This window comes from Massilimicrobiota sp. An105, assembly GCF_002161155.1.
GTDB classification, from domain to species: domain Bacteria; phylum Bacillota_I; class Bacilli_A; order Erysipelotrichales; family Coprobacillaceae; genus Allocoprobacillus; species Allocoprobacillus merdigallinarum.
Genome location: NZ_NFLY01000001.1, coordinates 1 through 105,232, shown reverse-complemented (window position 1 = coordinate 105,232; position 105,232 = coordinate 1). Strand labels below are relative to the sequence as shown.

109 protein-coding genes, 11 tRNA genes and 4 other annotated features are annotated in these 105,232 nt (G+C 31.3%); of the genes, 102 read left to right on the top strand and 18 right to left on the bottom strand.

What is annotated here, in order from left to right; all coding sequences use genetic code 11:
* The first annotated feature begins 151 nt into the window (after positions 1-151).
* Positions 152-220 (top strand) — a sequence feature (ribosomal protein L21 leader region).
* Positions 221-240: 20 nt separating this feature from the next.
* From rplU to dnaJ, 15 genes are all read left to right on the top strand, one after another.
* A complete protein-coding gene (gene rplU / locus B5E48_RS00585) occupies positions 241-597 on the top strand; it encodes a 50S ribosomal protein L21 (RefSeq protein ID WP_087303732.1) in 357 nt (118 codons plus the stop codon).
* A complete protein-coding gene (locus B5E48_RS00580) occupies positions 597-920 on the top strand; it encodes a ribosomal-processing cysteine protease Prp (RefSeq protein WP_087242887.1) in 324 nt (107 codons plus the stop codon). Before rplU ends, B5E48_RS00580 begins: the two co-directional genes overlap by 1 nt.
* A gap of 4 nt (positions 921-924) precedes the next feature.
* Positions 925-1,209: a 50S ribosomal protein L27 gene (rpmA, locus tag B5E48_RS00575; protein ID WP_087242885.1), complete on the top strand. Its 285-nt coding sequence runs from the start codon at positions 925-927 to the stop codon at positions 1,207-1,209.
* A 57-nt stretch (positions 1,210-1,266) separates the two neighbouring features.
* A complete protein-coding gene (gene obgE / locus B5E48_RS00570) occupies positions 1,267-2,553 on the top strand; it encodes a GTPase ObgE (RefSeq protein ID WP_087242882.1) in 1,287 nt (428 codons plus the stop codon).
* A 106-nt stretch (positions 2,554-2,659) separates the two neighbouring features.
* Entirely contained in the window at positions 2,660-3,226 is a 567-nt protein-coding gene (gene ruvA / locus B5E48_RS00565; protein WP_087297691.1) for a Holliday junction branch migration protein RuvA, read from the top strand.
* A gap of 10 nt (positions 3,227-3,236) precedes the next feature.
* Positions 3,237-4,235 (top strand): Holliday junction branch migration DNA helicase RuvB, encoded by a 999-nt coding sequence (gene ruvB, locus B5E48_RS00560; protein ID WP_087242876.1) that lies wholly within the window; start codon positions 3,237-3,239, stop codon positions 4,233-4,235.
* Between the two features lie 28 nt (positions 4,236-4,263).
* Positions 4,264-4,737, top strand: a complete 474-nt coding sequence (locus B5E48_RS00555; RefSeq protein ID WP_087297689.1) for a ComEA family DNA-binding protein — start codon at positions 4,264-4,266, stop codon at positions 4,735-4,737.
* Complete coding sequence (locus B5E48_RS00550) at positions 4,728-6,716, top strand: DNA internalization-related competence protein ComEC/Rec2 (protein WP_087303731.1); 1,989 nt, start codon at positions 4,728-4,730, stop codon at positions 6,714-6,716. Before B5E48_RS00555 ends, B5E48_RS00550 begins: the two co-directional genes overlap by 10 nt.
* A 32-nt stretch (positions 6,717-6,748) precedes the next feature.
* On the top strand, positions 6,749-7,726 hold the full coding sequence (gene holA / locus B5E48_RS00545; RefSeq protein ID WP_087303730.1) for a DNA polymerase III subunit delta: 978 nt from the start codon (positions 6,749-6,751) through the stop codon (positions 7,724-7,726).
* Positions 7,714-8,919, top strand: coding sequence for an L-serine ammonia-lyase, iron-sulfur-dependent, subunit alpha (locus tag B5E48_RS00540; RefSeq protein WP_087297687.1), 1,206 nt, complete (start codon positions 7,714-7,716; stop codon positions 8,917-8,919). Before holA ends, B5E48_RS00540 begins: the two co-directional genes overlap by 13 nt.
* Positions 8,916-10,013 (top strand): radical SAM family heme chaperone HemW, encoded by a 1,098-nt coding sequence (gene hemW / locus B5E48_RS00535; RefSeq protein WP_087303729.1) that lies wholly within the window; start codon positions 8,916-8,918, stop codon positions 10,011-10,013. The genes B5E48_RS00540 and hemW overlap by 4 nt, the downstream gene beginning before the upstream one ends.
* Positions 10,014-10,117: 104 nt before the next feature.
* On the top strand, positions 10,118-11,155 hold the full coding sequence (hrcA, locus tag B5E48_RS00530; RefSeq protein WP_087303728.1) for a heat-inducible transcriptional repressor HrcA: 1,038 nt from the start codon (positions 10,118-10,120) through the stop codon (positions 11,153-11,155).
* Between the two features lie 10 nt (positions 11,156-11,165).
* The gene (grpE, locus tag B5E48_RS00525) at positions 11,166-11,723 is read left to right on the top strand and encodes a nucleotide exchange factor GrpE (RefSeq protein WP_241146898.1); all 558 of its coding nucleotides are present in this window, start codon (positions 11,166-11,168) and stop codon (positions 11,721-11,723) included.
* 20 nt (positions 11,724-11,743) lie between these two features.
* The gene (dnaK, locus tag B5E48_RS00520) at positions 11,744-13,564 is read left to right on the top strand and encodes a molecular chaperone DnaK (RefSeq protein WP_087297685.1); all 1,821 of its coding nucleotides are present in this window, start codon (positions 11,744-11,746) and stop codon (positions 13,562-13,564) included.
* A gap of 49 nt (positions 13,565-13,613) precedes the next feature.
* Positions 13,614-14,738: a molecular chaperone DnaJ gene (dnaJ, locus tag B5E48_RS00515; RefSeq protein ID WP_087297684.1), complete on the top strand. Its 1,125-nt coding sequence runs from the start codon at positions 13,614-13,616 to the stop codon at positions 14,736-14,738.
* Positions 14,739-14,833: 95 nt separating this feature from the next.
* On the opposite strand, the gene rpmB is transcribed toward dnaJ, so the two are convergent.
* Positions 14,834-15,019: a 50S ribosomal protein L28 gene (gene rpmB / locus B5E48_RS00510; protein ID WP_087242858.1), complete on the bottom strand. Its 186-nt coding sequence runs from the start codon at positions 15,017-15,019 to the stop codon at positions 14,834-14,836.
* 292 nt (positions 15,020-15,311) lie between these two features.
* On the opposite strand from rpmB, the gene B5E48_RS00505 reads away from it, so the two are divergent.
* The 7 genes from B5E48_RS00505 to B5E48_RS00475 all read left to right on the top strand — a co-directional run bounded on the left by B5E48_RS00505 (position 15,312) and on the right by B5E48_RS00475 (position 22,749).
* On the top strand, positions 15,312-15,668 hold the full coding sequence (locus B5E48_RS00505; RefSeq protein WP_087242856.1) for an Asp23/Gls24 family envelope stress response protein: 357 nt from the start codon (positions 15,312-15,314) through the stop codon (positions 15,666-15,668).
* Between the two features lie 12 nt (positions 15,669-15,680).
* Positions 15,681-17,342, top strand: a complete 1,662-nt coding sequence (locus B5E48_RS00500) for a DAK2 domain-containing protein (protein WP_087297683.1) — start codon at positions 15,681-15,683, stop codon at positions 17,340-17,342.
* 297 nt (positions 17,343-17,639) lie between these two features.
* The gene (locus B5E48_RS00495; protein ID WP_158097239.1) at positions 17,640-18,971 is read left to right on the top strand and encodes a sensor histidine kinase; all 1,332 of its coding nucleotides are present in this window, start codon (positions 17,640-17,642) and stop codon (positions 18,969-18,971) included.
* Entirely contained in the window at positions 18,965-20,341 is a 1,377-nt protein-coding gene (locus B5E48_RS00490; RefSeq protein WP_087303726.1) for a GHKL domain-containing protein, read from the top strand. Before B5E48_RS00495 ends, B5E48_RS00490 begins: the two co-directional genes overlap by 7 nt.
* A complete protein-coding gene (locus B5E48_RS00485; protein WP_087303725.1) occupies positions 20,319-21,056 on the top strand; it encodes a LytR/AlgR family response regulator transcription factor in 738 nt (245 codons plus the stop codon). The genes B5E48_RS00490 and B5E48_RS00485 overlap by 23 nt, the downstream gene beginning before the upstream one ends.
* A gap of 98 nt (positions 21,057-21,154) precedes the next feature.
* The gene (locus B5E48_RS00480) at positions 21,155-22,006 is read left to right on the top strand and encodes an ABC transporter ATP-binding protein (RefSeq protein WP_087303724.1); all 852 of its coding nucleotides are present in this window, start codon (positions 21,155-21,157) and stop codon (positions 22,004-22,006) included.
* Entirely contained in the window at positions 22,003-22,749 is a 747-nt protein-coding gene (locus B5E48_RS00475) for an ABC transporter permease (RefSeq protein ID WP_087303723.1), read from the top strand. Before B5E48_RS00480 ends, B5E48_RS00475 begins: the two co-directional genes overlap by 4 nt.
* Positions 22,750-22,806: 57 nt before the next feature.
* Here B5E48_RS00475 and B5E48_RS00470 read toward each other — a convergent pair whose 3' ends face one another.
* Positions 22,807-23,559 (bottom strand): alpha/beta fold hydrolase, encoded by a 753-nt coding sequence (locus B5E48_RS00470; protein ID WP_087303722.1) that lies wholly within the window; start codon positions 23,557-23,559, stop codon positions 22,807-22,809.
* 94 nt (positions 23,560-23,653) lie between these two features.
* Positions 23,654-24,271 (bottom strand): CatA-like O-acetyltransferase, family 2, encoded by a 618-nt coding sequence (locus tag B5E48_RS00465; RefSeq protein ID WP_087303721.1) that lies wholly within the window; start codon positions 24,269-24,271, stop codon positions 23,654-23,656.
* A 284-nt stretch (positions 24,272-24,555) separates the two neighbouring features.
* Between B5E48_RS00465 and B5E48_RS00460 the strand changes: the two genes are divergently transcribed.
* The 15 genes from B5E48_RS00460 to B5E48_RS00390 all read left to right on the top strand — a co-directional run bounded on the left by B5E48_RS00460 (position 24,556) and on the right by B5E48_RS00390 (position 34,448).
* On the top strand, positions 24,556-24,930 hold the full coding sequence (locus B5E48_RS00460) for a GntR family transcriptional regulator (protein WP_087303720.1): 375 nt from the start codon (positions 24,556-24,558) through the stop codon (positions 24,928-24,930).
* 4 nt (positions 24,931-24,934) lie between these two features.
* Positions 24,935-25,795 (top strand): ABC transporter ATP-binding protein, encoded by an 861-nt coding sequence (locus tag B5E48_RS00455; protein WP_087303719.1) that lies wholly within the window; start codon positions 24,935-24,937, stop codon positions 25,793-25,795.
* Entirely contained in the window at positions 25,792-26,394 is a 603-nt protein-coding gene (locus B5E48_RS00450; RefSeq protein ID WP_087303718.1) for an ABC-2 transporter permease, read from the top strand. The genes B5E48_RS00455 and B5E48_RS00450 overlap by 4 nt, the downstream gene beginning before the upstream one ends.
* A 13-nt stretch (positions 26,395-26,407) precedes the next feature.
* Positions 26,408-26,599 carry a DUF4177 domain-containing protein gene (locus B5E48_RS00445; protein WP_087303717.1) on the top strand — a complete coding sequence of 64 codons (192 nt, stop codon included), beginning with the start codon at positions 26,408-26,410 and terminating at the stop codon, positions 26,597-26,599.
* Positions 26,600-26,833: 234 nt separating this feature from the next.
* Positions 26,834-27,421, top strand: coding sequence for a TetR/AcrR family transcriptional regulator (locus B5E48_RS00440; protein WP_158097238.1), 588 nt, complete (start codon positions 26,834-26,836; stop codon positions 27,419-27,421).
* Between the two features lie 23 nt (positions 27,422-27,444).
* Positions 27,445-27,873: a hypothetical protein gene (locus B5E48_RS00435; RefSeq protein WP_087303715.1), complete on the top strand. Its 429-nt coding sequence runs from the start codon at positions 27,445-27,447 to the stop codon at positions 27,871-27,873.
* A gap of 194 nt (positions 27,874-28,067) precedes the next feature.
* The gene (locus B5E48_RS00430) at positions 28,068-29,072 is read left to right on the top strand and encodes a C45 family autoproteolytic acyltransferase/hydrolase (protein ID WP_087303714.1); all 1,005 of its coding nucleotides are present in this window, start codon (positions 28,068-28,070) and stop codon (positions 29,070-29,072) included.
* A gap of 77 nt (positions 29,073-29,149) precedes the next feature.
* The gene (locus B5E48_RS00425) at positions 29,150-29,608 is read left to right on the top strand and encodes a VOC family protein (protein WP_087303713.1); all 459 of its coding nucleotides are present in this window, start codon (positions 29,150-29,152) and stop codon (positions 29,606-29,608) included.
* A gap of 122 nt (positions 29,609-29,730) precedes the next feature.
* Entirely contained in the window at positions 29,731-30,219 is a 489-nt protein-coding gene (locus B5E48_RS00420) for an MGMT family protein (protein WP_087297447.1), read from the top strand.
* 34 nt (positions 30,220-30,253) lie between these two features.
* Positions 30,254-30,853, top strand: a complete 600-nt coding sequence (locus B5E48_RS00415) for an alpha/beta hydrolase (protein WP_087303712.1) — start codon at positions 30,254-30,256, stop codon at positions 30,851-30,853.
* A gap of 46 nt (positions 30,854-30,899) precedes the next feature.
* The gene (locus B5E48_RS00410) at positions 30,900-31,232 is read left to right on the top strand and encodes a DUF3795 domain-containing protein (RefSeq protein WP_087303711.1); all 333 of its coding nucleotides are present in this window, start codon (positions 30,900-30,902) and stop codon (positions 31,230-31,232) included.
* A gap of 27 nt (positions 31,233-31,259) precedes the next feature.
* On the top strand, positions 31,260-31,658 hold the full coding sequence (locus tag B5E48_RS00405) for an SRPBCC family protein (protein ID WP_087303710.1): 399 nt from the start codon (positions 31,260-31,262) through the stop codon (positions 31,656-31,658).
* 23 nt (positions 31,659-31,681) lie between these two features.
* The gene (locus B5E48_RS00400; protein ID WP_087303709.1) at positions 31,682-32,326 is read left to right on the top strand and encodes a flavin reductase family protein; all 645 of its coding nucleotides are present in this window, start codon (positions 31,682-31,684) and stop codon (positions 32,324-32,326) included.
* A 769-nt stretch (positions 32,327-33,095) separates the two neighbouring features.
* Positions 33,096-33,725, top strand: coding sequence for a TetR/AcrR family transcriptional regulator (locus B5E48_RS00395; RefSeq protein ID WP_087303708.1), 630 nt, complete (start codon positions 33,096-33,098; stop codon positions 33,723-33,725).
* Between the two features lie 81 nt (positions 33,726-33,806).
* The gene (locus tag B5E48_RS00390; RefSeq protein WP_087303707.1) at positions 33,807-34,448 is read left to right on the top strand and encodes an alpha/beta fold hydrolase; all 642 of its coding nucleotides are present in this window, start codon (positions 33,807-33,809) and stop codon (positions 34,446-34,448) included.
* Positions 34,449-34,690: 242 nt separating this feature from the next.
* Here B5E48_RS00390 and B5E48_RS13555 read toward each other — a convergent pair whose 3' ends face one another.
* On the bottom strand, positions 34,691-34,843 hold the full coding sequence (locus B5E48_RS13555; RefSeq protein ID WP_158097237.1) for a hypothetical protein: 153 nt from the start codon (positions 34,841-34,843) through the stop codon (positions 34,691-34,693).
* A gap of 253 nt (positions 34,844-35,096) precedes the next feature.
* Here B5E48_RS13555 and B5E48_RS00385 point away from each other — a divergent pair, with 253 nt between their 5' ends.
* From B5E48_RS00385 to pap, 3 genes are all read left to right on the top strand, one after another.
* Positions 35,097-36,089 (top strand): ROK family protein, encoded by a 993-nt coding sequence (locus B5E48_RS00385; protein WP_129736407.1) that lies wholly within the window; start codon positions 35,097-35,099, stop codon positions 36,087-36,089.
* On the top strand, positions 36,070-36,957 hold the full coding sequence (locus B5E48_RS00380; protein ID WP_087303733.1) for a PHP domain-containing protein: 888 nt from the start codon (positions 36,070-36,072) through the stop codon (positions 36,955-36,957). The genes B5E48_RS00385 and B5E48_RS00380 overlap by 20 nt, the downstream gene beginning before the upstream one ends.
* Positions 36,958-37,087: 130 nt before the next feature.
* Positions 37,088-38,557 carry a polyphosphate:AMP phosphotransferase gene (pap, locus tag B5E48_RS00375; protein ID WP_087303705.1) on the top strand — a complete coding sequence of 490 codons (1,470 nt, stop codon included), beginning with the start codon at positions 37,088-37,090 and terminating at the stop codon, positions 38,555-38,557.
* A gap of 26 nt (positions 38,558-38,583) precedes the next feature.
* Here pap and B5E48_RS00370 read toward each other — a convergent pair whose 3' ends face one another.
* Positions 38,584-39,366, bottom strand: coding sequence for a Cof-type HAD-IIB family hydrolase (locus tag B5E48_RS00370; protein WP_087303704.1), 783 nt, complete (start codon positions 39,364-39,366; stop codon positions 38,584-38,586).
* A 128-nt stretch (positions 39,367-39,494) separates the two neighbouring features.
* On the opposite strand from B5E48_RS00370, the gene B5E48_RS00365 reads away from it, so the two are divergent.
* The 20 genes from B5E48_RS00365 (at position 39,495) to B5E48_RS00270 (ending at position 51,146) form a co-directional block, all read left to right on the top strand.
* Positions 39,495-40,406 (top strand): AEC family transporter, encoded by a 912-nt coding sequence (locus B5E48_RS00365; protein WP_087303703.1) that lies wholly within the window; start codon positions 39,495-39,497, stop codon positions 40,404-40,406.
* A gap of 73 nt (positions 40,407-40,479) precedes the next feature.
* Positions 40,480-42,489, top strand: a complete 2,010-nt coding sequence (gene recG / locus B5E48_RS00360) for an ATP-dependent DNA helicase RecG (RefSeq protein WP_087303702.1) — start codon at positions 40,480-40,482, stop codon at positions 42,487-42,489.
* A gap of 36 nt (positions 42,490-42,525) precedes the next feature.
* Positions 42,526-43,509, top strand: coding sequence for a phosphate acyltransferase PlsX (gene plsX, locus B5E48_RS00355; RefSeq protein WP_087303701.1), 984 nt, complete (start codon positions 42,526-42,528; stop codon positions 43,507-43,509).
* Entirely contained in the window at positions 43,506-44,189 is a 684-nt protein-coding gene (gene rnc / locus B5E48_RS00350; protein WP_087242834.1) for a ribonuclease III, read from the top strand. The genes plsX and rnc overlap by 4 nt, the downstream gene beginning before the upstream one ends.
* Before the next feature lie 69 nt (positions 44,190-44,258).
* A complete protein-coding gene (locus B5E48_RS00345; protein ID WP_087242832.1) occupies positions 44,259-44,525 on the top strand; it encodes a LysM peptidoglycan-binding domain-containing protein in 267 nt (88 codons plus the stop codon).
* A gap of 54 nt (positions 44,526-44,579) precedes the next feature.
* Positions 44,580-44,933 (top strand): FMN-binding protein, encoded by a 354-nt coding sequence (locus tag B5E48_RS00340; RefSeq protein WP_087303700.1) that lies wholly within the window; start codon positions 44,580-44,582, stop codon positions 44,931-44,933.
* Positions 44,934-45,055: 122 nt separating this feature from the next.
* A complete protein-coding gene (locus B5E48_RS00335; protein ID WP_087303699.1) occupies positions 45,056-46,525 on the top strand; it encodes a nicotinate phosphoribosyltransferase in 1,470 nt (489 codons plus the stop codon).
* Between the two features lie 26 nt (positions 46,526-46,551).
* Positions 46,552-47,382, top strand: a complete 831-nt coding sequence (locus B5E48_RS00330) for a prephenate dehydrogenase (RefSeq protein ID WP_087303698.1) — start codon at positions 46,552-46,554, stop codon at positions 47,380-47,382.
* A 219-nt stretch (positions 47,383-47,601) separates the two neighbouring features.
* Positions 47,602-47,676: transfer RNA gene (locus B5E48_RS00325), tRNA-Cys, on the top strand.
* Positions 47,677-47,679: 3 nt separating this feature from the next.
* Positions 47,680-47,768 (top strand) — tRNA-Leu (locus B5E48_RS00320).
* 83 nt (positions 47,769-47,851) lie between these two features.
* Positions 47,852-47,928: transfer RNA gene (locus B5E48_RS00315), tRNA-Arg, on the top strand.
* 14 nt (positions 47,929-47,942) lie between these two features.
* Positions 47,943-48,019, top strand: a tRNA-Pro gene (locus B5E48_RS00310).
* A gap of 7 nt (positions 48,020-48,026) precedes the next feature.
* Positions 48,027-48,102, top strand: a tRNA-Ala gene (locus B5E48_RS00305).
* 9 nt (positions 48,103-48,111) lie between these two features.
* Positions 48,112-48,204, top strand: a tRNA-Ser gene (locus B5E48_RS00300).
* A gap of 17 nt (positions 48,205-48,221) precedes the next feature.
* Positions 48,222-48,298: transfer RNA gene (locus tag B5E48_RS00295), tRNA-Met, on the top strand.
* Between the two features lie 3 nt (positions 48,299-48,301).
* Positions 48,302-48,378, top strand: a tRNA-Asp gene (locus B5E48_RS00290).
* 8 nt (positions 48,379-48,386) lie between these two features.
* Positions 48,387-48,462: transfer RNA gene (locus tag B5E48_RS00285), tRNA-Phe, on the top strand.
* A 26-nt stretch (positions 48,463-48,488) separates the two neighbouring features.
* A tRNA-Met gene (locus B5E48_RS00280) sits at positions 48,489-48,565 on the top strand.
* Between the two features lie 40 nt (positions 48,566-48,605).
* Positions 48,606-48,682 (top strand) — tRNA-Ile (locus B5E48_RS00275).
* A gap of 127 nt (positions 48,683-48,809) precedes the next feature.
* The gene (locus tag B5E48_RS00270; RefSeq protein WP_087303697.1) at positions 48,810-51,146 is read left to right on the top strand and encodes an HAD-IC family P-type ATPase; all 2,337 of its coding nucleotides are present in this window, start codon (positions 48,810-48,812) and stop codon (positions 51,144-51,146) included.
* Here B5E48_RS00270 and B5E48_RS00265 read toward each other — a convergent pair.
* Positions 51,143-51,688 carry a hypothetical protein gene (locus B5E48_RS00265; RefSeq protein ID WP_087303696.1) on the bottom strand — a complete coding sequence of 182 codons (546 nt, stop codon included), beginning with the start codon at positions 51,686-51,688 and terminating at the stop codon, positions 51,143-51,145. The genes B5E48_RS00270 and B5E48_RS00265 overlap by 4 nt on opposite strands.
* Before the next feature lie 129 nt (positions 51,689-51,817).
* Between B5E48_RS00265 and B5E48_RS00260 the strand changes: the two genes are divergently transcribed.
* The 3 genes from B5E48_RS00260 to B5E48_RS00250 all read left to right on the top strand — a co-directional run bounded on the left by B5E48_RS00260 (position 51,818) and on the right by B5E48_RS00250 (position 55,040).
* Positions 51,818-52,831: an AI-2E family transporter gene (locus B5E48_RS00260; RefSeq protein ID WP_087303695.1), complete on the top strand. Its 1,014-nt coding sequence runs from the start codon at positions 51,818-51,820 to the stop codon at positions 52,829-52,831.
* A gap of 23 nt (positions 52,832-52,854) precedes the next feature.
* On the top strand, positions 52,855-53,628 hold the full coding sequence (locus tag B5E48_RS00255; RefSeq protein WP_087303694.1) for an HAD-IIB family hydrolase: 774 nt from the start codon (positions 52,855-52,857) through the stop codon (positions 53,626-53,628).
* Positions 53,629-53,702: 74 nt separating this feature from the next.
* Positions 53,703-55,040: a citrate synthase gene (locus B5E48_RS00250; protein WP_087303693.1), complete on the top strand. Its 1,338-nt coding sequence runs from the start codon at positions 53,703-53,705 to the stop codon at positions 55,038-55,040.
* A gap of 9 nt (positions 55,041-55,049) precedes the next feature.
* Here the strand turns inward: B5E48_RS00250 and B5E48_RS00245 are convergent, their stop codons facing one another.
* A complete protein-coding gene (locus B5E48_RS00245) occupies positions 55,050-55,538 on the bottom strand; it encodes an MFS transporter (RefSeq protein WP_158097236.1) in 489 nt (162 codons plus the stop codon).
* Positions 55,539-55,655: 117 nt separating this feature from the next.
* Positions 55,656-56,720 carry a branched-chain amino acid aminotransferase gene (locus B5E48_RS00240; RefSeq protein ID WP_087303691.1) on the bottom strand — a complete coding sequence of 355 codons (1,065 nt, stop codon included), beginning with the start codon at positions 56,718-56,720 and terminating at the stop codon, positions 55,656-55,658.
* Positions 56,721-56,960: 240 nt separating this feature from the next.
* Between B5E48_RS00240 and B5E48_RS00235 the strand changes: the two genes are divergently transcribed.
* The 4 genes from B5E48_RS00235 to B5E48_RS00220 are packed head-to-tail and all read left to right on the top strand — an operon-like array spanning position 56,961 to position 59,770.
* On the top strand, positions 56,961-57,638 hold the full coding sequence (locus tag B5E48_RS00235) for a DUF969 domain-containing protein (protein ID WP_087242744.1): 678 nt from the start codon (positions 56,961-56,963) through the stop codon (positions 57,636-57,638).
* The gene (locus tag B5E48_RS00230) at positions 57,638-58,657 is read left to right on the top strand and encodes a DUF979 domain-containing protein (protein ID WP_087303690.1); all 1,020 of its coding nucleotides are present in this window, start codon (positions 57,638-57,640) and stop codon (positions 58,655-58,657) included. The genes B5E48_RS00235 and B5E48_RS00230 overlap by 1 nt, the downstream gene beginning before the upstream one ends.
* Before the next feature lie 13 nt (positions 58,658-58,670).
* Positions 58,671-59,312, top strand: a complete 642-nt coding sequence (pcp, locus tag B5E48_RS00225; protein WP_087242740.1) for a pyroglutamyl-peptidase I — start codon at positions 58,671-58,673, stop codon at positions 59,310-59,312.
* Complete coding sequence (locus B5E48_RS00220; RefSeq protein ID WP_087303689.1) at positions 59,312-59,770, top strand: gamma-glutamylcyclotransferase family protein; 459 nt, start codon at positions 59,312-59,314, stop codon at positions 59,768-59,770. Before pcp ends, B5E48_RS00220 begins: the two co-directional genes overlap by 1 nt.
* A gap of 92 nt (positions 59,771-59,862) precedes the next feature.
* Here B5E48_RS00220 and B5E48_RS00215 read toward each other — a convergent pair whose 3' ends face one another.
* The gene (locus B5E48_RS00215) at positions 59,863-60,384 is read right to left on the bottom strand and encodes a cysteine hydrolase family protein (protein ID WP_087303688.1); all 522 of its coding nucleotides are present in this window, start codon (positions 60,382-60,384) and stop codon (positions 59,863-59,865) included.
* Positions 60,385-60,501: 117 nt separating this feature from the next.
* Between B5E48_RS00215 and B5E48_RS00210 the strand changes: the two genes are divergently transcribed.
* The 5 genes from B5E48_RS00210 to B5E48_RS00190 are packed head-to-tail and all read left to right on the top strand — an operon-like array spanning position 60,502 to position 66,114.
* Positions 60,502-60,735: a FeoA family protein gene (locus B5E48_RS00210; protein WP_087242734.1), complete on the top strand. Its 234-nt coding sequence runs from the start codon at positions 60,502-60,504 to the stop codon at positions 60,733-60,735.
* The gene (feoB, locus tag B5E48_RS00205; RefSeq protein ID WP_087303687.1) at positions 60,725-62,737 is read left to right on the top strand and encodes a ferrous iron transport protein B; all 2,013 of its coding nucleotides are present in this window, start codon (positions 60,725-60,727) and stop codon (positions 62,735-62,737) included. Before B5E48_RS00210 ends, feoB begins: the two co-directional genes overlap by 11 nt.
* A gap of 11 nt (positions 62,738-62,748) precedes the next feature.
* Positions 62,749-63,390 (top strand): lactate utilization protein, encoded by a 642-nt coding sequence (locus B5E48_RS00200; protein ID WP_087303686.1) that lies wholly within the window; start codon positions 62,749-62,751, stop codon positions 63,388-63,390.
* 10 nt (positions 63,391-63,400) lie between these two features.
* Complete coding sequence (malQ, locus tag B5E48_RS00195; protein WP_087303685.1) at positions 63,401-64,843, top strand: 4-alpha-glucanotransferase; 1,443 nt, start codon at positions 63,401-63,403, stop codon at positions 64,841-64,843.
* Between the two features lie 2 nt (positions 64,844-64,845).
* Positions 64,846-66,114, top strand: coding sequence for a patatin-like phospholipase family protein (locus tag B5E48_RS00190; protein ID WP_087303684.1), 1,269 nt, complete (start codon positions 64,846-64,848; stop codon positions 66,112-66,114).
* Here B5E48_RS00190 and B5E48_RS00185 read toward each other — a convergent pair.
* Genes B5E48_RS00185 through B5E48_RS00175 form a run of 3 tightly spaced genes read right to left on the bottom strand, consistent with a single transcriptional unit; the run spans position 66,109 to position 68,687 of the window.
* The gene (locus B5E48_RS00185; protein ID WP_087242724.1) at positions 66,109-66,900 is read right to left on the bottom strand and encodes a type III pantothenate kinase; all 792 of its coding nucleotides are present in this window, start codon (positions 66,898-66,900) and stop codon (positions 66,109-66,111) included. The genes B5E48_RS00190 and B5E48_RS00185 overlap by 6 nt on opposite strands.
* Positions 66,894-68,087 (bottom strand): bifunctional phosphopantothenoylcysteine decarboxylase/phosphopantothenate--cysteine ligase CoaBC, encoded by a 1,194-nt coding sequence (gene coaBC / locus B5E48_RS00180; protein ID WP_087303683.1) that lies wholly within the window; start codon positions 68,085-68,087, stop codon positions 66,894-66,896. The genes B5E48_RS00185 and coaBC overlap by 7 nt, the downstream gene beginning before the upstream one ends.
* 9 nt (positions 68,088-68,096) lie before the next feature.
* The gene (locus B5E48_RS00175; protein WP_087242720.1) at positions 68,097-68,687 is read right to left on the bottom strand and encodes an ECF transporter S component; all 591 of its coding nucleotides are present in this window, start codon (positions 68,685-68,687) and stop codon (positions 68,097-68,099) included.
* A 242-nt stretch (positions 68,688-68,929) separates the two neighbouring features.
* On the opposite strand from B5E48_RS00175, the gene rbr reads away from it, so the two are divergent.
* The 3 genes from rbr to B5E48_RS00165 all read left to right on the top strand — a co-directional run bounded on the left by rbr (position 68,930) and on the right by B5E48_RS00165 (position 70,346).
* A complete protein-coding gene (gene rbr / locus B5E48_RS00170) occupies positions 68,930-69,583 on the top strand; it encodes a rubrerythrin (RefSeq protein ID WP_087242718.1) in 654 nt (217 codons plus the stop codon).
* Between the two features lie 90 nt (positions 69,584-69,673).
* Positions 69,674-69,796 carry a hypothetical protein gene (locus tag B5E48_RS13935; RefSeq protein WP_255376256.1) on the top strand — a complete coding sequence of 41 codons (123 nt, stop codon included), beginning with the start codon at positions 69,674-69,676 and terminating at the stop codon, positions 69,794-69,796.
* Between the two features lie 10 nt (positions 69,797-69,806).
* Positions 69,807-70,346 carry a hypothetical protein gene (locus tag B5E48_RS00165; protein ID WP_087303682.1) on the top strand — a complete coding sequence of 180 codons (540 nt, stop codon included), beginning with the start codon at positions 69,807-69,809 and terminating at the stop codon, positions 70,344-70,346.
* A gap of 21 nt (positions 70,347-70,367) precedes the next feature.
* Here the strand turns inward: B5E48_RS00165 and B5E48_RS00160 are convergent, their stop codons facing one another.
* Both B5E48_RS00160 and B5E48_RS00155 read right to left on the bottom strand, forming a co-directional pair.
* Positions 70,368-71,567, bottom strand: coding sequence for an MFS transporter (locus tag B5E48_RS00160; protein WP_087242714.1), 1,200 nt, complete (start codon positions 71,565-71,567; stop codon positions 70,368-70,370).
* A gap of 80 nt (positions 71,568-71,647) precedes the next feature.
* Positions 71,648-72,532 (bottom strand): MurR/RpiR family transcriptional regulator, encoded by an 885-nt coding sequence (locus tag B5E48_RS00155; protein ID WP_087242712.1) that lies wholly within the window; start codon positions 72,530-72,532, stop codon positions 71,648-71,650.
* Between the two features lie 161 nt (positions 72,533-72,693).
* Here B5E48_RS00155 and B5E48_RS00150 point away from each other — a divergent pair, with 161 nt between their 5' ends.
* The 10 genes from B5E48_RS00150 (at position 72,694) to B5E48_RS00105 (ending at position 82,702) form a co-directional block, all read left to right on the top strand.
* The gene (locus B5E48_RS00150; protein WP_087303681.1) at positions 72,694-73,380 is read left to right on the top strand and encodes a nitroreductase family protein; all 687 of its coding nucleotides are present in this window, start codon (positions 72,694-72,696) and stop codon (positions 73,378-73,380) included.
* A 225-nt stretch (positions 73,381-73,605) separates the two neighbouring features.
* A complete protein-coding gene (locus tag B5E48_RS00145) occupies positions 73,606-75,018 on the top strand; it encodes a glycoside hydrolase family 1 protein (protein ID WP_087242708.1) in 1,413 nt (470 codons plus the stop codon).
* 201 nt (positions 75,019-75,219) lie between these two features.
* Positions 75,220-77,115 (top strand): molecular chaperone HtpG, encoded by a 1,896-nt coding sequence (gene htpG / locus B5E48_RS00140; RefSeq protein WP_087303680.1) that lies wholly within the window; start codon positions 75,220-75,222, stop codon positions 77,113-77,115.
* 69 nt (positions 77,116-77,184) lie between these two features.
* Complete coding sequence (locus tag B5E48_RS00135) at positions 77,185-78,114, top strand: hypothetical protein (protein WP_087303679.1); 930 nt, start codon at positions 77,185-77,187, stop codon at positions 78,112-78,114.
* 54 nt (positions 78,115-78,168) lie between these two features.
* Positions 78,169-78,705 carry a nitroreductase family protein gene (locus tag B5E48_RS00130; RefSeq protein WP_087303678.1) on the top strand — a complete coding sequence of 179 codons (537 nt, stop codon included), beginning with the start codon at positions 78,169-78,171 and terminating at the stop codon, positions 78,703-78,705.
* 8 nt (positions 78,706-78,713) lie between these two features.
* Positions 78,714-78,953 carry a hypothetical protein gene (locus B5E48_RS00125; RefSeq protein ID WP_087303677.1) on the top strand — a complete coding sequence of 80 codons (240 nt, stop codon included), beginning with the start codon at positions 78,714-78,716 and terminating at the stop codon, positions 78,951-78,953.
* Between the two features lie 126 nt (positions 78,954-79,079).
* Positions 79,080-79,286, top strand: a binding site (T-box leader).
* 132 nt (positions 79,287-79,418) lie between these two features.
* Positions 79,419-80,165: a transporter substrate-binding domain-containing protein gene (locus B5E48_RS00120; protein WP_087303676.1), complete on the top strand. Its 747-nt coding sequence runs from the start codon at positions 79,419-79,421 to the stop codon at positions 80,163-80,165.
* 5 nt (positions 80,166-80,170) lie between these two features.
* Entirely contained in the window at positions 80,171-80,842 is a 672-nt protein-coding gene (locus tag B5E48_RS00115) for an amino acid ABC transporter permease (RefSeq protein WP_087303675.1), read from the top strand.
* Positions 80,835-81,563, top strand: coding sequence for an amino acid ABC transporter ATP-binding protein (locus tag B5E48_RS00110; protein ID WP_087303674.1), 729 nt, complete (start codon positions 80,835-80,837; stop codon positions 81,561-81,563). Before B5E48_RS00115 ends, B5E48_RS00110 begins: the two co-directional genes overlap by 8 nt.
* Entirely contained in the window at positions 81,563-82,702 is a 1,140-nt protein-coding gene (locus B5E48_RS00105) for an aminotransferase class I/II-fold pyridoxal phosphate-dependent enzyme (protein ID WP_087303673.1), read from the top strand. The genes B5E48_RS00110 and B5E48_RS00105 overlap by 1 nt, the downstream gene beginning before the upstream one ends.
* Here B5E48_RS00105 and B5E48_RS00100 read toward each other — a convergent pair.
* Positions 82,697-84,007, bottom strand: coding sequence for an oligosaccharide flippase family protein (locus B5E48_RS00100; RefSeq protein WP_087303672.1), 1,311 nt, complete (start codon positions 84,005-84,007; stop codon positions 82,697-82,699). The genes B5E48_RS00105 and B5E48_RS00100 overlap by 6 nt on opposite strands.
* Positions 84,008-84,086: 79 nt before the next feature.
* On the opposite strand from B5E48_RS00100, the gene B5E48_RS00095 reads away from it, so the two are divergent.
* The 8 genes from B5E48_RS00095 (at position 84,087) to B5E48_RS00060 (ending at position 94,610) form a co-directional block, all read left to right on the top strand.
* A complete protein-coding gene (locus B5E48_RS00095) occupies positions 84,087-84,374 on the top strand; it encodes a post-transcriptional regulator (protein ID WP_087245490.1) in 288 nt (95 codons plus the stop codon).
* A gap of 151 nt (positions 84,375-84,525) precedes the next feature.
* Positions 84,526-86,148: a single-stranded-DNA-specific exonuclease RecJ gene (gene recJ, locus B5E48_RS00090; protein WP_087303671.1), complete on the top strand. Its 1,623-nt coding sequence runs from the start codon at positions 84,526-84,528 to the stop codon at positions 86,146-86,148.
* A 59-nt stretch (positions 86,149-86,207) separates the two neighbouring features.
* The gene (locus B5E48_RS00085) at positions 86,208-86,720 is read left to right on the top strand and encodes an adenine phosphoribosyltransferase (RefSeq protein ID WP_087245494.1); all 513 of its coding nucleotides are present in this window, start codon (positions 86,208-86,210) and stop codon (positions 86,718-86,720) included.
* 54 nt (positions 86,721-86,774) lie between these two features.
* Positions 86,775-88,988, top strand: coding sequence for a RelA/SpoT family protein (locus tag B5E48_RS00080; RefSeq protein ID WP_087245496.1), 2,214 nt, complete (start codon positions 86,775-86,777; stop codon positions 88,986-88,988).
* Positions 88,989-89,009: 21 nt separating this feature from the next.
* Complete coding sequence (locus tag B5E48_RS00075; protein ID WP_087245498.1) at positions 89,010-89,492, top strand: nucleoside-diphosphate kinase; 483 nt, start codon at positions 89,010-89,012, stop codon at positions 89,490-89,492.
* Positions 89,493-90,290: 798 nt separating this feature from the next.
* Positions 90,291-90,474: a binding site (T-box leader), on the top strand.
* Between the two features lie 36 nt (positions 90,475-90,510).
* Positions 90,511-91,791: a histidine--tRNA ligase gene (gene hisS, locus B5E48_RS00070; RefSeq protein WP_087303670.1), complete on the top strand. Its 1,281-nt coding sequence runs from the start codon at positions 90,511-90,513 to the stop codon at positions 91,789-91,791.
* On the top strand, positions 91,784-93,550 hold the full coding sequence (aspS, locus tag B5E48_RS00065; protein WP_087303669.1) for an aspartate--tRNA ligase: 1,767 nt from the start codon (positions 91,784-91,786) through the stop codon (positions 93,548-93,550). The genes hisS and aspS overlap by 8 nt, the downstream gene beginning before the upstream one ends.
* Complete coding sequence (locus B5E48_RS00060) at positions 93,528-94,610, top strand: M24 family metallopeptidase (RefSeq protein ID WP_087303668.1); 1,083 nt, start codon at positions 93,528-93,530, stop codon at positions 94,608-94,610. The genes aspS and B5E48_RS00060 overlap by 23 nt, the downstream gene beginning before the upstream one ends.
* A 212-nt stretch (positions 94,611-94,822) precedes the next feature.
* Here B5E48_RS00060 and B5E48_RS00055 read toward each other — a convergent pair whose 3' ends face one another.
* The gene (locus tag B5E48_RS00055) at positions 94,823-95,521 is read right to left on the bottom strand and encodes a LytR/AlgR family response regulator transcription factor (RefSeq protein WP_158097235.1); all 699 of its coding nucleotides are present in this window, start codon (positions 95,519-95,521) and stop codon (positions 94,823-94,825) included.
* A 133-nt stretch (positions 95,522-95,654) separates the two neighbouring features.
* A complete protein-coding gene (locus B5E48_RS13550; RefSeq protein ID WP_158094005.1) occupies positions 95,655-95,792 on the bottom strand; it encodes a hypothetical protein in 138 nt (45 codons plus the stop codon).
* 127 nt (positions 95,793-95,919) lie between these two features.
* On the opposite strand from B5E48_RS13550, the gene murC reads away from it, so the two are divergent.
* The 9 genes from murC (at position 95,920) to B5E48_RS00010 (ending at position 104,105) form a co-directional block, all read left to right on the top strand.
* Positions 95,920-97,230, top strand: a complete 1,311-nt coding sequence (murC, locus tag B5E48_RS00050; RefSeq protein WP_087297564.1) for a UDP-N-acetylmuramate--L-alanine ligase — start codon at positions 95,920-95,922, stop codon at positions 97,228-97,230.
* Between the two features lie 64 nt (positions 97,231-97,294).
* A complete protein-coding gene (locus B5E48_RS00045; protein ID WP_191341003.1) occupies positions 97,295-97,594 on the top strand; it encodes a hypothetical protein in 300 nt (99 codons plus the stop codon).
* Between the two features lie 19 nt (positions 97,595-97,613).
* Positions 97,614-98,096, top strand: coding sequence for a YtxH domain-containing protein (locus B5E48_RS00040; protein ID WP_087245509.1), 483 nt, complete (start codon positions 97,614-97,616; stop codon positions 98,094-98,096).
* A gap of 2 nt (positions 98,097-98,098) precedes the next feature.
* Positions 98,099-99,115 (top strand): LacI family DNA-binding transcriptional regulator, encoded by a 1,017-nt coding sequence (locus B5E48_RS00035; RefSeq protein ID WP_087245511.1) that lies wholly within the window; start codon positions 98,099-98,101, stop codon positions 99,113-99,115.
* 33 nt (positions 99,116-99,148) lie between these two features.
* The gene (locus B5E48_RS00030) at positions 99,149-100,399 is read left to right on the top strand and encodes a chloride channel protein (RefSeq protein WP_087303666.1); all 1,251 of its coding nucleotides are present in this window, start codon (positions 99,149-99,151) and stop codon (positions 100,397-100,399) included.
* Positions 100,400-100,440: 41 nt separating this feature from the next.
* Positions 100,441-100,639 (top strand) — a binding site (T-box leader).
* Positions 100,640-100,677: 38 nt separating this feature from the next.
* Positions 100,678-101,904, top strand: a complete 1,227-nt coding sequence (tyrS, locus tag B5E48_RS00025) for a tyrosine--tRNA ligase (protein ID WP_087303665.1) — start codon at positions 100,678-100,680, stop codon at positions 101,902-101,904.
* 9 nt (positions 101,905-101,913) lie between these two features.
* Positions 101,914-102,282, top strand: a complete 369-nt coding sequence (locus B5E48_RS00020; RefSeq protein WP_087297561.1) for an FKBP-type peptidyl-prolyl cis-trans isomerase — start codon at positions 101,914-101,916, stop codon at positions 102,280-102,282.
* Positions 102,283-102,333: 51 nt separating this feature from the next.
* Positions 102,334-103,170 (top strand): tRNA pseudouridine(55) synthase TruB, encoded by an 837-nt coding sequence (gene truB / locus B5E48_RS00015; RefSeq protein WP_087297560.1) that lies wholly within the window; start codon positions 102,334-102,336, stop codon positions 103,168-103,170.
* A complete protein-coding gene (locus B5E48_RS00010) occupies positions 103,170-104,105 on the top strand; it encodes a bifunctional riboflavin kinase/FAD synthetase (RefSeq protein ID WP_087303664.1) in 936 nt (311 codons plus the stop codon). Before truB ends, B5E48_RS00010 begins: the two co-directional genes overlap by 1 nt.
* Positions 104,106-104,110: 5 nt before the next feature.
* On the opposite strand, the gene B5E48_RS00005 is transcribed toward B5E48_RS00010, so the two are convergent.
* Positions 104,111-104,974: an ROK family protein gene (locus B5E48_RS00005; RefSeq protein WP_158097234.1), complete on the bottom strand. Its 864-nt coding sequence runs from the start codon at positions 104,972-104,974 to the stop codon at positions 104,111-104,113.
* Positions 104,975-105,232: the final 258 nt, after the last annotated feature.

Sequence of the window (105,232 nt, the reverse complement as noted above, 5' to 3'; positions counted from 1 at the left end):
ACAGGTTTATACACACATTACAAAACAGCATTTAAAAGAAATTTATGATCACTCACATCCAAGAAATCAACAAAATCATTAAGAAGTGAGAATATTTGAAAAAAATGTTGACGATAAGATGATAAAATGATAATATACAAATGTTGTAGACCTCTAGCTACAACCGCACATACAAGGTATTAAAGCTTAGCTGCCTTGATTGGCGAGTCTGAGATTATTATAAAAAGAAGGAGGTACATCATGTACGCAATTATTGAAACTGGTGGAAAACAATTAAAAGTTGAAGTTGGAGATTCTATTTTTGTTGAAAAATTAGATGTTGCTGAAGGAGAAGAAGTTGTTTTAGATAAAGTTTTATTTATTGGAGATAAAACAAATAAAATCGGTAATCCTTATATTAAAGGAGCTACTGTTACTGCTCAAGTTGAAAAACAAGGTAAAGAAAAGAAAGTTTTAATCTATAAATATAATCCTAAAAAGCATTATCATAAAAAACAAGGTCATAGACAACCTTATACAAAATTAGTGATCAAAGATATTAAAAAAACTGCTAAAAAAGCAGCTCCAAAAAGCGAAACTGCAGAAGCTGCTGAATAATGATTGAAGCTGTTATTAAAAAGCATAAACAATCCATTATTCAAATAACGGTTTCTGGACATGCTCAAAGTGCTGAATATGGCAAAGATTTAGTATGTGCTGGAGTAAGTACTGCTTGCATAGGAATTGCAAATGCATTGGTGCATTATCAGTTTTTATCACAAGAGTTAGGTACGATTGAGATTAATGATGGATATATTGATATTAAGGTTCAACATACGAATGAGCAGATTCAAGTGGTGCTAGGGACATTTGAAGTCATGCTGGAAACAATTGAAGAATCTTATTCAAAATACATGAAAATCAAAAAGATGGAGGTATGAAACCATGATGTTTAAGTTAGATTTACAATTATTCGCTTCTAAAAAAGGTGTTGGTTCAACAAAAAATGGTCGTGATTCTGAATCAAAAAGATTAGGAGCTAAATTATCTGATGGGCAATTCTGTACTGCTGGTTCTATCATTTACAGACAAAGAGGAACTAAAATCCATCCAGGTGTAAATGTTGGAAAAGGTGGAGATGACACTTTATTTGCAAAAGTAGATGGTGTTGTGAAATTTGAAAGAGACGGAAGAACAAGAAAAAAAGTTTCTGTTTATCCAGCTGCTTAATAGGAACCCCTTATATGGGGTTCTTTTTTTGAAAAAGACGGTAAAGAAGGTGAAAAGATGAAGTTTATTGATAAAGTACATATTTATGTTGAAGCAGGTAAAGGTGGCGACGGTGTTGTGGCCTTTCGTCGTGAAGCCTATGTACCTAAAGGGGGACCTGCTGGAGGTGATGGTGGAAAAGGTGGTAGCATTATTTTTGAAGCTACAACATCACTTTCCACTCTATTAGACTTTAGATATCATCGTGAATATAAAGCAAAAAGTGGTGGTCAGGGAATGGCTAAAAAGATGCATGGTGCAGATGGTGCTGATATGATTTTAAAAGTTCCTGTTGGAACTGTCATTTATGATGAAGATAGTGGACGTGTTTTGGCCGATTTAACTCATGATAAACAAAGAGCGGTGATTGCTAAAGGTGGACGTGGTGGACGTGGAAATGCACGATTCGCAACAAGTCGTAATCCTGCTCCAACTATTTGCGAACGCGGAGAACCTGGTGAAAAATATAATTTGATTTGTGAATTAAAATTACTTGCGGATGTTGGGTTGGTTGGATTCCCATCAGTGGGGAAATCAACGTTATTATCAGTTGTAACACGTGCAAAGCCAGAGATTGCTGATTATCATTTCACAACAATTGTTCCTAATTTAGGAGTGGCTCAATCTAAAGATGGACGTTCATTTGTTATGGCTGATTTACCAGGTTTAATTGAAGGAGCCAGTCAAGGAAAAGGATTAGGGCATCAGTTCTTACGTCATATTGAAAGATGTCGTGTTATTGTTCATGTTATTGATATGGGTGGTACTGAAGGTCGTGATCCTTATGAAGATTATTTGGCTATTAATAAAGAGCTTGGTGAATATAAATATCGTTTATTAGATAGACCACAAATCATTGTTGCTAATAAGATGGATGAACCTGCAGCTGAGGAAAATCTTGAACGTTTTAAAGCTCAATTGAATGAAGATATTCCTGTTTTTCCTGTTATTGCTTTGATTCAAGAAGGTGTAGATATGGTTCTTTATGCAATTGCGGACTTATTGGATCGTACACCATCATTTGCCAGTGAAGAGGAAGAAACAGAAAACAGTGTTCTCTATACATATGAAAAACCAGATGAAATTGGATTTGAAATTCATAATATGGGTAATGGGCAATGGCACGTTACTGGTGAAAGAGTGGAAAAAATTGTTCAAATGGCATCGCTTGGTAGCGATGATGGTGTCAAACGTTTTGCACAGAAAATGCGTAATATTGGTTTGGATGATGCTTTGCGTGTGGCAGGTGTTCAAGCTGGAGACACAGTTTCAATTTTAGATTTTGAATTTGAGTTTTATGAATAGACCAATTCTATAATAGATGAAAAAATGAGAAATTTGCTTCTCATTTTTTTATTTATGTTAAAAGTGTGCTATAATGATGTGGATATTATGAAATGGGAGTTGTCACATGTATAGTTATATTAAAGGTGTTATTGTCGATATGTGTAAAGATCATATCGTGGTAGATAATCAAGGAATTGGTTATTTGATTTATGTTTCTAATCCTTATCAGTTTACAAAAGGAAAAGAAACTTTAGTTTATGTGTATCAGCAGGTCAGAGAAGATGGTATTATTCTGTTTGGTTTTTTAACCAAAGAAGAAAAAGATTTATTTTTGAAGTTGATACTTGTCAAGGGAATTGGTTGTAAAACGGCTATTGGTATTTTAGCTACTGGTGATGTTCAAGCAATTATTTCAGCAATTGAATCCAAAAATATTACCTATTTAAGAAAAATCCCAGGTATTGGACCTAAGGCCGCTCAACAGATTGTATTAGATTTACAAGGCAAATTTGATATGCCATCATCACAAATTGTTTTAACATCAGTAGAATTTGATGAAGCTGTAGAAGTTTTGATAGCTTTAGGATATAAACGTCAGGATGTTGATCGTGTGATGAATACACTTTCTCATGAATCGCTAGATACAAATGGGTATGTAAAAAAAGCTCTAGGTTTATTAGTCAAGATATAGGAGGGTGACTATGGATTTAAATCATGATGTTTTAGATATCAATGAACATATAGAAGATGAAGAAAATCAATTAAGACCTCAATCTTTTGATGAATATATTGGACAAAGTCATTTGAAGAAGAATTTAAAAGTTTTTGTTGGGGCGGCTAAACTAAGAAATGAAACATTGGATCATGTTTTATTGTATGGGCCACCTGGTTTAGGAAAAACAACTATGTCCATGATTATTGCTAATGAAATGGGAACGCATTTAAAAGCAACAACTGGACCAAGTATTGAAAAAACTGGTGATTTGGTTGCTATTTTAACTTCGCTTGAACCTGGAGATGTCTTATTTATTGATGAAATTCATCGTTTGAATAAAGTAGTAGAAGAAATTTTATATCCAGCAATGGAAGATTTCTATGTAGATGTTGTTATTGGAAAAGAAGCTTCAACACGTTCTATTCGTATTGATTTGCCACCTTTTACACTTGTTGGAGCGACAACACGTGCTGGTGATTTATCAGCACCATTAAGAGATCGTTTTGGTATTGTTTCTAAACTTGAATATTACAATGTTGAAGAATTAACATCTATTATTAATCGTACCAGCCAGGTTTATCATATTGAAATGGATGATGAAGCTAAAATTGAATTAGCCAAAAGATCACGTGGAACACCAAGAATTGCCAATCGTTTATTTAGACGAGTGAGAGATTTTGCCCAATATAATGGTGATGATGTTATTACAAAAGAAAGAACAGTGGAAGCTTTACAATCGTTAAAAGTAGATGAATTAGGTTTAGATGATGTTGATCATAAATATCTATTAGGTATTATTCAACGTTTTCGTGGTGGGCCAGTTGGCTTAGAGGCTATTGCTGCAAGCATTGGTGAAGAACCATTGACTTTAGAAGATGTTTATGAACCTTATTTATTGCAGACAGGATTGATTAAAAGAACGCCTAGAGGGCGTGTTGTTACTGAATTAGCATATCAGCATTTTCACATTTTAAAAGAATCTTAGGATTCTTTTTTTATTTGAGGAGGTATTTATGAAAAAGAAATATCAAGTGTTAGGTCTGATTATTTTAATGATATGTTCTATTGTATATGATTTTCAAAAACCAGATGTTCAAAAAGAAGAGACGATTTCTTTGTCTTATGTTATTTTAGAAGGGGAATTTTTAAAAACAGGAAAGTATGAATTTGAAGGTGAAAAAACAATTCAGGATATTATTGATGAGGTTGGTGTTTCTGATCAGGCTAATTTAAATTCTGTAAAGGGTGATAAGATTGTTGAAGATGAAAGTCGTTTATATATACCACCCCAACAAGAGCATGCGATTTCTTTAAATAATGCTTGCCAAGAGGAACTTATGAGTTTGCAGGGAGTAGGCGAAAAAACAGCGTTAAAAATTATTGATTATCGTCAACAACATCCTTTTGAAACAATTGAGGATATTATGAATATCAGTGGAATTGGAGAAAAAACATATTTAAGGCTTAGGGAACATCTATGCTTATAAGATATCATTGTTTCTATTATGCATTAGGACTTCTATGTCTGACATTGGGAAAAGTTCTTCATCCACTTTTTTATTTGTTATTAGGGGTTTATGCTATTTTTGTTTATCGACGATTATCTTTATATCATTTATGTTTGATGATACTTTTATGTATCATTTTTTATTTACAGCCACATTATATTTTACAATTACCTTCAGTGATTGAAGGTGAAGTCGTCAAAGCAAGTGAAAAATATTGTTATTTGAAAACAGATATAGGAACCGTTAAGCTTTATCATCAGGAAGCTATTGAATATGGTGATGTGATTAAAGCAAAAGTTGCACCACTAGAGCTTTATGAAAATACAAATGATTATGCTTTCTGTGAAAAAGATTATCTTTATGGACAAAAGATTTTTCATAAAGCTTATTTACAGACATTACTCAAGCAACAGCATCATCCTACATTTTATCACTGGCTGGAACAGCGTTTATCAGACCATCAGGATATAAATGATTATCAGAAATTATTTATTTTAGGTGAAAGAAATGAAAGTATTCATGATGATTATCAGGTTTTGACAGATTTATCTTTAGTCCATATGTTTGCTTTATCAGGTATGCATATTCATATTTTGTATGCTCTCATCAAAAATGTTCTTGGTTTATTTTTACCACGTTCTTTGTCTCGATTGATAACCTATTTATTGATTGGTTTTTATATTTTTTCTATCCCAATGCTTGTGTCTTTATATCGTGCTTTTTTTGTTTTATTGTTGTATGATTTATTGAAAAAGTGGCTGAATAAATTAGATGTTTTTGCTATTTTGATTATGGCATCTTTATTTTATAATCCTTATATCATTTTTAATATTTCTTTTGTTTTTTCTTATTTTGTTTATTTTATTGTTTTATTGACACAACATATGCGTTATTCTTCATTTTGGATTTATTTATCTTCTTTACCTATTATTCTCACACTTAATGCTCAAATTCCACTGATTGCTTTTTTTGTTAGTGATATTTTGAATCTTTTTATTGAATATTTTTATAGTTTATGTATTTTTTCAATTATTTTTCCTGCTTTAGAAATTATTTTAAAATATTATGTAAGTGTTTTTCAAAGTATTTTATCATTTTTAGAAACAATCAATCATTTTATTGTTTTTTCAAAACCTACATTAGCATGGCTTATCTTGTTTTATTTCTTTTATTTTCGACTTTTATTACGTCAGGAGCTCCAGCATCGCTATCGCCATGATATATGTGCTTTAGTTTCATTAATGCTGGTGTTAAATGTATGGAGTCAATATAAGATTTATGGAGAAGTGACAATGATTGATGTTGGACAAGGAGATTGTACTTTGATTCGTTTACCAATGAATCAGGGGCATATTTTAATTGATACTGGAGGGCATCAGGAATATGATTTGGCTACACAAACAATTATTCCCTATTTAAAGTCAGTTGGAATTTCACATTTAGATTATGTTTATATTTCTCATGATGATTTTGATCATTGTGGAGCATTAGATTCTTTGCTGGAACATTTTTCAGTTGGACAAGTGATTGATAGTTTTGAAGAGAGTCGACAAATTGGATGTGCTCATATTCAAATGTTAAAAAGTGACAAAATTTATAGTGATTCAAATGACCAGTCTTTACTCATGTATGTGACTTTACCAGCTATGAATATCCTGTTTATGGGGGATGCTTCTGTTGCTGTTGAAAAGGATGTTGAAAAACAGCTTCAAGACTTAGATGTTGATGTTCTTAAAGTATCTCATCATGGAAGTGCAACGGCTACATCAGCCACTTTTTTATCACAAATTCATCCTGAAATTGCAATGATTGGTGTCAAGAAGGATAATATGTATCATCATCCATCATTAGAAGTGATTGAACGATTGCAAAGAAAAGGAATCACAATTTTACGTACTGATCAAGATGGGATGTTTCATATTCGATTTTATGGAAAAGAGCGTTACATTTTAAGGTGATTCATGTATAATGATAGGCGTGGGGTGATTCTATGAATTTTGTTATTTATGGTGAAGATAAATTATTAATGGAACAAAGATTGAAGACATTAAAGAAAAAATATCATATTCAGGAAGATGATATGAATATTGTGACATATTGGTGTCAGGACACACCGTTATCATCTATCATAGAAGATGCTTTAACACCACCTTTTTTAAGTGAGTATAAAATGATTGTTGTGAAAAACCCCGTTTTTTTGACAACGCAAAAACAAAAAATAGCAAGTGATGAAGATATTCAAAAATTGATGGATTATTTAAAACTAGACAATCCTACTACAGTTCTTGTCATCTATCATGATCAAAGAAATTTTGATGAAAGAAAAAAAGTTGTTAAAGAGTTGCGTAAAAATGCTCATTTTTATGATATTGAAAAAATGGATGAACATCAATTATATAAAGCCACACATCAGGCTATTAAAAGTCGTGGCTGTGAGATTGATGAAGAAGCTTTAAGGTTGTTTTTATCACGTATGCCAAATAATTTATTAGAAATTTCTCAGGAAGTTCAAAAACTTTGTTTATATACAAAGCATATTACAACACAGACAGTTGATTTATTAGTGAGTAAACAGATTGAAGAAAATGTGTTTGAATTAACTCAAGCTATTTTAAATAAGGAAACAGCGAGAAGTTTTCGTATCTATAAAGATCTTATTATGAATAATGAAGAACCAGTGAAATTGATTGTTTTGATTGGAAATGCTATGCGTTTATTATATCAGGTGAAATTGTTGGATAGAAAAGGCTATAATGATAAAGAGATAGCCCAAATGTTATCTATTAAATCTGGCCGTTTGTGGTATATTAGACGAGATAGTCGAAATTTTGATTTGAAAGAATTATTGGTTTGTATTGATGAATTATCACAACTTGATATTGCGATAAAAACAGGAAAAATTGATAAATACAAGGGTTTAGAACTCTTTTTAATGCGAATGGGAGGAAATGGAAAATGGAATCAATGAGAGAATTATTTAAAATTGGTGTTGGGCCCTCTTCATCACATACGATGGGCCCTCAAAGGGCAGCCTTAAAAATAAGTGAAATGTATCCTGAAGCCACACATTTTCATGTTGATTTACATGGTTCATTGGCTTTAACAGGGAAGGGACATTTAACTGATTATATAATTGAAAAGACTTTTGCGCCAAAACCTGTTCAATTTTCTTTTAAAAGTGAAGAATTACCTTTTCATCCTAATGGCATGATTGTTCATGTTTATAAGGATGATGTAGAAATGAAAACGGTAGAAGTTTATTCTATTGGTGGTGGTTCCATCCTATTTAAAGGAGATTTGGCTCAAGATCCAGTTCAGGTATATCAACAAAATACAATGAAAGAAATACTTGACTATGTAGATGTTCATGGTATTTCTTTATATGATTATGTTTTAGAAAATGAAGGCGAAGATTTTGATCATTTTCTTTCTGATATATTGGAAGCTATGTTTGAAAGTGTTGAAAATGGTTTGAAAAAAGAAGGAGTCATTCAAGGAAAGCTAAAATTAAAAAGAGTAGCAAAATCAATGTTTCAACAGGCACAAAATACGCGACGTGAAGCTGATCGTGAAAGATTATTTATTTCTAGTTATGCTTATGCTGTGTCAGAAGAAAATGCTGATGGTGGACAGATTGTGACAGCACCAACATGTGGGGCGAGTGGTATTATGCCAGCTATTCTTTATTATTGTTATAAGCAATTACATATTGAAAAGAAAGATTTGATTAAAGCTTTAGCTATTGGCGGTTTATTTGGTAATGTTGTTAAAACAAATGGTACAATTTCTGGCGCTGATGGTGGTTGTCAGGCAGAAGTAGGAACGGCCTGTGCAATGGCGGCTGCTACAATGGCTTGGATATATGAACTTAATAATTCGTTAATAGAGTATGCTGCTGAAATGGGATTAGAACACAATCTAGGATTGACTTGTGATCCTGTAGGTGGTTATGTTCAAATTCCATGTATTGAGCGTAATGGATATGGATCATTACGTGCATTAGATGCAGCAATGTTAGCTAAACAGTTAGGTTATTTAAGAAAAAACAAAGTGTCTTTTGATACTATTGTCAAAGTCATGAAAGAAACGGGTAAAGATTTATCTAGTGATTATAAAGAAACCTCTCTAGGTGGATTGGCGAAAGAATTTGGTTTATCATGAGTGCTTTATATGTTCATGTTCCATTTTGTCAGCATATTTGTAGTTATTGTGATTTTTGTAAAGTCTTTTATGATGAAAAATGGGCCTGGGATTATTTAAAAGCTTTATCTTTTGAAATAAAAGATAAAGCTTTATCAACATCTTATGATAGTATCTATATTGGTGGTGGAACACCAACTGCTCTTACTTATCAGCAGCTTCAATACTTATTTGAATTATTAAAACCTTTTTCCAAACAAGTTCAAGAATATAGTATTGAAGTCAATCCAGAAACAATGGATCAAGAAAAATTAGAGCTTTGTTTTCAAAATGGTGTCAATCGTTTAAGCATTGGTGTCCAGACCTTTCGTGATGATTTATTAAAAAAGATTGGTAGAGTTCATACCTCTAAACAAGTTTTAGAACTCATAAAAGATGCTCAAACAATAGGCTTTCAAGATATTAATATTGACTTGATGTATGGTTTACCAGATCAGACATTAGAAGATGTTCAAGCAGATATTCAACAATTATGTCAATTAGACATAGGACATGTTTCCTATTATGCGTTGATTTTAGAGGATCATACAATCTTGAAAAATATGAATTATCAGCCTTTGAATGATGAAGAAGATGCCAAGTGGTATCATTTTATACGACAAGAATTAAAAAAATATGGTTTCCATCAATATGAAGTGAGTAATTATTATCGTTATAAACCATCGCTGCATAATCTTGTATACTGGCATTATCAGGATTATGAGGGGATTGGTCTTTCTGCACATTCGTTAAAAAAACATCATCGTTATGAAAATACAAAATCTTTGACACGTTATTTGAATCATCATTATTTAGAAAATGATATTCCATTGTCTATGGAGGATTGCTTGTTTGAAAAAATCATGATGGGTTTACGTTTGAATGAAGGGATTTCTCTTGAGGAAATGAAAAGATTATTTGATATTGATTTTCAAGTGAAATATCAAGATGTCATTACCAAATATCAGAATATGAATTTTTTAGAAATAACGAATGGATATTTAAAAACAACATCTTTAGGGATGGATTATCTTAATAATATTTTAATAGATTTTTTAGAAGATGAACAGGGATGACCTGTTTTTCATTCTTTTTTAGCACAAAAGTGTTGACAGTGCTAAAAAGATGAGTATAATGTAATTAGCACAAGAGGAAAAGGAGTGCTAAAGGAGGCTATGATATGCTGACAGCTAGGCAATTACTGATTTTAAAATGTATTGTTGAAGAATTTGTGGAAACGGCTGAGCCAGTAGGATCAAAAACCTTAATGACGAAATATCAGCTTCCTTATTCGAGTGCAACAATTAGAAATGAAATGTCGTTTCTAGAAGAACACGGTTACTTAGAGAAGACGCATACGTCTTCAGGGCGTGTCCCATCAACAAAAGGATATCGTTTTTATGTCGATACCTTGATGCAACCTAGTGTAGATGACGAGGTGAAAAATCAGGTTTCAACAATTTTGGGAGACCGACATCGCTCTTTAAATGAAATTATTAAAGAGAGTTGCCAAATTTTAAGTCAATTGACTCATTTGACAACAGTCGCATTAGGACCAAATGCAATTTATGAACATTTACAGAATATTACGCTTGTTCCTTTGTCTGAACATACTGTGACAGCCATTATCGTCACAGATAAAGGACATGTCGAAAATCGAAACTTCAATATTACGAATAATGCTTATATGGAAGATTTAACGAGTTGTGTCAATGTCATGAATGAACTGCTTGATGGAACACCGATGAATCAAGTCGTTTATCGTTTAGAAAGAAATGTCAAACCTATATTAAGTGCTCGTATTAAAGAACATGAAGTTCTATTCAATGCTTTCTTGGAAGCATTTATGAAGTTTGCGAATAACAATGTTTATTTTTCTGGAAAAGAGAATATGTTATATCAGCCAGAATATAACGATGTGAATAAATTACGTCGTTTAGTAACTGCATTTGAAAATTCACAATCTTGGAAAAGTTTGGAACCGATTGCTTTGGAAGATGGTGTAACGGTCAGAATTGGAAGTGATTCACCAATAAAGGATTTAAATGATGTTTCGGTGATTTCAGCTTCGTTTAAAACAGGGAATGAGTCTAAAGGATCTATTTCAGTCATTGGGCCAACGCGTATGCCTTATGAGAAAGTCGTTTCTTTAGTTGAGTATATTTCAAAGAGCTTAGAAGAAGTTCTTGTAAGTCAAAATGATGAAGATGATGAATAGAGGTGAAACAATGGCAAAGGAAAAGGAAACTGAAAAAGAAGAAGTGACAGAAGAAGTTGTAGATGAACAAACAAATGAAAATGAAGAAAAGCAAGATGAGAATACAACAGAAAGCTTAGAAAAGCAAATGAAAAAATTGGAAGAAGAAGTCAATACATGGAAAACGGATTATTATAAAGTTTTTGCAGATATGGAAAACTTAAAAAGACGTTTAGAAAAAGAACATCAAAATTCATTAAAATTTATGATGCAGTCATTTATTGAAGAATTGCTTCCAGTAGTGGATAATTTTGAACGTTCGTTGAATGTGCAAAATCCAAGTGAAGAAGTTCAAACTTTCTTGAAAGGTTATCAGATGATCTTTGATCAGTTGATGAACATTTTAAAGAAAAATGGTGTAGAAGTGATTGAAGCTCAAGGTAAAGAATTTGATCCAAATCTACATCAGGCAGTAATGACAACACAAGATGAAAATTTTGATCACAATGTTGTTGTAGAAGAACTTCAAAAAGGTTACAAATTGAAAGATCGCGTTATTCGTGCATCTTTAGTCAAAGTCAATGAATAAATTTTAGGAGGATGATCATTATGGGTAATAAAATTATTGGTATTGATTTAGGAACAACAAACTCATGTGTAAGTGTGATGGAAAATGGTGAAGCAAAAGTTATTGCAAATCCTGAAGGATTAAGAACAACTCCATCTGTTGTTGCTTTCAAAAATGGAGAAATTATTGTTGGTGAAGCTGCTAAACGTCAAGCAGTTACAAACAAAGAAACTGTTATGTCAATTAAAAGACATATGGGTACAAATTATAAAGAACATGTTAATGGTAAAGATTATACACCTCAAGAAATTTCAGCTATGATTTTACAAAACTTAAAAGCAACTGCTGAATCTTATTTAGGTGAATCAGTTAATCGTGCTGTTATTACAGTACCTGCATATTTCAATGATGCTCAACGTCAGGCAACAAAAGATGCTGGTAAAATTGCTGGATTAGAAGTTGAACGTATTATCAACGAACCAACTGCAGCAGCATTAGCATTTGGTGTTGATAAATTAGATAAAGAACAAAAAGTTTTAGTTTATGACTTAGGTGGAGGAACATTTGACGTTTCTATCCTTGATTTAGCTGATGGTATGTTTGAAGTTTTAGCTACTGCTGGTGATAACCATTTAGGTGGAGATGACTTTGACCAAGCTATCATGAACTGGATTGTTGCTGAATTCAAAAAAGAACAAGGTGTTGACTTAAGTAACGATAAAATGGCTATGCAACGTGTAAAAGAAGCTGCAGAAAAAGCGAAAAAAGATGTTTCTGGTATGATGCAAACTCAAATTTCATTACCATTCATTTCGGCTGGTCCAGCTGGTCCATTACATCTTGAATTAACACTAACAAGAGCTAAATTTGATGAATTAACACATGATTTAGTTATGCGTACAGAAGGACCTGTAAGACAAGCATTAAGCGATGCAGGTATGTCTCCAAGTGATATTGATCAAGTTTTATTAGTTGGTGGATCTACACGTATTATTGCAGTTCAAGAATCAGTAAAGAGATTACTTGGAAAAGAACCTAACAAATCAGTAAACCCTGATGAAGTTGTTTCTATGGGTGCTGCAATCCAAGGTGGAGTTATTGCTGGAGATGTTAAAGACATTGTCTTACTAGATGTAACACCATTATCATTAGGTATTGAAACAATGGGTGGAGTTATGACTGTCTTAATTGAAAGAAATACAACTATCCCAACAACTAAATCACAAATCTTCTCTACTGCTGCTGATAATCAACCTGCTGTTGATATCAACGTATTACAAGGTGAAAGAACAATGGCTAAAGATAATAAACAATTAGGTTTATTTAAATTAGATGGTATTGAACCTGCACCTAGAGGAGTACCTCAAATTGAAGTAACTTTCAGCATTGATGTTAACGGTATTGTTAATGTTAAAGCAAAAGATATGAAAACACAAAAAGAACAATCTATCACTATTCAAAACTCAACTGGTTTAAGTGATGAAGAAATTGATAGAATGGTTAAAGAAGCTGAAGCAAATAAAGCTGATGACGAAAAGAAACGTAAAGATATTGAAACAAGAAATAAAGCTGAACAAATGATTAATGAAATCGATAAAGCTTTAGCTGAACAAGGTGATAAGATTGATGATAATCAAAAAGCTCAAGCTACTGCTTTAAGAGATGAATTAAAGAAAGCATTAGATGCTAACGATATGGCTACACTTGAAGCAAAAATGAGTGAATTAGAACAAGTTGCTCAACAAATGGCAGCATATCAATATCAACAATCACAACAAGGAGCTAATCCAACAGGTGATGCTTCAAATACAGCAACTCAAGATGATGATGTTGTTGATGCAGATTTTACAGAAAAAAATTAAAATAAAGCCAAGGCTTTGCCTTGGTTTTATCTAGTCAAGAGGTGAGATTATGGCTGAAAAAAGAGATTATTATGAAGTGCTAGGTATATCAAAGAGTGCCAGTGCTGATGAAATAAAAAGAGCATATCGTAAAATGGCTAAAAAATATCACCCTGATGTCAATAAGGAACCTGGAGCAGAAGAAAAGTTTAAAGAAGTTCAGGAAGCCTATGATGTTTTATCTGATGACAATAAAAAAGCTGCCTACGATCGTTATGGTCATGCTGCATTTGATCAAGCTGGTGGATTCGGTGGAGGAGCCGGAGGCTTTGGCGGATTTGGTGGCTTTGAAGATGTTGACTTAGGAGATATTTTTGGTTCATTCTTTGGTGGTGGAGGATCACGTCAAAGAAAAAGTGGACCTATGCGTGGTGAAGACCGCTTTGTTCAATTAGAAATTGATTTTATGGATGCTATTAAAGGTAAGAAGGCAGAAATTAAAATCAATTATGATGAACAATGTTCACATTGTCATGGAACTGGTGCGAAAACACCTAACGATTATCAGACATGTTCTAGATGTGGTGGAACAGGTACGATTCGTACACAACAACGTTCGCCTTTTGGAACATTTGTAAATCAGACAACATGTCCTGATTGCCATGGTACAGGTAAAGTGGTTAAAGAAAAATGTCCTCACTGTCATGGTAATGGATATGTCAATAAAAATATAACAGTTGAATTAAATATACCAGCTGGTATTAATACACACCAACAGTTACGTGTTCAAGGTAAAGGACGTCGTGGTACAAATGGTGGACCTAATGGTGATTTATATGTTGAAATCTATGTCAAACCACATCAACACTTCCAGCGTGATGGTAGAAACATTTATATTTCTATTCCAATTTCAGCAGTTGATGCCACTCTAGGTTGTGAAGTAGATGTCCCAACGGTTTATGGTGATGTGACATTAAAAGTTCCAGAAGGAACACAACCAGGTACAACATTACGTTTAAAGGGTAAAGGTGTGAAGGATTTACGTAGTGATAATTATGGAGATCAATTTGTTAAAATTGATGTTAAGATTCCTACAAAATTATCTCGTGAAGAAAAAGATCTTTATCATAAGTTAAAAAAAGCCGCAAAAAAAGAATCAATCTTTGATCAATTCAAAAAAGGTTTTAGAAGATAGCATGAATTTGTTATCTTCTTTTTTCATATGATAGGGTATAATGATTGAATAAAAGGGCATAAAAAAAGCATCCAGGAAGGATGCAATCTTTATCATTAAGCACTTTTTCTAAGAGTTCTTAATTCTCTTGCTGAAATTTTTACTTTTTTTGGTTTACCATTGACTAAAATAGTAGCTTTTTGTAAGTTAACATTCCATTTTCTCTTAGTTGCATTTAATGCATGAGAACGAGAATTACCAGACATAGGTCCTTTTCCGCTCACTTCACATTTTCTAGCCATTATATTCACCATCCTTTACAAAGTGTCATTCACATACCTAAGTATAATATCATTAATAAAATGAAAATGCAAATACTTTTTTATATAAACATAAAAAATATTTTGTATTTGAACGTAAATATAATATATGAAAAATATGAATATTTCAATATTTTTTTAAATTTTATTTACAAGATAATATAAGTGGGTTATAATGCGTATGCATTGTTATGAAATAATTGTCAACAATTTAAAAATAAGATATAATATAGTTAACTATTTATGAATTTATGATAAGAACGGAGGAATAGTTATGATAACAAAAACAACTGATTTAGGAGATATTCATCTTTCATTAGATGTCGTTGCTAGCATTACTGGGGGTGCTGCAACTGAATGCTATGGAGTTGTTGGAATGGCAAGCCAAAAGATTATGAAAGATGGTTTTTATGATCTTTTAGGTAAAGATAATTATGCTAAAGGGATTGTCGTAGAAGATGGGGAAACAGGAATCATTTTAAATGTCTATATTATCGTTGGATATGGTGTCAAAATTTCTGAGGTTGTTTATGAAGTTCAAAAGAAAGTGAAATATGTTTTAGAAACAACTTTAGATATTGATATTGAAGCAGTGAATGTTTTTGTACAAAGCATTCGTGTAACAGATTAGTGGAGGGTTAACATGAGAATCATTGATGGTAAACAGTTTAAAGAGATGGTTATAACAGGTGCGACTGTTTTGCATAATAATCATCCAGAAATTGATGCACTAAATGTTTTTCCTGTGCCTGATGGAGATACAGGTACAAATATGTCTTTAACATTTAGTTCTGGGGCAGATGAGATTGAAAAGTTAGATTCTAACGATATATATGAAATTTCAAAAAAATTATCTAAAGGTTTATTGATGGGAGCAAGGGGAAACTCTGGTGTTATTTTATCACAGATCTTTAGAGGTATTTCTATGGCTTTTGAGGGAAAATCTCAAGTGGATGCTGTAGAATTAGCACAAGCTTTACAAAATGGAGCAAAAGTAGCTTATAAAGCTGTTATGCGTCCTGTTGAAGGTACAATTTTAACTGTCATAAGAGAATCAAGTGAAGCTGTTGTAAAATATGCAAAACCTGGTATGGAAATCGAAGATGTTTTTTCTTACTTTGTAAAAGAAGCTGAAGAATCATTGGAAAGAACACCAGAACTTTTACCTGTATTAAAAGAAGTTGGTGTTGTTGATAGTGGTGGTGCTGGTCTATTATTGATTTTAACAGGGTTTATGGCTGCTTTAGCTGGTGAAGAAATTGAACGTGTAGATATTAATAACGATAATGCAAAAGAAGCACTTGTTGATGTTGAATCTGATAGTGAAGATGCATATGGTTATTGTACAGAATTTATTTTTAGATTGGATCCAGCAAAAATAAAAGTTTTTAAAGAAGAAAATTTACGTAATGAACTAGAAAGATTGCCTGGTAATAGTATTGTTGTTGTTCAGGATGAAGATATCGTGAAAGTTCATGTGCATACATTAAAACCAGGAAATGCTTTAAATGTGGCACAAAGATATGGTGAGTTTATTAAATTAAAGATTGAAAATATGCAAGAACAGCATAATTCTATTTTAGAAGCTAATAGTACACCTGCTGCTAATGCAAAAGCTACATTAACAGCACCAAAGGAAGAACCTAAGGATGTGTCTATTATTAGTGTGGCTGCTGGTGACGGTATTAAAGATATGTTCTTAGAATTGCATTGTGATTATGTTGTCAGTGGTGGACAAACAATGAATCCTTCTGCTGAAGATATCGTTCAAGCTATTCGTGATGTTAATGCAAAACATGTCATTATATTACCAAATAACTCAAACATTGTGATGACAGCACAACAGGCAGCTATTATTTTAGAAGATGAAGTAGATGTTCATGTGATTCCTTCTAAAACAATTCCACAAGGTTTATCAGCATGTATTATGTTTAATCCAGAAGTGTCTTTAGAAGACAATTTAAATGAAATGAATGAAGCTATTGCAAATGTGAAAACAGGACAAGTGACTTTTGCGATTAAAGATACAAATATTGATGGTGTGGATATTAAGGCTAATCAATATATGGCATTATGTGAAAAAGAGATTATTGCCTGTGTTCCAAATAAAGTAGAAGCTTTAAAAGAAACTTTAAATGGATTGGTTGATGAAGATTCAGAAATTATTACTTTAATTTATGGTGAAGATGTAACTGAAGACGAAGTTGAAGATATTGAAAGTTATGTTGAAGATCACTTTGAAGCTGAAATCGAATGTGTAAATGGAAAACAACCGGTTTATTCATTTATCGTGGGTGTCGAATAGAATATTACGAAAGACAGGATAATATTTAAAAATATTTATTATAGAATACGGAAGGCTCGATTTTATCGAGCTTTTTTGCATCTTATGAAATAATAAAGAATATTGGGTTATTTTTTTAATGATTTTTGCACTTTTTTTATCTTGGCTTGCTTATCAAAACAAATTGTTTTTTCTGTAATGATAACAAATATTATTTTATTTTTGTTTTAGTAAGAGATCAATTTAATAAAAATGTTTTTACCACTACTTAAAATATTGATATAATGAATGACAAGAGATGATATTGAGGTGAATACGATGCTACAAATGACATTACTAAATGCTTTTTCTGAGTTTTTCTTCTTTATGCTTTATTATAAAACGACCAAAAAAGAGAAATCAAAGTTATTATTATTTATATTTGGTTTTGTTGTTAGTTGTTTTCATTCATTTATTTTATATCCTCTTTATTATCGTTATCATTTTGGACCTCTTTCTTTTAGTACAATTATCAGTATAACGCTTAATTGTTGTACAATCATTCTACTTGAAAGACAAAATATAAAAGAAATTATGATGAGAGTTACAGTCTTATATCTTTTCTTTCTTATGATATCATTTCCGATTGCTTTGATATTGGTATCACTCTGGCAATATGTTTGCATTATTTTCAATATTTCTCCACAAATCTTAAGTATTGGCAATACGTTATCAAATGCAGTAGGCTTTATTGTCTATTATTATCTAATGCTTTGGATCTATAAAAAGTTTGAATTAGAAAATGTTATGCAAAACATTCTCAAAAAATATAGAAAAACATGGAAAATGATATTTTTTGAAGTGGCTGTTTTCTTGTTGATATGCGGAATGGAAATTTCACAAAGCATTGAACTTAATACAGTAGCCATTAATATTTTAACGTATGTCTTTATGTATGTAGGAGTTATTTCTTTTACGAGAAGAGTAAGACTTCAACAGCTCCAAAAAGAAAGTGAAGAATTAAAAAACATGATTGTTGACCAGCAAAACATGTATATCAATGAATTAGAAGATATTCAAAAACAAATGCGTATTTTTCGACATGACTATCAAAATCAGATGTCATCACTATATTTATCAAGCCAAAAAGGAGATATAGAAAATGTAGAGAAATCATTAAAAACAATGATCAATGATTTTGATGAACACATTGGAAAGAAAATGAACATAACCAATCAGTTAGCTAGTATTCAAATTCCAGAAGTGAAGAGTCTACTGATGAAGAAAATAACTGAGATGCAAAAATCAAACATTTCAGTAAAGTTAGAAGTATTATATCCATTTTCTAAAATAAATATGCCAGCATTTGATTTCATACGCTGTCTAGGAATTCTTATTGATAACGCAATGGAAGAAGTGAAAGAGAATGATGGTAAAATTCATCTTGTTTTTCTTGCGGCAACCAATGGTCAGCTGACAATGACAATCAGTAATACGATTTGTAGAGAAATTGACTGCGAGAAAATATTTCAAGAAGGATATTCTACAAAAGGAAATAATAGAGGTATGGGATTAAGTATACTTCAAGAAATGATTCATCACAGTGAAAATATAACGATGGAAACAAGAGCAGAAAATAATGAATTTATTCAGGAGATAACAATATGTTAGTAACTATTTTAGAAAATTTGATTTTAAATTTTCTTTTAGCATTTTTGATCCTCATCCTTTATCAAAAAATAAGATATACGCAAGTCAATTATCTGAAAGCATTCGGAGTAACACTATTATCCTGTGTTGTCTACACACCTCTGTTTGGTATACTGCAGATACTTTTTCCTTCTTTAAATTCCTTTTTGAATAGTAGTAGTGCAATTTATTATGTCTTTGCGAATGTATCTAATATTGTGGTTTTTGAGATTATGATTTATTTACTGCTTGATAGAAATCTAAAGTTATCTATATTCCTTTTTTCACTTTTATGGTCCTTATATCAGCTGATCATCTATACATTTAATAACATGACTTATTTGCTTTCCAATAATCAGCACATACTCTATTATCTGCTTGCTTATGTGAATTTGTTTTTAACATATATGGTCATTGATTATCTAATCAAACGAAGTCATATCCATACATATGTAAATATGCTGGAGGAACATCCTATATCGTATCCTAAAACTATCGGATTATCTATTGGATTTTTGTTGATTTTTCCAGCAATGCAGATGATCATTCAAAGAGAAGAACCAGGATTCATGGCAATAGAACAATTCATACTGACATTTGTTGGCATATTTTTCCTTGCTTTATTCTATTTCGTTATCCAAAGTGTTCAAGCAAAAGAACAGCAGAAATATTTGAGTATGATGTTACAGCAACAAAATCTTTATATTCAATCACTGGAATTGATTCAGCAGAACATGAGAGAATTTAAACATGATTATCACAACATGATGGTTTCATTGTATTTGCAAAGCAAAGAAGGCAATGTACAAGAAATCGAACAAAGATTATCCCAAATGATGAATGATTTTGATGACTCCATAGGGGAAAAAATGAATCTTGTTACACAGCTATCAAATATTAAGGTAAGTGAAATCAAATCATTACTTATGGAAAAACTTACCATTATGCAAAAAAAGAAAATACCTGTTAAACTAGAGATATTATATGAAATCAAATCTATCAACATGAATGTTATGGATTATACACGTATTCTAGGTATTCTATTAGATAATAGTATTGAGGAAGTTGAGGCATATTATGGAGAGGTTGTTATTATTATGCTTCAGCAGGATTCAGGACTATATTTGCGTGTTGAAAATACCATTCATGAACAGATAGACATTCATGAAATCAGTAAACCGGGGTATTCAACAAAAGGAAGTACAAGAGGAATGGGACTTTCAAGTCTGGAAAAAATAATCGTGAAATATCCCAATATCATACACAATGTCATGTGCGAAAATGATAGATTTATTCAGGAAATAACGATTCTAGAGAGGAGTAGGACTAATGATAAAAATCTTTCTTTGTGATGATGAAACTGTAATTTTAAATAGAATCAAAGAACTTATAGAAAAAGAAATTATCATTCATGCATATGATTTTTGTATAGAGGGTTCATTTGACAGTCCAATAGCATTATTAGAAAAAATGCGTACATGTAAAGATAGACGCAATATCTATTTTTTGGATGTAGAATTAAAACATCCAGAGTATGATGGATTTCTATTAGGAAAAGAGATTAGAAGCATGGATCCTAATGCGACAATTGTCTATATCACGAGCTTTAAGGATTTAGCTTATAAAACATTCCAGTATCATATAGAAGCATTTGATTATATTGTGAAAGATGAAGATAAGCTTAAGGATAGTATTTCAGAATGCTTGCAATCAATCACTTTGCGACTACAGGAAGAAAGAAAAGATCCGGTAGAGTGTTATACATTTCGCAGCGGTGATATGATTCGTCATATTCCTATTGATGATATTCTATTCTTTGAAACATCCTCCCGTTCTCATTTTGTGATTTTGCATGGTCTTCATCAGCGAATTGAGTTTATTGGCAATTTAAGTGATATTGAAAAGGAACTAGGAAAAAACTTTCTAAAAATTCATCGCTCTTATCTAATAGCAATCAACAAAATAGATCATATCGATCTTAAGAGGAATATTGTAAGAATTGGAAATAGCGAATGTGCTATATCCAGAAGAATGAAATCAGAACTATTGAAACGTGTGAATCAGTAGTTCTTTTTCATTTTAGGAAGTGAGACATACCGATTAGGAAAAATGAATCACAAACTTTCTCCATTCTGATATATTGCTCTTGTAAGGAGGGATTATCTATGGATAAAGAAGTGATTCGTTTAGATCATATTTCAAAACAATTTAATCAGACACCAGTTTTAAAGGATATCACTGCTAAACTGCATAAAGGTGAAATCCTAGGCTTTTTAGGACCAAGCGGTGCTGGAAAGACAACAACTATTAAAATCATTACAGGACAATTACATCAGACATCTGGAGAAGCTTATATTTTAGGGATTAATTCCAAACAAATAGATGAAACAATTTATGAGCAAATTGGAATTGTCACTGATACAAGTGGAATTTATGATTATGTGAGTGTTTATCAAAATCTTGAAATGTTTGCGAAAATTTTAGGAGTTAAAAAAATAAATATAGAAGAGATTTTAAAGAAGGTTGATTTATGGGAGCATCGACAGAAACTGGCTAGCAAGTTATCTAAGGGGCAGGCACAGCGATTAATTCTCGCAAGAGCTATTTTGCATAATCCAAGAGTGTTATTTTTGGATGAACCAACTTCTGGTCTGGATCCATCAACAGCAATGGAAATTCATAAACTATTAAAACAGTTAAAAGAAGAGGGAATGGCAATCTTTTTAACGACTCATAACATGGAAGAAGCCACAAAACTATGTGATTATGTTGCATTACTGAATAATGGAACAATTGTAGAATATGGAACACCAGAAGAACTATGCTTGAAATATAATCAGCAGAAAAAATACAAAATTAAACTTAGAGATGGAAATAACTATCTCATGGAACAGAATCCTGAAAATTCGAATCAGATTTCAAAGTGGCTCATTCAAGAAGAAATAGAAACGATTCATTCATGTGAACCAACATTAGAAACTGTATTTTTAGAAGTGACAGGGAGGGAGTTATCATGAAAACAATTCATATCAACAAACTAGTAGCTATCATTGAAATGAAAACGAGAGCGTTTTTTAAGAAGAACTGTATCATTATGCCAATATTTGCGATTGGTTGTACCATAATGTATCGATTCTTGTTTCAGAATGTCGCAAATGATGGTACGTTTAATGCGGTTTTGAACGGTGAAGCACTAGCAATGGGGCTTGTGACCAATATAGGAGGAAATGGGATTTATTGTTGTAGCTTATTATTAGCAGAAGAAAAGGAAAAGAAAACGCTAAGAGTTCTGATGACATCATCTGTTAATGCATTGGAATTCTTTATAGGTAGTATTCTACCAGTCTTTTTCTTCACAGCAGTTATCAACTTCATCTTAGTACCCATCAGTGGAATGACTTTGACATTAACTCAATGGATCTGGTTTACGGTTATGACAATACTAGGAACACTGACAAGCTGTATCCTTGGTATGTTGTTAGGAATATTTGCAAAAGATCAAGTCAGTACATCAACAATAACGACACCATTCATATTAACATTAATGCTAGTGCCAATGTTTTCAACAATCATTGAAAGTTTCAAAACAGTTTCGCATTTCATATTTACGGGAGCGATTATGGAAATGATATCAAACATAGCATCTCATCAAACTCCATATGTAGAATTGAGTGGTATGATTGTTATGGTTATAGAAATCATTCTTGCAATTTTATTATTTATCTTCTTTTATAAGAAAAATGGGTATGAGAAAGACTAAAAGGCTGTGACGAGTCATGAGAATTGATACATTCTCACTCGTACAGCCTTTTGTCTGTTATTGATGAATAAAATTGATAACCATTTGTGCGGTTTCTAGTGCCTTTGTAGCAATCAAAGGATGATGACCATCTTCCCATATTTTATATTGAATAAGTGGATTGTTTTTTGCAATCTCATGAAATTCACTTTCTAAATCATTATTCAACATTTCATCAGTTTTACTTGCACTCATTAATAATGGAATCTTTATATCAGATATATGAGAAATAAATAAAGGAATATTTTTCTTTCCTAGGTTAATAAGTGTTTCTGTATCTTTATCGGTGACTTCTTCCCAGTCATCTCCTTGACACCATTCATAAAAACCTCTTGACTGTTCATCTGATTTCGCAAATTCTCTTTCTTTTATAAGACCTTCTGCAAAACCAGATGGAAGTGTTCTGCCATCAAAACTATCTGCGATGACTTTATGAAATCGTTTAGGTGCTTCTAAAGCAGCATTAATGGCGGCATATGCACCACCGCTTGTTCCCAAAAGATTAATATTATCGATATTTAAATGATTTGCTAGGGCTATGATTTGATAACCCTGATCAACCCAAATATTTTCAGGAAATTTATCAATACGCTCAGATAGCCCATTTCCTAAAAAATCAATGAGAATGATCTGAAAATCATTTTTATATAGATCTAGAAGAAATGTGAACATCTTTGATGATGCAGTATTTCCATGAAGCAACATTAAAGGTATTCCTTTGCCAATAACAGAATAATAGATATTTTTATCATAATATTGAAAATAGCTCATATTGTTAGCCTCCTATAAATTGAAAATTGTTTTATCGCAAGGCTAATATGATAGCCTTGCAGATTATTTGATTCTCATTTTGATCACCTTTCCTTTATATAGCTAATTGATTGATTTTATGTTGTAAAAGATCTAAGAATTCACAAGCTTCCATACCATCCATCTGTACATGGTGAAATTGAAAAGATATTTTGAGTTCTGTTATTTGTTTATTTTCTTTATATTTTCCCCATAGCATAAACGGATTATTAAATATACCACTATACATGTTAATGATGCCATCAATATCATATTTGATTAAACTGGATGTTCCAATAATCATATGATCTTCGATTTCATAATCTTGGCAAGTTTCATAGACTTTCTTGGTTAATTGAAGATATGACTGATTAAACTCTTCTAAATTTGAAGAAAATGGAATATCACAAGTATTTATAGTGCCAGAGTTATTTGCAACAATGACATTTAATCCTATCTTGTCATACTGAAACATTTTTTGACCTATTGGTAATAAATAAAACTCTTTGATTTCACTTGCAGCTAATGCAATACAATAGCACATCAGCATGTTTAACTTATATCCGTCTTTTTTTAATTTCATTAAATGAGATATATCTAATGTTTTGAATATTGTCACCATAGGCATTGGAGCATTGATATAGAGTTCAAAACTTTTAGCTCGATTGGTATCTTTAGGATTGATTTCTTGCATATTCCTACCTCCACTATATATTTTTATTATAACGCTATTTGAATAAAAAGTTAAATATTCATTGTTTTGATTACTTTTTAAAGTGGTAACTATTATAATTATCATTTTTGAAATCAATCGTGTCATTTTTTTATTTATCTTCTTTTGTCAGAAAAAATGAATATAAAAAGATTGAAAATGAGTATAAACTGAATTTTTTCATAAGCATATTGACATCTGTGCATAACAGTATTATACTGTACTTGTAAAGGTAATACAGTATAATACAAAAGGACGGTGATTGAATGGAAATATTTATAAATAATCATGCGAGCGTTCCTATCTATGAACAGATTTCATCACAAATAAAAGCTTTAATCATGAGTGGAGAATTAAAAGCTGGGGAAGCACTTCCTTCTATTCGAGGACTTGCAAAATCATTGCATATTAGTGTTTTAACAGTACAGAAAGCATATGATGCTCTTCAAGCAGACGGTTTTATTGAAACAACCGCTGGAAAAGGATGTTTTGTATCTGCACAAAACCAAGATTTCTATTTAGAGGAACAACAAAAAAGGATTGAAGAGCATTTTACAGAAGCTATAGAAATAGCAAAAGTCAGTGGAATAAAACTTGATCAACTACAGTCTTTATTATCTTTGTTATATGAGGAGGATTAAGATTATGGAGAAATTAGCATTAAAACTTGATGGTGTTACAAAACATTATAAAGACTTTACTTTAAATAATATTTCTTTTAGCGTTCCTGAGGGGAGCATAGTAGGATTGATTGGTGAAAATGGGGCAGGAAAAAGTACAACTATTAATTCTATATTAGGTTTGACTAAAAAAGATAGTGGAACAATAACAATGCTAGGAAATTCCAATATTGATGAAGTCTCTAAAGATGAAATCGGTGTTGTATTTGATGGAAACAATTATCCAGATGTCCTCAATCCAAAACAGCTTGGAAAAGTTTTTGCAAATATTTATAGTACATGGGATATGAACACATATGAAAAAATGCTTTCTAATTTCAAATTGCCAATGAACAAAAAAATCAAGAATTTCTCTAAAGGAATGAAGATGAAATATTCCATATCTGTTGCTTTTTCACATCATTCAAAACTATTGATTCTTGATGAAGCGACAAGTGGTTTAGATCCTATCATTAGAGATGAAATATTAGACATGCTTTTAGACTTTATTCAGGATGAAGAACATTCTGTTTTGGTTTCATCTCATATCACAAGCGATTTAGAAAAAATAGCTGATTATATTGTATTCATTCATGAAGGTAAGATCATTTTCTCAAAACCTAAAGATGAACTGTTAGAAAAATATGGCATTATTAAATGTGGTGCAGCTCAATTTGATGCATTGGATAAGGAAGAAATTATCGCATATAGAAAACAGGATTATGAATGGCAGGTATTGGTAGCTGACAGACAGAAAGCCGAAAAGAAATATCCAAAAGCAATGGTTATACCTGCTAATATTGATGAAATCATGCTGATGTATGTACGAGGGGGGCGAACTAGATGAAAGGTTTATTATTAAAAGATTATTACATTATCAAAAGCAGTTTGCTTATCTTAGCAGTCGTATTTGTTGTTATTGGAGCAAGTCTATCTTATCTTTCAACACCATGGGTGTTAACCGTATTGGCAACAGTATTATTAGGAATGATCGTTACAACGACGATTACTTTAGATAAGACATCAGGATGGATCAAAACAGTCTTAACGACTCAGATTTCTAGAGGAGCATATGCTGATAGTAAATACATTTCTTATTTAGGATTAAGTTTAATTGGATTGGCATTTGGAATCATTTTTGGTTATATCGCTTCAACTGTCATTGGAAAAAGCAGTGATGGTGCAATGGTATTTGTATGTGTCAGTGTCGCCATGGCATTGCTTGCAGGCGGAATCATTCTGCCATTCTATTTTCTTACTGATGAAACGAAAAGTATTCTAGGTTCAATTATCGCTTATCCTGTTTCTGCCGGAGTGTTCATTGGTTTGTTCTTTCTTTTAGGAAATCACTTATCAACATATATAATCATTTTAGTTGTATCACTGGCTGCCTTCATTGTATCTTGGGTTCTAACGAAAAAGGTATTGTTAGTAAGAGATTTATAATGAGGGAAATCATATGAAACAGTATGAATATGTTGAATTAAAATATGAAGCTAAAGATGTATTGTTTCTCATGACTTCTGATTATAAGAAAATCATCAATGAATATGCAGAAAACGGGTATTCCTATGTAGGATACATCCCAAAGTTGATTGATGCAAAAGGATGCTTAAGAAAGATTGATTTGATATTTGAAAAAGCGAATTAGGCATTATTTAACTGTACCAAAAAAAGGTGCAGTTTTTTCAATGCCAGTTTTAATTTGATATTATATAGTTTATGTTGAAAATAAAAGAATCCTATACATTCTTAATAAAGGATTATATGTAATGTAATTATAGTTTTGAAAAATGAACGTAACTTAATTTATGATTTTTTATAATGACTATCTATTGTATTATGAGTATCTTTGCCATATTCTATAAATATGGAGGAGATAAAAATGCAAACAAAAAAAGAAGATATAGAACAGAGGATTATCGAAGTAGCAACAGATGAATTCATGAAAAAAGGATACGAGAACACTTCAATGAGAGTCATTGCATATAAAGCAAATACTAGCCTCGGAAATATATATCATTATTTTAAAAACAAGGAACTCTTATTACAAACAATTATTCTGCCAACATTAGAAAACATTGAATATATGATGGATCAGCATATAAATAATGGTAAAGATAATATGCTAACGAAAGATGAAGCAATGGCATATGCAGATCATCTGGATGAATTATTTGAACAAAGTGAGTTAAGATGTTTTCTTGATAAAAAGGTCGTTATAATTCTAAATTTAGAGAGTTCTTCTTTGTTGGAGAGAAAAGAAAAACTATTAAAAAAATTACAAGAACATATACAGCTACATTTTCATATGCAAGAAAATGGGCATTATTCAAAATTGATAATAGATGTATTAGCAGATTGTTTAAGACACGTTCTAATAGAATATGAGGATATTGAACAAGCAAAGATAGAATTTATTAATGTATTCAAATTATTCTGTACAGGAATAATAGGTCAAATGAAGTGTTAAGAATCCAAAAGGAGCATAAGGTTATGGAAAAGAAGAGGATGATAAAAATCAGCAGATACTATTTAATGTTTATGCTAGTTGCGTGTACTGGTGCAAGTATATGGCAATTATATTTACCACAAATAGGAGAAGCATTTACAGATTGGGGTATATCTGTTGGCTGGCAACGTGAAATTTCGTTATGGAATATAGCGATTATTGTTTCAATTGTAATTGCTTTAAGAAGCAATAATACAGAAATGATAAAAATATTAGTTATACAATCAGTAATACTCTGCTGGTTACTTGGAATCAATCATCTTATTTCGTTGTTAATGAATTTCACTTTTAAATATTTGATTCACATATTAGGAATATTTGAAGTAATGCTAGTAGGGGGTGTATGGGGAACATATATTTTGTTTAAATATTTCATTCAACAAAAAGGTATCTCAATTGAACATATGAATTAAAACTGTGCCTAGTAAAAGGTGCAGTTTTTTTGAAACATACTTGTTTATTTTTTTTGCATATATCGTAGACTAAATAATGGGTTTAAATATCTATATTTCAATATAAATTTTAATTCATTGACATAAAATTTTTATTCAATTAAGATTGAAATTGAGGAAGATCTTGCTCGAAATAAACGAGGAGGAAAAATAATATGTATCATGGAAGATTCAAAGGTAGTCACTATGATTGTGGTTTTCGTTGGGGAACTTTATTAAGAAAAAATAATAAAATTATTGCGAATCAGCATACATTTGTTGTCAATGAAGAAAGAAAGGAATTTGCTAAGCAATGTGTGTCTATTTATGAAAAATATTATCCAGAAATTTTAGATGAAATAAAAGGGATTGCTGATGGACAGCAAACATCATATGAAGATATGCTCACTTTTTTATTGAGTATGTACTGTTTTGAATTTAATAATAAATGTACGTGTATGGCAACCAGTGATAAAAATCAAATTATCTTAGGAAGAAACAGTGATTTTTTAGTTGAATTAGAGAAACTTTATATGAACTGTTTGTATGATTTAGATAATTGCTACTCATTTAATGGAAATACGACAGCGTTTGTTGAAATGGAAGATGGTATCAATGAATACGGCTTAGCAATAGGAATGACTTTTATTTATCCACAGAATATCATGCCTGGAATAAATGCAGGAATGCTCGTTCGCTATATTCTGGAAAAATGTCAGACACTACAGGAAGCTATTCAATTTATAAAGTCAGTTCCCATTGCTTCTAATCAAACAATAACAATAGCAGATGCTTTAGGAAACATTGCAATAGTAGAGTGTAATAGTCAAAATGTTGTGGTCATTTATCCTTTAGAAAATGAAAATTTTGTTACTACAGCAAACAACTTTAACTCGTCACAAATGAAAAAATATAATGAATACAATATTGATGACTGGAATTCATCATTAAGACATCAAATTGCATATCAGTCATTAAAAAATAACGATTTATCAATGGAACTTATTTTTGATATATTATCTGGAAAGCATGGATTTATGTGTCAGTATGATAGAAGAAAAGGTGCAGATACTGTATGGTCTGTAGTTTATGATATTAAAAATAAAAAAATATATAGAGTTGAAGGAAATCCATCAAGAAAACAATATCAGGAAGATCATCGATTTAAATTTTCTTATTGATATAGTTAATGATTGTCAAACATTTTTTATAATGGGATAATGATTATATCAAGTACATTATAAAGGAGAAAATAAAAATGAAATTAAAGAACCCTATGTTAGTAGTCACTGATATAGATAAATCAGTTGAGTTTTATAAAAGAGTCTTTGGACTTCATGTGATTATGGATTTTGGAGCTAATAAAACTTTAACTGGAGGTTTGTCTTTACAGACAGTTGAAACATATAAAGAATTTATCAGTGCAAGTGAAATCACCTTTGGAGGTAATAATTTTGAAATTTATTTTGAAGAAGATAATTTTGATAAGTTTATTGATAAATTAAAAGAGTGTGACATTGAATATGTACATCCTGTTATAGAACATTCATGGGGACAACGTGTAGTTCGATTCTATGATCCAGATAAGCATATTATCGAAGTTGGAGAAAATTTAAAAGTCGTATGCAAACGTTTCTTAAATAGTGGAATGACACCTGAACAAGTAGCAGAACGTATGAATGTACCCATGAAATTTGTAAATGCGTGTTTAAAGTAAATCAATAAAAATAGTCAAAAAGAAGTTATTTATATGGTCTAGAGATTGTAAGCATTATTTCAAACAGTCTCATTGCATTGAATTTTTTATCTCTTTATAATAAAGATAGGAGGTGTTAAAGTATGGCTAATGAAGAAAAAAAGGATTTTAATGCCATGTTACACGATAATAAAGATATGCCTAAATTTCAGGTGATTACAGACCAAAAAAGTATTGAAAAATATGGTGGAAATAATATGTATTTTGCTCCACCAATTGATTACGATAAAGTCATGAAGAAAATACCTTATGGAAAGGTAATCACCATTGGGAAAATTCGAGAATTTTTCGCAAAAGAGAACGATGCAGATTTTACTGAACCTATCACCGCAGGGATTTTTGTATCTATTGCAGCATGGGCAAGTTATCAGCGAACTGAAGATAAAACTCCATATTGGCGAACATTAAAAGCAAATGGAGAATTGAATTCAAAATATCCAGGAGGTATAGAAGTCCAAAAAGAAAAACTTGAGGCTGAAGGACATACAATTATAAAAAAAGGACGCAAGAATATAAAGTATTATGTAAAAGATTATGAAGATGTACTTTTTGATTTGAATAAGGAACATTGAAGGTGATTAAAAAACGAAAGTGAGGGGAACTCATTTGAAAAAAGTTATTATATATATTCATGGTAAAGGTGGCAATTATCTTGAAGCTGAGCAATATAAGAAAAATTGCCCTGGCTTTGATATTTACGGAATAGATTTTAACGACTATCTTCCTTGGATTGTAAAAAATAAATTTGTTGATTTTTATAATAATGTTCAAAATAAATATGATCAAATTTATATACTGGCAAATAGTATTGGTGCCTATCTAGCAATGCACTCACTACAGAAATGTAAAATCAAAAAAGCGTTATTTATATCTCCGATATTAGATATGGAGCAGTTGATAATAGATATGATAAATTGGGCAAATACTTCAGAAAAAGAATTGGCTGAGAAAAGAGAAATACAGACAGATTTTGGAGAAACATTATCTTGGGAATACTTATGTTTTGTTAGAGACAATCCAATAATATGGAATGTTAAAACTGAGATATTGTATGCAGAACATGACAATTTAACATCAAGAAAAACAGTAGATGAGTTTATAAATGGTCATGATGCACATCTTACCGTAATGGAAAATGGTGAACATTGGTTTCATACTGATGAGCAAATAGAATTTTTAAATAATTGGATGAAAAATGTCATATAACAAAAAATTTATAGAGAGTTACAAATACGAGTGGAGGTATATAACCATGAAAAACATGATTGCATATTGCGGATTGGATTGTGAAAATTGTGATGCATATCTTGCGACAGTCAATAATGATCAGGAGTTGAGAAAGAAAACTGCCAAGCTATGGGCTGAATTGAATAATGCACCCATTTTTCCTGAACATATTAACTGTGAAGGATGCCGTGTTGATGGTGTGAAAACTGTATTTTGTGATAGTATGTGTGGTATTCGACAGTGTGCAATGAAAAAGGGTGTTAATACTTGTGGGGATTGTTCAGATTTAGAAAAATGTTCTATTATAAGTACCATCCTAGAAAATAATCCGTCTGCTTTAATAAATTTGAAAAAATAGATCCTTATTTGAAAGGAAGTGTTAAAAATGCCTACTTCTCATATAAAAGCACTGATTGATAATGATATCCAAAAAGTCTGGGAAGTTGTTTTCAATGTTGAAAAATACAAGTTATGGCGTAGTGATTTAAGTCAAACAGAAATCATAAATGAAAAACAATTTATTGAGTACTCTCAAGAACATTTTGCTACTACTTTTACTGTTACTGTTGTAGAACCGTATAAACGTTGGGAATTTGATATGGAAAATAGCAATATGAAAGGGCATTGGATAGGTATTTTTACTCCTAAAGGAAATCAAACTGAAATAGAATTTACTGAGGATGTACAAGCTAAAAAATGGTTTATGAAACCATTCGTTAAATCTTATTTAAAAAAACAACAGACACAATTTGTTGAAGATTTAAAGAAATCATTAAAGAAGTAAATTGAAATTATGGAGGGATGTTCATGAAAATAGAGATTGAAAAGGAATTTCCAAAGTATTTTAAGCCTTCATATCCAGAGGAGTTTGAATTATTTTCACATTTTGAAGTTACTGCAGGTATACCTACAGTTTTATTTGCCATTACCACTTGGAAAGAAAATGGACAACCTAATGTATGTTTTCATTCCTGGAGCAGTTTTCATGGAGATAAGACAGCTTTCTTTGCGGTGATGGGGAATTTATACCAACATACGCATACATATGCAAATATAAAACGAGATAAATGTTTCTGTATTAATTTTCTTCCTATTAGTTACTATGATCAACTTGTCAATACAATTCATCATAATCAAATTGAAGATGATGAATTTTCAGTAGGGCAATTGACACTTGATCATGCCAAAACTATACATGCACCTGTTATTCATGAAGCTTTTATCAATATGGAATGTACTTTAAAAGATATACAAGATTTGAGCGGAGCAGGTATAACAGCCATGATTATAGGCCAAGTACAGCATATATCAGTTGAAGAGAACTATGCTCAAGGATATAAGCGATATGAAAAAGATGGATTTATGATGCTAATACCAGCACCACAAGATCTTCTGACTGGGGAACCGAATCAATCTGCTATAGCTACTATAAATATCGAAAAGTATGACTAAAAAAACAGAAAGAACAAAATTGAGTTAATTGAAGATAAAATATCTTATTTAACAAAGATACTTTGAGTATGTTTAAATGGTAATCTAAAATAACATGGGGTTTTGGGGTTTTAGATTCTAAATTAATACGGGAAGAAATACCTTCCCGTTTTTTAATACCTATAGTCGAGAATTTAGCATGTTTAATATTCTGTTTTTAATGTGTACTGTTGATTATGAAATTGTAGGATTTCCTACCTGATAGTACGTTTGACAGGTCACTAAGACCAGATAGCATGAAATGTCAATCGTGAAATAATAATTCCTTTTTATTTTGACATTTTAAACATAGTTGAAAAGTATATATACACCATATAAAAATGAAATAAATAACGTATCAGCAAATAAATTAATAGTTGATCTTATGAGATATTATACACAGTCTATAATAAGCGTGGCTATTAATAATAGATGCCAAATAAATGGATTTAAAGTAATCAGTAATATATATACTTATCACCTTTATAACTAAATCATATAGCATTAGATAGAAGAAAACAAAGAAATGTTTGAACAATCTTTAAATTTTTTTATATGAGACATATGATCAACAAGCTATTGAATTTCCCGTGATTTTGGAACATAGATTGAGAAAATAGAAAAAGAGATTTCCCGTAAAACTTATTCGTTTTGGAAAACCCCGTGACTTCTTAGACTATCGTTTAAATTGACTCTTTTTTGTTTTTTATATATAATTATACATACCAAGAGTATGTAAGAGGTGGGAAGCATGGCTAGAAATAAACATCCTGAAGTTACAGTCGGTAAAATATTAGAAGTTTCTAAGCGACTATTTTTAGAAAAGGGGTATGACAACACAAAAATTCAAGATATAGCAGATGAGTTAGGTATGACAAAAGGTGCTATCTATCATCATTTTGAATCTAAAGAAGAAATCATGAATAAATTAGGTGAAACTATGTTCATTCATAATAATCCTTTTGAGATAGTCAAAAAACGAAATGATCTAAACGGTCTAGAGAAAATGAAATTAGCAATCAAACTCAATCAGTCTAATGAACAGATGGTAGAATTAACTAATCAGGCATTACCGCTTTTAGAGAATCCTCAAATCTTAGCGAAAATGTTTGAATCTAACTATCAGAATTTGCTTCCCTATTGGTTGGAGTTGATTCAAGAAGGGCAGGAAGATGGTTCTATAAAAACAGAACAGCCAAAAGAATTAGCAGAACTCTTCATATTAACTGATTTATGGATGATACCATCACTGTTTCCTGGTAATGTTGATGATATAAAGAATCGTTATAAGTTTGTCACTGTCATGCTAGGAAAGATGGGGTTACCACTTTATGATGAAGAAATGATCGAAAAAATTGATAAGTTACCATATTATAAATAAAAACATTGCCTTATCATAAGGCAATTTTAAATAAAATTATACATACTTAAAGTATGTATGCTATGAGTAGGAGGAAGAAAAATGACAAAAGTATTTATTCATGGATCTGGGCATAAAGGTAGCAGCTGGAATGAAGTCGTTAAGAATATGCATAACAACAAAGACATATTATGTCCTGATTTATCGACAATTCTCAATGGGAAAGAAGCAAGCTATTCTCATTTATATTCTTCATTTGTTGAGTACTGTCATGAAAGTGAGGGACAAATTGATTTATGTGGACTTTCATTAGGTGGAATATTAGCTTTGAACTATGCTATAGAATTTCCTGATAAAGTAAAGTCATTAGTCCTTATTGGAACGCCACATAAAGTACCGAAAATCATGTTTCGTATTCAAAATGTTATTTTTAGATTCTTGCCAGAATCAACATTTAAGAATATGGCTTTCAATAAAAAAGATACATTTATTTTAGGAAATACAATGAAGGATTTAGATTTTAGCCATAAAGTCAATGTGATTAAATGTCCAACGTTTATTATTTGTGGAGAAAAAGACAAAGCCAATATGAAATCAGCTTATTTTTTCTCTCAAAATATTCAACAATCAGAATTCATCATTATTAAAGAAACAGGTCATGTTGTTAATGAAGACAATCCAAAAGAATTAGCAAGAATATTAGATGAATATTATGGTCAATTGAATAATGTTTATAAATATTAGCTATTTTTTTAGACAAGACAGAATTTTATGGTTTTGATCATCATTTAAAGGTCTCTATATTTATGACTAAAAATACATAATACTGAATTTTATTATTCTTTATCTTGTTTAATTTTATTTAATTCTTCTTCTAACTTTTGAAAACTTTTCTTTAAAAAATCATACTCATTATCCTGATTATCTTCTTGAGAGTTTGAGTCTTGTTCATTGGATTGACTATCTGTTGTCTGAAAGGAAGAAAGTTAACTGCTGTTAAGAGCTAATAAATCACCAATTACATTGAAAAAGGCACCAACAACAGCTTGTTCGTCAACGGATAAACTTTCTGTTAAAGGGGCAACCAATAAAACAGCTAAACCATCAAGTGCGATAGGATGAATAAAAGTGAAGGACATTGTCATCACCATAATTATCATATGTTCCTATTTGAATTTTGAGTGTGGTAAATGACTTATATGACAAAGTGATTGAAGAAATGAAGATGAAAATATTATTTATCTGGTATATACAGATATTTTTTTCATAAGTTGAAATTTATATGAATAAATAAGAATCTATGATATGATAATAATAACTTTCAACAAGACTTAACGAAAGTGATTGAATCTTTTATCAAAGAATTGGAGTTTAAATAGAAAGCGTGATATTTTGTCAAAAGTTAAAGATTTAAAATACATGAATATTCAAAAAGTAAGACAATGTTTTTATGATGGAAACATATGGACGAAAACACAGTTATCTGATGAGACGCAATTATCGTTATCATCCATGACAAATATTTTACAGGAGCTATTAAAAAATCAAGAAATATTTTTTATAGGTGAAAATGCATCAACAGGAGGACGAAAATCAAAACAGTATGTTTTGAATAAAGATTATCGTCATATATTAAAAATGATTTTAAAAAGACAAATCAATGGTTATGAATTTATTTGTCAGAATGTGAATCTTTTTAATCAGGTTATTTCATCTCAAACAGTTTCTTCATTATATGGACAAGTGGATGAATTGATCTTATTAATGAAGAAGTTTTTATCTGCTGACTCTTCTATAACAATGATTTGTTTAAGTATTCCTGGTGTCTGTCATGATGGATATATTGATGTGTGTGACTTTGAATTGTTTGAAAATGTGAATCTTTTAGAGATGATTCGTGATTTTTATAAGAATCAAATCATTTTAGAAAATGATGTTAATATTGCCAGTATTGGTTTTTATCATCAATATCCAAAATGTCAGCATTTGGCATTTGTTTATCAGCCAGCAGTTCAATATATAGGATGTGGAATGATTATTAATGGAAAGTTATATAACGGTTTTACGCATTTTGCGGGAGAGTTGAGATATTTACCGTTTTATACATCTGAGCAACAAAATCAAATGCTTGAAACTCAACCTAAAGAATTACTAGAAAAACAGTTATCGACACTTTGTTGTGTTTTCAATCCAGAAATGATTGGGATTTGTAGTGATGTTATTGATTGTTTAGATGATTTTCATCTCAATACGATTCCATTTAAACATAGACCACGTATGATTCATGTAAAGAATATGGGTTCATTGATAGAAGATGGGCTTTATCAAATGAGTATTCAAAAAATATTAGAGGAGGAGAAGAATGATGACAAAGAGTTATATTGATTTACATATGCATAGTATGTATAGCGATGATGGAGAATATACACCAACACAGTTAGTAGATATGTGTCATGAGGCAGGTGTGAAAATCATGGCTATTGCTGATCATAACTGGGTAAAAGCAAATGAGGAAGCAAAAAAACATGCAGATGAATTAGGAATGACATATATTCCTGCTATTGAAATTGATTGTACTTATAAGGGTGTTAATTTACATGTGTTAGGATATGGTATTGATAATCAGGAAGTCTTTAACCAATTAGGTGAAGATATTGAAAAACAGGAAATTGCATGCAGTATGAAGAAATTAGAATTAACGAATGCCTTAGGATTTGATTTGAAAAAAGAACAATTAGATGCATTATCAACAAATGGTGTTTATACAGGCGAAATGTTTGGTGAAGCTTTATTGAATGATTCACGATATGAAGATCATGAATTATTAAAGCCCTATCGTCAAGGTGGAGAAAGAAGTGATAATCCCTATGTGAATTTTTATTGGGATTATTATGCCCAAGGGAAACCATGTTATACAGAAATACATTTTCCAACTTTAGAAGAAACTATACAATTGATTCATCAACATGGTGGAGTTGCCCTGTTGGCTCATCCTGGTAATAATTTAAAAGGACAGTTTGAACTGTTTGATGAAATGGTGGCATTAGGATTGGATGGAGTAGAATGTTTTTCAAGTTATCATACAACAGAAACAAATGAATATTTCTACAATAAAGCTAAAGAACTAAATGTCTTGTATACATGTGGAAGTGATTTCCATGGTAAGACAAAACCATCTATTCATTTAGGAGAAAATGGTTGCTTAAATCCACAGGAAATAGAAGATTGCTTAAAAGCTCATCATCTTATTTAATAGAATGAAACACTACAGTATTGGAAATCAATAGGTAGTGTTTTTAATTATTATTTGATCAATTTATATTTTTCTTTAAGCGCTTACATAAAAGTGATAAAATATAAATATGTAGGTGAGGAGGAAAAGTATGTTAAGAGATTATCAATTTGAACAAATAGAAATTGCACCTGATATTGAAGAATGCTTAGAAAATGCAAAACTTGAGTTGTCTAAGAAACAGATGTTATTAAAAGAAAAGAAATTACCTGTTGTAGTTTTATTTGAAGGATGGGGAGCATCTGGAATTGGGACAATGCTTGGCAAAGTGATTCAAAATATGGATCCACGTTTTTATAATGTTGAAACAATGAATAAGATAAGTGAAGATGAACAAAGAAAACCTTTCTTATATCGTTATTTTTTACGCATTCCAGAAAATGGAATGGCCACATTTTATGATCATGGTTGGATGAATGATGCCACAAGAGAGTATATGCATAAACAAATTTCAAAAAAACAATATTATCAAAGAATTGAAAGTATACAGAAGTTTGAAAGAACTTTAGTAGATAATGGTTATATAGTGATTAAATTCTTTTTCCATATTTCTCAATTGGAACAGGCAACACGTACACATAAGTTGTTGAAAAACAAGAATACAAAATGGCGTGTCAGTGATGAAGATTTATGGCAAAATAAACATTATGATGAATACTTAAGTTTATATGATGAATATATGAATGCGACAAATGACACATATGCTCCTTGGTATATTATTGATGCAACAAATAAAAAATTAGCTCAATTACAGGTGCTTGAAACATTAATGAGCTGTATTCAAGAACGTCTAGAGCATGAAAAACAGGATGCACCACTGATTGACAATGTTTTTGAGATGAGAGAGAAAATTCACTTAGAAGATTATGATTTAAGTGTTAACATTAGTGAAGAAACATATCGTAGAGAATTGAAAAAATGTCGAAAAAAATTGATGAAGTTGCATAATAAACTTTATCGTCAAAAAATACCTGTGATTATTGCCTATGAGGGTTGGGATGCAGCTGGTAAAGGTGGAAATATCAAGAGAGTCACTTCTGGATTGGATCCTCGTGGATATACAGTTTATCCTATAGCAGCTCCTGATAAAAGTGAATTGAATAGACATTATTTATGGCGTTTTTATAAACGTTTACCAAAGGACGGACATATTGCCATTTTTGATAGAACATGGTATGGCCGTGTTATGGTTGAAAGATTAGAAGGATTTTGTAGCGAAAATGACTGGCAACGTGCTTATAATGAAATGAATGAATTTGAAAAAGAACTTTATGACTGGGGTGCTATTGTTATTAAATTCTGGGTACAGATTGATAACCAGACACAATTAGAACGTTTTACTGAGCGTCAAAATACACCTGAAAAACAATGGAAAATTACCGAAGAAGATTGGCGTAATCGAGAAAAATGGGATTTATATGAAAATGCTATTGAAGAAATGCTTCAAAAAACAAATACAGTGTTTGCACCATGGTATGTATTAGAATCAGTAGATAAAAAATATGCACGTATTAAAGCAATGAAAATTGTCATTCGTGAAATTGAAAAGAGATTAGGATAATATAAAAACAAGAATAAGCTCATGTCTTATTCTTGTTTTTGGCATAATTGAAAATGAATACAGGCATTCAAAATACCATCATGATCAACATCGTCCGTTATATAATCAGCAATAGACTTGACTTCATCACTGGCATTTCCCATTGCAACACTTATAGCAACATGCTTTAACATAGGAATATCATTTCCACCATCGCCAAAAGCCATAGTTTGGGATAAATCAATATGATAATGTTTTAAGAATTCATCAATCCCATGTTGTTTAGAACCACCTATCGGTGAAATATCACAGAAAGTGGGATACCATCTTGAAGCATGACAATGGGGCATGACTTTTAATAATTCCTTTTCCTCATTTTCATCAACAAAGCACATACATTGATATATCTTTTTATGGATAACCTGACTGCAATCACGAGCAGGATGGTCATCGTTATGTGTGATTGCATGGATTTCATCAACAAGATGATTACGCATATTAAAATATTTGGTATGTTCTTCAGTAAAACCACAAGGAAATGGTTTTTCTTTTAAATATTCTAATAAAGCCTGAATATCCTGAGAATCAATTGTGTTTTCATAAATCAGTTCATCATTTGTAAAACAATATTGCCCATTTAATGTAATATAGCCATCAAAGGGGAAACCTTGTAAAATATCTAAACCATCTTTTCCTCTTCCAGTTGCAATAAAGAGTTTGATTCCATTATCTTTGAGTTTATTTAAAGTATAAAAAGTTGAATCAGGGATTTGATGAGTTTTGAAACTGGCTAATGTACCATCTATATCAAAAAAGATTGCCTTAATCATATATATCCTCCTTATCGTTTCTTTTATTATATCAAACATTATATATTTTACAAAAAATTTTCATTTTTTGCTTGTTTTATCTTTTTTATAATAAAAGTGCTATAATGCATGAAGAAAGAAGGGGAAAAATGTTTGACGTTTTGATAACATCATTAACTTTTATTTTGATTATTGTGATTGCATACTTTTTAAAAAAAGTGAAAGTTTTAAAAAAGAGTGATGCAAATATTTTAGCAACTATTATTATGAATGTGACATTGCCATGTGCTTTATTAACAAGTGCCAATGGAATTACATTAGATATGACAATTCTTATATTGATAGCTGTAGGTATTTTATCTAATGTTACTATGATTCTCGTTGGTTATGGATTTGCTTATAAAGAACGTCCTGTTATCAAAGGAACATATATGATTAATGTATCAGGGTATAATATTGGGAATTTTGTATTACCATTTGTTCAATCTTTTTTCCCTGGTATGGGAGTCGTTTATTTATGTTCATTTGATATTGGAAATGCATTAATGGGATTAGGGATTACGTATGCTTTAGCCGATCATGTTGCCAGTGGTCAAAGTGATTTTCATTTAAAGGATGTTTTAAAAAAACTTTTTTCTTCTATTCCATTTGATGTCTATTTATTGATTTTTATAATGGCTATATTTCAAATTGAATTTCCATCATATATTCTTTCAATGGCAACGACTATTGGCGCAGGAAATAGCTTTTTAGCCATGATGATGATTGGTTTAATGCTTGAAATCAAAGTCTCACATAGTGAAGCATATCATGTTGTTAAAATCATAGTGTTAAGAATTGTTGGCACTTTGATTTTATCAGGTATCATTTTCATTGTATTACCATTGCCATTATTAGCTAAAGAAATATTAACTATGGCTCTTTGTGCCCCATTATCAACAGTTTCAGCTGTGTTTAGTCAAAAAATTGGCTATAGTGGTGATATGCCTGCAACAGCAAATTCTTTAAGTATCATTATCTCTATTGTCTGTATGATTACATTGTTATTGATTTTTATTTAATCAAATGAAAGATATTCTAAATGAGTATCTTTTTTTTGAATTTATGGTACAATAAACGACAGGTGGTGAGAATATGACAGATATAAAATTATTAAAAACGACATCTCGACGTTTAGAAATTTTAGCTTCAATGAATATAACAACTTTGGAAGACTTGATTTATCAGTATCCTTATCGTTATGAAGTGATTGAAGAAAAATATCCCACTGATGAGGATGAACATCTGATTATTGAAGCGACTGTCATTTCACCAGTCAAGATTTTTTTTAAGGGTAAAATGTCTAGAATGAGTTTTGAAGTTGAAGATAAGTATTTACAACATTTTCAGGTGTCTATTTTTAATCGTCATTTTTTAAGGCAACATTTAAAGCTAGGAACAACCATAACAATCATTGGTAAATGCATCAATCATCGTATTACGGCATCTGATATTAAAATCAAGCCATTACAAGACATATCTGGTATTTATCCAGTTTATTCTTTAAAAGAAGGAATAACGCAAAAATCTTTTAGACAATATGTCAAAAAAGCATTGTCTTTATTAAATCATGAATTTGATGATTTTATTCCTGAAAAATACCGCATTCAACATCATTTGATCCGAAAGGAAAGTGCTTTGTATTGTATTCATTTTCCAGAAAATAAAAAAGATGTTCAAGAAGCGTTGAAATATTTAAAATATGAAGAATTTTTAAAATTTCAATTAACAATGCAATTGATGAAGCAACAACGTACTCAAGAAATGGGGATTGCGAAAGATTTTGATGTAACACAATTACAATCATTGATATTATCATTGCCTTTTGCTCTTACCAAAGATCAGCAGACGGCTATTAAAGAGATTGTAGAAGATTTAAAAAGTCCACAGATGATGTATCGCTTTTTACAGGGTGATGTTGGTAGTGGGAAAACGGTTGTCAGCTCTGTAGCTTTATATGCCAATTACTTAGCTGGTTATCAAGGAGCTTTAATGGCACCAACAGAAATTCTAGCGACTCAGCATTATCAGACATTAAGCCGTTTCTTTGAAAATACAGATGTCCATATAGAGTTATTAACAGGTTCATTGTCATTGAAAGAAAAAGAACGTGTTTATCAGGCTATCCAAAGTGGAGAGGCAGATATTGTGGTTGGGACACATGCTTTATTTCAAAAAAAAGTTGTTTACCATAATTTAGGATTTGTGATTACTGATGAACAGCATCGTTTTGGTGTCATGCAACGTAAGGCTTTAAAAAATAAAGGTCAGCAGGTTGATTTTTTAATTATGAGTGCAACACCTATACCACGTACGCTAGCTATTTCTATGTATGGTGATATGGATGTATCGACAATCAAAACAATGCCTCAAGGGCGCTTGCCAGTGAAAACACAATATATTCACTCGTCTTCGATGAAGCCGATATTAAAACATTTAAAATCATATTTGGCTCAAGGAGGACAATGCTATGTGATATGTCCGTTAGTGGAGGATAGTGAAAATTTAGAAGCAAAGAGTGCCTCACAGATTGCTAAGGCTATGCAAAAGTATTTTCAAACTCAATACAATGTTGGATTATTACATGGACAGATGAAAGAAGACGAAAAAGAAAAAGTGATGAATGGCTTTTTGAATAACACAATTCAGATTTTGGTATCTACGACAGTTGTAGAAGTAGGAGTAGATGTTAAAAATGCAAATATGATGGTTATTTATAATGCAGAGCGATTCGGAATGAGTCAATTACATCAATTGCGTGGACGTATTGGGCGAGGACAGGAGCAGGCTTATTGTTATTTAATGAGTTCATCATCGTCAAAGGAAGCCATTGAGCGATTGAAATATTTAGAAAAAAGTCATGATGGATTTGAAATATCATTATATGATTTAAAACTTAGAGGACCTGGGGAAGTTTTAGGCCAACGACAAAGTGGTTTACCAACTTTTTTAGTTGCTGATATTATGAAAGATTTTCCTATTTTATCAATCGCAAGAAAAGATGCCGATGAAATTATACATGATTATATACAAAATCATGAATATCAGGGAATTGTATGTCAGATTCAAGAGAAATTACAGGTGAATAATGAATATGTTGATTAAATATGTTATACTATACAAACGAGGAGTGAAAGAATTATGTATAAGTTATCAATAGATGCTATGAGTGGTGATTTAGGAAGTTCTATCGTTGTAGAAGCTTGTGAAATGTTTATGAAAAATCATCATGATGTAGAACTTTATGTCACTGGAAAAAAAGAAGAATTAGAAACATTAACAAAATATGAAAATATTCATATTGTAGATGCCAGAGATGTTGTGAAAATGGATGATGGCATTATGTCTGTGCGTCGTAAAAAAGAATCAAGTATGGTAAAAGCTGTCATGATGGCACGAGAAGGTGTTGTTGATGGTGTGGTATCATGTGGTTCAACAGGTGCCTTTTATACAAGTGCTATGCTCTTTTTAAAACGTATTGAGGGTGTTGAAAAGTCTTGTCTGATGGTTATGATGCCTACATATAATGGAAAGGGCATGGCTATGCTTGATGTAGGAGCCAATGCTGAAAATACAGCTGAACAATTGTATGATTTTGCGATTATGGGGAATATTTATGCTAAAAATATAAGGGGAATCCAAGAACCTAAAGTTGCTTTATTAAATATTGGAACTGAATCTAAAAAAGGTAATGAAGCGCATCAACAGGCATATCAGCTCTTACAGGCAAGTGATCGTTTGCACTTTGTAGGAAATGTTGAGGGTCGAGATATTTTAAGTGGTGATTATGATGTTGTAGTCACTGATGGTTTTAGTGGTAATATTGCTTTGAAAACTTGTGAAGGGGTTGCTTCAACATTAATGAAAATGATCAAAGAAAGCATGATGTCTTCACTAAAAGGAAAAATAGGGGCATTATTAGCCAAATCTTCACTTTATAGTTTGAAAGAAAAATTTGATTACAAATCTGTTGGTGGTGCTTTAATGATGGGATTTGAAAAAGCAGTTGTAAAGGCACATGGAGCCAGTGATGCTAAAGCGTTTTGTAATGCTATGGATTTAGCTTATCAGATGGTGAAAATGGATGTTGTAACTCAAATGAAGGAAGGATTAAGTCAAAAATGAAAATATTAGATTTTTTACAGAAAGAAAATATACCATTTCATAACATTGCCATTTATAAAGAAGCATTTACACATGCTTCATATGCTAATGAATCGCATTATGTAAAAAAAGACTATGAACGTTTAGAATTTATGGGAGATGCTGTTTTACAGCTTTATGTTTCAGAGTTTTTATTTAATCTTTTTCCTGATGTTCCAGAAGGAACATTGACAACTTTACGTAGTAAACTCGTACGTGAAGAGTCATTAGCACGTTTCTCTAGAGAATTAGGTTTAGGAGAATTGCTATATTTAGGTGTTGGTGAAGAGAAAAGTGGTGGTAGAGAACGTGAAAGTGTTCTTGCCAATATTTTTGAATCATTTATAGGTGCATTATATTTAGATTGTGGTCACGATGAAGTTTTAAAGATATTACAACAAACTATATTCAAACATATCAACGATTTAGATTATGATGATATTACTGATTATAAAACAACTTTGCAGGAATTAATTCAAGCCGATCAGCGTCGTACTGTCACATATGAATTGTTAGAAACATCTGGTCCGTCTAATGCTCCAGAATTTAAAGTAGCTGTCATGATGGATGATATGTGTCTAGGTGTTGGGAAAGGAACAAGCAAAAAAAGAGCTGAACAGCAGGCAGCGAAGGATGCTTTAAATAAACTTGCAACAAAATAATGATGAAATGATGGATTTTGCCTAGATATCTTTTTCAAAAAAGCATAGTTTATTTTGGGAGTGATAATCATGTATAATCCATATATGTATGATGATGAAAGAGTCATAAATCCTCGTGTTGGAGAAATTGTTTTATATACGGTACACAAAGGTGATAATGTTTATCGTATTGCGAAAACATTAAATAGTGAAGTGGCATGGATTCAGGTTATGAATCAGCTTAATGATGATTTGTTGATTCATCCTCAACAGGAACTCTTGGTGCCAATTGTTTATCAAAAGGTTCCACCAATGCCACAGCCATTCCAAAGAGAAACTTATGATTTATATTTTTAAAAAAATGCATAAGATTTTCATTTGAGCAAAAACTATAAATAGGAGGTTTGAAAAATGAAGAAAATAATCATCCTATTTGTAGCTATGATGTTATGTGGATGTGCTCAAGAAAAACAAGTAGAAGAAAAATCGCAATATAAAGATGGGACTTATACAACAACTGCTATGGGATATGGCGGAGAGTTTGAGGTTGAAACAACATTAAAAGATGATAAAATTCAGGATATTGTGATTAAAGAGCATAATGAAACACCATCTATTGGAGGTGTAGCTTTAGAACAAATGATTGACAACATGAAGAAAAAGAATCATTATGATGTTGATACCATTTCTGGAGCTACCAAATCTTCTCAAGCTTTAAAAGAAGCCGTCGCTAAGGCTTATGAAGAAGCTAAAAATGAATCTTAGTATTTTATATTGATCAAAAGTAGTTACAATAAAAGTGACTGCTTTTTTTGTTTATTGAAGAATAAATCTTTATTTTTTAGGAAAATTAGTATATGATAATGAAAATGATAGGGGGCTAAATAATGGGAAAAAACTATGTTGGTTGTGAAAGAAATATCACTTTGATCATGGATTTTTATGAATTAACAATGGCTTATAATTATTTTAAATTAGGAAAACAAGATGAAATTGTTTATTTTGATATGTTTTATCGTAAAAATCCTGATCAGGGTGGTTTTGTTATTTTTGCTGGTTTACAGCAGTTAATTGAAGCAATTGAAAATATGCATTTTACTGATGGGGATATTGAATATTTAAGATCATTAAATGTCTTTGATGAAGATTTCTTTGCGTATCTCAAAGATTTTCATTTTACAGGAACTATCTTTTCGGTAAGAGAAGGGACACCTGTTTTTCCATATGAACCATTAATTACAGTGAAAGCTAAACTTATTGAAGCACAGTTGATAGAAACATTTTTATTAGTGACAATTAATCATCAATCTTTAATTGCAACAAAGGCTAGACGTATTGTACAGGAAGCAAAAGGGCGTGCTGTGATGGAATTTGGAGCACGTCGTGCTCAAGGATATGATGGTGCTCATTATGGGGCGCGAGCTGCTTATATTGGCGGAGTGGCTGGAAGTGCGACTGTATCTGCTGGAAAAGATTTTGGAATACCAGTATTAGGAACAATGGCACATTCATTTGTACAGTCTTTTGACTGTGAATATGAAGCATTTAAAGCTTATGCTCAAATTTATCCTGATAATTGCGTTTTACTTGTTGATACTTATGATACTTTAAAAAGTGGTGTTCCTCACGCTATACGCGTTGCTGAAGAGGTTTTAGCACCAATGGGGAAAAGATTAAAAGGAATTCGTTTAGACAGTGGAGATATTGCTTATTTAACTAAAAAAGCCAGAATGATGTTAGATGTTGCAGGATTGCATGACTGTAAAATTACAGTTTCTAATTCATTGGATGAGTATTTAATTCGTTCAGTGTTGGAACAAGGCGCTCAGATAGATTCATTTGGTGTAGGTGAAAATATGATTGTCTCTAAATCTTCACCAGTTTTTGGTGGTGTATATAAACTTGCTGCTATTGAAAAAGATGGAGAAATTATTCCTAAAATTAAAATATCTGAAAATACTGAAAAAATTACAAATCCAGGATTTAAAAAAGTTTATCGTTTAATTGAAAAAGAAACTCATAAAGCCATTGCTGATATTATTGCTTTCCATGATGAAGTTTTAGATGAAAATCAAGATCTTACAATTTATCATCAATTAGATGCATGGAAACATAAAACACTTTATGCTGGAACATATGAAATTCAACCATTGCAGACACTTGTGTTTGAAAATGGAAAAAATGTTTATCCATATTATTCTTTAGATGAAATTAGAGCATATTCTAATCAGCAAAAACAATTATTATGGGATGAAATTTTCCGTTTAGAATACCCTCATTTGTATTATGTTGATTTAACTCAAAAATTATTAGATTATAAGCTAAAAATGTTAGCGAAAGGAAAAAAAGGACATTAGTCCTTTCTTTTTAAAGGATTTTATTTATGATTATTACAGTTGTAGGATTAGGTGTTATTGGTGGTAGTTTTGTTAAAGCTTTAAAAGGAAAAGGATATGATGTTTATGGAGTGGATTGCGATCAGCAGACTTTAGAAATGGCGAAAGCTGAAGGATGTATTATTGAAGGGTATCTTGATGGACATCAGATTATTTCACAGAGTGATTTAACGATTATTTGTTTGTATCCATCAAAAGTTTTAGATTTTATTTCTGAACATACTTTTAAAAAAGGAAGTATTGTTACAGATGTTGTTGGTATTAAATCATATTTTTTAAATCAAGCCTTATCAAGAATGGATCAGGATGTCGAATATATTAGTGGTCATCCTATGGCTGGTCGTGAAAAAAAAGGCTATTTGTATGCCAGTCAGGAAGTTTTTCAAAATGCAAATTATATAGTTATTCAGCATGAACATAATCAGATAGATAAAATTGAATGGATGCGTCAATTTGTAGGACAACTAGGTTTTAAGAGTGTGAAAATCATGAGTCCTTATGATCATGATGAAATTATTTCCTATACATCACAATTACCACACACATTAGCTGTAGCATTGATGAATAGTGATGATGAAAAATATGAAACAGGTAAATATATTGGAGATTCTTTCCGTGATTTAACGAGAATTGCTAATATCAATGCAGATTTATGGGCAGAACTTTTCTTTCATAATCGTGATTATTTATTGGCTTCTATGGAGCGTTTTGAAAAGCAATTTGATTTGTTAAAACAAGCTATTGCTTCAGGGGATGAAAAATCTTTAAAGGAGATGTTTTGGCAATCATCTAAGCGTAGAGAAAAGTTAGAAAAATAAGTCATCAAAGAATTAAGAGAGTAGATTTATCAATGAAAGGATAAAGATACTCTTTTTATAAAAAAATTATATTTTATAAAATAAAAAAGCTTTGAATTTAAGAAGTAAAATTAAAATATGGAGTCAAATGAGAGCAATCATTTGTAAAAAAAACGAAAAAAGGTATTGCATAAATGGGGAAAATATTATATACTAGGTGAGCAACGAGTTAAGGAAGTTGGTTCCATAGCCAAGTTGGTAAGGCTACAGACTGCAACTCTGTCATCGTCGGTTCGAGTCCGGCTGGAACCTCCAACTGCCCAGGTGGCGAAATTGGTAGACGCACAGGACTTAAAATCCTGCGGACCTTAAAATCCGTGCCGGTTCGACTCCGGCCCTGGGCACCATTCAAAAAAAGAATTTGAAAAAAATGAAAAAAGTGTTGCAATTGAATAAGAAATGTGATATTATTGAATGGCACTGTTAAGAGGCGCTAGTAGCTCAACTGGATAGAGTGCTTGACTACGGATCAAGAGGTTGTGGGTTCGATTCCTGCCTAGCGCGCCAATCAAATATACGAACGGGAAGTAGCACAGCTTGGTAGTGCACCTGGTTTGGGACCAGGGGGTCGCAGGTTCGAATCCTGTCTTCCCGACCATTGTAATGGGGCTTTAGCTCAGCTGGGAGAGCGCCTGCTTTGCACGCAGGAGGTCAGCGGTTCGATCCCGCTAAGCTCCACCATTATGTTGCGGAGGTTTACCCAAGTCCGGCTGAAGGGATCGGTCTTGAAAACCGACAGGGGATGAAAGTCCCGCGGGGGTTCGAATCCCTCAACCTCCGCCATTTATTAAATTTCATATCGCGGGATGGAGCAGTCTGGTAGCTCGTCGGGCTCATAACCCGAAGGTCGTTGGTTCAAATCCTTCTCCCGCAACCAAATGGTCTGGTAGTTCAGTTGGTTAGAATGCCGCCCTGTCACGGCGGAGGTCGCGGGTTCGAGCCCCGTCCAGACCGCCATTTGTTTTGGTTCCGTAGCTCAGTCGGTAGAGCAGAGGACTGAAAATCCTCGTGTCGCTGGTTCGATTCCGGCCGGAACCACCATTTTTATCAAAAACGATTCACTACATGGCGGGGTAGCTCAGTTGGCTAGAGCAATCGGTTCATACCCGGTGGGTCGGGGGTTCGAATCCCTTCCCCGCTACCATTAAGTTTAATAGTGGTGAATACCACTTTTTATTTTACTTGGACCCTTAGCTCAGTTGGTTAGAGCTATCGGCTCATAACCGATCGGTCGAAGGTTCGAGTCCTTCAGGGTCCACCAAGATGTATGCAACCTCTTTATGAGGTTTTTTTATTTTTTTATATCATAATTTGTGTTATGATATTTTTATGATATTCATATATATTTCATAACAATGTTATATATTGATATAAAAGTAGGTGATTTGATGGATGATATAAAATATATGGGGTTAACATATCAACAGGTAGAAGAACGTAAGCAACGAGGGCTTATTAATATATCACATGATAATATTTCAAAAACAAAAAAACAAATTGTTTTAGAACATACTTTGACTTATTTCAACTGTTTAAATGTTTTTTTAGCAGCCATTATTATTTCTACTGGTCGTTGGACCAATTTAACCTTTATGGTTGTCATCTTTATTAATGCTTTTATTGGTATTTATCAGGAGTTTAAGGTTAAGAAAATTATTGATCAGTTAACTGTTGTGACAGTTAAGAAAGTAAAAGTTATAAGAAATCAAGAAGAAATTATTATTCCTACGGAAGAATTGGTTTTAGATGATATTGTTTTTTTAGAAATGGGTAATCAAATAGGAAGTGACTGTATCGTTTTAAGTTCACAGGGAATGGAAGTTAATGAAGCTATGTTAACTGGTGAATCTGAACCTGTTAAGAAGTATAAAGATGATGAGTTACTTTCAGGTAGTTTTGTAGTTGCCGGAAGTGCTTATGCGAAGGTTATTCGTGTAGGAAATGATAATTATTCCACTAAGCTTGTTCATAAAGCGAAAAATAAAAATAAAGCTTCTTCTGAAATGAAAGATTCTATTGAAAAAGTGATTAAAGTTTTAAGTGTTGTGATTATTCCAGTTGGTATCGTATTGTTTTTTTCACAACGTAGTGCCTTTCCAAATGATTTAGCCAGTGCCATTGTTAAAACTGTAGCTGGTGTCGTTGGAATGATTCCTGAAGGTTTGGTTTTATTAACAAGTTTATCATTTATCATTGGTGTTGGGAAATTGGCGCGTAAAAAGGCCTTGATTCAAGAAATGGAAGCTATTGAAGCTTTAGCAAGGGTAGATGTCTTATGCTTAGATAAAACTGGAACCATTACAACAGGTGAACTCAAAGTTGAAGAAGTGATACCTGTTGAGCCATATCGTTTAAAGGAAATAGAATATATTATGGGTGTGATGGCTCATGAGTTTGATGATGTCAATGCAACGCAATTAGCATTGCAAGACTATTTCTTTAAACAAGACAACGTTATTGTGAATAAACGTATTCCTTTTTCATCTCAAAGAAAGATGCGTGCCTTAAGTATTCAAGGAAATGGTAACTATGTCTTAGGAGCACCAGAATTTTTATTACCATCAGATCATGTTGTTTTAAATCAGGCTGATGAATACGCCCAAAAGGGATTTCGTGTTCTTTTGTTAGGAAAAACAGATTTGATTGATGAACAAGAATCCAAGATTGGTCAAGTCAAGCCAATCGCACTTATTATTATTTATGATTGTATTCGTCCTGAAGCTAAAGAAACATTACATTTCTTTGAAAATGCAAATGTGGATATACGTATATTATCAGGAGATAATCCAGCAACTGTATCTCGTGTTGCGCAATTAGCTGGATTAAAGAATGGTCATCTCTATATTGATGCTTCAACATTACCTGAAGATGATATGGAATTAGAAAATATTGTTGCACATTATCATGTTTTTGGTCGTGTTAAACCAGAACAGAAACAGCGTATTATTAAAGCACTACAGGTAAATGAGCATGTTGTTGGAATGGTTGGAGATGGAGTAAATGATGTTCTGGCACTTAAAGATGCTGATTGTGGTATCGCTATGGCCGCGGGAAGTGATGCTGCTAAACAGGCTGCACATATTGTTTTATTAGATTCTTCTTTCGCATCTATGGTTGATATTGTGAAAGAGGGGAGAGCTATTATTGCAGATATTGAAAGAGTCAGCTCACTTTATTTAACCAAAACAATTTATTCAACAGTATTAGCGTTGATTTTTGCGGTTTTAAGAATGAGTTATCCATTTACACCATTACAGTTAAGTTTAATTAGTGGTTTAGCAATCGGTTTACCTAGTTTCTTGTTGACTCTGGAACGTTCATCGTCTTTATCATCACAAGGTTTTTTGAAACATGTCATTTCGACAGCCTTGCCTTGTGCCCTGACTATGATTATTTATATGCTGGCCATTACCTGGATTGGAAAAGAATTCCATTTTGATACCAAAATGTTATCTACATATTATTATTTAGTTGCTGGTTTTATCAGTTTTCTGGTCGTTTTTGTTGTATGTTTGCCATGGAATCGTATAAGAGTCATTGTTACGAGTACGATTACAGTTATTTTTTATCTCATATTGATGATAATGCATGATTTCTTTGAGATTTATTCACTTTTCTCAAAATCATTAATTTTCATTATTCCAATATGTTTGAGCAGTATTTTTGTATTATTGATTTTAAAAAAAGCAATTGTCCTTTTATATCAACACTTTGAATGTCATTAACGTAATAATTTTAAATTATAAACTGAAATGTGAGTTTTATCTTTAGATAAAATTTGTTGACATTGTTCTTTAGCTAGATCAAAGAGCTTATAAGGATGAATATTAATGGTTGATACATAAGCACCACATTTGATTTGAAATGAACATGTATGATGTAGGTATTCAAATGTTTTGTTTTTCAAATATGAATGAAATTGAATAAAAGCAATTTCAATCAGTTCTTCATTTGTATTAAACATAACTAAAAAGAAGAAGTTGGATCTTTCATAATAGAGGTGAGCATCACCAAAATCAAAGAATTCATTCATTTTTGTTGCTAAATGTTTTGAGATATGAAAATAAAGTTGAGGATATTCTTCAATATGATATGGTACAATTTGATATTCAATATATATTCCTGTTAAAAAGCGTACAGTAGAAGGAATATGTAACTGTTTAAAGAAAGGATATAGATTTTTTTGATAATCAATATGCTGATAGGAAAAATCTGGATCTAAAATTGGAAATTGATATTGATTATTCGTTGAATCATATATATGCATTTTTAATCACCATGATTAACTTTAACATGTTTTCAATAAGAAAAATGTCGATTGTTGTCATGAATTGTATAAATAAGTCCTGAATGGACTTATTTTTATTTATAAACATATAAATGAATAGGTGAGTCTATGGATAAAAAACAATACCTTATCATTGGGTTTGGTTTATTAATATATATCATTATTTTAAAATATATGTTTTCTTTACTTTTTCCATTTATATTAGCTATTCTCTGTTTTTTTGTTTTAAAGCCATTGATTGATCGTATTCAACAGTATATTCCATTACAAAAAAGTGCTATAGGTATTTCTTTGCTATTATTTATTTATCTTGCTTTAGCATTCCTTTTGGGCATATTAATAACAGCTTTATTTTGTTTATGTGTCCACTTTTTTCAACAATTGCCTGTGTATTATGATTCTATTTTTTTACCCTTTATATATAAAATAACAAAACTTTTAGAAAGTATTTTTTCTTTTGTACCTCAAGATTTTGTAATCATCTTTCAAAACTGGATTAATCAGAATATGCTTGACTTCATATCCTTTGCATCATCTTTTATTAAATCTATTCCTTCATTTCTTTTATCTTTCTTCATATTTGTGATTTCTACATTTTTTCTTGTTTTAGATTATGAAGATATGAAAGATTGTTTTTTACGACTCTTACAAAAAAAGACATGTTTTCAACTTGTACAGTTTAAAAATAGAGTCTTAAAAAGTTTATGGATTTACATGAAATGTCAGATTATTTTAATGTTTGTAACATTTTTAATTTTATTGATTGCTTTTCTTATTTTAAAGATTGATTCACCGTTACTTTATGCTTTTACAATTTGTTTGCTGGACAGTCTGCCATTTATTGGAATTGGAATTATTTTAATTCCTATGATGGTTTTATATTTATTTCAAGGGGCATATATGAAGGCAGTTTATTTATTTTGCTTATATTTGATTATTAACATGATACGTAGTTTTCTTGAACCTCATATCATGAATAAAGAGATGAAAATTCCTGCTTTTTTATTATTGGTATCTATGGTTCTGCATATTCATTTTTTTGGTATTGCTGGCGTTATTCTTTCACCCATTCATATGAGTTTTATTTATCAGTATTTTCATAAAAGTGAGGATTTGATATAATAAACTTTAGGAAGGTGATGGTTATGAATAAAAAATATTTTTTCTTTGATATAGATGGAACACTTACAAATAAGCAAACAGGTGAATTGATACCTAGTGCAAAAACAACAATCAAAAAATTACAGGACAATGGTCATTTTGTATGTATTGCGACAGGAAGAGCTTATTATAAAACAAAAGAATTTGCGAAAGAAGCAGGATTTCACCATATTGTAAGTAATGGAGGCGGGGCTATTACAATTAATGATCAGCTTATTGAAAATAAACCTTTGGATCGTCAAAAAGCTATTGCGTTATGTCAGGAAGCTCATCAAAAAGGATTTGGACTTCTTATTTCACCTAATGATAGTATTGATGTTATTATGAATGATGAATTATTTATTCAACAGGTTGGATATAGAAAAGAACCAACAAGATATTTCTTTGATTCATCATTAACTTATCAGGATATTCAAGATTATTATAAAATTTATATTGCTGTGGATGAAAAACATGAACATGAATTAACATTTCTTGATTCAATTGGACATATTCGTTTTATGAAAGAATATTTAACATATCAGCATGATGCTAAAGATGAAGGCATTTTCAAAATGTTAGAGTATGTGCATGGTCAAGCTGAAGATGTCGTTGTTTTTGGGGATGATTATAATGATTTGATTATGTTTAAACCAGAATGGACATCAATTGCAATGGGAAATGCCTGTCAAGAATTGAAAGATAAAGCGAGCTTTATTACAAAAGCAAGTTATGAAGATGGTATTGAATATGCCTGTCAATATTTTGGATGGATTTAAATAGTTATTTATTGTATACAATTATACAAAATAGTGATATAATGGATTTAATATAGAAAAAGGGGTGAGAATCTATGAATGATCAAATCCAAGATTTTTTTGAAAAGTCCTTAGTTGAAAATCATATAGATAATGAACTTTATCAAACTTATTCTGTGAAAAAAGGTTTACGTAATGAAGATGGTACAGGAGTATTGGTTGGATTAACTAAAATTTCTGATGTTGTTGGATATAAAATCCAAGATGGAGAAAAAACAGATGATTATGGAAGTCTTTATTATCGTGGTATTAATGTTGAAGACATTATAAATGGTCAAAGAAAAGAGAAAAGATATTTATTTGAAGAAGTGTGTTTTTTAATTCTTTTTGGTTATTTGCCTTCATATGATGAGTTTGAAAAATTCAAAAAAGTTTTAAGTGATCGTTATGAATTGCCTCCACATTATTTAGAGGCCAATATCTTAGGATTTCCAGCTAAAAACTTAATGAATAAATTACAGCAGGAAGTATTGATGTTATATGGTTATGATGATGATCCTGATAATACAAGTATAATAGAAACTCTTAATAAGGGAATTGATTTATTGGCTAAGATTCCAAGTATTGTCTGTTATACATATCAGACAAAAGTTCATTATTTTGATGAAAAGAGTCTGGTTATTCATCATGTTCAAAAAGATTTAAGTATTGCTGAAACGATTTTATCTTTATTGAGAAATGACGGAAAATTTACTCAAAAAGAAGCAGAAGCTTTAGATATTGCATTGGTTTTACATGCAGACCATGGTGGAGGAAATAACTCTACATTTACCAATGTTGTTATTTCTTCAACAGGAACAGATATATATTCTTCAGTAGCAGGAGCTATTGGCTCTTTAAAAGGACCACGTCATGGAGGAGCAAATTTAGCTGTAAAAAAACAAATGGAAAACGTTATTGAAGAAATATCATTAGAAGCAACTGATGATCAAATGAAAAAGATTGTTAATCGTATTTTGGATAAAGATTTCAATGATGGCAGTGGTCTGGTATATGGAATTGGACATGCTGTTTATACATTAAGTGATCCTCGTAGTGAAATGTTAAGTCAAATCTGTGAGGAATTAGCCATTGAAAAAGGGCGTCATCAGGAATATTTATTTTATAAACGTTTTGGTGAAATTGCTGTTCAAGAAATTTATCAACGAAAAGGAATCCATGTCTGTACGAATGTCGACTTTTATAGTGGGCTTGTTTACAATATGTTGAATATACCGAGTGATCTTTATACATTATTATTTGTTGTTGCAAGAACAGTAGGGTGGATCGCACATAATGTAGAAAACAAATTATATTCAAACCGTATTATCAGACCAGCTACAAAATATGTTGGGACATTAAAAGACTATCAGCCAGTTGAAAAACGTAAATAAAAAGCAAGTCTAAGCTTGCTTTTCTTTTTGCATTTTTAAACGATAAGTTAATGATGATGGATGCTTTTTGCCAATAGCAATATAAATAAGAATAGATAAAATATTTGCTATAGCAATGATGGCAAACATATAATTATATCCAATCATATCAATCAAAACACCAGCGATTCCTCCACCTAAACCAATTCCCATATCATAAGCGCATAGAAATGTTGAATTGGCTGCACCTCTTCTTTGAGGTGGGGCAATACTCACGGCCATAGACTGTAAGGCGGGTTCAATTCCTCCAAAGGCATAACCAGAAAGGGCTGCTGAAAGAAGAAAAGTGATGTTATGAGGTATGAAGGCTATCAGGAATAATGCAATAAACATACACATATGACATGTATAAACAAAGATAGCTTCGCCTTTTTGATCGGTCACTTTTCCTATGAAAATTCTTATTAAGAATAACATCACAGCCATAATTGCAAAATATATTCCACCTTTAAATGACAAAAAAGGCATAAGTCCATAATCTGGACTTACGCCTTTTTGCTGCTCGATAACGTTGATATTATAGCAAAATCATTTTTAAAATGTAAAAGTTTGTTTAAACAAATCTTTATATATTCATTATTTAACAACTTTTGTCCAATGATATTTATCTTCAAGACGACCCCATTGAATACCTGTTAGAGTGTCATAAAGTTTTTGTGTGAGAGGACCTGTTTTAAAGTCATGAATCGTTATTTTTTTACCTTTATAACAAAGTTCACCAATTGGAGAAATAACAGCTGCTGTACCCGTTCCCCATGCTTCTTTTAATTGACCAGTACGACCCGCTTCCATGAGTTCATCAATACTTAAATCACGTTCTTCTACTTTATATCCCATATCTTTTAAGATATGTATAATAGAATCTCTTGTCACACCAGGTAAGACAGAACCTTCAAGCGCCGCTGTCACAACGGTATCACCAATAAGAAACATGACATTCATAGTTCCAACTTCTTCAACATATTTTCTATGAACACCATCTAACCAAAGAACCTGTGTATATCCGTTTTGTTCAGCTTTGACTTGTGCAGCAATGCTGGCAGCATAATTTCCACCACATTTTGTAAAACCAGTACCGCCTTTGACCGCTCTGACAAATTCATCTTCAACCCAAATTTTCACTGGGTTTACACCTTCAGGATAATAAGCACCTACTGGTGAAAGAATGATGATGAAACGATAACTGTCAGCAGGATGTACCCCAACGCCTGGTTGAGAAGCATACATAAATGGACGAATATATAAAGATGTATCTGGTGCAGTTGGAATCCAATCTTGTTCAAATTTAACAATGGCTTCAACCGCTTCTACAAACATATCTTCAGGAAGTTCAGCCATACATAGACGTTTGTTAGAATTAATCATACGTTTTCCATTCATTTCTGGTCTGAAAAGTAAAATATCGCCATTTGGATTACGGTAAGCTTTTAATCCTTCAAATGTTTCTTGAGCATAGTGTAAAACCATTGTGGCTGGATCCATTGGAATGGGTCCATAAGGGACAATGCGTGCATCATGCCAACCTTGATTTTTATCCCAATCCATAATGAACATATGATCAGTAAAATATTTTCCAAAACCTAACTGATCTTGATTAGGTTTTTCTTTTAAAGTTTGTGCTTTTTCAATTCTTATTTCCATAAAAATCCCCCTTTTTGATTAAAGAAATTATACTCTTTTTTAAAGTTGTATACAATGTTTTTTTGAAATGAAATAATGAAAAAACGTTATATTTTCTATAATTCATAAATTTGTTTATATAAAATTGTTATATTGGTATAAAATGGTAATGAACAATTTTAGTGAAAAGGACATTGAGTTGCAAGAAATAGAAAAATCATATATAATATTTCTGTTAACATTTTGAAAGGGAGTGTATTTGTGGAGTATATAACACTGATTGGAATCGTTATCATCGTTGTAGGATTTGCCTTAAAATTAGATGTTTTAGCGACTGTTATTATTTCAGGAATTGTGACTGGTTTAGTTTCTGGAATGAGTTTTATTGAAATATTAGAAATCTTAGGAAGTTCTTTTGTTTCTAATCGTTTAATGTCAATTTTCTTAATTATTTTCCCAGTTATTGCGATTATCGAAAGATATGGTTTAAAAGAAAGAGCTGCATATTTAATTGGTAAAATAAAAAATGCATCGGCTGGAAAAGTCTTAGCGATTTACTCTGTTATTCGTACTATTGCTTCTGCATTAAATATTAGAATTGGTGGGGTTGTACAGTTTGTAAGACCATTAATTTATCCAATGGCTCAAGCAGCAGGTGAAAAAGTTAAAGGTGGAGAGTTAGATGAAAAAGAAGAAGAATCATTAAAAGGATTATCTTCTGCAGTAGAAAACTATGGAAACTTCTTTGCACAAAACTGTTTCCCAGCTGCCAGTGGTGTTGTTTTGATGTATGGAACAATGGCTGAAGCAGGATTTACAGAAGTGACTCTTGCATCCATTGCAACGGCTTCTATATATATTGCGGTTATTTCTGTAGCATTAACATTTGTTCAAGTCTTTTTATATGACAGAAAAATCAAGAAGGGAGGAAATAAATAATGTTAGACTTTTTAACAATCTATCTTCCTGAATTCTTCTATGTTTTATGTGCATTTGTAAGTTTTGATACTGCTTATCGTGCAACACGTAATAAAGAAGCAAAAGTAGGAACAACATTATTCTGGGCTTTATTAGGTGTCATTTTTATGTTAGGAAAATTACTTCCTAATGTTTTAATTGGAGCTATGCTTGTTGTTATGGGATGCTTAACAGCAACAAATCAGGTGAAAATGGGTGAATTTACAGAATCAACTCATGAATTCCGTCAACAAGCGAGTGAAAAATTAGGAAATAAAATCTTTATTCCTGCTGTTTCTATTGGGGTTATGGCTTTAATTTTATCTTTAATTCAATATAATTCTGAAACAGCACAGACATTTTTCTTGAAATTAAGTAATTTCTTTACTTTACAATTATTTTCATTTGGTAGCAGTGCAGGAAATCCAACTGCATTAGATGGTGCCGTTATGACAGGAATTGCATGTCTTGTAGCACTTGTTTTAGCGATGATCATTTGTAAACCAAAATTATCTGAAACACGTAGTGATACATCACGTTTATTAATGCAAGTAGGAGCTTCTTGTTTATTACCACAGTTGTTAGGAGCTTTAGGAAGTGTTTTCAATGAAGCAGGTGTTGGAGATGTTATTTCAAACATTATTTCAAGTGTTATCCCATCTGGTAATATTGTGATTGGTGTTATTGTTTATGTTTTAGGTATGGTTATCTTTACAATGATTATGGGTAATGCTTTTGCGGCATTTACAGTTATTACCATTGGTATTGGGATTCCATTTGTTATTAATCAAGGTGGAGATCCATCAATTGTAGCTGCTTTAGGTATGACAGCTGGATATTGTGGTACACTATTAACGCCAATGGCAGCAAACTTCAATATCGTTCCTTGTGCTGTTTTAGAAACAAAAGATCAAAAATGGGCTGTTATTAAATCACAGCTTCCAATGGCTATGATCATGATTGTTATTCATATTGTATTAATGCTTGTCTTAGCATTTTAGGAGGTTATAAAAGATGAAAATTTTAGTGACTGGTTTTGACCCATTTGGTGGAGATAAAATTAATCCCGCGATTGAATCTGTAAAATTATTGCCTGATGAAATTGCAGGAGCTCAGATTATAAAATTAGAAATTCCAACCATTTGTCATCAATCTTTAAAGGTCATTGATGAAGCAATTGCTAAATATGATCCAGATGTTGTTTTATCTATTGGTCAGGCTGGAGGACGTACAGCTATCACTGTTGAAAGAATTGGAATTAATATTGATGATTGCCGTATTCCTGATAATGCTGGGCAACAGATTATTGATGAACCTGTTTTTGAAGATGGACCTGCAGCTTATTTTTCTAATTTGCCAATAAAGGCCATGGTTGCCCGAATTTGTGAAAAGAATATACCAGCTGCAGTATCTAATACGGCAGGAACATTTGTATGCAATCATGTGTTATATGGAGTTAGACACATAATTGAAACGAAATATCCAGGGAAAAGAAGTGGATTTATACATATTCCATTTTTACCAGAACAAGTTATTGAAAGAGCAAACACTGCAAGCATGAGTTTATCAACTATAGTAGAAGGTTTATGCGCAGCTATTGAAGCTATTGTAGATACTAAAGAAGATTTAAAAGTAACAGGTGGAGCGACACATTAATGGCAAAAGTATTTGTATATGGAACTTTAAGACAAGGTATGTATAATTATGACATTTTTTTAAAAGATCAAGCAACATATTGTGGTCATGGTTATATAAAAGGAAGTTTAATGACAATTATTGGTAAAATTTATCCTGCTTATTTATGTGAAGGTCAGGATATGATTTTTGGTGAAGTTTATGATGTTAATGATCAGACTTTAGCTCATCTTGATGAGTTAGAAAGTTATTTTGGTAAAGATTGCCAGAATAATGAATATAATAAAATTTATATGGATATTTTAGATAATGATGGAAAAGTCAAAGATCAAGCATATGTTTATGAGTTTAATATGGATAATCCTATGAATGTCAATCTTTTAGGTAAAGATATCCCAGAACATGATTATGTTCAATATATGCAAAAGAAAAAATTAAATTCACAAAATTTATTTGATGATGAAGATATGTTTTATTAAAGAGTGTTTATATTGAAACAAGTCTATTATAAATGTAAAAAACCACGTCTTTTGAATGAACTCTAAAAGTTCAATTCATGGCGTGGTTTTTACTATTCAATTATTTCTATTTGTAAAGACTTCATAACGTCAATACTTTTTTGATGAGTGATTTGATCACTGCTGGCACAACCTTTTAAATCTACACGTACGGGCGTGTCAGGTAAAGCTGATTTGACCATGATTGCATTCGATAAAACACAAATATGTGAAACAAGTCCAACTAAAGTAACACTTTCATATTCTTTATTTTTTAAATCATTAGCCATTTCTAAAGATGGAAATGTTTCTTTCTTATAGCAGGTACAATCACTTAATAATTCTTTCACTTTTCCATATAACTGCCATCCTGGTGTATTTTCTATACAATGGGCAATAGGAAGATGCAATCCTTCATAAGTCTGTAGATAATTTGTTTGATGTGTATCCATTGTATAGATAATATCATCTTGATTTCGTTGGAATGTCTGAATTAAATGGACAATATGATTTTCTAGTTGAGGAGCTTCATCAAATCCTAAACTACCAGTCACAAAGTCATTTTGAAAATCAACAACAATTAATAATTTTTTCATGTTTTCACCTCAATATTATTTTACTGCTTGTTTGAAGCATGTCAATGATATTGAAAAAGATAATATTTTCATTGTTTAAAAAATGCGTTATAATGGGTAGGTAGATGAGGTGAGGGTATGACATTAGATCAGATGAGTCCTCAAACATTGGTACAGATTGTATCTGTTAATGGTAAAGGACTTTTGAGAAGACGCTTATTAGAAATGGGTTTAACACCCCATACATTAGTGAAAATCAGGAAAGTGGCACCTATGGGGGATCCAATAGAAGTTTATTTAAGAAGCTATGTTTTGACTTTGAGGAAAGAGGATGCTGCCTTGATTGAAGTGAGGGTGGTTGATGATGAGTAAAAAAATTGCTTTAATTGGTAATCAAAATTGTGGGAAGACAACATTATTTAATGCTTTGACTGGTTCTTCTCAGCATGTTGGGAATTTTCCTGGCGTTACTGTTGAACAAAAAACAGGATTCATAAAAAAACATAAAGATGAATTAGAATTAATAGATTTACCTGGTATTTATTCATTATCACCTTATACAGCTGAAGAAATCGTTTCTATTCGTTATTTATTGGAAGAAAAACCATGTTTAATTATTAATATTATTGATGCAACGAATATGGAACGAAATCTTTATTTAACAACTCAATTATTAGAATTAAATATTCCTATGATTTTGGTTTTAAATATGATGGATGAAGTGATTACGAGTGGTAATAGCATTGATATTGATGGCTTAAAGGAACGTTTAGAAATGGATATTGTTCCTATTTCAGCAAGTAAAAATGAAGGTATTGAAGATGTTATAACGGCTATTGAAAATAATTTAGATAAGCCATCACAACATATTGATATTTGTCACGGTGTTGTGCATAAAGCTATTCATTCTATATCACATATCGTTGAACAGAGTGCACAATCTTTACAGTTACCTTTGCGTTATTGTGTGACAAAGATTATCGAAGGTGATGATGAGATGTTTGATCAATTGCATATCGATCAGGGAGATCGTCATATTATTGAGCATATTTTACAGAAGATGGAAGAAGAAGCGGGAACAGACCGTGAGGCAGCACTTGTTGATATGCGTTATTCTTTTATTGAAGATGTATGTAAGCAAACTGTTTTTATAGAAAGTGAAACAAAAGAACAAATTCGTTCTGAGAAAATTGATCGTTTATTGACACATAAATATTTAGGAATTCCTATTTTTATTCTTATTATGTTGTTGATCTTTTATTTGACATTTTCACTTATTGGAGCACCATTACAAGATTTAATGGATTCTATTATTAGAGAATTTTCAAATATGATCATTCGCCTTCTAGAACAATATGATGTTGCTTTTTGGTTACGTTCTTTAGTGGGTGATGGTATTTTGGCAGGTGTTGGAAGCGTATTATCATTTCTACCAGTGATTGTGATTTTGTTTTTCTTTTTATCAATGCTGGAAGATAGCGGTTATATGGCACGTGTTGCATTTGTCATGGATAAGGCGTTGAGAAAAATAGGATTATCAGGACGTTCTTTTGTACCTATGTTAATTGGTTTTGGATGCAGTGTTCCAGCTATTATGGCAACACGTACCTTATCCAGTGATCGAGATCGTAAGATGACAATTATTTTAACGCCATTTATGTCTTGTAGTGCGAAACTGCCTATTTATGGAATGATTATTGCGGCTTTCTTTCCTCATAAAGCAGCAATAGTCATGATAAGCATTTACTGTATTGGAATTTTAGTCGCTATTATTTCTGCTTTATTATTGAAAAATACGATATTTATTGGTGAACCTGTTCCATTTGTATTGGAGCTTCCGGCTTATCGTATTCCAACTTTAAAAAATGTCTATTTAAATGTTTTAGATAAAGCAAAGGATTTTATCCATAAAGCTTTTACTATCATTTTTATGGCTTCTATTGTGATATGGTTTTTACAAAGTTTTAGTTTTACTTTTGATTTTGTTACAGACAGTTCGCAAAGTATTTTAGCTGCAATCGGTTCATTTGTATCACCTATTTTTGCACCACTTGGTTTTAATGATTGGCGTGCTTCAACAGCTTTAATGACAGGTATTACTGCAAAAGAGTCAGTTGTTTCTACTTTAACTGTTTTAACACAATCTTCTTCAACAGCAGCTTTAAATCAAGCATTAATTGGCATTTTTACACCATTAAGTTCTTTTACATTTTTAGTTTTTACCGTTTTATATATGCCTTGTGTTGCTGCTTTTGCTGCAACAAAACGTGAATTACGTTCATGGCCTCAGGCAATTTTAACAGTCATGTTTCAAACCGGAATGGCATATCTGGTTGCGTTTGTTATCTATCAGTTAGGACAATTGCTATTATAGGAGGATAAAAAATGGAAGAAAATTATCAAACATTATTACGTATGAAAGAAAATCAGTTAATAAAGGCTTTTGAAAAAAATCAGATGTCATGTATGATTGTCAAGGATGAAAATGAATTAAAACAATATTTAAGAACTGTTTTAAAGGGTCAAAAGAAAGTTGCTGTAGGAGGAAGTGTCACATTATCACAATTAGGAATTATTGATTTGATAAGGGAAAGTGATGTACAGTTTATAGATCGTTATGAAATGGGATTATCTCAAGAACAAGTGAAAGAACGTTTAAGAGAAGGGCTATTGGCAGATATATTTATTACAGGAACTAATGCTTTGACAATGGATGGATGTTTATATAATATAGATGGTACAGGGAATCGTGTAGCTGCAATGATTTTTGGTCCTAAAGATGTTTATGTTATTGCTGGAATAAATAAAATCTGTGCAAATGAACAGGAAGCGATTGAACATATACGTCAATATAGTGCACCAGCTAATGCTTTACGATTGCATAAGCATACACCTTGTACAAAGTTAGGACAATGTCAGGATTGTTTAAGTGACGAACGTATTTGCAGCAGTTACGTTAAACTTGCTTATCAGGGACAAAAAAAGCGTATTCATGTCATTATTATTGAGGAAAATATAGGTTATTAGGTGAAAAGTTATGAAAAAAACAGGTATTTTATTTCCTATTTCAGCATTGCCTAGTGCATATGGAGTAGGAGATTTTGGTCAAAATGCATATCAATTTATTGATAAAATAGCCGCAGCACATCTTGAAATTTGGCAGATACTGCCATTAAATCCATTAGGATATGGTCATTCCCCATATCAGCCTTTATCAAGTCATGCTGGTGATGAAATTTATTTAGATATCGAAGCTTTTATTGAAGCAGGGTTGTTATATCCTGATGAAGTTCACATTGATAATCAACAGAGTTTATATGTAGATTATGCAAAGGTAAGAAAACAAAAACAAGCATATTATCGTTTGGCATTTTCACGTTTTCATGGTGATCAGCAATATCAGGAATTTGTTGAAAAAAATAAGTCATGGCTTTATTCTTATGCTATTTTTAGAGTTTTTAAATCACATCATCATGAATGTTCATGGGTTGAATGGCCAGAAGAATATAAAAATTATCAACATGATCAATCTTTTTCATTATTGCCGTTTACTAAAGATATTGATTATCAAATTTTCTTACAGTATTTCTTTTTCTTACAGTGGCAACAACTCAGAGATTATGCGCACCAAAAAAATATTGAAATTATTGGAGATATGCCTATTTATGTAGGATTAGATTCGGCAGATGTTTGGCAAAATAGAGAATGCTTTTTACTAGAAGAAGATGGGACACCTTCATTTGTAGCAGGTGTACCTCCTGATTATTTTAGTAAATTTGGACAACGTTGGGGAAATCCTATTTATAATTGGGAATATTTGAAGCAACACCATTATGCCTTTTGGGTTGAACGTATGAAAGCGAGTCAACAAATGTATGATCGTGTCAGAATTGATCATTTCAGGGGATTTGATACGTATTGGAAAATTCCAGCGAGTGAACCGACTGCTGTTATCGGGGAGTGGGTTGAAGGACCAAGTTATGATTTATTTGATACTCTGTATTCATCAATTGATCATTTATCTATTTTAGCTGAAGATTTGGGTGATTTAAGAGATGAAGTTTATCAGTTGAGAGATCATTATCATTTAAAAGGTATGTATGTTTTTCAGTTCCATTATGCCTATGATTTTGATTTTTCAAAAGTTGTTGTTTATAGTGGAACACATGATAATGATACTTTAGTTGGATGGCTCAATACTTTAGATGAAGATGAATATAAAAAATTAGAAGAACTATTACAAGATTATTCACAACAACATATGTATCAGAAAATCTTAAATTATTGTTTAGATTTAGATGCCAAAGAAGTTATTATTCCATTTTGGGATTTGATGGGCAAAGATACATCTTGTCGCTTTAATGTACCAGGGAAAATTGGTTCTCCTAACTGGGAATATCATTTAACAGATTTTCAGGAATTTGATGTCTATTTAGAACAGTTCTTTCATATGATAAAAGAGAGCAAAAGGGGAGATTAATCTTGAAAAAAGCAATTGTTTTCGCTGGAGGAGGAGCCAAGGGTGCTTATGAAGCTGGGTTTATAAAAGCTATTCATGAAGCGCAAATGGATTATCAGATAGTAACGGGAACATCTATAGGAGCTTTAAATGCTTGTTTGTTAGCGCAAAAAGAAATAGATGTTCTTTTGCATTTATGGGAAAATATTGAAGAAAAAGATGTTTTTGAAGGGGGCTTACCAGATTTGAGTTTTGATTTTGATCATATGCTTGATCAATCACATCTGGTTATTTCATTTTTTAAGAATTATATGAAAGAAAAAGGTGCTGATATTACACCTTTAAAACATTTGATACGCCGGTTATTAAATGAAGATAAACTTCTTCAATCATCAATTGATTTTGGATTATGTACAGTACAATTTCCATCACTCAAACCCTTGTATATAACAAAAGAAGAAATGCCACGTCAACATATTTATGATTATTTATTAGCCAGTGCCTCTTGTTTTCCATTGTTTCCTATTCATCGCTTTCAGGATCAGGCGTATATTGATGGAGGATATTATGATAATGTTCCCATTGATTTAGCTTTAGCTATGGGAGCAGATGAAGTATTAGTCATTGATATGAGTTATCCTGTTAAGCATTCCCATTATTTGCATCGTCCTCATATTCATTATACGTATCCAACTGTTGAACTCAGTGGATTTATGGATTTTTCTAAAGAATCTATTCAACGTTCACTACGTTTAGGATATCAGCAGGGTCAAAAAGCAATGAACAAGTATGTTGGTCATAAATATACATTTTTACCATTTCAAACTGTCTTATTTGAAAAAACTTATCAAAATATTTTATTGACAGAAAGATATATACGTCAATATACAAAAAGTAGTAGTCAAGATCATCTTTATCAGCAGTTTCTAGAGGCACATTTTCAAGAGCCTTTACAAAAAGAAGATTATTTATATATTTTACTCGATTGGATCTGTGAAATTTTAGGACGTGATGAGAGTTATGTTTATCAGTTTGACATATTCGTTCATGATTTACTGCAAGATTTTCAAGAATATCTGCAAAAAGATTTTTCTGTTTTATTAAATGGTGATTTGCACATTCTTAAACATATGAATAATAAAGGAATTGTAGGCATCATTCTACATTTTCTGCTTTATCCTGAACATGATAAAATAGGAAATGAAAGATTGATGACATTATTTGATAAACAATATGTTATAGCTCAATTGATTAAAATGATATATATAGAAGAAAAACAAGGTTCATTATAAACCTTGTTTTTCATATAAATTCTTTTTTGTTTTATCATAAATGATTTTAAGACCTTTAAATGTAAGATCAGCATCATAAATATCAATGAAATCTGTTTCTTTAGCAATCATTCTTCCTAAACCACCAGTTGAAATGACTTTCATATCTTGTTGATATTCTTTTTTGATTTGTTTGATCAAATATTCCGTTTGTCCGATATATCCAAAGAAGACGCCAGCCTGCATACTTTTGATAGTATTTTTAGCAATCACTCGTTCTGGTTTTTGAATTTCAATTTCAGGAAGTTTAGCTGCCTGAGAAGACAATGCATTTGCACAAATACCTATTCCTGGAGCAGTTGCTCCACCTAAAAACTCTCCTTTTTCACTCACAACATCATAAGTTGTAGCAGTCCCAAAATCAATAACGAGGCAAGGGCCACCATAAGTATAATAAGCACCAGCAGCGTCAACCAGACGGTCGGCACCTAAAGTTGAAGGATTATCAATACGAATATCAATACCAGTTTTGACACCTGGACCAATAAAGATAGGATTTTTATGTAAATATTTTTTGATACAGTTAGTAAATGAATAGTTGATTTTTGGTACAACACTACTAATAATAATATCTTGAATATCATCAGCAGATATTGAAGAAGCGCTCAAAAAAGATAATAACATAAATCCATATTCATCAGATGTTCTTTGGAATTTTGTTGTTAAACGATAAGTTCCAATTAACTGATCTTGATGATAGATTCCCATTGTAATATTTGTATTTCCAATATCAATAACAATTAACATTTTTCTTCCTCCAGCTTTTTCATTTGATTTAAGATAATGTAAGCTAATTCCTGTTTAGACATCTTTTGATAATCTGTGACATCTTGCTGTGTTAAAATACTGACGACATTGGTATCTCCCTGAAAACCTGCGCCATCTGTTTTTAAATGATTAGCCACAATCATATCACAGTTTTTCTTTTGTAGCTTCATTTGAGCATTTTCAATAAGATGACTTGTTTCCATCGCAAAACCACAAATCACCTGAGATGCTAAACGTCTTTTCCCAATTTCTAATAATATATCTTTGTTTTTATGAAGTTCCAATGTAAGTGTATCTGTATGCTTTTTGATTTTCTCATCAGATATTTCATTGCAGGCATAGTCACCCACAGCAGCAGACATAATCATATAATCATATTCTTTAACACACTGAATGATTTGATGATACATATCGTTTGCACTGATCACATCAATAACATTGACTCCATGTGGCTTTTTGAGATGCGTAGGTCCACTGACAAGCGTGACATTGGCCCCTAATTGGAAAGCAGCTTTCGCAAGCGCATAGCCCATTTTACCACTTGAGTGATTGGTAATAAAACGAACAGGATCCAGACTTTCCTGTGTAGGTCCAGCACTGATTAATATGTTTTTACCTGAAAGTGTTTTTGGTGCTAACATATAATCAATCATTTCTAATAAAGTGTCTTCATCTGCCAGTTTTCCATTTCCTGTATCACCACAGGCTAATAATCCTGAGATAGGTTCTACAAAAACAACACCTGTTTCTTTTAATAACTGCATGTTCTTTTGTGTGATTGGATTTTCATACATATGAACATTCATTGCAGGCGCAATAAGTTTTGGACATGTGGCAGCTAAAAAAGCACTTGTTAGCATATTGTCAGCCATACCATATGCCAGTTTTGCAATCGTATGAGCACTGGCAGGGACAACCATAAATAAGTCAGCATCTTTGACAATATCTACGTGAGTAATGATAGCTGGATTTTCATCATCAAATGTATCCACATAGACTTTACGTTTTGTCAGCGACTGAATACAAACAGGAGTCACAAAACGTGTAGCACTTTCGCTCATCATGACTTCAATCTGATATCCCTGTTTCACTAAATCACTAATGAGCTGTATGCTTTTAAAAGCCGCAACACTTCCTGTAATACCAATAATTATTTTTTTTGACATTTTTTCACCTTATTTCTTAATTTGAATTAAAATACGTGAAACAATAACAGAAATAATTGTTCCAACAATAGCTTCTAATAAACCAGTTGTCGCAATGATCGTGAGAAGATAGGGCATCAATTTTGAAAATGTCATGCCTAAAGCTGAAGCATATTGATTTCCAAAGAAAAGATAAATACCACCCAATACAAGAATTGTATTTGTCATTGCACCTAAAAAAGAACCTAGACTCATTGCTAATATAGGATGTTTTTTCCATTTTTCATAAATCATTCCAGCAACATATCCAATACAGACCCTAGGAATGATCGCAATCACTAAACTCCAAAATGAGCCACTTATAAATGGTGAGAAAACAAAAGATGTAATGGTTGGCTGAATTGTATTTATAAATAGACTTGATAAGCCAAAAACCAGACCAACTTGAGCACCTTTATTTTTCCCTAAGACAATCCCTGCAATAATAACAGGAATATGCAAAGTTGTGGCACGTAATGGACCAATAGGAATAAAACCTAGAAAAGGAACCATAACCATTAAAATTTCAATGGCAATAAAAAGCGACATGAATGCAAGATTCTTAGTTTTTTGTTTATTCATTTGTACCTCCACTGTCATTTCTATCATAGAATACGACGTTTTCATAAGTTTAAAAAAGAAAAGTTAGTGCTTGATAAAAGTCACTACTGACGATATTCTTTTTTCATTTCACATTATACATGGTTATCTTCTTAAAAGCAATGTATAATATTATTAATAATAATTACTATTATTAAAAAAGTCCTTGCTTTATTATTTTTAAGGTGTATAATGAAGTTAGATGAATAAGGAGGAAAAAGAAAATGTCAAAATGGATTTGTAAAATTTGTGGATATGTTCATGAAGGAGAAACAGCTCCAGAACAATGTCCAATCTGTAAAGCTCCAGCAAGTCAATTTGAAAAAGTTGAAGAAGAAAAGAAATCTAAATATGCTGGAACAAAAACTGAAAAGAATTTAATGGAAGCTTTTGCAGGTGAATCTCAAGCAAGAAATAAATATACTTATTTTGCTGAAATGGCAAGAAAAGAAGGTTTAGAACAAATTGCTGCTATTTTTGAAGAAACAGCTAACCAGGAAAAACAACATGCAAAAATGTGGTTTGCGGAATTCCATGGTATTGGTTCAACTGATCAAAACTTAGAAGATGCTGCTGCTGGAGAAAATGAAGAATGGACTGATATGTACAAACGTATGGCTCAAGAAGCAAGAGAAGAAGGTTTTGAAGAATTAGCTATTAAGTTTGAAAATGTCGGTAAAGTTGAAAGATCACATGAAGCACGCTATTTAAGATTATTAAAAAATTATAAAGAAGGAAAAACATTCAAAGGGGATGCCCCAAAAGGATGGAAATGTAGACAATGTGGTTTCATTTATGAAGGAGAAGAAGCTCCTGAAAGATGTCCAACATGTGGTTATCCAAAAGCATATTTCGAAAGAATGACTGAAAATTATTAATCTAATCTGGTAAGTGATGAGAATTTCTCATCACTTTTTGTTTCTATTGCGACTTCATACTATGTCATATATAATAGGATACGTAAAGCAATGGTTTTTAAAGAAGGTGAAAGTGATATGTTAAAAAATCAATTTGTTAACAATTATTTTGATGATGGTTTGCTTTTCAAAGAAGATTTTTTGATAAGGGAAGACAAATATCAGTCTTTTTAGAGGTGGTTCTATGAATTCATATATGCATACATATACAGGTAAAAAAATTAATCCTCTTGCATTTACAAAAGATGATATAGATATCAAAGACATTGCGCATGCATTAAGCTTATTATGTCGTGGTGGCGGTCATTTAAAAATGTTTTATTCTGTAGCACAACATAGTCTTAACTGTGCTCAAGAAGCATTTCTTCGATATCAGGATTCTCGTCTATCACTGGCCTGTTTATTACATGATGCCAGTGAAGCTTATATATCAGATATTATCAGACCACTTAAACAGCATTTAAAGCTTTATGAGGATATTGAAAGTCAATGGATGAAAGTTATTTTTGAAAAGTATAAACTTTCAGAATTAAAAGACGAAGACTTATTGAAAATCAAAAGAATAGATGATGATATGTTAGCTTTTGAATTATATACATTGATGGAGCAGCAACCAAAGCCATCTTGTTTATTAAAAAGTCAACCATGTTTTGCAGAAAGACATCACCATGATGTTGAAAAAGAATTCTTAGAATTATTTGAAAGATTATCAAATATAAAATAAACAGCTAATGAAATCAAATCATTAGCTGTTTTTTGTAGACTTGATTAAAGGACGATGTCCTAAACCAACTTTATTTTTCAATGTCATAAACATAATGAAGCATCCAATCAAAGTCAATCCACATACAAAGATAAGCATACTATTTAAACCTAAACTATCTTGTAATATACCACCAAAGATATTTCCTATGGATGATCCTAATCCTGTTGACATCATCGCAATCATTGTTTGTCCCATCATTTGATCACTTTCATCAAGATGATCATTGACATAATAAGTGATGGTTGCAGTAAAGAGTCCAAAAGATAATCCCTGGAACATCATACCTATCAATAAGACAATCAAATGAGGTGCTAAACAGATTGTCAGATTACGCAAAACATAGAAGAAAGCACTCGCTAAAAGTAATGTTTCAGAACGGTATTTTTTTAATAAACGATAAGTGATGGACATAATTGGCATTTCACTGGCAGCCATACAAAAGACAGCAATTCCATATAATGAAGTGTTTCCACCAAGATTTTTAACAATATTAATTAAATAAGTTGATAAGGCTGTTGAAGCAGCATACATAAATGTAAAAGCTACGAGAATGAAGAAAAATATACGATATTTTTTAATAACAGAGAATATATTTTCCTGGTTTTTTGTCGTTGTTTCTTCTTGAATTTGATAGGGTGGCATTGTATAAAGAAGAATTAATAAAGCGATACTGGCAATTGCATAGACAAATGCAATGACTGTTGGATTAAAAAAATCAATCAGCTGACCAACAATAATAGCTCCCGCAGCATAAGAGATAGAGCCTAGTCCTCTAGCTAAACCAAAATTGATATATTGACCATCTTTTAAGTAATTCATACATATTGTAGAAAATAGAGGAACCATTGCAGCAATCAGACTTAATAGGAAAACATATAAAATCATAATGAGAAAAATAGGTGAAGTGATGATTGTTAAGACAGTAAAGATGACAATCATGATCAGGTATAGGGTGAAAATCAGTTTGTTAATAGATAAACCTTTGATGCGTGATAAAAGGGATGAGATAAATGGAGATAAAAAGATGGACAAAATAGCTCCACCACCTGTCACTATCCCAATATCCGTATTGGATAAACCACGGTATTGTAAAAATATAGCCACATAACCATAAATAGCTAAATAGGATAACCAGAAAAGAATTTGTAATCCATTATATTTCATTTGTAAAGATTTCATTGATTCACCCTCCATAACTTTTGTTTTTTTCAATCATAACAAAAAAAGTATTGAAACACGCTTTTTTTCATATTATGAAATTACTTTATTTCATCACTCACTGGACTGGATAAGGGATGACGAAAATCATTCTTTTTATCATAACTAATTTTATTTTGAATATTCTGTTCATAGTCTTTTTGAAAAATACAAGAGAAAATGACATTAAAGAGATATTCAATAGAAATCTGTGAAGCAAAAGGAGCTATTTTCGTAAAAATCTTTTCTCTAGAACCAATATTTAAAATATAATCTGCATAATGAGATAAACGGTTATCACCAACCGATGTTAAAACAATGATGGGCGTATTGTTTTCTTTTAAGGTTTGAGCAATCTGAATATTTTCATTGGTTTCTCCTGAATAAGAAATAATCATCGCAATACGTGAGGAATTGGAATTATAGGACATAAAGACCTGTTCACCATGTAAAATTCTTAAATTGACATCTCTGGAAATACGCATCATCTTATGTTGAAAACTCATAGCTGCTAATAAGGAATTACCAGAGCCATAAATATCAATATGCTGATGGGGATATAATAAATCAACAATCTTATTTAATTCAGTAAAATCAATAAGTTTAATTGTATCTGCAATGACTTCCTGATAAAGAGAAGATAACTTATGACAAATCATAGGATAACTGTCATCTTTAGAAAAAGGAAAATTGACATCAATACGATCCGTATGATGTAAATCATATTGTAATTCGGCAGAATATTTGATTTTAAAATCATTATAACCTTCTAAACCTATTTTTTTACAGAGTCTGACAATGGTCGCAGGAGAAGTATATGTTTCTTTTGCCAGTTCTTTGACTGACATGCTTAAAACTTCTTCACCATGATTTAAAATGTATTTTGCAATTTGTTTTTCTGATTGAGAGAATTCCAGTTCAAATTCTAATTGTGTCATTATACTCATTTTTATCACCAATCCTAGTATACCATGAAACTTTGTTTCATAGAAGTGATGATTTTCACTCTTATTATGAAAAATGATGTTTGTTATATTTTTGAAGTATTTTACGATGCTTTGTGTTAGAATAGAATCAGTATTGATGAATGGATGAAAGGAGATTCATAATGGATATCAAAGAAGCAGTAGAAAAACGACATAGTGTTCGTCAATATTTAGATAAACCCATTGATGATGAAAAAATACAAATATTAGAAAAACAAATTGAACGTTGTAATCAGGAGGGTCATTTGAACATTCAGTTGATTCTCAATGAACCGCGTGCTTTTCAAAGTCAGCTGGCTCATTATGGTAAGTTTAAGGGTGTTCAACATTATATTGCTTTAATTGGTAAGAAGAATAGTCCTGATTTACAGGAAAAATGTGGCTATTATGGAGAGCATCTTGTTTTATTAGCACAACAGTTAGGTTTAAATACATGTTGGGTGGCTTTAACTTATAAAAAAATTCCAGAAGTGCTTCATCTTGATTCTGATGAGAAAATAGTGGCTGTGATTTCAATTGGTTATGGTGAAAATCAAGGAGTGGCTAGACGAAGCAAAGATATGAAAGATGTTATAGAAACAGAGGAAAATCTTCCACAATGGTTTTATGAAGGCGTTCGTTATGCATTATTGGCACCAACTGCTATGAATCAACAGAAATTTAAGTTTGCTTTTGAAAATGGAAAAGTGAAAGTGAAAAGAGGAATAGGTTTTTATACAAAATTAGATTTAGGTATTGTGAAATATCATTTTGAAATAGGTGCAGGAAAAAATCATTTTCAATGGGACAATGAAGATGATAAAAGATAGGTGATTAAAATGGCAGATAAATACGATTTCTAACGAAATTTTAAGTCGTATAGGATATCGTCTGCCTAAAATATATAAATACGAATAATTATGAAACAAAGTTTCATATGACAATGCATTTTTTATATAATTATGAAACTAATTTATAAAGTTATGAAAAGATATTTACTCATATGTCAATATCTTTTAAAATGAGAATATAAGAGAAAAAGGAGGACTTTATAAGTGGAAAAGAAAATGCCAAAAGATTTTTATTGGGGTGGTTCTGTATCATCATTCCAAACTGAAGGAGCAAGAAATGAAGGAGGGAAAGGGGTTTGTATTTATGATGTCAGACCAATGAATCCTGAATTTTCAGATTGGAATGTTGCGATTGATGAATATCATCGTTATGATGAAGATATTGCATTAATGAAAGAAATGGGATTTAATTTCTATCGTTTTTCTATTTGCTGGTCAAGAATTATTCCTAATGGAACTTTAGATGAACCTGTTAATGAAGAAGGTGTGAAGTTCTATAGTGATTTAATTGATAAGTTATTGGCAGCAGGTATTGAACCAATGATTACATTAGTTCATTTTGATATGCCTTACCATCTTGTTAAAAATTATAATGGTTTTGCATCTCGTTATGTTGTAGATTGCTTTGAAAGATATGCAAGAGTATGTATTGAAAGATTTGGAGATCGTGTGAAACATTGGATGAGTTTCAATGAACAAAATTTACATGGTCAAATGTTAAGAGTTTCTAATGCTGAAGAAATTCCTGAAGGTGTAAGTGAACCAAAACATTTATATCAAGTTAACCATAATGTCTTTATTGCACATTGTAAAGCTGTTAAAGCATTAAGAGAATTACAACCAGATGCTAAATTCTGTGGTATGGCTGCTGTTACAAATATTTATCCATACACAAATACACCTAAAAACAACTTATTTGCATGGCAAGCTTATCAATATATGAATGGTTTCCATGTTGATGTTTTTGCAAAAGGAAAATATCCAGATTATATGGTAGCTTATCTTGAAAATAGAGGATGGATGCCTCATTTTGAAGAAGGCGATGAAGAATTATTAAAATACACTGTTGATTATATTGCATTCAGTTATTATCGTTCTAATACAGTGACTGAAGGTGAATTTGACTTAGAAAGACCATATCATGAAGTTGTTGGTGAACATATGATCAAAAATCCTCATTGTGAAGCTAATGAATGGGGATGGGAAATTGACCCAATTGGATTTAGATGGACATTAAATGATTTACATACACGTTCTGATTTACCAGTATTCGTTCTTGAAAATGGTATTGGATGGCGTGAAGATATGACTCAAGAAGAAGTAGATGCAATGCTTGCAGCAGGTAAAACAATCGAAGATGATTATCGTATCAACTATCATAGAGATCATATTAAAGAAATGGAAAATGCAATGTTTGAAGATGGTGTTCCTTGTTTAGGATATATTACTTGGGGACCAATTGATATTTTAGCAAGTATGTGTAATATGGATAAACGTTATGGATTTGTTTATGTTAACAGAACAAACAAAGATATCAGAGATTTAAAACGTATTCCTAAAAAATCATTCTATTGGGTTGCTAAAGCATTTAAATCTAATGGTGAAGATTTAGATTAATAAAATCAAAGAATGGCAAGTTGACTTGACCATTCTTTTTTTGATAAAAATTATATTAAAAAAGAATATTCAATGTAGTTATTTTTATGAGACGGATAAAAAAAGAAAAATTAGCACATCTGGGTTGACAGTGCTAAAAGATAGGTGTAAGATACTATTAGCACAAAAATAGATAGAGTGCTAATAAAAGGAGATGTAAATATGGCAGAAAAGAAACAGTTTAAAGCTGAATCACAAAGATTATTAGATTTAATGATTAACTCTATTTATACACATAAAGAGATTTTTTTAAGAGAATTGATTTCAAATGCCAGTGATGCTTCAGATAAATTATATTACAAAGCATTGACTGAAAATTTAAATGGTATTTCAAGAGAAGATTTATCTATTCAAATTGTGATCAATAAAGATCATCGTATGTTATCTATTATTGATCAAGGTATTGGTATGAATGCTGATGAATTAGAAGAACATTTAGGAACGATTGCCAATAGTGGTTCTTTTGAATTTAAACAGGCATTAGAAAAAGGACAAGATGATGTTGATATTATTGGACAATTTGGTGTTGGATTCTATTCAGCATTTATGGTTGCTCATAAGGTGGAAGTGATTTCTAAAAAGTATGGAGAAGAACAGGCTTTTATCTGGGAATCTGATACAAGTGATGGATATACAATCAACGAAATTGATTATCCAAATCATGGAACAAGAATCAATCTCTATTTAAAAGATAACACTGATGATGAAAATTATGACCAATATTTAGATGAATATGAAATTCAAAGATTAGTTAAGAAATATTCTGATTATGTTCATTATCCAATTAAGATGGATATGACAACTTCTAAGAAAAAAGAAGATAGTGATGAATATGAACAAGTCATTGAAAATAAGACATTAAATTCAATGGTTCCTTTATGGAAAAGACCTAAAAAGGAAATCACAGAAGAAGATTATAATGAATTCTATAAAGATAAATTTAATGATTTTAGCGATCCATTATGTGTTATGCATAATAGTGTAGAAGGAACAATTTCTTATGATTCATTATTATTTATTCCTTCTAAGCCACCAATGAATTACTATTCACAAGATTATGAAAAAGGTTTACAACTTTATTCTCGTGGTGTCTTTATTATGGATAAAGCCAGTGAACTTGTTCCTGAACATTTTAGATTTGTCAAAGGTTTAGTGGATTCACAGGATTTATCATTAAATATTTCTCGTGAAATGTTACAACATGATCGTCAATTGAAAATCATTGCTGATAAAATTGAAAAACGCATTCAAAGTGAACTTGAAAAAATGTTAAAGAATGATCGTGAAAAATATGAAGAATTCTTTAAAAACTTTGGATTACAGTTAAAATTTGGTATTTATAACAGCTATGGTATGTTAAAAGATAAATTACAAGATTTATTGTTATATTATAGTGCAAATGAAAAGAAAATGATGACTTTCAATGAATATGTTGAAAACATGAAAGATGGTCAAAAAGAAATCTATTTTGCTAGTGGTGAAAACTATGAAAAGATTGATCATTTACCAACAGTAGAAATGGTTAAAGATAAAGGATTTGATATTCTTTATATGATTGATAATGTAGATGAATTCTGTATTCAGATGTTAAGAGATTATAAAGAAAAACCATTTAAAAATATCAATCAAGGTGATTTAGATATTGATAGTGAAGAAGAAAAGAAAGAGTTAGAAAAAGTCAATGAAGATAATAAAGACTTAATCTCAACTCTTAAAGATGCATTGAAAGATAAAGTTCAAGATGTCAAAGTGTCTTCACGTTTAAAAACACATCCTGTTTGTTTGGTAAGTAGCGAAGGTGTTTCTTTTGAAATGGAAAAAGTTCTCAATCAAATGCCTGATGGACAAAATATCAAAGCAGGAAGAATTTTAGAAATTAATCCAAATCATGCAATCTTTACAGCTTTACAATCTTTATTTGAAAAAGATAAAGATAAAATTAATGATTATGCATCATTGTTATATGATCAGGCTTTATTAATTGAAGGATTTAGTATTGATGATCCTGTTGAATTTTCTAATAAGGTTTGTCAATTAATGGTAGATGCAAATAAATAAGTCATTGGAAGAAACGGTTTTGATAAATCGTTTCTTTTTTTATGTTATAATAGATTTGGGTGAGGAATCATGATAAAAAAGGGTATTTCTATAATGATTATAAGTTGTTTATTAATATTGATAACAGGTTGTCAATCTCAAGACGAATCTCAACAGGCGAATCTAACAGAATATCGTTTTGCAGGTTATTATGATTGGTTTTTAGGAAAAGAGGAATATGAAGATTTTATGACATATGTCTCTAATGATCAATCTTTAAAGATTGATTCTCAATATGGTGAAAAGATTTATCGAGATGGTGAATACCTGATTATAGAAGCAACTGATGAACAAAAACAAGCCCTGATCAATCAAAATAAGCAGCTTATTGAACAGGCTACACAAGAATTTATGAAAATGGGAGAAGATTATCAGATGGATTATAGTGATGATTATTCGTCTATGACAATTTGGATTGATCAGGAACATTTTATGGATATTTTTTCGAGTGAAGTATTTCAAGTAGGTGGGAATATGCTTGGCATTATGAGTCTTGTTACAGCGAGTCGTGTATTGACAACGGGAGATTGTGATAGTTCTGTTGAAATTCATATTATTAATTTAGATAGTGACTATCAGGTTGCAGAAGCTATTTTTCCATATGAATCTATTCAAATCACTTCTCAAGATTGGCTGACAAGTCAACAAAATGATGTGACTGACTCTTCAAAATTGGAAGGTTATTCAAGAGTTTTAGCAACAGTCATTGAAAAAAATGACAATCAGATATTTTTCAAGCCTGAATCAACATCATCTGATTATCAAAAAGATGAAAAGCTATGCTTGTGTTTAGATAGTGTTTATGGAGAAGATGTTTTTATGCCTTATCAGTTATCTAAAGGTGATCAAGTCTATTTAACATTGAATGGAAATTATGCTCTTCATGATGATGGTGATGAAATTCCTGATATTGCTCCAATGGCAATCATTCCTATACAATATATAGATGATGCTGTGTAACTTTATTTGCAAATCGGATTCATCAAGATTATAATAAGGATAGGTGATGAAAACATGAAATTAGATGAAGTTTTGAATAAAAGAAAAAGTATAAGAAGACAATATCTGTCAAAAGAAGTTGATGATGAGGTGATTCGTCAGGTTATTGAAGCGGCGATTTTAGCGCCTTCATGGAAGAACTCACAGGTGACACGTTATTATATTGCTAAATCAAAAGAAGCTTTACAGCAGGTTAAAGGTTCATTGCCAGAATTCAATCAGGAAAATGTTGGTCAAGCTCCTGTTTTAATTGTTTCCACGATTGTTTTGAATCGTTCTGGTTATAATAAAGATGGCACACCAACGAATGAACTTGGCAATGGATGGGGATATTATGATTGTGGTATGCATAATATGAATCTTTTGTTGAAGGCAACAGAATTAGGATTATCTACGTTGGTTATGGGTATTCGTGATGAACAGAAAATAAAGGAAATATTTACGATTCCTGATAGTCAAGCCGTTGTTAGTGTTATCGCTTTAGGTTATAGTGATATGGAAATTGAAAGACCACAACGTAAAACATTTGAAGATATAACAGTAATGAAATGAGGAAAGATATGATAGTTTTATATATTATTGGTGGATTTGTTTGTTTATTATTGGCTATATATGTATTAGATCGTAGAGAAAAAATGTCAAAAAAGATTAAACAAATCAAAGAACAAAAACAAGAAATTCAAGAACTGAATAATCAATTAGATGAGATTCAATACCAACTTGATTTGATGGATGAGTCTATTCAAAAGGCTCATGATATAAGTTCACAAATTTTATTTTATATGAAAAAAATAAAATGATTTTTTGTGAATATAATAAAATAATGATAGCTTTTATAGTAAAATTCAAAATATAATGATTTATATAAATAAAAAGTAAAAAAAGTGTTGACATGTTTATGCAAATGCATATAATAAAAGCATATAAAAAATTCGATGAAAAAGAGAGTAGTTTAAACAAATATCAAGCGAGCTGATGTTGGTGTGAGATCAGTATAGGCGTTTAAATGAACCGCACTTTGGAGAACGATGCTTGAAAGAAGTAGGGTATCGAGTGAATCTGCTTTAAGGATAGAGGTGGATATATCTTTGATATATCAAAAAGAGTGGTACCGCGATGATTTCGTCTCTTAGTTCAACTAAGAGACGTTTTTTTATACAAAGGGGGAATTGATTTTGATGAGGATGAGTTTACGGCGATGATTGATTAAAATCACAGAAGCTATAAAATAAATAAAATCAAAAAAGAAAGAAGAGGGAATGAAAATGAAAAAATTATTTAAAGGATTATTAGTTGCCGCTATGGCATTAACAATGACAGCATGTGGTGGAGGAGAAAGTGGTTCAAATGAACAAAAGTTATTGATTGGTATTTCTCCTGATTATGCACCTTATGAATCATTAAATACTGATGGTGAAATGGAAGGATTTGATATTGATATGACAAAAGAGCTTATTAATATCATGAATGAAAATGGTGGAAATTATACTTATGAATTTAAACAGATGTCATTTGATACAATTTCAACAAGCTTAATGGCAAAACAAATTGATTTAGGTATTTCAGGTTTTACAATGCATGATGACTGGGATGTGTTATGGTCAAATAAATATAATGATTCTAAACAAGTAGCTTTAGTTTCTGAAGATAGTTCTATCCAGACTGTTAAAGATTTAGAAGGTAAAAAAATCGGAGCACAGTTATCAGCAACTGGAGAAGCATGTGCTAATGATATTAAAGATGCGAAAGTAACAACTGTTACAGATGTTAAGGTATTAGTTGAAACATTAAAATCTGGTGGTGTTGATGCTGTTATTTTAGATTATGCAGTTGCTAAAAATTATGATTCACAAGATGCATATAGAATGATTGATGAAGCTTTATTGGAAGAAGAAAATTTAATTATTGCAAATAAAGATAGTCAAGAATTAATGGATGATGTCAATAAAGCTTTAGATGAATTTATAAAATCTGATAAATATACTGAACTAAAAGAAAAATGGGGAGCTTAATATAAATGGAAAATCTTTTAACACAAGAAAATTTAATGTTTATGTTAAGAGGTGCTGGAATGTCGCTAATATTAGCGACATTCGCAGTTTTCTTTGGGATGATTTTAGGAACATTGGGAGCTGCTTCAAAGTTATCTAAACATGCACCTTTAAGATGGATTGGGAATATATATGTAGAAGTCATTCGAGGAACACCAATGTTATTACAAATTATGTTCTTCTATATAGCTATTCCAGTTATCTATCAGTCAATAACTGGAACTCGTATGAATCCTGATCCATATATTTGTGGATTAATCGCTTTAAGTATAAATAGTGGAGCCTATTCAACTGAATTAATCAGAAGTGGTATTCAGGGAATTGATAAAGGACAATGGGAAGCCTGTGAAACATTAGGATTAAGTTATTTTCAGACAATGCGTTTTGTGGTATTGCCACAAGCCTTTAAGAGAATTATTCCACCAATTGTCAGTGAATTTATCACTTTAATTAAAGATTCATCATTGATTAGCTGTATTGGAGCAACTGAGTTGCTTATGAGTGCACAAGTTTTAGGATCAAGAACTTTTAATTTGATTTATCCTTTACTTGAGGCGGCGTGTTTATATCTCGTGATGACACTCACTATTTCATATATTTCAAGACGTTTAGAAAGGAAGTTGTCTGCCCGTGATTAAAGTAGAAAATATTGTGAAACAATTTAATGATTTAAAAGCTGTTAATGATGTTTCCTTAGAAATAAAAAAAGGTGAGATTGTTTGTTTGATTGGTCCTTCTGGTTCTGGGAAAAGTACAGTTTTAAGATGTATTAATGGATTAGAGAAACCAGAAAGTGGACATATTTATGTGAATGATCAATTGCTTGATGAAAAAAATCCAGAAACTTATAAAAAATTAAGAAGTTTAATGGGATTTGTATTTCAGCATTTTAATTTATTTCCAAATATGACAGTTTTAGAAAATCTAACTTTAGCACCTATTCAAGTTATGAAAAAAAGCAAAGATGAAGCTGAACAAATAGCTTGTCAATATTTAGAAAGAGTGGGTCTTCTTGATAAGAAAGATGAATATCCAAATAAATTATCAGGTGGGCAAAAACAAAGGGTTGCGATAGCAAGAAGTTTATGCATGAATCCACAAATCATGTTATTTGATGAACCTACAAGTGCTTTGGATCCAGAAATGGTTATTGAAGTTTTGGAAGTTATGCAGGAATTGGCTAATGAAGGAATGACAATGGTTGTTGTGACACACGAAATGGGATTTGCTAGAACGGTAGCAGATCGTGTTATCTTTTTAGAGGCTGGTAAAATTGTTGAAGAAAATACGGCTGAAGAATTCTTTAGAAATCCTAAAACACAAAGAGCACAGGATTTCTTAAATAAGGTTATGCATTAATGAAACTTAATGAATTTAAAGTAGAAACATGGATGACAGATCATGAAAACGATTGTCAATATAATTTGACAGAAACATGTGTGTCATCCTTATCTTTATTAGAACTTCAACAATTTGTTCAAGAGGATATAGCGAAACAGATGATGTCTATGAAAATGGATTATGGTCCTATTGTTGGATCAACACGTTTAAAAAAAGCTATCTTATCACTCTATGAACAGGGTGGACTTGAAAATATAACTATAACTCATGGAGCTATTAATGCTAATGAACTGGTATTAATGAGCTTGTTAGAAAAAGGAGACCATGTTATTAGTTTATTTCCAACTTATCAGCAAATGTATGATTTTCCATTATCATTAGGCTGTGAGGTTTCTTTAATTCCTTTAAAAGAAGAAAATGACTGGTTACCAACAATTGAAGATTTTGAATCATGTATACAAGAACATACAAAAATGATATGCTTAAATTCACCTAATAATCCTACTGGAACAACAATACCTTTGTCATTAATGAAAGATATTATAAAATTAGCTCAAAAATATGATTGCTATATTTTATGTGATGAAATCTATCGTGGTGTAGATACTGAAAGCTTAGAATTATATCCTTCATTTAGTGATTATTATGATAAAGCAATAGTGACACAAAGTTTATCAAAAGTTTTCTCATTTGCTGGTTTAAGACTTGGTTGGATAAAAGGACCTCAGGAAGTCATTGATTTAGTAAACTATCGACGTGACTATCATATTATTAGTAGTGGTCCATTAGACGATTATCTGGCTTGTTTAGTATTAGAAAATAAAGATGTGATTTTAAAGCGTAGTCGTGATATATGTCAAACAAATAAACTTATTCTTAAAAAATGGTTAGATCAAGAACCACTTGTTTCTTGTGTTATACCACGTCATGGAACAGTTTGTTTCTTACATTATCATTTGGATATACCATCAGCAGAGTTTTGTGAAAAACTTCAAAAAGAAACGGGTGTATTTTTTGTGCCAGGGAGTGCATTTGATATAGAATATCATTTACGTTTTGGCTTTACACAAGATGAAAAAGTGATAAAAGAAGGGCTTATTACATTTTCTAAATGGTTAAGACAATTTGATCATCAGTCTATAGATATTCAGCTATAGACTTTTTTTACGTTTATATACTAACTGATAGACAAAATAAGCTGAAAACATCAGTGTCGAAAATAAACCAATCAACATGACAATTGCCACACTTTCTACATGAAAACGTGGAATTAAAATGATTAAACAAATTAATTCAATAATAACTTCAAATGTACTCATCATAAACATTTCTTTATTTTTGTTGAATGCTTGAAGTGTGGCGCTTAAAGGTGTTTGTAAATAGAAGATTGTAAAGGGAATACACATGTATTGTAAACAACGGTAACCTTTAGTTGTATTGTACATGATTTGAAGGCAGACATCGCCATAAAAATAAAATATAAGTGTAAAAGGAAGACTGATAAAAAAACAGATGACCAAACTATAAAAAACATGTTTTTTTAATGCTTCTAAACGATTATATGCAATATCTTTATTAAGAATAGGAATCAACAATCTTAAAACAACATTATTAAAGAAAGTAGGTGTAACCAGCAAAGAAATGACATAACCGTTAATAATCGCATATTGAAGGTGTATTTGATTTTCTCCTATATGAAGTTTTGTTAAAATAGAAACCAAAAGGATGGGTTCTAAAAAATTATAGCAGACATGAAGCAGTCTTGAACCTGTTAATGGTAAAGCAATATTCATCATATCTTTAAATATAAAATGTTTTTGAAAATAGGATATGGGATGATAATGCCAATTGAGTTTCCTTTTTAAACGTAACATTAAAAAAAGAATAGAAGTGAGTTCACCAATACTCATAGCTAAAATAGCAATGCTGACTAAATACGTCATCGGTAAATAATGAAACTGTTGAATAACAATGTAGGTAAAAAGAATACGAGAAACTTCTTCAAATAATTGTGCAAGTGATAAGTTCCAAACATCTTCTCTTCCTAAATAGTAATTCTTAATAATACCACTTATACCAACTAATGGAATGAATGGAAGGATGCATAATAAAGGTAAATATGCATCGCTTTGTTTTAGAAAATAGAGAGCAATTATTTTTGAAAAAAACAAAAGTCCACCCATAATCAATAAACATGTTGCTAAACAAATGCATAAAGCTGAAATAATAACTTTTTTATTGTTGTATTTGGGGTGTGAAATCAAGCGGAAAACAGCAGATGGAATGGAAAACTGAGCTAAGGTAATACATAAAGAAAGTGTCGGGATAGCCAAAATATAAAGAGCCATTCCATTTTCGTCTAAAAGACGGGATAAAAGCATTCTGTTGAATAAAGAAAAGACTTTTGTGATGAGGGTACTGCTTGTTAATATGAGAAATGAATTAATCAATTTTCTTTTCATAAAATACTTCCTTTATTGTCGAATTTCCTTTATAATAAATATGTTAATTATTCAAAAAATATGTTAGGAAGTGCAGTCAATGGAAATCAATATTAAGAATAACTTGCCATTAGATATTCTTTTTTTAATTCGTATAAAAGCTAATGAATTTAAAAATGAAGGAATTCATGAAATTGATAGTTATGATATTAAAGACTATCTTTATTCTATAAAATGGAAAGATGTTGAAACAAAAGCAATGTGTGATGTTATTGATGATATTATGTCATTACGTTTCTCAGAAGTTTTTGATTATTTAAAAATGAAAGTCATTAAAGAAGCTTCAACCATGAATATAGATGATTTTAGTGATTTTATAGCTAAATAATAATAATGATTGATCCTCTAACCGTTTTGTTTTTGTTAGAGGTGTTTTTATTTGATATCATGCCAAACAGATTATTTGAAATATAAAAGATACGTATGTTATAATACACGTAATTGAAAAAGGATGAACTTTAAGGAGATAGATATATTTTATGAAATATAAAATTATTGAGCCACAACATTATCAGCAGATTCAAAATCAATATCATATCAATTCTTTATTAGCAAAAGTGATTGAAAGTCGTCAATATGATGAAAACACTTTAAAAGATTTTATAAATCCACGTTTAATTTATCATGATTTTTCTTTGTTTGAAGAAGCTGATATGACATTGGAAAGAATTCATGAAGCTATTGAAAATCATGAAAAAATTTGTATTTATGGTGATTATGATTGTGATGGTATTTTAGCAACGACAATTCTTGTACAAGCTTTTTTAGAATTAGGTGTAGAAGTAGGGTATCATATTCCTAATCGTTTTGATGATGGTTATGGACTCAATGTTAAACGTGTAGAACAGATGGCACAAAAAGGTTATTCTCTCATTATTACGGTTGATAATGGAGTCAAAGCTTTCGAGGCGGTAGAAAGAGCTAATGAATTGGGTGTTGACGTTATTATTACTGATCATCATCAATTTGATAACGATTTACCTGATGCCTGTACTTTTATTCATACGAAATTATCTCCGGATTATCCATTTAAAGAAATTTCTGGTGGTTTTGTAGCATATAAATTAGCGAGTGCTTTATTAGGAAGACAAGATAAATATCTTTATTGCTTGGCTGCGATTACAACGGTTTCAGATATGATGCCATTATTGGATGAAAATCGTTCATTAGTAAAAAAAGCTTTAATATTCATGAAGGAAGAAAAATATCCTTCATTAGAGCTATTATTAGGAAATCAGCAGACATATTCAACGACAAGTATAGGTTTTGTGATTGCACCTAAAATTAATTCATTTGGACGTTTACCAGAGTTTTGTTCGCCTAATGTTTTAGTGAAATATTTTTTAAAGAATGCTCCTAGAGATTTTATGGTGAAAGTTTCTCAAATGGCGATTTCTTTAAATACCAAACGTCAAACAATGACAAATCAACAATATGAAATGGCTAAGGAAGGTATGGGAGATGATTTTCTATATTGGTCAAGTGATCAGGTTCATGAAGGATTAGTTGGTTTGATTGCTGGTAAATATACTCGAGAATATGAGCGTCCAGGCTTTGTGATGGCATATGATGAGAAAAAGGGATTATATAAAGGAAGTGCCAGAAGTATTGAAGGTTTTTCTTTACATCAATTTTTTATGGAACATCAAGATCAGTTTGTTGCTTTTGGTGGACATTCTTTGGCGGGTGGATTTACTGTAGATGAAGCACATTATGATTCATGTTATCAATGTATTAAAGAAGCATTAAAAGATCTTCATTTGCATCCAACAACAACAGTTCTTCATATTGATGAACAGGATATAGATATAAAAAATGTTGAATCTTTATCTTTATTGGAACCATTTGGTATGAGTAATGAAGAACCGTTATATATGTTAAAGGATGTACCTGTATCACAAATACAACAATTAAGTCAGGGAAAACATTTAAAGATGCAAACTGATTTGAATCGTAGTCATGTGTCGATGTTGTATTTTCAGCATGGAGATTTATATGGAAAACTTAAAAATATAAAAAAGATGAGTGTTATAGGAACATTACAAATTAATGAATATCGAAATCAGAAAAGTCTGAATTTTATTATTAAAGATATCGTATAATGACTTTATAAAAAGATAGAATTTTGATATAATAAACAAATAAGGAGGGCTTTTAAGCTATGGATTTAAAAAAGTATATTAAAGATATTCCTGATTTTCCAGAACCAGGTGTCTTGTTTAGAGATGTGACACCACTTTTAGCTGATAAAGATGCTTATCAGGAATCTATTCGCTTATTGAGTGATTTTGCAAAAGAGAAAAAAGTAGATCTTGTTGTAGGACCAGAAGCGAGAGGATTTCTATTTGGATGTCCAGTGGCTTTGACATTGAATTGTGGTTTTGTTCCAGTTAGAAAGCCAGGGAAATTACCACGTGAAGTTGTAAGCCAGTCATATGATTTAGAATATGGATCAAATGAAATTCAAATGCACAGTGATAGTATTCAACCTGGACAGAATGTTTTAATTGTTGATGATTTATTAGCAACTGGTGGTACAGTTGATGCAGCTGTATCTTTAATTGAAAAAATGGGCGGAAACGTTGTAGGAATTGCTTTTTTGATTGAACTTGAAGCTTTGAAAGGTAGAGAACTTTTAAAAGATTATGACGTTTATTCAGTCTTGAAGTATTAAGAAGAGACGGTGTCTCTTTTTTAGCATAAAGCCAAAGTAAAGGAGGAAGGATATATGAAATATAAAGGAGCACATGATCAAGTTACTTTTGATGATGTATTAGAAAGCTGTTCAACTTACATCACGAAAAAAGAAAGTATAGATTTGATTCAAAAAGCTTATGATTTTATTATGGTCAAACATGAAGGACAAAAGCGCAAAAGTGGAGAACCATATACTATTCATCTGATTTGGGTTGCATATATTCTAACAACTTTACAGACAGGACCAACAACGATTGCAGCTGGGCTTTTACATGATGTCATGGAAGATTGTGATGTTTCGCATGATGAAATGGTTGAGCGTTTTGGTGAAGAAATTACAAGTTTAGTAGAAGGTGTAACCAAAATTAATAAAATGCCATTTAAAGATGAAGCAGATGTTTATGCTGAAAATCATCGTAAAATTTATATTGCTATGGCTAAAGATATTCGTGTTATTTTGATTAAGTTAGCAGATCGTTTACACAATATGCGCACATTGCAATATATGACACCTGAAAAACAACAACGTATTTCTAGGGAAACATTGGAAGTCTATGCGCCAATTGCACATCGTTTAGGTATTAATGATATTCGTATTGAATTAGAAGATTTATGCTTACATTATTTGGATCCTAAAGCTTATTTAGAAATTTCTGAATTATTAGAACAAAAACGTAGTGAGCGTAAAGAATCTGTTGAGAAGATGATGAAATCAGTAGAAGAATTATTGGATGAAAATCATATTGAATATCGCATTAAAGGACGTGCAAAACATATTTATAGTATCTATAAAAAAATGGTTATCAAGCATAAACGTTTTGATGAATTATATGATTTAAATGCTTTGCGTATTATTTTAAAAGATAAAATGAAATGTTACGAAGTTTTAGGTATTATTCATGATCATTATCGTCCATTACCTGGACGTTTTAAAGATTATATTGCGATGCCTAAACCAAATATGTATCAGTCTTTGCATACAGCGGTTATAGGAGAAGACGGGCATATTTTTGAAATTCAGATTCGTACAGAAGAAATGGATGAATTAGCTGAACGTGGAGTTGCTTCTCACTGGCGTTATAAAGAAGGAAAAGAATATTCATCTAAACAGGAACAAAAAGATATCGTTGATAAGTTACAATGGTTAGGTGATTTTATTACTTTAAGTGATGAAATCAAAGATGGTGATGCTAAGGAATATTATGATTCTTTAAAAAGAGATATTTTTGAAGCTAATGTTTATGTTATGACGCCTCAAGGTAAGATTGTAGAGTTACCAAACGGCTCAACACCTATTGATTTTGCTTATCGTATTCATACAGAAGTTGGACATCATGCTGTAGGAGCTATTGTCAATAATGTTATGGTTCCTATTAATACCAAATTAAAAACAGGTGATGTCTGTGAAATTAAAACAAATAAAAATTCTGGACCAAGTGAAGACTGGTTGAAATTTGTTCAGACAGCAGGAGCAAGAAATAAAATCAGACAGTATATTTCAAAGAAAGATGCTGAAACTCAAAAAGAAGCTATTGAGGAAGGAAAAAAATTATTAAAGGAAGAAATTCGTAAACGTAATTTGGATGAAAAGAAATTTATGGATCCTGATACGTATAAATCTTATTTTGGGTCTTTTGGTGCTCGTCATTTTGATGATTTAATGTTAGTCATTGGAAAGAAACAAGCAACTGCTTCTACATTGATTGATAAGGTTCTTCCAAGCAAAACTGGATTCTTTGATAATCTTTCAAAGATTTTAAAGAAGAATAATAATGCTTTAAAAAATCAAAAGAAAAGCAGTAGTTTAGGAATCAGTGTTAAAGGTGTTGATGGACTGAAAATACAGTTATCTAAATGCTGTAATCCTATTCCTGGAGATGATATTGTTGGATATGTATCTAAGGGACAGGGAATTAAAGTGCATCGTAGTGATTGTCCTAACTTAAAAGGCGTTGAAAAAGGACGTTTAATTGATGTGTATTGGGATTATACTAATATTATGCAAAAACGTTTTGAAGTTGATATTGATATTAGAGGTTTAGACCGTCCTAATTTATTAAATGATATTATTACTGTATTAGGACAGGTGAAAGTCAACATTTTAAATATTAATGCTGGAGTTGTAGATACAGAGGCGCAAATTCAATTAAAACTTTCGGTTGAAAATGCAGAGCTTTTACAGTTGACTATTGACAATTTAAATAAAATTCAAGGTATTTATAATATTACAAGAGTGATTCATTAATATAGAAAAGAGGAGAAGAAAATGAAACAATATACTTATATGATGTTAAAGCCTGATGCTTTTGTTGATCATAAAAATCAAAGAGTTCTTGAAATATTAGCTCAACATCAATTACATGTTGAAAAATCACAAGTCGTGCAGGTAGATATAGATGTCATGAAGATTTTATTGGAACATTATCATCACGTTATTGACGAAAAGGGAAAGGATTTTAATTTTCCTGCAAGATTATTTAATACTTTCTATTTTGATGGGCCTCACTATATTATGCCTATGAAAGTGAGTTATGATGGTGATGAAGATATTATTACGTATTCTCGAAAAATTGTTGGAAAGACAAATCCAATACAGGCAGATCCACAGAGTATTCGTGGAGAATTGAGTTGTGATAGCTATGAATTAGCTGATCAGGAATATCGTCTTGTGGATAATATTATTCATGCTTCATCTTCTCATGAAGATGCTCAAAAAGAGTTGATTATATGGGAGAAATTTATTCGATAACATTTTCATAATACGAAAATGAAAAGGCTTTCATTTTTATAAAAAGTGTGTTAAAATATAAGCGAAGAAAAGGAAAGAAACGAAAGGAGGTCTTAAAAATGATGGGAAGAAAAATAAAAGAAAAAACATTGTATTTAGGACTTAAATTCGTTGACAATCTTGATCTTCCAAAAGATTATAGATTGGAAAGAGATATTCTACCCCCTAACATACAATAGGCCTGGGAAAGATAGGCCGTAAATATAAAAAAAGTTCATGATATAATAAAGAGTGATCATGATGGGTGAATGAGAAAGTTTATCAATTCATGATAAATGAGTAAAAAAGGACATAATGATATCGCTTTATAGAAAATATGGAAACATTATTCATGAGATTATCAATATGAAATGAAGTCTTATTGAATATTTCAAATGATATGTATGGAAATAAAAAAGAGTTTTTAAGAAATAAAACAATAAGATAGAGTTGAGTAATGATAAGCAAATAGATAATTGAGTGTCATCGTTATTTATAACATTTATATAAATAAATCACATTGAAGATAATATTTCTTCTTTAAAATAAAGGATAGAAATCAAGAAGTGAAAAACTTGATTTCTATCTTTTTTAATAGATCTAATAAATGATAATAGGAAATATAAATAATGTTATCTTAATTATGAAAAAGTGATATTCAAAAAGCTTATCAATAGTTAATTCAAAGGCAATTGGATATAAAAATAAAAAGAGATGGAACTCTTTATAAAGAAAAGAGTGATTGAACTTGATTTTTATAAGCGAATCTTTTATAATGATGTCAATCCGTTGAAGAAGATTAAATAGTCAAAATCTAATAGAGAGTCTGTGGTTGGTGGAAACAGATAGAGGAAGCTATGGGACACTTTGGAGGAAGTTATGAAAGTAACCGTGAGTCGCGTTAAGACAGAGAGGGCATACATTGTATGAACTAAGGTGGTACCGCGTTAATAACGTCCTTAGATAGGGCGTTTTTTTATTTTTAAAGGAGGATAGAGATATGGCCTATAAAGCACCAAGAGGAACAGTAGATATTTTACCTGCTCAATCTGGGAAATGGCAGGAATTAGAACAATTATTAAGAACAATTTGTGCAAATTATAATGTGAAAGAAATAAGAACACCTATTTTTGAACATACAGAATTATTCAATCGTGCGGTTGGTGATACAACAGATGTTGTATCTAAGGAAATGTATACTTTTGAAGATAGAAAAGGTCGTTCTATGACGTTAAGACCAGAAGGAACAGCTGGTATTGCGAGAGCTTATGTAGAAAATAAACTTTATGGAATGCCTGAAAAATTACAGAAAGTTTATTATATGGGTCCAATGTTCAGATATGAAAGACCACAAAACGGTAGACAAAGACAATTTCATCAATTTGGTGTAGAGATGTTAGGAGTTGAATCACCATATGTTGATGTAGAGTGTATGTTGATGGCTGTGACAGTTGTGAAAGCTTTAGGATTAAAAAATATTCAATTACACATCAATACTTTAGGTGATCAGGAATCTCGTGCTGCTTATCGTGAAGCTTTACAAAATCATTTTCAAGCTGTCTTAAATGAGTTATGCCATGATTGTCAGGTACGTTATGAAAAAAATCCATTACGTATCTTAGATTGTAAGGTTGATAAAAATCATCCTATGATGAAAACAGCACCAAAAACAATTGATTATTTAACTGATAATGCAAAAGCGCATTTTGAAAAAGTTTGTGCTTTATTAGATGATTTAGAAATTGATTACGTTGTTGATCCTAACTTAGTAAGAGGATTAGATTATTATTCACATACAGTTTTTGAAATTATTTCTGATGATCCAAAATTAGGAGCTGGTTCAACAGTTGGTGGAGGAGGTCGTTATAACGGCCTTGTAGAAGAATTAGGGGGACCACAAACACCTGGTGTTGGATTCGCTTTTGGAATGGAAAGATTAATGATTGCTTTAGGTGATGATCATGAAGATGAAGAAGGTTTAGATGTCTATATCATGCCTTTAGGTAGCGAAGCTAAAGATTTGGCTATGCAGATTATGACAATGCTTCGTGCTAATGGATTTATTTGTGATATGGATCAATGTGATCGTGGGTTAAAAGGCCAATTTAAATCAGCTGATCGTTTCCACGCTCATTTTTCAATGATTATTGGAGATGAAGAAGTTCAAAAAGAAGTCGTCAATATGAAATGTAATCATACAAAAGAACAAGTGGAAGTTCCATTAGAAAATATTGTAGAATTTATTGAAAATCATTATGAAGGAGATCATGATCATGAATAGAACACATAACAATGGGGAATTAAGAATTGAAAATGTTGGTCAACAAGTCGAATTGATTGGTTGGGTTGCCAAGAAAAGAAATTTAGGAGCTTTGGTTTTTGTTGATTTAAGAGATCGTTATGGAATTACTCAGGTGATTTTTGATGAATCTTTTGAAGAAAGATTAAAAGAAGTGAAAAATGAATATATTTTATCTGTTCAAGGTACAGTGATTGAAAGATCTTCTAAAAATCCAAAGATTCCTACAGGTGATATTGAAATTCAGGCAAGTGCTTTTACAATTATTAACACTGCAAAATTAACACCTATGATTGTGGCTGATGAAACAGATGCTTTAGAAGAAACAAGAATGCAATATCGTTATTTGGATTTAAGACGTCCTGTGATGCAAAAAAATATAATGACAAGACATCAAATCACAAGAAGTATTAGAGAATATTTAGATCATTTAGATTTTATAGATATTGAAACACCTTATTTAAACCGTTCTACACCAGAAGGTGCAAGAGATTTCTTAGTACCTTCACGTGTTCATAAAGGATCCTTCTATGCTTTACCACAGTCACCTCAATTGTTTAAACAATTATTAATGGTATCTGGATTTGAAAGATATTATCAGATTGCACGTTGTTTTAGAGATGAAGATTTACGTGCTGATCGTCAAATTGAATTTACACAAGTCGATGTTGAAATGAGCTTTATGTCAACTGATCAGATTCTAGAAATTGGAGAAGGTATGATCAAAAAATTAATGAAAGATGTCAAAGGTATTGATATCGAATTGCCTTTAAGACGTTTGACTTGGCATGAAGCTATGGAAAGATATGGAATTGACAAACCTGATACACGCTTTGGATTAGAGCTTGTGAACTTGAATGATGTTGTCAGTGATGTGGATTTTGCAGTTTTTAAAAACGCTTTGGAAGCTGGCGGACATGTGAAAGGAATCAATGTTGTTGGTGAAGCAGCCAATTTTTCTCGTAAAAAAATTGATCAATTAACTGAACTTGCGAAAACTTATAAAGCTAAAGGTTTAGCATGGTTAAAAGTGACAGATGATGGCGTACAGGGACCAATTGCTAAATTCTTTACTGAAGAACAATTAGAAAAATTATTATCAGCTATGAATGCGCATAGTCAGGATTTATTGTTATTTGTTGGAGATGCTAAATATGAAGTTGTTTGCGATTCTTTAGCTGCTATTCGTAACTATTTAGGAAAAGAATTAAAATTATATGATCCAAATACTTTTGATTTCTTATGGGTTGTTGATTTCCCAATGTTTGAATATGATGATGAAACACAAAGATATTATGCAAAACATCATCCATTCACAAAACCAAAAGATGAAGATTTAGATAAATTAGAAACTGATCCAGAACATTGTTTAGCTGATGCTTATGATATTGTTTTAAATGGTTATGAATTAGGTGGTGGATCACAAAGAATTTATGATCAAAATGTTCAAGAAAGAGCATTTAAAGCTTTAGGATTCACTCAAGAACAAATTGACGCACAATTTGGATGGTTTGTAGAAGGATTACAATATGGAACACCACCACATGGAGGATTTGCTTTAGGGTTAGATAGAATTGCCATGTTACTTTGTGGTTGTGACTCTTTAAGAGATGTCATTGCCTTTCCTAAAAATACAAGTGCAACTTGTCCAATGTCAAAAGCACCGACACCAGTGGCAGATGCACAATTAGGAGAATTAGGAATCGGGGTGAAAGAATATGAATCAGACAAGAGTGAATAATGTTTTAAATGAAATGAGTCAAAGAGGAATGGATCATTTGATTATCAGTGATCCTAGCTCTATCAATTATTTGATTGGTTATGATAATCATCCAGGAGAAAGAATGTATGCATTGGTTTTATCATTAGATGGAAATCATACATTGTTCTTAAATCATTTGTTTTATTTAGATCAACAATTAGATTTAAATATTATTTGGTATGATGATACAGAAGATGGACCGGCTAAGATTGCTGAAGTTTTAAAAGATGATCATTGTGTAGGTGTAGATAAAAACTGGGAAGCTAGATTCTTAATGAGAGTTATGGAACTGGCTAACGAAGAATGTTGTTTTGAACTAGGTTCAATCTGTGTTGATTATGTCCGTATGCATAAAGATGAAGAAGAAATTGAACTTATGCGTAAAGCAAGTCAATTAAATGATCAGGCTATTGATCAGGTGATTCAGTTATGCGCCAAAGGGACATTGACGGAAAAAGAAGTTGGACAACAGTTGGATGGTATTTTTCAATCACTAGGATGCAGTGGGAATTCTTTTGATCCAATTGTTGGCTATGGACCTAACGGGGCAGATGGACATCATGGTTGTGATGATTCGAAACTCAAAGCAGGTGACAGCATTGTCATTGATATGGGTGGTATTTATCAAGGATATTGCAGTGATATGACAAGAACTGTTTTCTATAAAGAAGTTTCTGATAAACAAAGAGAAGTTTATGAATTAGTCAAAAAAGCCAATGAGGCAGCTGAAGCTATGATCAAACCAGGTGTAAAACTATGTGACATTGATAAAACAGCAAGAGATATTATCAGTGAAGCAGGTTATGGACCAAACTTTAATCATCGTTTAGGTCATTTTATTGGCAGAGATGTTCATGAATACGGTGATGTGTCTGCTGCTTTTGATATGGAAGTAGAACCAGGAATGATTTTTTCAATTGAACCAGGTATTTATATTCAAGGTGAATTCGGTGTTAGAATTGAAGATTTGGTTTTAGTCACTGAAGATGGCTGTGAAGTTTTAAATCACTATTCAAAAGATTTAATGATTATTGGTTAGAGTGAAAACTCTAGCCTTTTTGTTTAGTGTTAAAGAAGGAAAATCTAAAAATATTATAAAAATGTACATTTTTGATTCAAGTAGTATATTTTTTGAATTTATATATAAAATAAAAAGAAGTCGCTAATAAAAACGAGAATAGTAGCGACTATCACAAACACAATATAATAATTAATTCAATATACGAAAAAGTTAAAAGTAATAATAAAAAGTTATAATTGTTCAACTAGAAACTCATGAAATTGCTTTTTGAGTTTTAGTTGATGAGCACGGCTGATTGGAATGGGTTGTTGGTTATTTAAAATGACATGGGTTCTTTTTATTTCATTGACATAATATGCATTGATAATATAACTATTATGTGTACGAATAAATTGTAAAGGTAATTGTTCTAATAGATCTTTGATTTTTTGTGCTGTCTTAATTGTTTCATGAACTGTGTAAATATATGAATATCTCTGAATTCTTTCAATATACATAATATCATTTAATAAAATAATTTTGGTTTTATCTTTTAAAGATATGGTTAATACTTTTTGTGATTCTATAATTTGATGAATAGCTTTTTCAATAGCCATAGGCAGTCTTTTCTTTGATTCGGGTTTATATACAAAATAACAGTGATTTGTTTCATAAACTTCTGTTGCTTTTTCTAAATAGGAACTGATAAAGATAATTTGAAAATTTTTATATAATTGATTTAATTCTTTTGCCAGTTCAATGCCACTATGATTTTTTAATAAAATATCTATAATAATAATGGAATGGTCAGGGAATTGATCCATATGTAAAAGGACATCATGTATATCAAGAAATGTTTGTATTTGAAATTGATGATTCATGGTGTTGATAATGTCTTGAATGTATTGAATATGTTCTTTCATGTCATCAATAATAATAATGTTTTGCATTCCAAATCGCCCCTTCAAACAGATTAATATAATATTATCATATTTTGAGGAGGTAAAATCTACAGAAAATGACATAAAGTTTGTTAAAAATGAAAAAGCTATAAAATCTTTATGATTCTATAGCTTCCCATTATTATTCTTGGGCGTTAGAGTTTTCTTTATATTTTTCACTCATTAAACCATCTTCACCACTATAACTTGCCTGTTGATTTTGGTTATAGCCTTTATACTGATTTTGTCTTTGTTTGTTTTTAGATTTTTTGTGACTCATAATTTCTCCTTTCTTTCTATTGACATCTTTAGTTTGTGCCAAAATATAAAAAATATGAAAAAATAAATAGATAGAGAATACTTTTTTTAAAATTTATGCTAGAATAAAAGGCGAGGTGAAGAGAGTTATGTATTATTTTATTGGTATTAAAGGTTCAGGTATGGCATCACTTGCAACAATTTTATTTGATTTAGGTTATGAAGTTGCTGGAAGTGATATTGATAAATATATTTTTATTGAAGAAGATTTAAGAAAAAGAGGAATTCCAATCTACTCTTTTGATAAAAATAATATTAAAGATGGTTATGAAGTGATTATTGGTAATGCGTTTGATGACTCTAATGAAGAGGTTAAAGAAGCATTAAGTAATCCCAATGTCAAAACACATACTTATTATGATTTTTTAGGTCATTTAATGGATCAGTATATTTCTATTGGTATTGCTGGGACACATGGAAAAACCACCACAACAGGTATGGCTTATCATTTGTTCAAGGAATTTGATAAGACTTCTGTTTTAATCGGTGATGGAACAGGACATGCTGTTGAAGACAGTAAATATTTTATTGCAGAAACATGTGAATATCAGGATCATTTTTTACATTATTATCCAACTTATGCGATTATTAATAATATTGAAATGGATCATGTTGATTATTTCAAATCTATGGAACAATATGAAAAATCATTTGAACAATATGCAAATCAAGTTAAAGATACAGTTATTATCTGGGGTGATGATCCTCATTTACCACATCTTCATTATCAAAAACGTGTTCTAAAATTTGGAACAGGTGAAAATAATGATGTTATTGCTAAAAATATTATTAATAATGATCATGGATTATCATTTGATGTTTATATTCATAAAGATTTATTTGGACATTTTGCTTTGCCATTTTATGGAATGCATATGCTTTATGATTCATTAGCGGTTATTACTTTAGGATATTTAGAAAATATGAGTGCTGAATATATCCAAGAACGTCTTTCTACTTTTGATGGTGTAAAACGTCGTTATACTGTTAAGACAGTTGGGAATAATATTTATGTGGATGATTATGCACATCATCCAACAGCAATCCGTTATGTCATTGAAGCAACACGCTCACGTTATCCACATAAAAAGATTGTTGCCATCTTTCAACCAGATCGTTTTTCAAGGGGATTACGTTTTGCCAAAGAATTTGCTGAAGCAATGGATTTAGCAGATTATCCTTTCTTTGTCCATTTTCCAGAAAATGCGAAGAAAGAACCTGGTATTGATATAGACATTTATGACATTGCAAAATACAATCCACGTGCTCAGGTTATTCATGAAGATGAAGCTGCTGTGAAGCTTTTAAGTCAATATGATAATGTTGTTTATCTATTTATGAGTAGTAAAGATATTTATAAATTAGAAGATCAAGTTATTGCTTATAAACAATCGCAGTAAGGGTTATCTTTTAATCATGTTGTATTTATGCTATAATATGGTAAATTGGCAGAAAGGAGAACTTATGGATGCAAAATTAGTATGCTATTGCATTTTGATATTATCTGGGGCTTTTGCACTTTTGAGCTTAGGTCTATTATTAATAAGAATGTCTTTAGCTGTCAAAGAAACAACGGTTTTAATGACAATGTTAGAAACAACCATTCAAAAAGTTGATCATATTTTAGATGATGTCAATAATAAAATGAATATGCTCAATGCACCTGTTGAATTGGTAAGTGGAATTTTTTCAAAAGGTGGTATGAAATCTGGTTTATTTGGGGTTTTAGGATTTTTAACTTCGTTTTTAAGAAGAAAAAAATAGAAAGAGAAAGGTGATTAGAATGAAATTTGGAAAGTTTTTAGTTGGTTTAGGTATTGGTGCAGTCGCTGGATTGTTATTGGCACCTAAAAAAGGTAGTGAATTAAGAGAAGATATTAAACGTGAATCTTTAAAAGCTTATGATAATTTAAAGAATATGACAAAAGAAGATCTTGAAGCTATGTTAGGTCAAACAATTGAAACAGTTAAGAAATCTGTAGATGAATTTGATATTGATACATTTAAAGCAACAACAAGAGATAAACTTAATGAATTGGAAGCAAAATTAGAAGATTTTGCTGCAAAAGTAAAAGATAGTGACCAGTATTTAACGATTCGTGATGGAGTTGTTGATTTAACACAAAAAGTCAATGATAAAATAGAAGAAGTCAAAACAAAAGTTTTAGATTCATCTGTAGATGATGATTATTTAGAAGCTTTTGAAAATGAAATCGAGAATGTTGAAGAAAAATTAGATGAAATGATTGAAGAGATTAAAGATTAATCATGGGGAAAAATGTAACAATTTATGATGTTGCTAGAGAAGCTGGTGTTTCTCTGGCAACAGTTTCACGTGTTATTAACGGTTCGAGTGTTGTGAAACCTAAAACACGTGATAAAGTCCTTGAGGCTATTCAACGTTTAGATTTCAAACCCAATCAGATTGCCAGAGGTCTTGCAACAAGTAAGACAACAACGATTGCTATTGTTTTTCCACAATCATTATTTGCTCATGTGAAAGATATGATTGGTGGAATAGGTGATACAAGTCGCCGTTTAGATTATAATGTCAGTATTTATACAACAGATGAAATTGGAGATGGCAATCCTATTGAAACTGTTATTGAAAAAGTTGTGAAATCACGTGCAGATGGTGTGATTTTATTTAATAATGAAGAAATCGAAAAGGAAATTGCTTTAGTTAATAAATATAAAATACCTGCAGTTGTTATTGGAACAAGTGTTACTGGGAAATATATGGGATCTATTTTTGCTGATGCAAAAAAGATTGCATATGAGGTTGTTGATAAATATTTGGCACAGGGAAAAAGTGATATTTTGTTTGTGTCACCTAAGCAGAATTTAATCAACATAGAAGAAATGATTACTGGAATTCAGGAAGCTTATCAAAAATATGATTTGGTTTTTGATGCAACAAAACAGGTCGTACATACATCATCACATTATGAAAAAAGCTATCCACAATTTTTAGAGTATTTTAAAAATCATCGACATGATCTTGTTTTTACAAGTTATGATAAGGAAGCTGTTGCTGTTGTGAATGCTGCAATTGACAATGGAATTGAAATTCCTGATGAAATGGAAGTTATTGGTATGATGAATACAAGCTATGCTTTGATTTGTCGTCCTTCATTAACATCTATTCATGTTCCTGTGTATGATATGGGGGCATTAGCTGTAAGATTGCTAACAAAAATACTTAATGATGAAGAAATTGAAAACAAAGCTGTTGTCATTCAACATTTATTGATGCCACGTGCTACAACAAAGAAAGACTTCTAATTGATTTAGAAGTTTTTTTCAAAGGGGAATCTTATGTATATCAAACAATTCTTTATAGATTTAAAGTTAAATATATGTTTTGTCTGTAAATGGTTATGGATTGCTTTTGTTTTGGGTATTGTCTGTGGTATTGTAGGAGCATTATTTCATATTTCTATTGATTATGTTACTGATTTTCGTTTGTCGCATTCATGGATTGTATGGGGATTGCCAATTGGTGGTGTTTGTATTGTCTATCTTTATCGTCTGGTTCATTTATCTCACGAACCAGGAACAAATACGATTATTCAATCTATTCGCCAACAGGAAAAAGTTCCTGTTTTATTAGCACCAGCGATTTTTTTAGCCACTATTATTACCCATTTGTTTGGAGGTTCTAGTGGAAGAGAAGGAGCTGCATTACAAATTGGTGGTTCTCTAGCAACATCTTTTGGAAAAATAATTCATGCTGATCAGCGTGAAATGTCAATGCTGATTATGTGTGGTATGAGTGCAGTCTTTTCAGCTTTATTTGGAACTCCATTAACTGCGACACTTTTTTCCATGGAAGTTGTTAGTGTCGGTGTATTTTATTATGCGGCATTAGTTCCATGCTTATGCAGTAGTTTGATTTCATTTGGAATTGCACAACTTTTTGGATGTCAGCCAACTTTTTATCAGTTATCAATTCCTTTTCAATTAACACCAATTATGAGTTTAAGATTAGCTGTTTTTGCATTTATTATTGCTGCTTTTTCCATTGTATTTGTATTAATGATGCATTATAGTCACAAATGTTTTCATCAATATTTTCATAATCCATATATACGAGTTATTATAGGATCATTCATGTTGATGATTTTGGTTTTCTTTTTTCAACAAAGATATTTGGGAGCTGGAATGGAAATTGTTGCAGAAGCTCTTTATCATCAGGCTCTACCATATGATTTTTTCATGAAAGCTATTTTTACTGCTATTACTATCGGCTGTGGTTTTAAAGGTGGAGAAATTGTTCCAACTTTTGTGATTGGTTCAACTTTAGGATATGTATCAGCTTTATTATTGGGCATTGATCCTCATCTAGGGGCTGCTATTGGAATTGTTGGTATGTTTTGTTGTGTTATTAATTCACCACTTACAAGTCTCATGTTAGGGGCTGAAATGTTTGGTATTCAATATTTAACAGCAATGGCTATTGTTGTTGCATTATGTTATGTTTTATCGGGATATTTTAGTTTGTATCAAGCACAAAAAATTGTATATTCTAAAACTTCAGTTGAATTTATCAATCAAAATGCAAAGTAAAAATTTTAAGTTGACTTCGACTTGAAAATCGCATATTATATATTTAAGCGTTGAAGAAGACAAGTAATTATAAATGGATGTTATAGAGAGTCTATGATTGGTGGAAATAGATCATTGTTTATAATGAATACACTTTGGAGCAGCTAAATGAAAAGTTTAGCCGGTGGCAACATCGTTATCAATAAAGAGCGTATGCTTAATGCATAAATAAAGGTGGTACCGCGAGAATTCGTCCTTTTGATGAATTCTTTTTTTATTTTATAAGGAGGATATATGTTATGAAAATTTATGATGAATTAGTATGGCGTGGTTTAATTAAAGATGTTAGCTCGCCAGATATTGAAGAAAAATTAAATAATGGAGGAATGACTTTTTATATTGGTACTGATCCAACTGGTGATAGTTTACATATTGGACATTTTTCATCATTTTTGATTAGTAAACGATTAAAGGATGCCGGACATAATCCTATTTTATTAGTAGGTGGAGCTACAGGTTTGATTGGTGATCCTAAACCTGATACTGAAAGACCAATGATTACTAAAGAAGAAGTACAACATAATTTTGAATGTCTAAAAAAACAGGCTCAGGATTTATTTGGATTTGAAGTTGTGAATAATTATGATTGGTCAAAAGATTTAAACTTCATTGATTTTTTAAGAGATTATGGTAAATATTTTAATGTCAACTATATGTTGAATAAAGATATTGTCAAAAGAAGATTAGACTTAGGAATTACATATACTGAATTTTCTTACATGATTATGCAGGCCATGGATTTCTATTGGTTATATGAAAATAAAGGTTGCCAAATGCAGGTAGCTGGACAAGATCAATGGGGAAATATTACTGCTGGTATTGAATTGATTAGAAAGAAAACAGGGAAAGAAGCTTATGGATTTACAATGCCTTTGCTTACAAAATCTGATGGTACGAAATTTGGAAAAACAAACGGTCATGCCATTTGGTTAGATCGTAAAAAAACATCACCATATGAAATGTATCAGTTCTTTATTAATTCAGAAGATGATAAAGTCATTGATTACTTAAAATTCTTAACTTTCTTATCTAAAGAAGAAATTGAAGAATTAGAAGAAAAGAATAAAACACAGCCTCATTTAAGAGAAGCACATAAAGCTCTAGCAAAAGAAGTGATTACATTTATCCATGGTGAAGAAGCATATCAGGAAGCTTTGGATATTAGCCAAATGTTATTCTCTGGTAAAATTCAAGATTTAACATTAGAACAAGTTCAGTCATGCTTCCATGGTGTTCCTAGTATAGATATGGAAGAAGATACACAAATTTTAAATGCTTTAGTTAAAGTAGGGGCTGCTTCATCAAATCGAGAAGCACGTCAATTTGTTACAGGTGGTTCTGTTCTTGTCAATGGAGAAAAGATTACAGATGTAAGCTTTGTTATTCAAAAAGAAAATGCTTTTGGAAAACAGGTAACTGTTATTAGACGTGGTAAGAAAAATTATTATGTCATTAATCATAAATAGGAGGATAGGATGAAAAAAATATTAGGAAGTTTCATGGCATTAGTTATGCTTTTGGGTTGTTCATCACAAAGTCAAGAAACACAAAATAGTGATACTCAAAATCAAACTGCTGTAGCTCAAAATGGCGATTATGTGAATATTGATTTTGTAGGAAAAATTGACGGTGTAGCTTTCAATGGTGGAAGTGCAGAGGGTTATGAGTTAAAATTAGGTTCTGATACCATGATTGATGGTTTTGAAGATGGAATTGTTGGGATGAAATTAGATGAAGAAAAAACAATTACTGTAACTTTTCCTGAAAACTACACTGCAGAACTTGCAGGAAAAGAAGCAACATTTGATATTACTTTGCATAAGATTTATCGTGAAATTCAATAAATTTGAGTCTAATGACTCATTTTTATATTTCACAGATGAGGAGGTTTTGAAATGGATGGAATATTGTTAGTTAATAAACCGGCAGGTATGACAAGTCATGATGTTGTGAATCGTATTAGAAAGATTCTTCATACAAAAAAAGTTGGACATTGTGGGACATTGGATCCTGATGCCACAGGTGTTCTGGTTTTGTGTATTGGCAAAGCAACAAAGGCTTTACAATTTTTAATGAGTGAAACAAAAGTTTATCAGGCTACACTCTTTTTAGGAACGGCTACTGATACATACGATAGTAGTGGTCAAATTATGGAAGAAAAAGCCTTTCATGGTGTAAGAGATGTTGAAGAAACTTTACAGTCTTTTATTGGAAAGCAACAACAAATTCCGCCTATTTATTCGGCTATTAAAGTGCATGGTAAAAAATTGTATGAATATGCCAGAAATCAGGAACATGTAGATATTCAACCTCGAACTATTATGATTGAAAAAATAGAGTTAATTTCCCAACAAGATCAATCCATAACATTTCAGGTAAAATGTTCCAAAGGCACATATATTCGTTCATTGTGTGTAGATATAGGAAAAAAGTTGGGCTATCCTGCACATATGACTCATTTAATACGTTTAGCTTCAGGAGAGTTTTATCTTGAAGACTGTTATAGTTTAGAAGATATTGAACAAGGACACTATCAGTTCATGAGTTTAGAAGATGCATTTCAACATTTTGAACATTATTACATTGATGATGAAAATATTGTTTATCATGGTAAAAAAATAAAGAGTGATATTGATCATCAGGTTGTTGTATGTAATCAAAATCATAAGGTTTTAGCGGTTTATGGACCTGATGGTGAAGGATATTTAAAAAGTATAAGAGGGCTATTTTAATGGAAATCATTTATTTAAAAGAAGATATGCAATTACATATGACAGACTCTATTGTAGCAGCAATTGGTTTTTTTGATGGTTTACATGTAGGGCATATGGCACTTGTTGAAGAAGTGAAACGAGTTGCAGACACAAAGCATTATCATAAAGCTTTAATAACTTTTGATCATTATCCACTTTATGTATTAGGAAAGTTAAAAGAAGAAAAATGTCTGACTTCCATTGATGATCGTTATGAAATTCTTAAAAAAAGAGGATTTGATTATTTGTTTGTGATTGAATTTACATCCAAGGTTGCTGCTTTATCGCCTCAAGAATTCATACAGAAATATCTTATTGAATGTGGTATCAAGCATGTAGTCTGTGGCTTTGATTTTCGTTTTGGTGCAAAAAATCAGGGTGATGCGAAAACATTGCAGGAATCTTTTGGTTTTAATGTCAGTGTTATAGATGAAGTCATTTATAAAGGAGAAAAGATTTCTTCAACACGTATTCGACAGCATCTAGAAAATGGACAGATGAAAGATTTAAATGAATTATTAGGACGTCAATACTGTGTACATGGTCAGGTTATCCACGGTAGACATATTGGACATGAAATTGGTTTTCCAACAGCTAATATTGATTATGGTTCTTATTTTTTACCTTGTGGTGGTGTCTATGCTGTTAAAGTGATTATCAATCAAAATACCTACATGGGAATGTGTAATATTGGATATAATCCCACTTTTCAACCATTAGATAAAGCTTCTTTAGAAGTTCATATTTTAGATTTTAATCATGATATTTATGGAAAAGAGATTTACGTAGAATTTTATGATTTGATACGTAAGGAAAAACCATTTCATTCTAAAGAAGAACTCATTCAACAACTTTATAAAGATCGTGAATATGTCAGAGAATATTTTTCTCAAATAGCAAAGGAGATTAATTGATAAAATTAACCTCCTTTTTTGGTATGAAAATGATACAATGCTCCAAGTAAATTGGCTTCATTTTGAAATTGACAGGCTTTAATAACTGGTTCATGATCATCTTCTTTGTATTGTTTTCTTAAATCATGAAATTGTTTTTGAATAGTTTGAATGAGAAATGGCTGTTGACTGATTCCACCACCAATAGTTACGATATCTAAATCTAGTAAATAATCAAGATTATAGATCATTGTTGCAATCTGTAAACAATAGTGTTCAAAATACTGCATAGCTTGATGAGATGAAGTCAGTTGTTGAAATACAATCTGTCCATCATCAGGACATTTTAAAATATCACTCAGATCATGAATGAGTTTAACAGCATTATATTCTTTACCAAAGTTAGAATAGCCATTTGATGTAGGAATTAAAAAAGAACCGAGCTCTCCAATTTTATAGTGTTTTGATTCTACGATTTTTTCATGTAATATATATGTTCCGCCAATACCTGTACCTAAGACAATCATAAAACCATTATCAACGTTCTTTAAGCTTCCTTTCCACATTTCACCTAAAGTAGCGCATTTGGCATCATTTTGTAAAGTGACTGGTAAGTGAGTTAAACTGGAAAATTCTTGACAAAAATCTGTTTCATTGAAATAGGGCAGTAAAGTAATAGCGTGGATATATCCTCTTTGACTATCAATAAGACCGGGCATACTGACAGCTATTCCTTCGACTTCTTTTGTGATTAATGTTTTTAAAGTATGATAGAATGTTTCTTTGTTGGTTTTGACAGTAGGAATCATATTCTTTTGTAAGCATATCCCATTAGATTGATAATATCCATATTTGGTATATGTACCACCTATATCTATAGCTAAATACATGATTTTCACCTCTCGTTTCATTATTTCATTGATTCATTTTGAAGGTGAAATGAAAAACTAAATTCCACTTTGTATATTTAAATTCAACTCTTCTTGTGGGAGTTGAATTTCAAATTGCAAAGTGATTTTTTGTATTATAAAAATCACCTTCAGATATTGATTTTTGACACATCAGGTCTTAAAATGAACTTGTAAGAAGCAATTTGACTTGTTTTTGAGAGTATAGTAAAGCCAGGGTCAAATTTTCTGTTTTTTTTT

What these genes read in the sequence shown, in the direction of transcription:
- rplU (WP_087303732.1), top strand. Translation starts at nt 241, where the DNA reads ATGTACGCAATTATTGAAACTGGTGGAAAACAATTAAAAGTTGAAGTT.
- B5E48_RS00580 (WP_087242887.1), top strand. Translation starts at nt 597, where the DNA reads ATGATTGAAGCTGTTATTAAAAAGCATAAACAATCCATTATTCAAATA.
- rpmA (WP_087242885.1), top strand. Translation starts at nt 925, where the DNA reads ATGATGTTTAAGTTAGATTTACAATTATTCGCTTCTAAAAAAGGTGTT.
- obgE (WP_087242882.1), top strand. Translation starts at nt 1,267, where the DNA reads ATGAAGTTTATTGATAAAGTACATATTTATGTTGAAGCAGGTAAAGGT.
- ruvA (WP_087297691.1), top strand. Translation starts at nt 2,660, where the DNA reads ATGTATAGTTATATTAAAGGTGTTATTGTCGATATGTGTAAAGATCAT.
- ruvB (WP_087242876.1), top strand. Translation starts at nt 3,237, where the DNA reads ATGGATTTAAATCATGATGTTTTAGATATCAATGAACATATAGAAGAT.
- B5E48_RS00555 (WP_087297689.1), top strand. Translation starts at nt 4,264, where the DNA reads ATGAAAAAGAAATATCAAGTGTTAGGTCTGATTATTTTAATGATATGT.
- B5E48_RS00550 (WP_087303731.1), top strand. Translation starts at nt 4,728, where the DNA reads ATGCTTATAAGATATCATTGTTTCTATTATGCATTAGGACTTCTATGT.
- holA (WP_087303730.1), top strand. Translation starts at nt 6,749, where the DNA reads ATGAATTTTGTTATTTATGGTGAAGATAAATTATTAATGGAACAAAGA.
- B5E48_RS00540 (WP_087297687.1), top strand. Translation starts at nt 7,714, where the DNA reads ATGGAATCAATGAGAGAATTATTTAAAATTGGTGTTGGGCCCTCTTCA.
- hemW (WP_087303729.1), top strand. Translation starts at nt 8,916, where the DNA reads ATGAGTGCTTTATATGTTCATGTTCCATTTTGTCAGCATATTTGTAGT.
- hrcA (WP_087303728.1), top strand. Translation starts at nt 10,118, where the DNA reads ATGCTGACAGCTAGGCAATTACTGATTTTAAAATGTATTGTTGAAGAA.
- grpE (WP_241146898.1), top strand. Translation starts at nt 11,166, where the DNA reads ATGGCAAAGGAAAAGGAAACTGAAAAAGAAGAAGTGACAGAAGAAGTT.
- dnaK (WP_087297685.1), top strand. Translation starts at nt 11,744, where the DNA reads ATGGGTAATAAAATTATTGGTATTGATTTAGGAACAACAAACTCATGT.
- dnaJ (WP_087297684.1), top strand. Translation starts at nt 13,614, where the DNA reads ATGGCTGAAAAAAGAGATTATTATGAAGTGCTAGGTATATCAAAGAGT.
- rpmB (WP_087242858.1), bottom strand. Translation starts at nt 15,019, where the DNA reads ATGGCTAGAAAATGTGAAGTGAGCGGAAAAGGACCTATGTCTGGTAAT.
- B5E48_RS00505 (WP_087242856.1), top strand. Translation starts at nt 15,312, where the DNA reads ATGATAACAAAAACAACTGATTTAGGAGATATTCATCTTTCATTAGAT.
- B5E48_RS00500 (WP_087297683.1), top strand. Translation starts at nt 15,681, where the DNA reads ATGAGAATCATTGATGGTAAACAGTTTAAAGAGATGGTTATAACAGGT.
- B5E48_RS00495 (WP_158097239.1), top strand. Translation starts at nt 17,640, where the DNA reads ATGCTACAAATGACATTACTAAATGCTTTTTCTGAGTTTTTCTTCTTT.
- B5E48_RS00490 (WP_087303726.1), top strand. Translation starts at nt 18,965, where the DNA reads ATGTTAGTAACTATTTTAGAAAATTTGATTTTAAATTTTCTTTTAGCA.
- B5E48_RS00485 (WP_087303725.1), top strand. Translation starts at nt 20,319, where the DNA reads ATGATAAAAATCTTTCTTTGTGATGATGAAACTGTAATTTTAAATAGA.
- B5E48_RS00480 (WP_087303724.1), top strand. Translation starts at nt 21,155, where the DNA reads ATGGATAAAGAAGTGATTCGTTTAGATCATATTTCAAAACAATTTAAT.
- B5E48_RS00475 (WP_087303723.1), top strand. Translation starts at nt 22,003, where the DNA reads ATGAAAACAATTCATATCAACAAACTAGTAGCTATCATTGAAATGAAA.
- B5E48_RS00470 (WP_087303722.1), bottom strand. Translation starts at nt 23,559, where the DNA reads ATGAGCTATTTTCAATATTATGATAAAAATATCTATTATTCTGTTATT.
- B5E48_RS00465 (WP_087303721.1), bottom strand. Translation starts at nt 24,271, where the DNA reads ATGCAAGAAATCAATCCTAAAGATACCAATCGAGCTAAAAGTTTTGAA.
- B5E48_RS00460 (WP_087303720.1), top strand. Translation starts at nt 24,556, where the DNA reads ATGGAAATATTTATAAATAATCATGCGAGCGTTCCTATCTATGAACAG.
- B5E48_RS00455 (WP_087303719.1), top strand. Translation starts at nt 24,935, where the DNA reads ATGGAGAAATTAGCATTAAAACTTGATGGTGTTACAAAACATTATAAA.
- B5E48_RS00450 (WP_087303718.1), top strand. Translation starts at nt 25,792, where the DNA reads ATGAAAGGTTTATTATTAAAAGATTATTACATTATCAAAAGCAGTTTG.
- B5E48_RS00445 (WP_087303717.1), top strand. Translation starts at nt 26,408, where the DNA reads ATGAAACAGTATGAATATGTTGAATTAAAATATGAAGCTAAAGATGTA.
- B5E48_RS00440 (WP_158097238.1), top strand. Translation starts at nt 26,834, where the DNA reads ATGCAAACAAAAAAAGAAGATATAGAACAGAGGATTATCGAAGTAGCA.
- B5E48_RS00435 (WP_087303715.1), top strand. Translation starts at nt 27,445, where the DNA reads ATGGAAAAGAAGAGGATGATAAAAATCAGCAGATACTATTTAATGTTT.
- B5E48_RS00430 (WP_087303714.1), top strand. Translation starts at nt 28,068, where the DNA reads ATGTATCATGGAAGATTCAAAGGTAGTCACTATGATTGTGGTTTTCGT.
- B5E48_RS00425 (WP_087303713.1), top strand. Translation starts at nt 29,150, where the DNA reads ATGAAATTAAAGAACCCTATGTTAGTAGTCACTGATATAGATAAATCA.
- B5E48_RS00420 (WP_087297447.1), top strand. Translation starts at nt 29,731, where the DNA reads ATGGCTAATGAAGAAAAAAAGGATTTTAATGCCATGTTACACGATAAT.
- B5E48_RS00410 (WP_087303711.1), top strand. Translation starts at nt 30,900, where the DNA reads ATGAAAAACATGATTGCATATTGCGGATTGGATTGTGAAAATTGTGAT.
- B5E48_RS00405 (WP_087303710.1), top strand. Translation starts at nt 31,260, where the DNA reads ATGCCTACTTCTCATATAAAAGCACTGATTGATAATGATATCCAAAAA.
- B5E48_RS00400 (WP_087303709.1), top strand. Translation starts at nt 31,682, where the DNA reads ATGAAAATAGAGATTGAAAAGGAATTTCCAAAGTATTTTAAGCCTTCA.
- B5E48_RS00395 (WP_087303708.1), top strand. Translation starts at nt 33,096, where the DNA reads ATGGCTAGAAATAAACATCCTGAAGTTACAGTCGGTAAAATATTAGAA.
- B5E48_RS00390 (WP_087303707.1), top strand. Translation starts at nt 33,807, where the DNA reads ATGACAAAAGTATTTATTCATGGATCTGGGCATAAAGGTAGCAGCTGG.
- B5E48_RS13555 (WP_158097237.1), bottom strand. Translation starts at nt 34,843, where the DNA reads ATGTCCTTCACTTTTATTCATCCTATCGCACTTGATGGTTTAGCTGTT.
- B5E48_RS00380 (WP_087303733.1), top strand. Translation starts at nt 36,070, where the DNA reads ATGACAAAGAGTTATATTGATTTACATATGCATAGTATGTATAGCGAT.
- pap (WP_087303705.1), top strand. Translation starts at nt 37,088, where the DNA reads ATGTTAAGAGATTATCAATTTGAACAAATAGAAATTGCACCTGATATT.
- B5E48_RS00370 (WP_087303704.1), bottom strand. Translation starts at nt 39,366, where the DNA reads ATGATTAAGGCAATCTTTTTTGATATAGATGGTACATTAGCCAGTTTC.
- B5E48_RS00365 (WP_087303703.1), top strand. Translation starts at nt 39,495, where the DNA reads ATGTTTGACGTTTTGATAACATCATTAACTTTTATTTTGATTATTGTG.
- recG (WP_087303702.1), top strand. Translation starts at nt 40,480, where the DNA reads ATGACAGATATAAAATTATTAAAAACGACATCTCGACGTTTAGAAATT.
- plsX (WP_087303701.1), top strand. Translation starts at nt 42,526, where the DNA reads ATGTATAAGTTATCAATAGATGCTATGAGTGGTGATTTAGGAAGTTCT.
- rnc (WP_087242834.1), top strand. Translation starts at nt 43,506, where the DNA reads ATGAAAATATTAGATTTTTTACAGAAAGAAAATATACCATTTCATAAC.
- B5E48_RS00345 (WP_087242832.1), top strand. Translation starts at nt 44,259, where the DNA reads ATGTATAATCCATATATGTATGATGATGAAAGAGTCATAAATCCTCGT.
- B5E48_RS00340 (WP_087303700.1), top strand. Translation starts at nt 44,580, where the DNA reads ATGAAGAAAATAATCATCCTATTTGTAGCTATGATGTTATGTGGATGT.
- B5E48_RS00335 (WP_087303699.1), top strand. Translation starts at nt 45,056, where the DNA reads ATGGGAAAAAACTATGTTGGTTGTGAAAGAAATATCACTTTGATCATG.
- B5E48_RS00330 (WP_087303698.1), top strand. Translation starts at nt 46,552, where the DNA reads ATGATTATTACAGTTGTAGGATTAGGTGTTATTGGTGGTAGTTTTGTT.
- B5E48_RS00270 (WP_087303697.1), top strand. Translation starts at nt 48,810, where the DNA reads ATGGATGATATAAAATATATGGGGTTAACATATCAACAGGTAGAAGAA.
- B5E48_RS00265 (WP_087303696.1), bottom strand. Translation starts at nt 51,688, where the DNA reads ATGCATATATATGATTCAACGAATAATCAATATCAATTTCCAATTTTA.
- B5E48_RS00260 (WP_087303695.1), top strand. Translation starts at nt 51,818, where the DNA reads ATGGATAAAAAACAATACCTTATCATTGGGTTTGGTTTATTAATATAT.
- B5E48_RS00255 (WP_087303694.1), top strand. Translation starts at nt 52,855, where the DNA reads ATGAATAAAAAATATTTTTTCTTTGATATAGATGGAACACTTACAAAT.
- B5E48_RS00250 (WP_087303693.1), top strand. Translation starts at nt 53,703, where the DNA reads ATGAATGATCAAATCCAAGATTTTTTTGAAAAGTCCTTAGTTGAAAAT.
- B5E48_RS00240 (WP_087303691.1), bottom strand. Translation starts at nt 56,720, where the DNA reads ATGGAAATAAGAATTGAAAAAGCACAAACTTTAAAAGAAAAACCTAAT.
- B5E48_RS00230 (WP_087303690.1), top strand. Translation starts at nt 57,638, where the DNA reads ATGTTAGACTTTTTAACAATCTATCTTCCTGAATTCTTCTATGTTTTA.
- pcp (WP_087242740.1), top strand. Translation starts at nt 58,671, where the DNA reads ATGAAAATTTTAGTGACTGGTTTTGACCCATTTGGTGGAGATAAAATT.
- B5E48_RS00220 (WP_087303689.1), top strand. Translation starts at nt 59,312, where the DNA reads ATGGCAAAAGTATTTGTATATGGAACTTTAAGACAAGGTATGTATAAT.
- B5E48_RS00215 (WP_087303688.1), bottom strand. Translation starts at nt 60,384, where the DNA reads ATGAAAAAATTATTAATTGTTGTTGATTTTCAAAATGACTTTGTGACT.
- B5E48_RS00210 (WP_087242734.1), top strand. Translation starts at nt 60,502, where the DNA reads ATGACATTAGATCAGATGAGTCCTCAAACATTGGTACAGATTGTATCT.
- feoB (WP_087303687.1), top strand. Translation starts at nt 60,725, where the DNA reads ATGATGAGTAAAAAAATTGCTTTAATTGGTAATCAAAATTGTGGGAAG.
- B5E48_RS00200 (WP_087303686.1), top strand. Translation starts at nt 62,749, where the DNA reads ATGGAAGAAAATTATCAAACATTATTACGTATGAAAGAAAATCAGTTA.
- malQ (WP_087303685.1), top strand. Translation starts at nt 63,401, where the DNA reads ATGAAAAAAACAGGTATTTTATTTCCTATTTCAGCATTGCCTAGTGCA.
- B5E48_RS00185 (WP_087242724.1), bottom strand. Translation starts at nt 66,900, where the DNA reads ATGTTAATTGTTATTGATATTGGAAATACAAATATTACAATGGGAATC.
- coaBC (WP_087303683.1), bottom strand. Translation starts at nt 68,087, where the DNA reads ATGTCAAAAAAAATAATTATTGGTATTACAGGAAGTGTTGCGGCTTTT.
- B5E48_RS00175 (WP_087242720.1), bottom strand. Translation starts at nt 68,687, where the DNA reads ATGAATAAACAAAAAACTAAGAATCTTGCATTCATGTCGCTTTTTATT.
- rbr (WP_087242718.1), top strand. Translation starts at nt 68,930, where the DNA reads ATGTCAAAATGGATTTGTAAAATTTGTGGATATGTTCATGAAGGAGAA.
- B5E48_RS13935 (WP_255376256.1), top strand. Translation starts at nt 69,674, where the DNA reads ATGGTTTTTAAAGAAGGTGAAAGTGATATGTTAAAAAATCAATTTGTT.
- B5E48_RS00165 (WP_087303682.1), top strand. Translation starts at nt 69,807, where the DNA reads ATGAATTCATATATGCATACATATACAGGTAAAAAAATTAATCCTCTT.
- B5E48_RS00160 (WP_087242714.1), bottom strand. Translation starts at nt 71,567, where the DNA reads ATGAAATCTTTACAAATGAAATATAATGGATTACAAATTCTTTTCTGG.
- B5E48_RS00155 (WP_087242712.1), bottom strand. Translation starts at nt 72,532, where the DNA reads ATGAGTATAATGACACAATTAGAATTTGAACTGGAATTCTCTCAATCA.
- B5E48_RS00150 (WP_087303681.1), top strand. Translation starts at nt 72,694, where the DNA reads ATGGATATCAAAGAAGCAGTAGAAAAACGACATAGTGTTCGTCAATAT.
- htpG (WP_087303680.1), top strand. Translation starts at nt 75,220, where the DNA reads ATGGCAGAAAAGAAACAGTTTAAAGCTGAATCACAAAGATTATTAGAT.
- B5E48_RS00135 (WP_087303679.1), top strand. Translation starts at nt 77,185, where the DNA reads ATGATAAAAAAGGGTATTTCTATAATGATTATAAGTTGTTTATTAATA.
- B5E48_RS00130 (WP_087303678.1), top strand. Translation starts at nt 78,169, where the DNA reads ATGAAATTAGATGAAGTTTTGAATAAAAGAAAAAGTATAAGAAGACAA.
- B5E48_RS00125 (WP_087303677.1), top strand. Translation starts at nt 78,714, where the DNA reads ATGATAGTTTTATATATTATTGGTGGATTTGTTTGTTTATTATTGGCT.
- B5E48_RS00120 (WP_087303676.1), top strand. Translation starts at nt 79,419, where the DNA reads ATGAAAAAATTATTTAAAGGATTATTAGTTGCCGCTATGGCATTAACA.
- B5E48_RS00115 (WP_087303675.1), top strand. Translation starts at nt 80,171, where the DNA reads ATGGAAAATCTTTTAACACAAGAAAATTTAATGTTTATGTTAAGAGGT.
- B5E48_RS00105 (WP_087303673.1), top strand. Translation starts at nt 81,563, where the DNA reads ATGAAACTTAATGAATTTAAAGTAGAAACATGGATGACAGATCATGAA.
- B5E48_RS00100 (WP_087303672.1), bottom strand. Translation starts at nt 84,007, where the DNA reads ATGAAAAGAAAATTGATTAATTCATTTCTCATATTAACAAGCAGTACC.
- B5E48_RS00095 (WP_087245490.1), top strand. Translation starts at nt 84,087, where the DNA reads ATGGAAATCAATATTAAGAATAACTTGCCATTAGATATTCTTTTTTTA.
- recJ (WP_087303671.1), top strand. Translation starts at nt 84,526, where the DNA reads ATGAAATATAAAATTATTGAGCCACAACATTATCAGCAGATTCAAAAT.
- B5E48_RS00085 (WP_087245494.1), top strand. Translation starts at nt 86,208, where the DNA reads ATGGATTTAAAAAAGTATATTAAAGATATTCCTGATTTTCCAGAACCA.
- B5E48_RS00080 (WP_087245496.1), top strand. Translation starts at nt 86,775, where the DNA reads ATGAAATATAAAGGAGCACATGATCAAGTTACTTTTGATGATGTATTA.
- B5E48_RS00075 (WP_087245498.1), top strand. Translation starts at nt 89,010, where the DNA reads ATGAAACAATATACTTATATGATGTTAAAGCCTGATGCTTTTGTTGAT.
- hisS (WP_087303670.1), top strand. Translation starts at nt 90,511, where the DNA reads ATGGCCTATAAAGCACCAAGAGGAACAGTAGATATTTTACCTGCTCAA.
- aspS (WP_087303669.1), top strand. Translation starts at nt 91,784, where the DNA reads ATGAATAGAACACATAACAATGGGGAATTAAGAATTGAAAATGTTGGT.
- B5E48_RS00060 (WP_087303668.1), top strand. Translation starts at nt 93,528, where the DNA reads ATGAATCAGACAAGAGTGAATAATGTTTTAAATGAAATGAGTCAAAGA.
- B5E48_RS00055 (WP_158097235.1), bottom strand. Translation starts at nt 95,521, where the DNA reads ATGCAAAACATTATTATTATTGATGACATGAAAGAACATATTCAATAC.
- B5E48_RS13550 (WP_158094005.1), bottom strand. Translation starts at nt 95,792, where the DNA reads ATGAGTCACAAAAAATCTAAAAACAAACAAAGACAAAATCAGTATAAA.
- murC (WP_087297564.1), top strand. Translation starts at nt 95,920, where the DNA reads ATGTATTATTTTATTGGTATTAAAGGTTCAGGTATGGCATCACTTGCA.
- B5E48_RS00045 (WP_191341003.1), top strand. Translation starts at nt 97,295, where the DNA reads ATGGATGCAAAATTAGTATGCTATTGCATTTTGATATTATCTGGGGCT.
- B5E48_RS00040 (WP_087245509.1), top strand. Translation starts at nt 97,614, where the DNA reads ATGAAATTTGGAAAGTTTTTAGTTGGTTTAGGTATTGGTGCAGTCGCT.
- B5E48_RS00035 (WP_087245511.1), top strand. Translation starts at nt 98,099, where the DNA reads ATGGGGAAAAATGTAACAATTTATGATGTTGCTAGAGAAGCTGGTGTT.
- B5E48_RS00030 (WP_087303666.1), top strand. Translation starts at nt 99,149, where the DNA reads ATGTATATCAAACAATTCTTTATAGATTTAAAGTTAAATATATGTTTT.
- tyrS (WP_087303665.1), top strand. Translation starts at nt 100,678, where the DNA reads ATGAAAATTTATGATGAATTAGTATGGCGTGGTTTAATTAAAGATGTT.
- B5E48_RS00020 (WP_087297561.1), top strand. Translation starts at nt 101,914, where the DNA reads ATGAAAAAAATATTAGGAAGTTTCATGGCATTAGTTATGCTTTTGGGT.
- truB (WP_087297560.1), top strand. Translation starts at nt 102,334, where the DNA reads ATGGATGGAATATTGTTAGTTAATAAACCGGCAGGTATGACAAGTCAT.
- B5E48_RS00010 (WP_087303664.1), top strand. Translation starts at nt 103,170, where the DNA reads ATGGAAATCATTTATTTAAAAGAAGATATGCAATTACATATGACAGAC.
- B5E48_RS00005 (WP_158097234.1), bottom strand. Translation starts at nt 104,974, where the DNA reads ATGTATTTAGCTATAGATATAGGTGGTACATATACCAAATATGGATAT.